Here is a 106,992-nt window from a genome sequence, read left to right as displayed (position 1 = left end):
ACTTTCGCCAGCTGGTCGATTTGACGACCATCGGCAGCGCCCCAGCTGCGCCACTGTTTGCCATAGACCGGGCCGAGATCGCCGTTTTCATCAGCCCACTCGTCCCAGATGGAAACGTTGTTTTCTTTGAGGTAAGCGATGTTGGTATCGCCGTTCAGGAACCATAAAAGCTCGTGAATAATCGAGCGCAGGTGGCAGCGCTTGGTGGTCACCAGCGGAAAACCTTCCTGCAGATTGAAACGCATCTGGTGACCGAAAATAGAGAGCGTGCCGGTGCCGGTACGATCGTTTTTCGGCGTGCCTTCGTTCAGCACTTTTTCCATTAATGCCAGATACTGCTTCATTTTTGTTCACCTGTTTGTAGCTGCGGGCGACGGCGGTACGCCCAGATCATCATAATTATGCCTGCCAGAATCATCGGAACTGACAGAATTTGTCCCATGCTGACGCCGCCTTCGAACAGACCCAGCTGGGCATCGGGCTGACGGAAGAACTCCACAATAATGCGGAATGCGCCGTAGCCGATTAAAAACAGACCGGAGACGCTACCCATCGGGCGCGGCTTGCGGATAAACAGATTCAGAATGATAAACAGCACCACGCCTTCCAGCGCCAGCTCATAGAGCTGCGAAGGATGACGCGGCAGCACGCCGTAAGTCGCCAGTAGCGATTGCCATTCCGGATGGGTTGCCAACAGCGCCACGTCTTCGCTGCGCGAGCCGGGGAACAGCATTGCCCAGGAGACATCCGGCGCGACGCGGCCCCAGAGTTCGCCGTTAATAAAGTTACCCAGGCGGCCTGCACCCAGCCCGAACGGGATCAGCGGCGCAATAAAGTCAGACACCTGAAAGAAGTTGCGCTTGGTGCGATGCGCAAACCACAGCATCACGACAATAACGCCCAGCAGCCCGCCGTGGAACGACATGCCGCCATCCCAGACTTTGAACAGATAGAGCGGATTATCGAGGAACAGCGGCAGGTTATAAAACAGCACGTAGCCAATACGGCCGCCGAGAAAAACGCCCAGGAAGCCCGCATAGAGCAGGTTTTCAACTTCCTCTTTTTTCCAACCGCTGCCGGGTTTGTTGGCGCGGCGTACCGCCAGCCACATCGCAAAAATAAACCCAACCAGATACATCAGGCCGTACCAGTGCAGGGAGACGGGTCCGATGGAGAAAATCACCGGATCAAATTGGGGGAAAGCCAGATAGCTATTCATCTTTCACCATTTAAGTCATCCGTCCACAGGCTGGACGATGGATAGTTCACTCCTTGCGCGCCGCGTTAAACGCAGCGCCTCTCAGCCAGGAAAAACCGGCCAGGCATCATAGCATAGCCGTTTTCCGGTGAGTTCATCGAAATGTAAACGTGGATAAATGCCCTAGCGGCCGCCGCGAATCAGCCCGCCTAAACCGCGCCGTTCCATAAAGGCGGCGACCTGATGCCGCACCTCAATGGCAGTTTGCGCACGCAGGCTGCGTTCGGTCAGCGCCAGCGCATCTTCGCGATCGATATGGCGCAGCAGATATTTTACGCGCGGCACGTTTTTGCCGTTCATGCTCAGATGATGATAGCCCAGCCCGATCAGCAGCACGACGCACATCGGATCGCCGGCCATTTCTCCGCACAGGCAGAGATCGATCTGCGCTTCGCGCGCGGATTCCGCAATCGACTTCAGCGCTTTGAGCATGGCCGGATGCAGGGAGTCATAAAGGTTGGCGACGCGGGTATTGTTGCGATCCACCGCCAGCAAATATTGCGTCAGATCGTTGGTGCCGACCGAGACAAAATCGACGCGCGAGGAAAGGTGCGGGATCATAAACAGCATGGAAGGCACTTCGATCATGATGCCGATGCGCGGTTTGGGGATCGCGTAGCCGAGCATCTCTTCCACTTCCTGCCCGGCGCGATCGATCAGGCGGCGCGCCTCGTCAATCTCATCAATGCTGGTGATCATCGGCAGCAAAATGCTGAGGTTGCCGCTGGCGGCGTTGGCGCGCAGCATGGCGCGCACCTGGACCAGGAAAATCTCCGGCTGATCGAGCGTCAGACGAATGCCGCGCCAACCGAGGCACGGGTTCTCTTCGCTGATCGGCATATAGGGCAGCTGTTTGTCCGCACCAATATCCAGCGTGCGTAAGGTCACCGGTTTGTTTAAAAATAGCTGCAGCATGCCCTGATACTGCGCAACCTGCTCCTCCTCAGACGGGAAGCCGTTCTGCAGCATAAATGGAATTTCGGTGCGGTAGAGGCCGATGCCGTCCACCCAGTTATCCATCGCCTGTTCATGCCCGGCGCTCAGGCCCGCGTTCAGCATTACCTGAATGCGCTCGCCGCTTTTCAGCTCGGCGGCTTGCTCAACATCATCTTCCGCCAGGCGGCTCAGCTCATTCTCTTCGCTGATCAGCTGCTGATATTCCTGAACCAGCATCGGTTCGGGATCGATCAGCAGTTCGCCGCGATAGCCATCGACGATCAGCAGGCGTTTGTTCAGCAGCTCAGGGAGGATATCGGCGCCCATCACCGTCGGGATCCCCATCGCCCGCACCAGGATCGCCGCGTGCGAGTTGGCCGCGCCGTCGCGCACCACGACGCCCGCCAGCCGCTCCTGCGGCAGCTCCGCCAGCGTGGTCGCCGTCAGTTCGTCCGCCACCAGCACAAAGCGCTCCGGCCAGGCGTTAGTGCCCTGCAAGGTATCATCGAGGTGGAACAGCAGGCGCTGCCCCAGCACGCGCAGATCGCCCGCCCGCTCGCGCAGGTAGTTGTCCTGCAGGCTGGCGAACTGGGCGGCGAATTTTTCGATCACCTTTTTTACCGCCCATTCCGCTACCGATCCACTGTCGATCTCGGCAAAGAGATCCTGCTTAAGGCGCGCATCGGTTAACAGGTGGGAGTAAAGATCGAAGATCGCCGCGCTCTCTTTCTGTACGCTGGCGCTAAAGCGCTTACTGTAACGGCGAAATTCGTCACCCGCTTCGCTCATGGCCAGCGACAGGCGTTCGCGTTCGCGCCCGACATCCAGCGTCGAGGCGGCAAATACATGTTCCAGCGAAGGCTGCGTGGTATCAACCCAGCCAGGCGCGACCGCCACGCCCGGCGCCGCCGCCAGCGCGCGCACGCGTTTCTGGCGGAAGTGGCCGAACAGCTGGCTGACCTGAGACTGCGTAATCAGCGTCGCCATCTGAGTGGCGAGCGTGACCAGGAAGGATTCATCGCTTTCATCGAACTGACGATGTTCGCGCTGCTGCACCACCAGCACGCCCAGCAGCTGACGACGCGTAATAACAGGAACGCCAAGGAAAGAGCGGAAGCGCTCTTCCTTTACCGACGGAATGTATTTAAAGCTGGGATGACTTTGCGCATCAGCCAGGTTGATCGGCTCCGCCAGGCGGCCAACCAGCCCGACGATGCCCTGATCAAAGGCCAGCGTGACGATCTTGCCGCGCGGCTTTTTCAGCCCGCGCGTCGCCATTAAGTAATAACAACGACGATCGTGATCGGCGAGATAAATGGAGCAGACCTCGGTTTCCATGGCAAAACAGATTTCGTTTACCAGGATCTCCAGCGCTTCTTCCAGGCGCGGTGCGCCCGCCACTTTCTCTACAATCTCACGCAACTGAGTCAGCATCATCAGCGTGGCTTAACCTCTCTTCCGTCGATAAGCAGGCGTATTGCGCTGCGCGGCGCTCTCCTGCAATGGCATAACAATACTGGCAAATTCTTTCATTACGCGGCGGTAAACGTCGCGTTTAAAGGAGACAACCTGCCGAACCGGATACCAAAAGCTGACCCAGCGCCAGCCATCAAATTCCGGCGTGCTGCTGGTCTGCATGTTGATGTCGGCATCATTACAGGTTAACTGCAGAAGAAACCACTTCTGTTTCTGGCCGATACATACCGGCTTCGTGTCCCAACGCACCAAACGTTTTGGCAGCTTATAACGTAACCAGTTTCGGGTAGAAGCGAGCAGGCGGACATCTTTACGGTGCAAACCGACTTCTTCAAAAAGTTCGCGGTACATGGCCTGTTCCGCAGTTTCCCCAGGATTAATGCCACCCTGAGGGAATTGCCAGGAATGCTGTCCGAAACGCCGGGCCCACAATACTTGTCCCTGCTTGTTACAGATTACAATACCAACATTTGGGCGGTAGCCATCATCGTCGATCACGGGACTACCTCAAACTGAAATTCAGATAGTCTGATTGTTTCATACTCCTTACAGACGGTAAACCACTGCTTGCGCCTGTGAATAACGGATAACAGGGGGATAACTCACAGATTTCATCATAGTTATAAACAGAGGTAGCGGAAAAAAGGCGATTTTATTCACTTTTTCTGTGGATAGCTTTGTGTAGAACGTGGTAAACGAGCGGGAAAAGCCGTAGATTCTTGCAAGAATTATGGACGACAAAAAGATAAAATATTACTTATTTTCAGTATCTTAGTTTAGTTATTGCCGGCTGATCTTTGCCGGATCTGGCTGTTTATACCCGCAACGATCCTTTACTGGCGAAAGATCGCACACCGTCGATTTTATCCACAGAATATGCCATAAAGTTACGCACAAAATGGTCTAAACCAGTAAAAAAGCCCTCCGTCAAGGCTGTAAATGGAAACAGTATGTGGGAAAAAGCCGAGTTATCCCATGTTTCTGTGGATAACTGGGTGTAAGATCCTGTTCATTGCCGGTGACAATGTGGGTAAAACGCCGGCGCCTTTTCAGCGGGCGCAGAACGGGTCAAATAAAAACCCAAGATTAATCATGCTATTATTCCCCGCCTTTTCTGCCTGCTAAAGTCACTTTTACAGGCAAAATGCCATTGGTTATTTTTTGAGCAATTTATGGGATCGTTATGGAGCCTCGTTTTTTAACTCCGCCGCCGAAGAATGAAGCGGCTTTACTGGCGCGCGCGCAAACACTGGCAGGCTATACGCTGGGTGAACTGGCGTTACAGGCCGGCATTGCCATACCTGCGGATTTACGTCGCGATAAAGGTTGGGTTGGCATGCTGCTGGAGCTGCATCTGGGTGCCAGCGCAGGCAGTAAGCCTGAACGCGATTTCGCCCACCTTGGCGTAGAACTCAAAACGATCCCGATCGATGCACAGGGCCGTCCGCTGGAAACCACGTTTGTCTGCGTGGCGCCATTAACCGGCAACAGCGGCGTAACCTGGGAAACCAGCCATGTGCGCCATAAGCTGGCGCGCGTGCTGTGGATACCCGTGGAAGGCGACCGTGCCCTTCCGCTGGCAACACGACGCGTCGGCGCGCCGCTGCTCTGGAGTCCGTCGCCGGAAGAGGAAGATTTGTTGCGGCGCGACTGGGAAGAATTAATGGATATGATCGTGCTGGGCCAGGTAGAGCGCATTACCGCCCGTCACGGCGAAGTGCTGCAAATTCGCCCCAAGGCGGCTAACAGCAAGGCGCTGACCGAAGGTATCGGCGAGCATGGGGAACCGATTATGACGCTGCCGCGCGGCTTTTATTTAAAGAAGAGTTTTACCGGCCCGCTGCTGGCACGTCATTTTTTGCTCTGAAATGTTCCTGTACGGAAGGTGATGCGTATAATAACCGTTTACTTTTCGTTTAGGATGCAGCGTTATAATGTTTGACTGGATTGCAGATCCCAATGCCTGGCTGGCACTCGGCACCTTGACCATTCTGGAAATCGTGCTGGGTATCGATAATATTATTTTCCTTTCTCTGGTTGTCGCTAAGCTTCCCAAACATCAGCAGAACAGCGCTCGACGCCTTGGTCTGATGGGCGCGATGATAATGCGTCTGGGGCTGCTGGCTTCTATCGCCTGGGTCATTAAGCTTACCAATCCCCTGTTTACTCTGTTCGATCACCCTTTCTCCGCCCGCGATTTGATTCTGCTCGGCGGTGGCCTGTTTCTGCTGTGGAAATCGAGCATGGAGATCCATGAAAGCATTGAGGGCAACGAGGAGGGACATACCACTAACGTTCACTCCTTTATCGGCGCCATTGTGCAGATCATGATTCTGGATATTATTTTCAGCCTCGACTCCGTTATTACCGCGGTAGGCCTGTCCGATCACCTGTTTATTATGATGGCAGCGGTGGTTATTGCGGTTGGCGTAATGATGTTTGCGGCGAAAAGCATCGGGGAATTTGTCGATCGTCATCCTTCAGTGAAAATGCTGGCGCTCGCTTTCCTTATTCTGGTCGGCTTTACGCTGATTCTGGAAAGCTTCAATATTCATGTGCCGAAAGGTTATATCTATTTCGCGATGTTCTTCTCCATGGCGGTAGAAACGCTTAACCTGCTCCGCGGTAAAAAAGCCTCTCAGTAATTTCCTTACGTTAATATCCGGTTTCGGCCGGATATTTACCCTGCCTGTTCTTTTTTAAGAATTCTGCGATTAATCCTGGGTTTCAGATGTTTTATTACTACACTGTTTAGTTGTAATAACCAGCCGGGAGAAATTGAGAAATGAAGCGGATTACAGGCGTGGCTGCTGTGACAATGATGTTACTGCTGAGCGGATGCAGCAGCGATTACGTGATGTCAACCAAGGATGGCCATATGATCATGACCGACGGCAAGCCGGAAATCGATAAGGATACGGGACTGGTCAAATATACCGATCAGGCCGGAAACGAGATGCAAATTAACAGCGATGAAGTCTCTTCCATTATTGAGCGTTAATCAGGGTTAGGCGCCGACCTTTTAGCTTTCGGCGCTTACCGATATCGTTAACGACAACTCTTCTCTTCCCCCTCCTCTCAGCGCCCGCTATAGTCGCAACGGTGCTGTCTGAAATGGCGCCGCCAAGTCTCTTTCCATAATGACAAAAGGAAGCCGGCAAATGCACTATCACCGTATCCCCCACAGTACGCTGGAAGTTAGCCAGCTTGGACTGGGAACCATGACGTTTGGTGAACAAAACAGCGAAGCCGACGCCCATGCCCAGCTGGATTTAGCCGTTCATTGCGGCATTAACCTGATCGACACCGCGGAAATGTATCCTGTACCGCCGCGCCCGGAAACCCAGGGATTAACCGAAAGCTATATTGGCAGCTGGCTGAAAGCGCGCGGCAACCGCGACAAAATTGTGCTGGCGACCAAAGTGGCCGGCCCGTCGCGCGGCAACGATGCTGGCATTCGTCCGACGCAGGTGTTGGATCGCAAGAATATTCGCGTGGCGCTGGAAGCCAGCCTGAAGCGACTGAATACCGATTATATCGATCTCTATCAGGTTCACTGGCCGCAGCGACAAACAAACTGCTTTGGCAAGCTGGGTTATCAATATACCGATACCAGCGTGCCGGTGACGCTGCTGGAAACGCTGGAAGCGCTGGCGGAGCAGGTTCGCGCCGGAAAGGTGCGCTATATCGGCGTCTCCAACGAAACGCCCTGGGGCGTCATGCGTTATCTGCAGCTGGCGGAAAAGCATGAACTGCCGCGCATTGTCTCTATTCAGAATCCCTACAGCCTGCTGAACCGCAGCTTTGAAGTGGGTCTGGCGGAAATCAGCCAGCATGAAGGCGTCGAGCTGCTGGCTTACTCCAGCCTTGCGTTCGGAACGCTGAGCGGCAAATACCTGAATGGCGCGCGTCCGGCGGGTGCCCGCAATACGCTGTTCAGCCGCTTTACGCGCTACAGCGGCGAGCAGTCGCAGCAGGCGATTGCCGAATATGTCGATCTGGCACGCCAGCACGGGCTCGATCCGGCGCAGATGGCGCTGGCCTTTGTGCGTCAGCAGCCTTTCGTCGCCAGCACGCTGTTGGGCGCGACGACGCTGGAGCAGCTGCAGAGCAATATCGACAGCTATCAGCTGACGCTGAGCGGCGAAGTGATGGAGCAGCTGGAAGCAATTCACCGGCGCTATACCTATCCGGCGCCATAAAAAAAAGCGCAGCGTTATGCGCTGCGCTTTTTTCATCGTAAAGCCTTTTGACTTGTCGCGCGGGTTACTTCCAGCTTAGCGAGAAGGGATTTCAGGCGAGGCTGCCGATAGCGGCGCATCCGCCTTTGGCAAGCTAAACAGCCAGTCATCCAGCCACCGACCATCAATACAGAAGCTCTCACGCAGCGTTGCTTCATGGATAAAGCCCGCTTTTAACAAGGTGCGCTTTGACGCAATGTTGCCCGCCGTGACCGTTGCCTGTAATTTTCGAAAGCTGTATTCATCGAAAGCCAGCGAGACGATGCGGTTTAGTGATTCAGTGCCGTAACCCATGCCATGAAACGCGCGGGCCAGCAGAAAACCCACCTCTGCAACGCCGTCGCCGCGGTCAATAAAACCCGTAAAGCCGACCGGAGCCTGCGTCTCTTTTTCACGCATAGTCAGGCATAGCCAGTGCGCACTCCCTTTGCGCCATTCTGGTAATCGGATCGCAAAACGCGTTTCGCGAATCTGCTGGTCGCTTAGTGCATCGGAAACATACTTCATCACCTCGCGATCTTTGCTCAGCGCTAAAAAGAAAGGCCAGTCGCTTTCTTTCAGGGATTGGTAGGTCAGCCTGCTGGATTCAAACTGCATCGCCACGCCTTCTCATTTCATCTCTCCACTGTTGCTGCTGGCCGTACAGGCGCGCTTTACTGACGCTTCTGCGCCAGCTGCCAACCCCGAAGTACGGCAATCGCTAATGCAAACAGCACGCCAAAGCCAACGCCGGTGGCAACCGGCGGCGCACCCAGCTTAATCGCCAGCGAATAGAGCCCCAGCATCACCAGCATGGCGCTGTTCTCGCCCAGGTTCTGCACCGCAATAGCATTGCCTGCGCCCACCGTCTGTTTGCCGCGCTCCTGAAGCAGCGCATTTAGCGGCACCACAAAAAAACCGCCCAGCACGCCAATCACGATCAGCAGCGCATAAGCATTCAGCTGAGTGTGCTGTAACGCAAAAAAGACCACCGCCACGCCGATCAATACGCCCGCCGGCATACAGCGTCCGACGGTTTTCAATGTCACCAGCTTCGCCGCCGCCGCCGCGCCAACCACAATCCCGATCGCCACCATCGCATTTAATAATGTCGGCGTTTTATTGTCGGTAATGCCCAGCGCTACCGGCACCCACAGCACCAGCAAAAAGCGCAACGTGACGCCTGCGCCCCAAAACAGGCTGGTGCCGACCAGCGAAAAGCGCGTTTCCCCGTTGCGCCACAGCAGCCGGGCGGCCCGGAAAAAACTGCGCGCCATCGCAACCGGATGCCAGCTCTGACCGGGACGCGCCGCCTGCAGTTTGGGAATCAATACGTTGGCGGCTACCGCCAGCGCATAGGTTAATACGCAGGCGATCAACGCCGCCAGCAGGCTCCAGTCTGCCAGCACGCCGCCCGCCACCGATCCCAACAGAATCGCCGCAATGGTTGAGGCTTCCATCAGGCCGTTGGCTTTGACCAGCTGCTCGCCATCGGTGATTTCGCCCAGAATGCCGTACTTCGCCGGTGAGTAGGCCGCCGCGCCGATGCCAACCAGCGCATAACCGGCAAAAGGATCCAGACCGAAGCAGATCACCAGCGCGCCCAGCAGCTTCAGGCCGTTCGCCAGCATCATCACCCGCCCTTTAGCAAAGCTGTCCGCCATCTGGCCGACAAAGGGCGCCAGCAAAATATAGGTGGCGACAAACACCATCTGCAATACCGGCTGGCTCCAGTCGGGATAGTGCTGATTTTTCAGCACTGCCAGCGTAGCGAACAGTAACGCGTTATCGCCGAACGCCGAGAAAAACTGGGCGACGATTACCGCCAGCATGCCGCGCGACATTAATGAGGATCCCTGACCGGAGAGCTTCATTCTTCCACCATTTTTTTCAGCGTGACAAAATCGGGTTTACCGCTGCCCAGCAGCGGCAGCTGTTGCAGGAAACGAATGTCGCGCGGTATCGCCAACTCCGCCGCGCCCAGTTCGCGCGCCGCCTGCTGCAGACGATCGCGTTGCAGTTCCTTATCGGTAGTAAACAGCACCAGCGCCTCGCCGCGATTGCCGTCGGGCTTAATGGTGGCGGCGTGCTGTTTCTCCGGCGAGGCTTTCAGGGCAATTTGCTCAACCACTTCCAGCGAGACCATCTCACCGGCAATCTTGGCGAAGCGCTTCGCCCTGCCCTGAATCTGACAGAAGCCGCCCTCATCGAAGCTGACAATATCGCCGGTGTCATACCAGCCCGGCTCCATCACGCCTTCTCCGTTATCAGCCATCGGCGGCTCCAGCTCGCCCGGATGCTCAACACGCAGATACCCTTTCATAATATTCGGACCGCGCAGCTGTAGCCGCCCGCCCTGCTCAATGCCCGGCACCGACATTAGCCGCGAATCCATGCCTGGCAGAATGCGCCCGACGGTATGCGGTTTCGCCGCCATCGGCACGTTAATCGCGACGACCGGCGCGCATTCGGTCACGCCATAGCCTTCCAGAATACGGATGCCGAAGCGATCCTGATAAAGCTGGCGCACGCCTTCCTGCAATTTCTCCGCCCCGGCGACCACGTAGCGCAGGCGCGCAAAGTCGTAAGGATTTGCGAAGCGGGCATAGTTGCCGAGGAACGTCGAGGTGCCGAACAGAACGGTACAGTTACGGTCATAAACCAGCTCCGGCACCACGCGATAGTGCAGCGGGCTGGGATATAAAAAGACCTGTGCGCCGGTAAACAGCGGCGTAAACAGACCAACCGTCAGCCCAAATGCATGGAACAGCGGCAGCGAGGCCATAAAGCGATCGCGCGGCGTAAAATCCGCCACGGTGCGAATCTGCTCAACATTCGCCAGCAGGCTTTTATGGGAGTGAACAACGCCTTTCGGATTGCCTTCCGAACCGGAGGTAAACAGTACCATAGCAGCATCTTCCGCCTGCTGCGGCAGCATGGCGCGTCGCGGCACTAACAGGTGCGCGAGGATCCAGAGTTTATCCTTGCCGGTTACGCTATCTTTCAGATCTTCCAGAAAGATCCATTGCACCTGCGGGATCCCCTGCGGCAAATGCCACAGGTTGCCTTTCTCCAGAAATTGCCTGGAGGTGAAAACGGTTTTGATTTGGGCGGCAGTCACCGCGCTGGTGAGCCCATTGACGCCCGCGGTATAGTTGAGCATCGCCGGAATACGGGCGCGCAACGTGGCGCCGAAAATTGCCGCGGCGGTAACGGTCGTGTTCGGCAGCAGCAGACCGACATATTCCCCCGGCTGGGTATAGCGCTCCAGAATACGTCCCACGCCCAGCGATTTTTTCAGCAGCCCGCTATAGCTGTCAGGTTTGAAATTAATATCTTCGATACAGGGTTTGAACCAGCCGTAGCGGGTACGGGCGCTGAGAAAGGCTTCAAAAAGCGTTTCGCGCGGGCGCACTGCCATGCGCGCCTCCATCATAATATGATGAAGATGCTCACCGGCCAGCGTTCGCCGATCGCGCGCGCGCGGCGCATCCGGCATCGGAATTAGCGTCGGCGGCAGCACGGTCAGAGTAATGCGCGGAAACAGTCGGTGCTTGAAAACGCCGCCAAGACGGCCAAAAGGCGTATATTCCGCGCCTTCAATGCGCATCGGCACCACTGTTGCCTGCGACTTCGCCGCTATAAAGCCGGCGCCGCTGTAGATTTTCATTAAAGAGCCGGTAACCGTAATGCGGCCTTCCGGGAAAATCACCACCGGTCGCCCTTCATTGAGGGTGCGCACCAGATATTTGATCGACATTGGCCGCATCGGATCGAGTGGCACAAAATCCACCAGTGGCTTAACCAGTCGCATAAACCACTTATCGTTAATGTCGGAATAAATAGCGAAAACCGGCTTGACCGGCAGGAACAGCGCAAGCAATACGCCATCCAGAAACGACGCATGATTAGGTGTAATCAGCACCTTTTCTTTGCGCAGCCCGGAAAGATCGCCACGCAGCTGCACGCGCCACAGGAGACGAAACAGAAAACGGAAAAGGTTAAAAAGCATGCCAGCTCCTTAGCAGCAAAAAAACTGTCTATAACCATGCAGCAAAGGCAGGCCGAACTCAACGCCGACAGGATGAAAACCTCTCTTTTTTTGCTGGGTAAAACAGGACGGCGCCTGGCCCAAAAACATCTAATATTAAATAATTCATTACCCCGTATTTATTAATAGGGCATGTTACTCATATGCTATTAATTAATACAATAAATAACTCCCTCCGCTTTATTTATTGCTTTATGTTTTTGTGAGCCACTTCCAGAAATACGCAATTCCCGGTTAAATTAATCAATTAACACTGCATAATGGCGCTACCAAATTAAAAGAAGTTGATTATGGCAACCCCGACTTATTTATGGCTTAAAGATGATAGCGGCGCCGATATTAAAGGTTGTGTTGACGTTTTTCCTTGCGCTATATTTATTCGCTTTTTCCCTTTCATCAGCACTCGCTAACGTTACGCCCGAATCGTGTCTTGACATTAACAGAAGCGTGGCCGTTAGCATGCTCGATGCAATGGTAAATGATTTTGGCATCCAGCAGAGTGAACTTATCATTGATAAAACACAGCTCTCATTATTATATAAACAAAAAGTTACTTCACAAATCGCTGATTTTTATGCCAAGGACAGCTATAACAACGAAGCTGCACATTTTTTCTCAGAGAGTAAATATAAGGAGCTTTATCTGGAATCTAACGCTCAAAACATTATTGTTAAATATGATTTCGTTAACGCACAAAACAAGCATAACATTACTATAGCTTCGCTATTAGTTAATGATGATGAGTGCAGCATTAGATTCAATGGTTATATCGTTGTTAAACGTGAATTTTAATTCAGCGGCCAGTTAGCTACTACCGTAAACCTTATAACAGAAAAGCGCTTCGGCAAACCCGGCCAGATAATGAAAAAAAGCCGATTATTAAATTGATAAGCGGCTTTTATAGCTATTTCCCCTGTTCAGCTGATGCTGAGCCATGAATCAATGCGCATTATTCACCAGCGCATCTGGCGCAATATTCATATGTTTTAATACTGGCCCCATAATATTGCCGAAAATCGGCGCCGCAACCGAGCCGCCAAAGTGATCGCCTGCGGTAGGATGGTTAATCATTACCACCAGCGCGACCTGCGGATTACTGGCTGGCGCAATGCCCGCCGTATAGTTCACGTAGCCGCCGTCATATTTTCCGCTGCTGCCCATTTTCTCCGCCGTACCGGTTTTGGTCGCCAGTCGATAGCCCGGCACCGCCGCGCGAATACCGGTACCGCCCGGCAGTACGTCGCTTTCCAGCATATGCACCACCGTTTTTACCGTTTCCGGGTTGGCGACCTGCTTACCGATAACCGGCGGCGTCACTTTCGTAATAGAAAGCGGACGATAAATGCCAAAGCTGCCCAGCGTAGCGTATTCACGGGCGATCTGTAGCGGCGTCACGCGCAGCCCGTAGCCAAACGAAAAGGTCGCTCGTTCAATATCCGCCCAGCGCTGACGATGCAGCGGAAAATAGCCGACGCTCTCCCCTGTCAGCCCCAGTCCGGTCGGTTTCCCCAGACCAAACGCATGATAGGTATTTACCAGCGCTTCGGCAGGCATTGCCAGCGCAATATGCGATACGCCGATGTCGCTCGATTTTTGCAAAATGCCGGTCATGGTCAGCCGCGGCCAGTGGCCTACGTCGCGAATCAGATGGCCATTAACGCGATAGGGCGTGGTATCCAGCACCGAGTCGGGGCGCACCAGCCCACGCTCCAGCCCTTCCATTACTACCAGCGGTTTTACCGTCGAGCCAGGTTCGAAGCTGTCGTTGATCGCCACGTTACGCATCTGCGTGGGCGAAACGTCAGCATAGTTGTTCGGGTTGAAGGAGGGATAAGAGGCCATACCGAGAATTTCGCCGGTATCGATTTTGACCAGCACCGCCGCGCCGGAATCCGCTTTATTCAACAGCACGCCGTCGCGAAGTTTGCTGTAAAGCGTGTACTGATCGAATTTATCGATGCTGAGCTGCACCGTTGGCGGCTGTTTCGGCGGCTGGTAATCGATCATGGCGATGATGTTGCCTTCGCGATCCTGGCGATATTTTTCCACGCCAGGCTGCCCCTGCAGCACTTTATCGTAGCCCTTTTCCAGTCCGTTCAGGCCGGTATTATCGGCGCCGACAATGCCGATTAACGGCGCCGCCGCCTCGCTCATCGGATAAAAACGGCTGTCGTTATAAACCGTGCTGATGCCTTTCAGATGCAGCTTGCTAATGTCTTTGGCAATACCCAGTTCAATTTTATGGCCGAGATAGAGGAAACGGCGATGCGGGTTAGCGATGATTTGCTGCTGGATTTGTTCGGGGCGTTGATTCAGTGCGTTAGCCAGATATTGCCATTTGGCGCTGGTAAAGTCGGGGTTGGCCTCCAGCACGCGCTGGGGATCGGCAATAATATCGCGTGAAGGAACGCTCAGCGCCAGGGTTTCGCCGTTACGATCCAGCAAGGTGCCACGATTAGTCGGAAGGGTGACGGTACGCAGCGAGCGCTGATCGGCCTCGTGTTCCAGCATCGGATGATTAATTAACTGGAGGTCAGCAACGCGGGCCAGCAGAACAGTCAGGCATCCCACGACGCCCAGACAAATAAGACGAAAACGAAACGGATTGAATGGCGCTTTAATCTGGTCTTTTCCAAGAAACTTCTGTATGCGGGGCATGGTCCATGACCTTAATGCAAACAAAAAAAACCTGCGCATCTGCGCAGGTTGGTGTAATCAATAAAATTTTTGATGTTCACCCATCAATACCTCTGGGACTTAAAATGTACCAAGCGGCAGCGATGGGCTGCTATCAATCATTCGCAACAGATACCCGCAAAATGTAACCAGCTATGTGATTTATCAGCTATTTTGTAATGTTTGCCATTTGCGGATCTCCACCAGACAGGACATCGCGTTTGGTCCCTGGGTCAGCGATGAGGTGCCGATATCCAGTGTCAAAACATTAGGATTTCCGGCGCGATCTACCGGCTGCCAGTCAGCACCAAAACCGGGATCGAACCAGGCGCCGGTAGACGTCACCACCACACCCGCCGTCAGGCCATCGTTCAGCCGGACGCCTGCCAGCATCCTGCCGCGCGGGTTATAGACTTCGATTTCATCGCCGTCTTTAATGTTGCGCGACGCGGCGTCCTGCGGATGCATCCACAGCGTTTCATGTCCGGCGGTTTTGTTCGCCTGTACGTTTGGCGTCGCATCCAGCTGGCTATGCAGCCGATCGCTGGGTTGCACCGAGATCAAATGCAGCGGGAAATCACGCGCCTGCTCGCTGCCCAGCCACTCCTGCGGCGCGCGCCATTCCGGGTGGCCCGCCATATCATCCAGTTGATAATCAGCAATGGTCTGGCTAAAAAGTTCGATTTTTCCGCTGTGGGTCTGAACAGGATGCGCCTGCGGATCGCGACGAAAATCCGCCATAAAGACATAATCACGCTCGCTGGCAGGGATTTCCACATAGCCACGCTGCCAGAAGGTATCGAAATCGGGCCACGCTACGCCTTTTTTCTGCTGCGCAACGCCGCACTGCTGATAAAGATGAGCAATCCATTCGCTTTCATTACGGTTTTCAGTGAAGCGTTCACGATAGCCAAGTCGCTCGGCCAGATCGGCAAAAATATCGAAATCGTTACGCGCCTGGTGCTGCGGCGCTATCGCCTGCTGCATGGCAAAAACAAAGCGATCGCGCGAGGAACCACCGATGTCGTTGCGCTCAAGCGTGGTGGTGACCGGCAATACAATGTCGGCCATCTGCGCCGCTGGCGTCCAGACAATATCCTGCACGATAACGGTGTCCGGCCGCTGCCAGCCCGCCACCAGCCGGTTAAGCTGCTGGTGATGATGGAAAGGGTTGCCGCCCGCCCAGTGCATCAGATGAATGTCGGGATAGCGATGCGTTTGCCCCTGAAAAGCGTAGTTTTCACCCGGCTGCAGTAGCATGTCGCAAATGCGCGCAACCGGAATCGCCAGGCCTGCGGGATTGGGCCCGGTGGGCAATAGCGGTGCTGGCGTATCGATTCGCGGATTGCCGACGCTGTTCATCGATCCGTGTCCAAATGAGAAACCGCCGCCCGGCAGTCCCGGCTGCCCTAACATGGCGGAGAGCGCAATCATCATCCAGTAAGGTTGTTCGCCGCGATGCGCGCGCTGTACCGCATAAGAGCAGGTAATAAAGCTGCGTTTGCCGATCAGCTGGCGCGCCAGTTCAGCGATGCGCGCTTCCGGCACGCCAGTAATCGCGCTGGCCCAGGCGGGCGTTTTCGCCACGCCGTCGCTTTCTCCCAACAGATAGGCGCGCAGTTGCGGATAGCCAACGCAGTGACTGTTAAGAAAATCACGGTCCGCCGCGCCGAGACGTTCGATTTCATAGCCCAGCGCCAGCATCAGCGCCACATCGGTATTGGGCCGAATCGCTATCCAGTCAGCATTCACCCAGTCGGGACAGTCATCGCGCATCGGACTGACGTTGATGATACGCGTGCCTTTACGCGCCAGCTGTTCCAGCGCCGGTTTCAGCGTATGTTCTCCCGCGCCGCCTGAGGCGACCTGCGCGTTTTTCAGCGCCAGGCCGCCAAAGGCCAGCACCACTTCCGCATGTTCAATGACACTCGGCCAGTCGGTAACGCGTCCGGTCAGCGGCATATAGGTGCCGATCACGTAAGGCAGAAAAAACTGCGCAGCACCCCAACTGTAGTTGCCGACCTGATCCACACCGCCGCCACCGCTGAAATAGAAGCGTCTTACCAGCGTGCGCGCATGGTTTACCCGTCCTGCTGACGACCAGCCGTAAGATCCGGTGAAAATGCCGCTGGCGCCATAACGCTCGCGCACGCGCTGGTTTTCCTGCGCCACCAGATCGAGGGCGGTTTCCCAGTCCACGGCAACGAAATCTTCCCGGCCACGCAGCGTGCGATCGCTGTTTTCCCGCGCTTTCAGCCAGGAGCGGCGCACCATGGGCTGGCGGATACGTTTATCGGAATAGACAAGCTGCGGAATACTTTGCAGCATCGGTGAAGGATTACTGTCAGCGAAAAAAGGTTCACAGCCGATGAGTCGGCCATTTTCCGTAACGGCGGTAAACGCGCCCCAATGGGCAAGGTGTGGTGTTTTTTTAATGGTCATGGCGCAGGCGTAAAAGTAAGCAGAAGGAACAGGCAGGCATGGTAGCCTGTCCCGAATGTAAAATAAAAGCGCAATATTCGACAGGCTTTGCGACGGGGCTGACATTCTGTCCGGTTGAACTTGCAGGGCTTTTCCGCAACACTTTGCGTATGTGTAAACGTTTACCCCGGAAGGTACCCTATTCATGGCTACGATAAAGGATGTCGCCAAACTGGCGGGCGTTTCTGTCGCTACCGTTTCGCGCGTTATCAATAATTCTCCGAAGGCCAGCGAAAACTCCCGCCAGGCGGTATTTAGCGCCATGGAGCAGCTGCAATATCATCCGAATGCCAATGCGCGTGCGCTGGCGCAACAGTCAACGGAGACGATCGGCCTGGTGGTCGGCGATGTTTCCGATCCCTTTTTCGGCGCGATGGTCAAGGCGGTGGACGAGATTGCCTGGCAAACCGGTAATTTTTTGCTGATTGGCAATGGTTATCACAATGAAGATAAGGAACGGCAAGCGATTGAGCAGCTGATGCGTCATCGCTGCGCGGCGCTGGTGGTTCATGCCAAGAAGATCCCGGACGATGAGCTGGAGAATCTGATGCAGCAGATGCCGGGCATGGTGTTGATTAACCGTTCGCTGCCCGCTTTTCAGCAACGCTGTATTGCGCTGGACGACCGTTACGGCGCCTGGCTGGCGACCCGGCATTTGATTCAGCAAGGGCACGATCAAATTGCCTTTATCTGTTCCACACATACGATTTCCGATGCTGAGGAGCGTTTGCAGGGCTATTACGATGCATTAAAGGAACACAGTTTGCCCTGTAACGATCGGCTGGTCGCGTTTGGCGAGCCGGATGAGGTGGGCGGCGAGCTGGCAATGACAGAACTGTTAGGGCGCGGCAGGAATTTTACCGCCGTCGCCTGTTATAACGATTCGATGGCGGCAGGCGCGTTAGCCGTTTTAAGCGATAACGGTATCCGCGTACCGGAGGAGATGTCGTTAATCGGCTTTGATGATGTGCTGGTGTCACGTTATGTACGTCCGCGTTTAACCACGATCCGTTATCCGATTGTGACGATGGCGCAGCAGGCCGCCGAACTGGCGTTAGCCTTAGCGAATAATCAGCCGCTGCCGGAAGTGACCAATACGTTTAACCCGACGCTGGTGCGCAGGCATTCGGTAAGCCCGCCGGGTTAACTGGATCTGGTTTGTGGCGGTTGTCAGGCGGTGCCTGTGACGGGCTGGTTTGTGACAGTTTTTAGCCAGTGTCTGTGGCAGGCTGGTTTGTGAAGGTTTTTAGCAAGAGTCTATGGCAGGCTGGTTTGTGTCGGTTATTTGGCCCAGTCTTCCAGCGTCAACCCCGACACCCGCTTAAACTCTCTCACATTATTCGTCACCAGCACGGCGCCGACAGCAATCGCATGGCCCGCAATTGCGGTGTCGTTTAGATCAATTGGCGTACCGGCAGCGGTCAGCGCTGCTTTCACGTCGGTCGTTGCGTCTACTGCGGCCCGATCACAGTGCCTTATGGTAAAGCCGCACCGTCACATCCGGGTAATCCAGCGCATCACCGATATAGCGCCAGCCGAAACGCTCATAATAGTCAGCGCACAACGCATACAGATAAAGATCGGAAAAACCGCGCTCGCGACACCACGCCTCGGCGTAGTCCTGCAGCGCCGCGCTCAAACCGCTGCCGCGCGCGCTTTCATCGACATACAGCGCCGCCAGCCATGGAAAAAGATCCTGACGACTGATCAAATCACAGCGCCAGACGCCCACCGTGCCGACCGGACGACCGCCGTCCAGCGCCACAAACGTCTGCGGAAAATCGGCACCGCGCAAACTGCTCTCCACCACGCTGGCGAAAAAATCGCGTCCGCTGGCATCGCCAAAAGCGCGCCACAGCCACTCAACCAGCTTCGCCTGATGCTGCGGCTCCTCGCTCAGCGGAACAATACGCCAACGGCTCATACCAGTTTCCCCTGAAAAATCGGCACTGACTCAAACAGATATCCGTCGAAATCGGGCGCATCGGCATCCGACAGCTCCATCAAGGTATTCTTCACATTCTCCAGATGCTGCCACATTCCCTGCCAGGCACCCGTCACATCGCGCCGACGCAGCGCCGCCAGAATCGTCTGATGATCGCTCAGCCACTTCAAACGATAACTACGCGTTTCAATATGGGCGCGCAATTGCTGCCACAGCGGATTATTTTCATGATGCCGCCAGATACTCTTCACCGTATCCATCAACATCTGATTCTGCGTGGCACCGGCCAGCAATAGATGAAACAGCCGATCGTTATCCTGACTGGTATCGTTAACGGCGATCGCGCGCTGCTCCTGCTCCAGCGTTCGCCGCAGATTCTCAATATCGGCCTTCGTCGCCATTCGCGCGGCAAACGCGGCGATATTACTCTCCAGCAGCTGACGCGCCTGCAACATCTCAAACGGGCCGACATCGCTGCGGAAAAACGCTTCCTCCTCATCGCTGCTGGCGCTGGGAATACGCATCACATAGACGCCGGAACTCTGGCGAATATCCACCGTGCCTTCCAGCTCCAGCATCAGCAACGCTTCGCGGACAATGGTGCGGCTCACACCCCAGGTTTCAGCCAGGTTGCGCTCCGGCGGCAGGCGAGAACCGACCGGATACAGCCCCGCCACGATCTGCTGGCGCAAATGCTCACCAATCTCCTGATACTGCTTTCTTTCTTGCGGCGATGCGCCCTTATCCACTTAAATCACCCTTCGCCCGTTGCCGATCCCATACTCGCGCCTCAGCCAGACGGCACCACGCCGCTAGTTTATCAAAGCCAGCGCCTGATCGAGGACTTTTGCACCGTTCAGCGTACCGTAAGCCTGCGTATCAATCACCGCGATCGGCACCTGATGATGGTCAGTCAGCTTCTTGTTTTCCGCCAGCTTAAAACGCACCTGCGGCCCCAACAACACGACAGCCACTTCGCCAGCGTAATTCTGTAGCTCCTCGCCCAGATTCTGCTCCGGGATGGCATAAATTTGATAGCTCAGGCCGCGCGCCGCCGCCTCCTTCTCCATGCGCGTCACCACCATCGATGTAGACATGCCCGCTGCACAGGCCAGAACGATACGTTTCATCATCAGATCCTTATTTCGGTTCATCATCCAACGTCAGCGTAAGCTGACGACTGTCGACCAGTTGGCGAAACCAGTGCGCCGACTTCTTCATGCGTCGCTGCCGCTGGTTTTCCAGATCGATCTCAATCAGGCCGTAGCGATTTTTAAAGGCATTCATTGGCGACACGTTGTCGGTAAAAGCCCACAGCATATAACCGCGGCAGTTAATGCCCGCCTGACGGGCCAGCAGCGCTTCATGGAGATGCTCAGCGATAAAAGCGATGCGGTAATCGTCCTGAATCTCGCCCTGCTCGTTCTTAAAACGCGCCTCGTTCTCTATGCCCATGCCGTTCTCAGCAATAAACCATGGGAAATTGTCATACTCGTCGCGCATTCGCGCCGCCATATCCGCCACAATGCGCGGCTGGATCTCCCAGCCGCGCGACGGATTCATCCGCCGCCCCGGCAGCTCAAAATGCTCATAGTAATAAGCCGGATGAAACGGCGTTTCCGGGTGCCAGGCACGCGACGGCGCTTTTACCCGATGCGGATAGTAAAGATTTAATCCCACCTCATCGACGCGATGCGCCGCGATCAGCGCCAGATCTTCATCGCTGTAAGACCAGCGCACCTGATGCTGTGCCAGCAGCGTAAACAGCTGCGCCGGATAAACGCCCTTAATCGCCGGATCGAGAAAAACACGGTTATAAAACAGATCGTACATTTCCGCCGCTTTCACATCGTGCGGCGCAGAGGATCGCGGCCAGGTCACCTCCGGGTTTAAAATCGTGCCGATACTGCCCGGCCAGCCACCGGCACGAAACAGCTGCACCACGCGGGCGGTCGCCAGATTTTTATGGTGGTTCCACTGCATCCAGAGCGAGGTATCCTGCTGATAAGGCCAACGCAGCGCGTCCAGATAAACTCGGGTTTGCACCACGATCGGCTCATTAAAAACAAACCAGCGGCGCACCTTGTGACCATAATGCGCAAACACCTGCTCCGCATAGCGCACAAAGAGATCCACCACTTTTTTCGACCCCCAGCCGCCATACTTTTCCAGCAGCACAGCCGGTAATTCGTAATGTTCCAGGCAGAGCATCGGCTCAATGCCGCTGGCGAGCATTTCATCAATCAGCCTGTCGTAATAGCTGGCGTACTCCTCATCCATCTGCGCCGTTTCATAATCCAGCAGAAAACGCGACCAGTTAATCGAGGTGCGATAATGCGTCAGGCCACAGGCCTTCATCAGCGCCACATCTTCCCGATAGCGATTGATAAAATCGGTAGCTATCGCCGGGCCATAGCCGTTATGCCAGACGTGACGATCCTGCTGATACCAGGCGTCCAAAAAGGAATCCTGCCCCGCTTTCTTGCCGCTCCAGCCCTCGGTCTGCCAGGCGGATGCCGCCGCGCCCAACATAAAATCGTGCGGAATCTCAATAGTGACGTTGCTCATGTCGGCTCCTTACGGCTGCGCCAGCTCAGGCTGCATCGCTTTTTCCTCGGCGGCCTGGGCGCGCCGCGCGGCGATCTTCACGAACGGCAGATAGATCAGTACCGACACCACAATACAGATAAGCTGAGTAACCACCGCGCCCATCGATCCGGCGGTAGAAAGCCAGGCGTTAATAATCGGCGGCGTGGTCCAGGGCACCATCACCACCGCCTTGCCGGCAAAGCCGGTGACCGTCGCAAAATAGCCAATAGAACCGGTAATCAGCGGCGTGATAATAAAAGGGATCGCCAGGATCGGGTTGAGCATGATCGGCATCCCAAAGATCACCGGCTCGTTGATATTAAACAGCCCTGGCCCAAACGAGAGTTTGGCGATTTCGCGCATCTCCTTGCGTTTGGTCGCCAGCATCACCGCCGTTAACAGGCCGATAGTCAGCCCGGAACCGCCGATGCTCATATACACATCCCAGAACGGCATGGTGATAATATTTGGCGCCTCTTTACCCTGCTCGAAAGCGTTCATATTCACCAGAATGGCGCCCAGCAGCAGCGGCTCGCGGATCGGCTTAATCATCTGGTTGCCGTGAATGCCGATAACCCAAAACAGCTGCGCGACAAACATCAGCAGCAGAATTCCCCACAGGCTTTGCACCACCGACTCCAGCGGCTGCTGCACCACGCGATAGACCGCATCGTACAAATACATGCCGCTGACCTGATGAAAGACAAAGCCAAAGGTGGCGATAGCCGAAACGGTAATGATCGCCGGGATCAACGCCGAGAACGAGGCGGCGACGTTGGGCGGCACGGTATCCGGCATTTTTATTTTCAGCCGCTCGACGTTCTCCAGCCGACAGTAGATTTCGACCGACAGAATGGCGATAAACATGCCGAGAAACAGGCTCTTGGTATCGGAGAACTGCTTGGCCAGCACGTCGGTCACCACGCGCATCTGCCCGTCCACCAACATGGGCAAGGTGGTCGGCGTCACGGCGATAAAACAGATCACTGCCAGCAGACCGGGAAACAGCGTTTTGATGCCGTTAATCCGCGCCAGCTCAATGCCGATGAGAAATACCGCGCCGATATTCAGAAAGCTGAGCGTGGCGTAGTTAATACTGGTGGTGATGGGCTTCAGTTCGACAAGGAAAGCGAGCGCCGGAAAACTGGCGAGGCCGTTTTTCGCATCCAGCACCATATTGGAAATCAGCACCGAAAACGCGCCAACAATAATCACCGGCATCAGCGTAATAAAAGAGGCCTTGATCGCCATGATATAGCGGTAGCTGTTAAAACGCGTGGCGAAACTGCCAAGGGAATCAATCAGCTGATCCTGTAAAGACATAAGCAATACCTCAGGGAAAGTGAGCAAGTGTCCTGCGGTGACAACCCAAACCCTTCCCTGATATGGCATACCAAAATTAGCTGAATCACCTTGTTTTTCTGTGAGCAGCCGCGCAGAACGTACTTTTGGTATTCCAATATGATGATTAACCCAAATCCGGTATACCAATAATTGAGGTGCGTATGGATTTTGAACAGACCGTGATGGAACTGCTGATTAACGCTGGCGAGGCGCGATCTCACACTATGAGCGCGATTCAACTGGCGCGTAAAAAAGAGTGGCAACAGGCGGATGAGGCGCTGGCCGCCTCCGACGAGGCCTCCAGAGCGGCACATAAAATCCAGACGCAGCTTATCGGCGCCGATGAGGGCTCAGGCAAATTACCGGTGACGTTGATCCTGGTTCATGCGCAGGATCATTTGATGAATGCGATGCTGTGTCGCGATCTGGCTGAGGAGATCGTGCTGCTGCGTAAAGAGTTGCTGGCCTGAACATCAGGCCGTTGACGGTACCGGACAGGCAAAGATCGTGAAAAAAACGGCAGCGGTGTAAAACCGCTGCCGGTTATTCGTTCTCGCAGGGAGGGTGCGTGGTAACAGGCAGAAAGCGTTACATCTCCAGCGCCAGCAACTCCTCGATTGTCTGGCGGCGACGGATTTCACGCGCCTGGCCGCCATCAAACAGCACTTCCGGGATCAGCGGACGGCTGTTGTAGTTAGAGGACATCGACGCGCCATAGGCGCCGGTATCGTGGAACACCAGATAATCGCCAGGCCGGGCTTCCGGCAGTTCACGGGTTTCAACTTTGCCTCCTTCCTGCTGGGTAAAGACATCGCCCGATTCGCACAGCGGCCCCGCAATAACGGTTTCCCTCTGTTCACGTTGTTCCGCCGCGCCATCCGCACTCAGCAAAGAGATATGATGATAGCTGCCATACATTGCAGGACGCATAAGATCGCTAAAGCCTGCATCCACCAGCACAAAATGGCGGCTGCCCATCTCTTTTACTGAGCAGACCTGCGCTACCAGCACGCCGGATTCAGCCACCAGGAAACGACCCGGCTCAATCTCCAGCTTCACCGGATGGCCGAGATGCGCGGCGATCCGTTCGCGGGCGCGGTGCCACAGACTGTAATAGTGCTGGGTATCGATCGCCTCTTCGCCGTAATGGTAAGGAATCGACAGGCCGCCACCGGCCGAGATGGCGCTGATATCCTGATCCAGCGCGATCGCCTGGCTTACCATCGCCTCGCACACCTGTTCCAGATGGCCATAATCCACGCCGGATCCGATATGCATATGAATGCCGACCAGCGTCAGACCGTGCTGCTGAATGGCCTGTAACGCCAGCGGCAGATCGCCGTGCCAGATGCCATGCTTGCTGTTTTCGCCGCCGGTATTGGTTTTCTGGCTGTGGCCGTGACCGAAGCCGGGATTGATCCGCAGCCAGACCGGATGGCCCGGCGAGCGCTGCCCCAGCTGGTGTAGCATATCCACCGAACCGGCATTGACCGGAATGCGCAGCTCGGCCACGCGCGCCAGCGTAGGCTTATCCAGCACGTCAGCGGTAAACACGATCTCATCGCCGCCCGCCTTATAGCCCGCCGCCAGCGCGCGCTCGATCTCGCCCAACGAGACGGAATCAACCTTCACGCCAGCTTCACGCATCAGCCGCAGAATATGAATATTGGAGCAGGCTTTCTGGGCGAAACGCACTACGTCAAACTGCTGTAGCTGGGCGATGCGCTGGCGAATGATATCGGCATCGTAGGCCCAGAACGGCCCGTCATAGTGTTCGGCCAGCGGCAGTAAGTTAGCAGCGTTCAGGGCACTGTCGGCATGGGTTAGCGGGCGCGGCATGGTAAATTCTCCTCAAAATTTTCCCTATTACGCCACAGCTTTTTTTGTCTGAAAAATATCTATTTCTGCGGAGTCTATGCAAATATGATATGGCTTTGCGTAACGGAGAAGCTTATGGCGAACATCACCCATCGGCATATTGAAATTTTTCACGCGGTGATGACCAGCGGCAATCTGACCGCCGCCGCCGAACTGCTGCACACCTCGCAGCCGACCGTCAGCCGTGAGCTGGCGCGTTTTGAGAAGCTGACCGGACTCAGCCTGTTCGAGCGCGTGCGCGGACGCCTGCATCCGACCGTACAGGGGCTACGCCTGTTTGAGGAAGTGCAGCGCTCCTGGTATGGCCTCGACCGCATTATCAGCACGGCGGAGGGATTACGGCAGTTTCGCCAGGGCGAACTTTCCGTCGCCTGCCTGCCGGTTTTTTCCCAGTCACTGCTGCCGCCGCTCTGCCAGCCTTTTCTCCAGCGCTATCCCGACCTTAGCCTGAATATTATTCCGCAGGAGTCGCCGCTGCTGGAGGAGTGGCTCTCCGCTCAGCGCTACGATCTTGGCCTGACCGAAACCCACGCCACGCCCGCCGGAACGGAACGCATTGAACTGTTGACGTTGAATGAAGTGTGCGTGCTGCCCGCCGATCATCCGTTGGCGTCACGCAAGCAGCTGACGCCGCAGGATTTTGCGGGAGAAAGCTATATCAGCCTGTCGCGCAGCGACAGCTATCGCCAGCTGCTGGACGCGCTGTTTCATGAACATCATGTGCAGCGTCGAATGGTGATGGAGACGCACAGCGCGGCGTCGGTCTGTGCGATGGTGCGCGCTGGCGTGGGGATTTCCGTGGTGAATCCGCTGACGGCGTTGGATTATGCCGCCAGCGGCGTGGCTGTCCGGCGCTTTAGCGTTGAGGTGCCCTTCACCGTGAGCCTGATTCGCCCGCTGCATCGCCCGGCTTCCGCACTGGTCAGCGCGTTCAGTGAGCATTTGCAGCGGGAAGCCGCACAGTTTCGGACTCGCCTCGAGGCGGCGCTGGGTTAAGCGCGTACCGGCTGCGTCTGGCCGCCTGCGCGACGGAAGGTAATCAGGCAAACCAGCAGGCCGATGGCCGCCAGTACTGCCGCCGCCACCGGCACCGCCGTCAGGCCGTAGCCTCGTTCAATGACCGCGCCGCCGACCCAGGCGCCCAGCGCGTTGCCAACGTTAAAGGCGGAGATGTTCAGCGTGGAAACCAGGTTCGGCGCCTCTTTACCGTGGCGTACCACGTTAATTTGCAGGCCCGGCACGGTGGCGAAGGTCGCCATCGCCCACAGGAACAGGGTGATTTCCGCCAGCCAGAGAGCGTGGCTGGTCCAGCTAAAGGCCAGCGAGAAGAGCGCAATCAGCGCAAAGCTCAGGATCAGGCTGAAGGAGACTTTCCAGTCCGCCAGCTTGCCGCCGATAATGTTGCCAACCGTCAGGCCCGCGCCAATCAGGAACAACGTCCAACTGACGCCACGATTGCTGATGCCGGTGACCTGCAACAGCAGCGGCGCGATATAGCTGAACAGCGCAAACATCGCCGCCGCGAAGCAGACCGTCATCAGCAGCGACAGCCAGAGTTTGCCGTTTGCCAGCGCGCTAATTTCGCTGGCGAGATGCACCGGCTTCTCATCTTTATTGGTCGGCAGACTGACAATCAGCGCGATAAACGCCAGAACGCCGATAACCGCCACGCCCCAGAAGGTGGCGCGCCAGCCAAACAGCTGACCAAACCAGGTGCCGAGCGGCACGCCCAGCACGTTAGCCAGCGTCAGGCCGGTAAACATCAACGCCACCGCCGACGCCTGACGGTTAGGCGCCACCAGGCTGGCGGCTACCACTGAACCGATACCGAAGAATGCGCCGTGACAGAGCGCGGTCACGATACGCGCCAGCATCAGCAGGTTATAGCTGTAGGCCAGCGCGCACAGCAGGTTACCGATGATAAAAATCGACATCAGCAAAATTAACGTACGCTTGCGCGGCAGGCGCGCGGTCAGCAGCGCCATCACCGGCGCGCCAATGGCTACGCCCAGCGCATAGCCGCTGATCAGCCAACCGGCAGAAGGGATAGAGACGCGCAGGTCGCCCGCCACCTCCGGCAATAATCCCATAATGACAAACTCGGTGGTGCCGATGGCGAACGCGCTTAGCGCCAGCGCCAGCAGTGAAACAGGCATAACACTCTCCCAAAAACGATGATTGCAGACTCCAGGTATGCCGCTGCGTTACAGCGGACCAGATGACGCGTTGTAATCTATTTGTTGCGTCAGGGGCGCTATTAAAACACAGGGTTTTGTCAGCAAACACCCGCGCCGCACAAAGAGATTATTGCGCAGCGCGCAATAATCCTGTTTTGGGCGACGGATTGCTTTTAGGAGAGTTCCTTTATTACAGCTTATTAATTTAGCGAGAAAATTTGGTAAGCTCGGCCCGTATACGCCTTTCCCGCGCTGGCCTTGTCACGTAAAAACCGATTTTTATCTGTTGGCTCAGGCGTTAAAGAAAGGATTGCCGTTGCCGATATTCCGTTCAGGGATTAACCAGGTGATGAGCAACGCTTAATTATTTTATCGGGGAGTCGCCATGCGACAGATGTTCGCCCTGCTGGTGTTATGTTTGACCGGCTGTTCAGTCGGCCATTATGAATACAGCCAGGAAGCGCAGAAGCGCGTTGATATGACCGTCACCGGCATTCCTACGGTGCTGGGTTTAGGTACGCTCGGCACCACCATTCCTCTTACTGCGGAATATAGCCTGACCGCCGCGCACGTGGCGAAATTCTCTTTATATAAGGTGAAGGCCTGGCACCCGGAGTGCGATTTAGCCATCGTTTATCACAAGAACAGTGGGCAAAATCTGCCGCCGCGTTTTCGCAACGGTTTTATGGGCGATCGGGTTAATCTTTACGGCTACAGCTTTTATACCGCGATGCCGGTTGCTTCTGCAGGAAAGAATCTGGTTAATACCAGCCTGCAAAACCGCTGGAATAAACCTGACTGCGTGGTGGTGGCGACGGATGCCGGCGTGGTGCAAGGCATGTCCGGCGGCGCGGTGTATAACGCCTCCGACGATACGCTGGCCGGCGTGATTGTCGGCTACAGCGATGAGATCAATGCGAAGGGCAGCGGAAAAACACTGTACAAAGATGTCGCGCTTTATATTCCCTATGCCCGCTTTGCCGACTGGTTGGCGGCAGAGACAAAATCCTGAGATTACGCAAGGTTAGACGGCGGCTTCAGCAAAGGCGGGCTATTTACGCTGCGCGTCGGGCAAGCCATCATGCGGGCCAAGCGGCTGCATCGGCGGATCGATCCAGCGATCTTCGCGCGTCGTTTCATAAATGGGATTAAGCGGATAATGGATCCGATTCTCCGGTTTATTGGCCTCCCCCACCACCAGCAGCCTGACTTCCTCGTTGCTGTTGTTAATAAAGGTGTGGCAGATACCGGTTCCTGCCGGAAAGGCTACCGCATCGCCCGGCATCAACGCATGTAAATCGCCATTGATCCAGACATGAGGCGAGCCTTCCAGCACATATACAAACTCTTCTTCGGCGCTTTCGGCGTGAGGATAAGAGAGACGGCGGCCCGGCAGCAGACGCTCATGATGAATGCCGATACGCGTAAGTCCCAGTGCGCGGCCCAGCGGCGCGCCGATGCCCATATGTTCACTGTCGCCACGATAGTGTGCTACATCAGGTTCTTCCAACGCCTGCCAGTGAGAAATAAACTCCGGGCGCGATAATGGCTGCATAGTGTTAACTCCAGACGAGGTATCGCTTCAGCCTGGCAAAGGAAGAAAAATATCTCAAGGCGACGCGCAGGCGTAACGTAAAAAGGGACGCCGAAGCGTCCCTTTTCGCATAAGCGATCTGGATTATTTACCTGTCGGGCGCAGGGCCGGGAACAGGATTACGTCGCGAATGGTGTGGCTGTTGGTAAACAGCATCACCATACGGTCGATACCGATGCCGAGACCGGCAGTCGGCGGCAGGCCGTGTTCCAGGGCGGTAACGTAATCTTCATCGAAGAACATCGCTTCGTCATCGCCGGCATCCTTCGCTTCCACCTGCTGGCGGAAACGGTCAGCCTGATCTTCGGCGTCGTTCAGCTCGGAGAAGCCGTTGCCGATTTCACGACCGCCGATAAAGAATTCGAAGCGATCGGTGATTTCCGGGTTGGTGTCGTTACGGCGCGCCAGCGGAGAGACTTCTGCCGGATATTCGGTGATGAAGGTCGGCTGGATCAGATGGCTTTCCGCCGTCTCTTCAAAGATTTCCGTTACGACGCGGCCCAGGCCCCAGCTTTTCTCAACCTTGATGCCCAGCGAACGCGCAATCTCTGCCGCTTTTTCGAAGTCATCCAGATCGGCCAGATTGGTTTCCGGGCGATATTTCTGAATCGCTTCTTTCATCGTCATTTTGGCGAACGGCTTGCCGAAATCAAACGTCTGCTCACCGTAAGGCACTTCGGTAGTGCCCAGCACATTCTGTGCCAGGGTACGGAACAGGCTTTCGGTCAGCTCGATCAGATCTTTGTAATCCGCGTAGGCCATATAGAGTTCCATCATGGTGAACTCAGGGTTATGACGCGGCGAAATGCCTTCATTACGGAAGTTACGGTTGATCTCAAAGACGCGATCGAAGCCGCCAACCACCAGACGTTTCAGATAGAGTTCCGGCGCAATACGCAGGTACATATCGATGTCGAGCGCATTGTGATGGGTGATAAACGGACGGGCAGAGGCGCCGCCAGGGATCACCTGCATCATCGGGGTTTCCACTTCCATGAAATCGCGGCCGACCATGAACTGGCGGATGCCAGCCATAATCTGCGAGCGAATACGGAAGGTTTTACGTGACTCTTCGTTAGCGATCAGATCGAGATAGCGCTGGCGATAGCGGGTTTCCTGATCGGCGAGGCCGTGGAATTTGTCCGGCAGCGGACGCAGCGCTTTAGTCAGCAGGCGCAGTTCGGTGCAGTGGATCGATAGCTCGCCGGTTTTGGTTTTGAACAGTTTGCCGCGCGCGCCAAGGATGTCGCCCAGGTCCCACTTTTTAAACTGTTCGTTGTAGATGCCTTCCGCGAGGTCATCGCGCGCTACGTAAAGCTGAATACGTCCGCCCACGTCCTGCAGCGTTACAAACGACGCCTTGCCCATGATGCGGCGCGTCATCATGCGGCCCGCCACGCTGACTTCAATGTTCAGCGCTTCCAGTTCTTCGTTTTCTTTGTCATCGTACTGGGCGTGCAGCTGGTCAGAAACGCTGTCGCGGCGGAAATCGTTCGGAAACGCCACGCCCTGTTCACGCAGCGCGCTGAGCTTTTCACGACGCGCTTTCAGTTCGTTATTAAGTTCAAGCGCGGCATCAGCGCCCTGCGGTTGTTGTTCAGACATGTCGGTTCCTTATAGCCCTGCTTTCAAACTTGCTTCGATGAAACGATCCAGATCGCCGTCCAGCACCGCCTGGGTGTTACGCGTTTCTACGCCGGTGCGCAGATCTTTGATGCGTGAATCATCCAGCACGTAGGAGCGAATCTGGCTGCCCCAGCCAATATCAGATTTGTTATCTTCCAGCGCCTGTTTCTCAGCGTTTTTCTTCTGCATTTCCAGTTCATAAAGCTTGGCTTTCATCTGCTTCATGGCCTGGTCTTTGTTTTTATGCTGGGAACGGTCGTTCTGACACTGGGTAACGGTACCGGTCGGAATATGGGTAATACGCACCGCAGATTCCGTACGGTTAACGTGCTGTCCGCCCGCGCCGGATGCGCGGTAAACGTCGATACGCAGATCCGCCGGATTGATTTCGATGTCGATGTCGTCATCCACTTCCGGGTAGACGAAAGCGGAGCTGAAGGAGGTATGACGACGGCCGCCAGAGTCGAACGGACTTTTGCGCACCAGGCGATGAACGCCGGTTTCAGTACGCAGCCAGCCGAATGCGTAGTCACCGGAGATGCGGATGGTTGCGGATTTAATGCCCGCCACTTCGCCGTCGGAGACTTCGATAACTTCGGTTTTGAAACCTTTATCTTCCGCCCAGCGCAGGTACATGCGCAGCAGCATGCTGGCCCAGTCTTGCGCTTCGGTGCCACCCGATCCCGCCTGGAGATCGATATAGCAGTCGGCGCTATCATATTCGCCAGAGAACATGCGGCGGAATTCCAGCTCGCCCAGTTTTTTCTCCAGCGTATCCAGCTCGGCAACGGCTTCGTTGAAGGTTTCTTCATCGTCAGCTTCAACGGCCAGCTCCAGCAGACCGGAAACATCTTCGAGACCCTGAGTCATTTGGTCAAGCGTATCGACAATGGCTTCCAGCGCGGAACGTTCTTTACCCAGCGCCTGTGCGCGTTCAGGTTCGTTCCAGACGTCTGGCTGTTCCAGTTCGGCGTTTACTTCTTCGAGGCGTTCTTTCTTGGCATCGTAGTCAAAGATACCCCCTAAGAACGTCGCTGCGTTCAGTGAGGTCCTGAATACGGTTTTTCACCGGATTAATTTCAAACATGGCTTTAATCTTATAGAGGAAGTGTCTTGGATGTAACGCGGCAGTTTAACTGAAAAGGCGGCGAGATTGTAGTTTTTGCGGGCGAATGTCGGCGCGGCTGGCCAGGCGTTGCTTGTTGCTGAAAGGCGACGGAGATCGGCAGCGTAGATGTTAAAACATTAATCGGCAACGCAGCAGTGAATACCTCACTATGCGCAGCCGTAAACCTATGAACGGCAACTTATCCCTTTGGCCGACCAGCAGCGCTTTTAAAGCCTGCCCTACGGCGCAAACACCTAAACCTGTTACAACGGCCAGATATGCTCAATCAATAACTGCACGCTGCGATTGCCGCGAAACTCATTCACATCCAGCTTATAGGCCAGCTCAACGTGACGCACGCTGGTATCCGGCCAGAGCCGCGTATCTACGTTAAAAGCGATTCCGTCCAGTAATGGCCCGCCACCTAACGGCTCGATCATTACCTTCAGATGCCGCTCGCCCACCAGACGCTGCTGTAGCAGCTTAAACTTGCCGTCAAAAATCGGCTCAGGAAAAGCCTGCCCCCACGGGCCGGCATCGCGCAATAGCTCTGCGGTGGGCAACGTCAGCTCCTGCGCCATCAGCTCGCCGTCAGACCAGATAACGCCCTGCAGCGCTTCGGCATCCAGCCACTCGCCGACCAATTCGCTAAACCGTGCGCTGAACTGCTCAAACTTCGCCTCTTCCAGCGACAATCCAGCGGCCATCGCATGGCCGCCAAACTTCAGGATCAGGCCTGGGTTTAACGTATCCAGCCGCTCCAGCGCATCACGGAGATGCAAACCGGCAATGGAACGACCGGAGCCTTTCAATGTGCCGTCGCCCGCTGGCGCGAAAGCGATAACCGGACGATGAAAACGCTCCTTCAGGCGTGAAGCCAGAATGCCCACCACGCCCTGATGCCATTCAGGATGATAAAAAGCGAGGCCCAGCGGCAACGCTTCACTGCTGCGCTCCAGCTGATTGCACAGCGTCAGCGCCTCAGCCTGCATCCCCTGCTCGATCTCTTTACGCGTCTGATTTAACGCATCCAACTCGCTGGCTAACATGCGCGCCTGCGCCAGATCTTCAGTGAGCAGCAGCGCCACGCCAACTGACATATCATCCAGACGCCCTGCGGCATTTAAGCGCGGCCCCAGCGCAAAACCCAAATCGCTGGCGGCCAGCTGACGTGCGTCGCGATTGGCAACTTCCAGCAGCGCGCGAATGCCCGGACGACATTTGCCCGCCCGAATACGGCTCATGCCCTGCCATACCAAAATCCGGTTATTGGCATCCAGCGGCACCACGTCCGCTACCGTGCCCAATGCGACCAAATCAAGCAGCTCCGCCAGGTTAGGCACTGCCAGCCCGTTATCGAACCATCCCTGCTCGCGCAAGTGCGCCCGCAGCGCCAGCATCAAATAGAACGCGACGCCGACACCCGCTAATGCTTTCGAAGGGAAAGAACTGTCGTTAAGGTTGGGATTGACGATGGCTTCTGCCGCCGGCAGCGTTTCGCCGGGCAGATGGTGATCGGTCACCAGCACCGGGATCCCTTTCTGATGCGCGCACTCCACACCCGCGTGCGAAGAGATGCCGTTATCCACCGTCAGAATCAACTCCGCACCGCGCGCCGCCGCCTGCTCCACCACTTCCGGGCTCAGGCCGTAACCATCATCGAAACGGTTAGGCACCAGATATTGCACGTGCTGGCCGCCCATGCCGCGCAATGCCAGTACGGTGAGCGCGGTACTGGTGGCGCCGTCGGCATCGAAATCGCCGACAATCATAATCTGTTTACCCTCGCGCAGCGCCTGATGCAGCAGCGCTACCGCCCGATCCATCCCGCTTAATCCATCCCAGGGATGAAGGAATTTCGCGCCGCGCTCCAGCTCGCGCTGGTCGCTGACGCCGCGCTGGGCATACAAACGGCGCAGCAACGGATGCAGATCCGCTGGCAGCGCCGTATTATTTGCCGCCTCACGGCGGCGGAGTTGCGTCGGTTTATTCACTGATGTTTAGCTACCGCTTTTTTGTTTATCAAGAAGCTGTTTCATCTCCTGCGGCCCCTGGTAACCGGGGATCATCATGCCGTTTTCCAGCAGGATGGCCGGCGTGCCCTGAATGCCGAACAGGATGCCCAGCTGATAGTGCTGGTCGAGATTGATTTTACAGTCGATAGGAGAGACTTCGTCGCCTTTCATTGCCGCGTCAAACGCTTTATTACGATCCGCCGCGCACCAGATAGACTTCATCTCTTTCGCCACCTGCCCGTTCATCCCTTCACGCGGGAAAGCCAGATAGCGCACGGTGATGCCCAGCGCATTGTAATCCGCCATTTCCTGATGGAGCTTGCGACAGTAACCGCAGGTAATATCCGTGAACACGGTAATCACGTGCTGCTCTTTCGGCGCTTTGTAAACGATCATCTCTTTACTTAACGCGTCGACTTTTTTCTGCAGCAGCTGATTGGTTACGTTTACCGGATGCGCGCCGCTCACGTCATACAGCGGCCCCTGGATAAAATGTTTTCCATCTTCGGTGACATACAGCACGCCGCTTTCCGACAGCACGGTTTTCATGCCCGGCAGCGGAGAAGGTTGAATTTCTGTCTGTTGCAGTCCCAGCTTGCGGAGTGATTGCTGGATCGCGGCGTCATCAGCCTGGGCAACGCCAGTAACGGAGGCAGCCAGCAAGGCGACGATGGCAAATCTGTTTTTCATCCTGTTCCCTTATTGTTCCGCCGCCTCAGGCGCGCGGATGATGCTGTTGATGTAACTGACGCAGACGCTCGGTCGCAACATGCGTGTAAATCTGCGTAGTAGAGAGATCGCTGTGTCCCAATAGCATCTGTACGACACGGAGATCCGCGCCGTGGTTCAACAGATGCGTGGCAAAGGCGTGGCGTAACACGTGCGGCGAAAGCTTATCGCTGTCGATGCCCGCCAGCGTGGCGTAATGCTTGATCCGGTGCCAGAACGTCTGGCGCGTCATCTGCTGCGCCCGATTGCTGGGAAACAGCACATCAATAACCTGCCCGTTCAGCAGCCAGGGGCGGCCATACTCCATATATTGTTCCAGCCAGTGTATCGCCTCTTCCCCCAGCGGCACCAGCCGCTCTTTGTTGCCTTTACCAATTACGCGCACCACGCCCTGACGCAGGCTAACATCGCTGACCGTTAATCCTACCAGCTCAGAAACGCGCAGGCCGGTCGCGTAAAGCAGTTCCAGCATCGCTTTATCGCGCAGTTCAATTGGCTGTTCAACGCTGGGCGCCTGTAACAGCCGCTCCACCTGCGCTTCCGAAAGATCTTTTGGCAGGCGCTGCGGCAGCTTAGGCGACGAGAGCAATGCGCTGGGATCGTCATCGCGCAGTTTTTCACGGTAGAGATACTGAAACAGACGGCGCATCGCGCTGAGCAGACGCGCTGAGCTGGTGGCTTTATAGCCGCCCTCCACGCGCTCAGCAAGAAAAGCCTGTAAATCGGCAGCGTCGGTCTGCAGCAAAGATCGTTGATGATGCGCCAGCCAGCCGGTAAGTGACTGAAGGTCCTGGCGGTATGACGCCAGGGTATTTTGCGCCAGATTACGTTCGATCCACAGCGCATCCAGAAACTGTTCAATGAGATCGTTATCCTGCACTTTCCCCTCTTTGCGCATCTGTGTGATTTTGCCTTCATTATGCCTGAAAGCGGCAGCCTTCTGATACAATTGCGCCCATCTGAAGACCGTTATGAGTAGATTTTCCGTATGAAGATTGGCCTTTTTTACGGTTCCAGCACCTGTTATACCGAGATGGCCGCGGAGAAAATCCGCGACTTTATCGGCGAGGAGCTGGTAACGCTGCACAACCTGAAAGATGACTCCCCGGCGCTGATGGAACAGTACGATATGCTGATCCTCGGTATTCCTACCTGGGATTTCGGCGAACTACAGGAAGACTGGGAAGCGGTATGGCAGGAAATCCCGGATCTTAATCTGCGCGGAAAGGTGGTGGCGCTGTATGGAATGGGCGATCAGCTGGGTTACGGCGAGTGGTTTCTCGATGCTTTAGGGATGCTGCATGACCTGCTGGCGCCGATGGGCGTGCAGTTTGTTGGCTTCTGGCCGACGGAAGGCTATGAGTTTACCAGTCCGAAGCCGCTAACTGCCGATGGCAAGCAGTTTGTGGGCCTGGCGCTGGATGATGTGAACCAGTTCGATGTAAGCGATGAGCGCATCGCGCAGTGGTGTGAGCAGATCCTGACGGAAACCGCTGCCTTGCTATAAAGGCTGCCTGTTGCAGGCGATCTCAGGTTTGAACACCTGGGATTAGCCTGTTAAACAAAAGCGAAAGAAAGCAGAAATTTACAGGCACGATGGCTGATGAGCGCAGCGACTTAAACGTACGTTGACTGATAAACACAGCAACTTAAACCCGTGTGGCCTGATAAACACAGCAACCTAAAGGCACGTTGTCTGATGAACGCAGCCGAATACGGTTTTTCGTCCAATGCAGGCCCAGTCAGAAACGGGCCTCGCCGATTTCTTACAGATACCCTTTCAGCAGGCGGCGCAACGCACGCCAGTTCGCTTCGCTCATGCTGTCGCGCATCAACCACAGAGAGAACCGTTTTCCCCGCTCCGTGCGTAAAGAAAGCAGCACGCCAAAAGGTAAGGCAAAAGGCGGTCGCGTCACCTGAGCGCTATGTTGCTGCCAGTGCCAGCAACGGCTTTCATCGGCCACCAATGACCCACATAACTGCCGCTGTAAGCGTAAACGATGCCGCAACTCCAGCATTAACAGCAGTAATAGCCCGACAATAAACGGCGTTAGCGGTAGCGGCCAGGGCAGCAGCAACAGCGCAACAACGACCGGCATATAGAGCGCCAGCGTAATACGCTGCGCCCATGCCGATGGAGAGAGATCAGATTGCCACCGCGCCACGTTCCGGCCCACGCTGCTGATTGCGCGTCTGGATCAGCTGCACCATGCGTTTCAACTCGGCATCAGCCGGCTCGCCGTGATTCATCAGCCAGTTAAACAGATCCGGGTCGTCGCTTTTCAACAGGCGAATAAACAGCGCCTTGTCGTCATCGCTTAACGAATCATATTCATATTTAAAGAAAGGCATGATAGCGATGTCCAGCTCCAGCATGCCGCGGCGGCAGGCCCAGTGAATACGGGATTTATCATTAATATCCATGTGTTCCGTCATCGGTTAGCTCAACTATGCTGGCTAGTGTAGCGCTTTTTCTGCAGGCTGTTGAAAGCAAATTCGCTCCCTGCGCGCCGCGCCGCAAAGCGCTATGACAAGTTGCAGGGTTATCACGCGATTTGTGCGTCGGTTTCGGGAAACAGGTTGCAAAGCCCACTTGCTCTTTTAATATGAAGTCACATTTGTTATTCACTGACTCTTCAGGATCTCGCTATGCCTGACTTTATTTTTCCACCGCGTCAGCCTGTTGCTTCATCCCGGCTGCCGCTGACGTTAGTTTCACTGGAAGACTGGGCGCTGGTTTCCGTTCAGGGCGCAGACAGCACCAGCTATTTACAGGGCCAGGTCACGCTGGATGTTGCCGCGCTGCCTGCAGAAAAGCATTTGCCCTGCGCGCACTGCGATGCCAAAGGGAAAATGTGGAGCAACCTGCGCCTGTTCCACCGTGGCGAAGGCTATGCCTATATTGAGCGCCGCAGCCTGCGCGATACGCAGATTGCGGAACTGAAGAAATACGCAGTTTTCTCTAAAGTTACTATAGCCGCCGATGAAAACGCGGTGCTGCTTGGTGTTGCAGGCTTTCAGGCCAGAGCGGCGTTAACCAACCGCTTTGCCGCCCTGCCGGATGCGCAATCGCCGGTAGTGCAGGATGGCGACTCAACACTGCTATGGTTTGATACGCCTGCTGAGCGTTTTCTGCTGGTAACAACGGCGGAAAAGGCCAGCGAACTGAAACAGGCGCTGGCGGGCGAAGCTCAGCTCAATGACAGCAAGCAGTGGCTGGCGCTGGACATTGAAGCGGGTTTGCCGGTGCTGGGTGATAAAACCAGCGCCCAGTTGATTCCGCAGGCGACCAATTTACAGGCGCTTGATGCCATCAGCTTTAAGAAAGGCTGCTACACCGGCCAGGAAATGGTGGCGCGCGCTAAATTTCGCGGCGCCAACAAACGCGCCCTTTACTGGCTGGCGGGCAAAGCGGGCCGCGTGCCGGACGCGGGCGATGCGCTGGAATTGAAGATGGGTGAAAACTGGCGGCGTACCGGTACCATTCTGGCTGCGGTTCAACTGGAATCGGGCGAAGTTTGGGTGCAGGCGGTGCTGAATAACGATCTGGAAGCAGACAGCGTGCTGCGTGTGCAGGGCGATGAAGGCGGTCAGCTGGCGATTCAGCCGCTGCCCTACTCGCTGGCGGACGCGTAATTTCCCGGTTGGCAACATAAGAAAAGGCGGCTCGCAGCCGCCTTTTTTATTGATCCCGTTGCGCCAGCACCAGGCGTTTTTTAGGCTCGCATCGCCGCAGAAGCCATCTTTCTGCCGTTCTCATTACAGCACGTAGAGATAGATCGCCAGAAAGTGGCAAATGCTGCCGCCCAGCACAAAGCCATGCCAGATGGCATGATTATAAGGAATGCGCTTCGCGACATAAAAAATAACACCCAGCGTATAAATAATTCCGCCTGCCGCCAGCAGCCAGACGCCGCCGGGCTCCAGCTCCATAGCCAGCTCATAAATCACAATTACCGATAGCCAGCCCATCAGCAAATAAGTCACCAGCGATAGCGCCTTAAAGCGATGAATAAACAACAACTTAAAGATAATACCCGCCAGCGCCAGGCTCCAGATAACAATCATCAGGCCGTGTGCTAACGGTGAATTAAGTCCCACCAGCAAAAACGGCGTATAGGTTCCGGCAATCAACAGATAAATTGCACAGTGATCCAGCTTTTTCAGCCAGAATTTAGCGCGCGGGTAAGGAATTGCGTGATACAGTGTCGAGGCGAGAAACAGCAAAATAATACTGCCGCCGTACAGGCTGTAGCTCACAAGCGCGACAATTCCCGCATTCGCCGCCATCGCCTGATTCAGTAACAAAACCAGCCCAACGATCCCGAAAATACAGCCAATACCGTGGCTAATGCTGTTAGCGACCTCCTCTGCGAGAGAATATCCCTCTGCTAATGCGCTTTTATTTGTCATTTTTTTGCTCCATCCTCGGCTAATTCACTGTGCCGAAAACGAAAATCGTTACCGAAAAACACTGTTGAATTTCTACGCACCCACAGCCTAGACGAGAAACCTTTCAGTGTACACGTGTAAGCTTAAATAATTTTATGTCACTCTGTTACCGCCTTCTTCATCGGCGGCAAAGGCAAAATCTGGTAAGGTATGGCGCGGGAATCAATGACGGATACAGCATGTTTACGCACAGCATAATTTCAACGCTCAATGACACAGAGATGATGGTTTACAACACCGTTATCAAAAGCGGTGACAAAGTGATGTATATGACCATCCGTGAGCTGGCCGATGCCGCAGGTGTCTCCACCACCTCGGTATTACGCTTTTGTCGTAAAATGCAGTGCGACGGATATTCTGAATTTCGTATTCGATTTAAATTATATCTGGAGCAGGAACAGCTGCGGCCCATTAATTATGGCGTCAATGAACTGGTCAGCTTTTTTAAAAGCATTAATAACGATGAATTTGAGCATTTAATTAGCCAGGCGGTAGAACATATTCTGGCAGCGCAACGTATTATTTTCGTCGGCGCAGGCACCTCCGGCACATTAGGAAAATATGGCGCGCGTTTTTTCTCTAATGTCGGAAAATTCAGTAATTATATTGATGACCCTTATTATCCGGTCAGCAGCGATATGTATAAGGACGCGGTGGCGATTATTCTCTCTGTCTCTGGTGAAACGGAAGAGATCCTACGGCTTGCCAGCCAGTTCAGCCTGAATCGTTGCAAAATCATTACTATTACCAACAGTGAAACCAGCTCGCTGGCTAAGCTGGCCGATTTTAATATCTCCTGCCATATGCCTTTAATTCGCATGAACGGCGGCCTCGATATTACGACGCAGGTGCCAACCATGTATATTATCGAAACCATTGGTCGTAAACTCGCCAGCCGCCAGATAAAATAAAACAGGCTGTTTTTTACAGGTAACAAGTTACGTTTGTCACGTTTCGTTATAACGTGACATTCTGCCGCGCTTTGCTAAACTCCGGTCAACGCTTTTCATCAGAACGCTATATTTTCCGCATCCTTTTAACCGGCCGCCTTGTTATTTTTGCCGCCGTTTAATGAAATATTCGGGCTGCGCGTGAATCGGATCGTTTTTTACTGCAACAGTAAGGAATTGTTTATGACAAAACAGCAACAGTTACCAAAAGATTTCCTTTGGGGCGGCGCCGTTGCCGCGCATCAGGTTGAAGGCGGCTGGGATCAGGGCGGTAAAGGCATCAGTATCTGTGACGTACTGTCCGGCGGCTCCCACGGCGTCGATCGTGTAATGACCGATGGCGTACAGCCTGGCTATAACTATCCGAATCACGAAGCGGTTGATTTTTATCATCGCTATAAAGAAGACGTGGCGCTGTTTGCCGAGATGGGCTTTAAATGCTTCCGTACCTCTATCGCCTGGACGCGTATTTTCCCCAACGGCGATGAGCTGGAGCCGAACGAAGCGGGTCTGCAATTTTATGACGACCTGTTCGATGAGCTGCTGAAGCACGGCATTGAGCCGGTGATCACGCTGTCCCATTTTGAGATGCCGTGGCATCTGGTGAAGCAGTACGGTGGCTGGCTGAACCGGAAAGTGGTCGATTTCTTTGTGCGCTTTAGCGAAGTGGTGATGCGCCGCTATCAGCACAAGGTGAAATACTGGATGACCTTTAACGAGATCAACAACCAGCGCACCTGGAATTATCCGTTGTTCGGCTACTGCTGTTCCGGCGTGGTATTTACCGATCATGAAAAACCTGAGCAGGCGATGTATCAGGTGATGCACCACCAGTTCGTCGCCAGCGCAAAAGTGGTTGAATTGGGGCATCGTATTAATCCCGATTTCCAGATTGGCTGCATGATCGCGATGGTGCCGGTCTATCCGTTCTCCTGTCACCCGGACGATGTGATGTTTGCCCAGGAAGCGATGCACCGTCGCTATGTATTCAGCGATGTGCAGATGCGCGGCTACTATCCTTCCTACACGCTGCAGGAATGGGCGCGCAAAGGCTACCATATTGAGATGGAAGCCGGCGACGACGAGATCCTGCGCAACGGCTGCTGCGACTATATCGGTTTCAGCTACTACATGAGCAATGCAGTGCAGGCCAATACCAAAGGCCAGGGCGTTTCCATTACCGGCTTTGAAGGCAGCGTGCCGAATCCGCACGTTAAAGCCTCTGACTGGGGCTGGCAGATCGATCCGGTTGGCCTGCGTTATTCACTGAATATTCTCTATGAGCGTTATCAGAAGCCGCTGTTTATCGTGGAAAACGGCTTCGGCGCGATCGATAAGCCGAACGCTGACGGCTTTATTGAAGATGATTACCGCATCGACTACCTGAGCGCGCACATTGAGCAGATGAAAAAGGCGGTGCTGGAAGATGGCGTTGACCTGATGGGTTATACGCCGTGGGGCTGCATTGATTGCGTATCCTTTACCACCGGCCAGTACAACAAGCGCTACGGCTTTATTCATGTGGATAAGAATGACGACGGCAGCGGCACCATGGCGCGTTCGAAGAAGAAGAGCTTCGCCTGGTATCAACAGGTGATCGCCAGCAACGGCGAACAGCTGTAAACAGAAGCTGCTGTAATTAGAAAAGGCTGGATAAATACCGGCCTTTTTTGGTTGGTAAGGTGCCTGAGCGAGGAAAACAGGCGACACCTGAACCTGAGGCAAGAGATGTTACGGCCTGGAATAAAGCGTCCCGCGCCAGGGAAGGCGCGGGCCGAGCGCGTCATGGATGACGGCCGTTGCGTCTTTACGGACGGCCGCAACATCTCTTGCAGACACATCGTCGACAGCAGCAAGCTTTAATGTTGTCTGAGTCTTTTTCCTTCAAAAACCGGCTTACTGGTATTCGCTAATCGGCACGCAGGAACAGAACAGGTTGCGATCGCCGAAGACATCATCCAGACGCTTCACCGTCGGCCAGTACTTATTGCTGCTTCCCGCCGGGAACACCGCCAGCTCGCGGCTGTAAGGATGCGACCAGTCGCTTACCAGCTCCTGCTGCGTATGCGGCGCATTGACCAGCGGATTGTCCTCCAGCGGCCATTCGCCATTCGCCACGCGATCGATCTCCATACGAATCGCCAGCATCGCATCGATAAAGCGATCCAGTTCGGCTTTCCCTTCTGATTCGGTCGGCTCCACCATCAGCGTTCCAGCTACCGGGAATGACATGGTCGGCGCATGGAATCCGTAGTCGATCAGGCGCTTGGCAATATCCAGCTCGCTAATACCGGTTTGCTCTTTCAGCGGACGAATATCCAGAATACATTCATGCGCAACACGATGATCGCGTCCGGTGTACAGCACCGGATAGGCAGACTGTAAACGGCTGGCAATATAGTTCGCGTTCAGGATCGCCACCGAACTGGCCTGCTTCAGCCCTTCCGCGCCCATCATGCGAATGTACATCCAGCTGATCGGCAGAATAGAGGCGCTGCCGAACGGTGCGGCGGAAACCGCACCCTGCTGCGTCAGCATGTCATCAATCTGCACCACGCTGTGGCCTGGTACAAACGGCGCCAGGTGCGCTTTCACGCCGATCGGCCCCATGCCCGGCCCGCCGCCGCCGTGCGGAATGCAGAAGGTTTTGTGCAGGTTAAGGTGAGAAACGTCGGCGCCGATATAGCCCGGGGTGGTAATGCCGACCTGCGCATTCATATTCGCGCCGTCGAGATAGACCTGCCCGCCATACTGGTGAACGATCTGACAAACTTCGCGAATCGTCTCTTCATACACGCCGTGAGTAGAAGGATAGGTCACCATAATGCAGGAGAGCGCGCTGCCCGCCTGCTCCGCTTTCTCGCGTAAATCATGCAGGTCGATGTTGCCCTGCTTATCGCAGGCAACGACTACCACCGTCATACCAGCCATCTGCGCCGAAGCCGGGTTGGTGCCGTGAGCGGAGCTGGGGATCAGACAGATATGACGCTCGCCCTCGTTACGGCTTTCATGATAGCGACGAATAGCCAGCAGACCAGCGTACTCGCCCTGTGCGCCGGAGTTCGGCTGCATACAGAGCGCATCATAACCGGTCAGTTGCACCAGCCACTGCGACAGCTGGCCGATCATCTGCAGATAGCCCGCCGCCTGCTCTGCCGGGCAGAACGGATGCAGCTCGGCAAATTCTGGCCAGGTAATCGGAATCATTTCAGCGGCGGCGTTAAGCTTCATGGTGCAGGAGCCGAGCGGGATCATCGCCTGGTTCAGCGCCAGATCCTTTTTCTCCAGGCTGTGCATATAACGCATCATTTCGGTTTCGCTGTGATAGCGATTAAAGACCGGATGCGTCAGGATTGGCTGCTGGCGCTGCAGCGCTGCGGGAATCGACCCGCTGTCAGCGGCAACGGCGCTATCCAGCGCGTCGATCTCCAGACCATGGTCATCGCCCAGCAGAATCGCAAACAGCGTGGCGACATCTTCGCGGCTGGTGGTTTCATCCAGCGTAATGCCCACCGCCTGATGAATATCGGTACGCAGGTTAACGCCGAAGCTGAGCGCCCGCGCTAGCACGGCGGCTTTATCGGCAACCTCAACGGTCAGCGTATCGAACCAGCTATTGTGACGCAGCGTCAGCCCGCCCTTTTGCAGACCGGCCGCCAGAATATCGGTCAGACGATGAATGCGGCTGGCGATGCGTTTCAGCCCTTCCGGCCCGTGGAACACGGCGTAAAAACCGGCAATGTTGGCCAGCAGTACTTGAGAAGTACAGATGTTGGAGTTCGCTTTTTCACGACGAATATGCTGCTCGCGCGTCTGCATCGCCATACGCAGCGCCGTATTGCCAGCGGCGTCGCGCGATACACCGATAATGCGTCCCGGCATTGAACGTTTAAACTCATCACGCGCCGCAAAAAAGGCCGCGTGCGGGCCGCCGTAGCCCATCGGCACGCCAAAGCGCTGGGAGGAGCCGAAAACAATATCCGCGCCCTGACGGCCCGGCGCTTCCAGCAGTACCAGCGCCATAAAATCGGCCGCTACGCTGACCACCACTTTACGTGCTTTCAGTGCAGCGATCAGCGTGCCATAGTTGTGAACTTCGCCAGTGGTGCCGGTCTGCTGCAGCAACACGCCAAACAGCTCATCGTGATCCAGTGCGCGTTCGGCTTTATCGATCAGAATCTCAAAACCGAAGGTTTCCGCCCGCGTTCTGACCACATCCAGCGTTTGCGGATGAACATCGTCGGCGATAAAGAATTTGTTCGCATTTTTCAGCTTGCTGACGCGCTTTGCCATCGCCATCGCTTCAGCCGCCGCGGTGGCTTCGTCCAGCAGCGATGCTGACGCGATATCCATTCCGGTTAAATCAAGCGTCAGCTGCTGGAAATTTAGCAGCGCCTCAAGACGGCCCTGGGAAACTTCCGGCTGATACGGCGTATAAGCGGTATACCAGCCTGGATTTTCCAGCAGGTTGCGCAGGATCACCGGCGGCATCAGCACCGGCGTATAGCCCATGCCGATATAAGATTTAAAACGCTGATTGCGGCTGGCGATCGCTTTCAGCTCGGCCAGTGCCTGATGCTCCGTCAGCGCATCGCCAATGGCTGGCGGGCCCGGCAGCTGAATGTCGGCGGGCACGATGCTGGTGATAAGCTCACTGAGCGAACCGGCGCCAATCGCCTGCAGCATGCTTTCCTGCTGCGCAGCGGAGGGACCAATGTGGCGTTCAATAAAGGCGCCAGTATGTTCAAGCTGGCTGAGTGTCTGAGTCATGAATCGTCAATCCTGAGGGGCTTGCTGTCACATATACGGCCAGCGTTGTAACAGCGCTGGCCTTTCACCGGGGATTATTCGTCGATGGATGCCAGATAGGCATCGGCATCCAACAGCTGATCCAGTTCAGCTTCATCGCTGGCTTTCAGACGGAACAGCCAGCCGGAGCCGTACGGCTCGCTGTTGACCTGCTCCGGCGACGCTTCCAGCTGGTCGTTAACCGCGACGATTTCACCGCTGAGCGGCGCATAAATATCGGAGGCCGCTTTAACTGACTCCGCGACCGCGCAATCATCGCCAGCGGCGAAGCTGGCGCCGACTTCCGGCAGGTCGATAAACACCATATCGCCCAGCAGCTCCTGCGCATGTTCGGTAATGCCAACGGTATAGGTGCCGTCCGCTTCCTTACGTACCCACTCATGACTTTCACGATATTTTAATTCATTTGGCACATTGCTCATCGCTGCACTCTCCTGCACTGGTTACTGAGCGACCGGCTTTCCGGCGCGAACAAAAATAGGTTTGGTGACGCTGACCGGCATTTCCCGGTTGCGGATCTGGACGATGGCGCGCGCGCCGATGCCTTGCGGAACGCGCGCCAGCGCGATGCTGCAGCCTAACGTTGGGGAAAAAGAGCCACTGGTAATCACGCCCTGCTGTAAGTTGCCCTGCGCATCGGTAAACATGACCGGCAGACCGTTCCGCAGCACGCCTTTCTCCGTCATCACCAGGCCGACCAGTTTTTCGGTGCCCTTTTCCCGCTGGAATTCCAGCGCTTCCCGGCCAATAAAAGCGCGATCGGCTGGTTCCCAGCAGATGGTCCAGCCCATATTCGCCGCCAGCGGCGAGACGCCTTCATCCATATCCTGGCCGTAAAGATTCATTCCGGCTTCCAGCCGCAGCGTGTCGCGGGCACCAAGTCCGGCTGGCTTCACGCCCGCCGCCAGCAGCTGCTGCCAGAAATCAGCGGCCTGCTCATTCGGCAGGGCGATCTCATAACCACTTTCACCGGTATAGCCAGTGGTGGCGATAAAGAAGCCGTCCGACTCTACGCCGAAGAAAGGCTTCATGCCGCTGACAGCCTGCCGCTGCGCCTCGCTAAACAGCGTTTGCGCCTTCTGCTGGGCCTGCGGGCCTTGCACGGCAATCAGCGCCAGATCGTCACGTTCCTGAAGCGTAACGTTGAACGGTTCGGCATGTTCGCTAATCCAGGCTAAATCCTTTTCGCGCGTGGCCGAGTTGACCACCAGCCGGAACCAGTCATCGCTCATAAAGTAAACAATCAAATCATCGATTACGCCACCGGAGGCGTTTAGCATGGCGCTGTAAAGCGCTTTGCCTGGCTGCGTCAGACGGGCAACGTCATTCGCTAACAGAATGCGCAGGAATTCCCGCGTCTGTTCGCCGCGCAGATCGACAATGGTCATATGGGAGACATCAAACATACCGGCATCATTACGCACCGCATGATGTTCATCCATCTGCGAGCCGTAGTGCAGCGGCATCATCCAGCCGTGGAAATCAACCATGCGGGCACCGCAGGCCTGATGCTGTTCATATAAAGGAGTCTGCTTCATAACATTCCTGTGCGTTAACGGGGTAACCAGACGCTAAAAGTTGCTAAAACGCCTGACGCAAACGTTCTCTTTTTCCCGACGTTACCACTGAATGCGCGGTTTAACCATAAGCTAAACAAGGGCGAATTCAGGGCAGCAGCGTTTAAGGCCTCGTCGATTGTGCAGAGTTTTTCACTGAAAAAATGCGTCGCAAGGCACATAACCAACAACAGAAGCGTAACAAAGCAGTTTAAAAACCAGACAGGTATCGAATTACGTTAAAAAAAGCCGCTGAGGAAAACGCTGTTACATGAGTAAAAGTAATGCGAATTAGCAGGTGAAATTAGAATAATTCAAACGAGAAGATCAAAAGCGTGCAGCCGCATCATGATAGTGCAAGCCGACAGCAAGGTTGGCAGAAGCAGAGATTAAGTCTTTGTTTAGCATTAAAAAGGGCCATTTGGCCCTTTTACTGGAAGGTGCTTAGCGTAGCCATTCCGGTAGGTCATGTAATCCCATCGCCTGCTTAAGCAGTCGAGGCTTAACGCCAGGCAGGTTATCCGCCAGCCGCAGGCCGACATCCCGTAAGAATTTTTTCGCCGGATTATTGCCAGCGAACAGTTCACGGAAGCCCTGCATGCTGGCTAACATCATGGCCGCGCTGTGTTTGCGGCTGCGCTCATAACGGCGCAGATAAAGATGCTGACCAATATCTTTGCCCTGCTGATGCAGACGTCGGATCTCCCCCGTCAGCTCGGCGGCATCCATAAATCCCAGGTTAACGCCCTGACCAGCAAGCGGATGAATGGTGTGCGCGGCATCGCCAACCAGCGCCAGGCGATGGGCGGCGAACTGGCGGGCATAGCGCGCCATCAGCGGAAACGTCTGGCGATCGCTCTCCAGCTCGCACAGCCCCAGGCGCATATCAAAGGCCACCGACAGCTGCTGATTAAATAACGCGGCAGGCATTTCACGCAGTCGGGTGGCTTCCTGCGGCGACAGTGACCAGACGATGGAACTGAGATGCGGATCGCTCAGCGGCAGAAAGGCCAGAATACCTTCACCATGAAACACCTGGCGCGCCACCGACTGATGCGGCTGTTCAGTGCGGATGTTGGCCACCAGCGCGTGATGCTCGTAATCCCAGAACGTTAAGGGAATATCCGCTTTATCACGCAGCCAGGAGTGCGCGCCGTCCGCCGCGATCAACAGACGCGCGCTCATCATGCTGCCGTCCTGCAGGGTCACGAAGGCTTCGTTATCGCCAAAAGCCACCTGTTGGAGCTGAGCGGGCGCCAGCAGCGTAATATCGCTCAGCTGCTGCGCGCGCTGCCACAACGCCTGATGAATCACCTCATTTTCAATGATATGTCCAAGGTGGCTAATCTCCTGCGGCTCATCAAATTCGATACGGCCAAAGCTGTCGCGATCCCACACTTCCATGCCGTGATAGCTGCTGGCGCGCTGTGCCAAAATCGCTGACCAGACATCGAGATGCTGTAGCAGCCGCTCGCTGGCCGCATTAATCGCCGAAACGCGCAGCCCGTGCGGGCCGCTGGCGTTAAAAGGTGTCGGCGCCGCTTTTTCCAGCACCGCGATGCGCAATCCGCAACCCTGTAATCCGCAGGCTACCGCCAGTCCAACCATACCGCCACCGGCGATTACCACATCATAAGTTTGCATTGAAATCCTCTTTTCAGCGCGCTACCCAGCCAAGCGTCCGCTCCGCCAGTCGGTTGCGCAGCCAGGGTAAATTATCCATTGTCATCAGGCCCAGGTTGCGGCCAACCACCAACGGCAGATAGCGGTTGGCAAACAACCGTACCAGTCCGTCGGTCACGCCGATGGTGGCTGCACGGTCAGCCACGCGCCGCTGGCTATAGCGCTGCAATACGGCAAAGCTGCCCGGATCGGCCTGTTCACGATGCGCCGCCGCCAGAGTTTCCGCCAGCGACATTACATCACGAATGCCCAGGTTAAAGCCCTGACCGGCAATCGGGTGCAGCGTTTGCGCCGCATTGCCGACTACCGCCAGCCGATGCGCGACTGTCCGATCGGCCTTTTGCAGTGCTAAAGGATAGCTGTAACGCAGCCCTGTGTGGGTAAAACGCCCCAGCCGCCAGCCAAATGCCTGCTGCAGCTCGGCCAGAAATTCGGCGTCGCTCCAGTTATTGATACGGGACTGGGCTTCAGGCGGATGGCACCAGACCAGCGAGCTGCGCCCGTTTGACATCGGCAGCAGCGCCAGCGGGCCATATTGCGTAAAGCGCTCGAAAGCCCGCCCCTGATGGGCGAGTTGCGTGGTTACATTAGCGATAACGGCAATCTGCTGGTAATCCTCGCTGTGCCACTGGATGCCGCAGGCCGCGGCGGTATGCGAGCGGGAGCCGTCGGCAGCCACCAGCAAACTTCCCTGCAGCGTCTCGCCGCCGGAAAGCGTAACGCTCACGCTATCCTGATGACGCTCAACGCGGCTAACCTGCTCTGGACAGCGCAGCGTGACGCCTGGCGCCTTGCGTAACTGCTGATAAAGCCGGTTTCCTACTTCATGCAGTTCAACCACATTGCCCAGCGCGCTGACGCCATAGTCAGCGGCCGCCATGTTCACAAATCCCGCATGGCCGCGATCGCTGACGTGAACATGGGTAATCGGCGTGGCGCAGTCGGCCAATGCGGGCCACACATTGATGGCCGCCAGCTGTTGGCAGGTGCCTGCCGCCAGCGCAATCGCTCGTCCATCGTATCCCGGATGGGCTCGATCGCCCGGCGCGACCGCTTCAATCAGCGTCACCGGCAGTTTTCCCTGGGTCAGATGTGACAGCGCCAGCGCCAGGGTTGCGCCGGTCATGCCGCCGCCGGCAATGATTACGCTCATGCCTGCTGCGCTGCCGCCATCAGCGCTTCGATAGCATCGGCATCTTTCACCACGCTATCGGTCAGATTTTCATTGCCCTGTTCGGTGATCAGAATGTCATCCTCAATACGGATGCCGATCCCACGGTATTCCGCCGGAACGTCCGCATCGGGCGCAATATAAAGCCCCGGTTCAACGGTCAGCACCATGCCTGGTTCCAGAATGCGCCCGCGATCCGGCGTACCGTAATGGCCGACGTCATGCACATCCAGCCCCAGCCAGTGGCTCAGGCCGTGCATAAAGAATTGACGATGCGCGTTTTCAGCCATCAGCAGTTCCACATCACCCTGCATCACGCCCAGCTCAACCAGGCCGGTTACCATTACTCTCACCACTTCTTCGTTGACTTCACGAATGCTGGTGCCGGGACGGAACAGCGCCAGCGCCTTATAAAGTGACGCCAGTACGATGTCATAAATGGCGCGCTGCGGCGCACTAAACTTGCCGCTCACCGGAAAGGTGCGGGTAATATCGCCCGCGTAGCCGTGAAATTCACAGCCCGCATCAATCAGCACCAGGTCGCCCGCGCGCAGCTCGCTCTCATTTTCGGTGTAGTGCAGAATGCAGGCGTTTTCGCCGCTGCCAACAATGGTGTTATAAGAAGGATGACGCGCGCCGTGACGGGTAAATTCATGATGGATCTCGCCGGCAAGCTGGTATTCAAACATGCCGGGCCGACAGGTTTGCATCGCCCGCGTATGGGCCAGCGCGCTGATTTCTCCGGCGCGCCGCAGGATGTCGATCTCCTCCGGGCCTTTGAACAGGCGCATTTCATGAACCCAGGGACGCCAGTCGGTGAGCGTATCGGGTGCCTGAAGGTTTTGACGAAAGCCGCGACGCAGCTTTTCCAGCGCGCTAAAAACAATCCGATCGGCAAATTCATATTCGCCCTGCGCGTGATAAACCACGTCCAGCCCGTTCAGCAACTGATGAAGCTGCTCATCCAGCGTATCCCAGGGCAGCGCCCGATCGACGCCCAGCTTCTCCGGCGCCGCTTCCTGCCCTAAACGACGGCCAAACCAAATTTCCGCCTGCTTATCACGCACGCGGTTAAACAACACGCTGTGGTTATGAGTGTCATCGCTTTTAATCAACACCAGCAGCGCTTCAGGCTCGTTGTATCCGGTGAAATACCAGAAATCGCTGTTCTGTCGGTAAGGATATTCACTGTCCGCGCTGCGCGTCACTTCCGGCGCAGCAAAAATCAACGCCGCGCTGCCTGAAGCCATACGCGACAGCAGCGCCTGACGGCGCTGCAAAAAAGTATCCAGCGTAATCATCCGTATCTTCTCCCTGAGTTAGGCCGCCGCGCGGCGCTGGCAAACGAAACGATCAGTGCAGCGTCGGCTTTTTGGCTTCCGGCGCGGTCGGCATTACCGGCTGGTTAAAGGTTTCATGGCACAGTAGAGCGGCAACGCGTACATACTCAATGACTTCTTCGAGCGACTGCGCCAGCTCTTCCTGATCGTCTTCTTCATCATAGCCAAGCTGGCCGATGGTGCGCAGGTCGTCGATGGCCTCGCCCGCTTCGCCTTTCACCTTATCCAGTTTAGGCTGCGTTACGCCCAGGCCTAACAGAAAATGATTAACCCAGCCCGCTAATGCATCGGCTCGCTCAAAAACGCTGCTTTCGTCTTCATCCGGCAGCAGCAGCTGAAACAAAAAGCCCTCTTCTTCCAGCGTGTCCTGAATATGCGCGTGCAGTTCCTGCAACGGCTGCGACAGCGACTGGGAAAACGCTAAGCCCTCATTAGTGAGATCGTGTACCAGCGTTTTCCAACTGTGATCTTTATTGCCACCGCAGACAATGCCGCTAATCAAACCGTGCATTTCGGCCGGTGTCATTCCTGTCCCCTGTTGGGTCAGAACGGATGCCAGCGCCTGGTAGCCCGGCTGTGTGTTATCTGTAGACATATTCATTATCATCGTTGGCGGATTAAGTTCGTGTTATGCTACCACCAGGTGCCTTGAGGTTTCCAGAAAGGGCTTGTTTCTTCACGCAAGGGTCGATATAGTGGCGCCCCTTCTGAGCCGGAGCAGGTTCAGAACGATGCGGGCGCAGTAATCAGTCAGGAAGGTGGCATGTCTGCACAACCGGTAGATATTCAGATTTTTGGACGTTCGTTACGCGTGAATTGTCCGCCTGAACAGCAAGATGCGTTAAACGCGGCGGCGGAAGATCTTAATCAGCGGTTGCAAGATCTGAAAGTTCGCACTAGAGTCACAAATACAGAGCAGCTGGTGTTCATCGCTGCGTTGAACATTTGCCATGAGCTTGCGCAAGAAAAGGGAAAAACCCGTGACTACGCTGCTAACATGGAACAACGCATCCGAATGCTGCAACAGACCATTGAACAAGCGTTACTTGAGCAAGGTCGCATAACTGAACGCCAGGGTGCGAAGTTCGAATAAAACTTTACGGCCTGCTGTGCTACAGTGGCGGTGAAGTACAATTTCTCTGAGATGTTTGCAAGTGGGCCAGTCCCCTGAGCCGATATTTCAAAACCACAGAGTGTGGCGCTCCGTAGCCTGTGAGCATGCCCGGTCCGTCCGGGAAGCCTGATGGTTGCGACGACACATTCACCTTGAACCAAGGGTTCAAGGGTTACAGCCTACGGCGGCATCTCGGAGATTCCCTTCTTTTTTCTGTAGTTATTCCCTGCGCTCGCATTGAAATCCCTCGCTGCTGCTGTGTATAGTCGCCACATCCCCGCAGGCGCAGGATATTCTTCATGACTTTATCTCTTGAACGTCAGGCTATACGCACGCACGTCCGTCATTTGCGGCGCGGATTAACGGCTGAGCAGCAAACGCTGGCAGCGGATAGCGTCGCTGAACATGCAATCAACCTGCTGCCGGTCTCTGAAGCGCAGCATATTGCACTGTTCCTCTCGGTTGATGGCGAACTCAATACCCGGCCGCTGATTGCCCGCCTGTGGCAGCAGCACAAGCATGTCTATCTGCCGGTACTGCACCCTTTCTCGCCCGGTAATCTGCTTTTTATCCGCTATACGCCGGAAACCGTTATGACGCCGAATCGCTTACGCATTCAGGAGCCACTGCTGGATGTCAGGCAGATTATTCCGCTCGATCGGCTGGATCTGATGTTTGTACCGCTGGTGGCGTTTGATAAGCAGGGACAGCGTCTGGGAATGGGCGGCGGCTTTTACGATCGCACTCTGCAAAACTGGCGTCAGCACAATTTCCTGCCGGTAGGCTTAGCACATGATTGTCAGTTGGTTGATGCGCTGCCGGTTGCGGAATGGGATATTCCCCTGCCCGCGATTTTGACGCCTTCGCGCCTGTGGCAGTGGGAAAAATAAAACGCCGCCTGACAAGCAAGGCGGCGTAGATAGCGGTTAAACCTGAAGGCGCGATCAGTAAAGCAGGCGCGCGCGCATCGTTCCCGGAATTGCTTTCATCAACGTTAGCGCCTTATGCGCCACATCCAGCTCCGCATCAATATCGATTACTACGTAACCCATAATCGGCGTGGTTTGCAGATACTGCGCTGAAATATTAATGCCCTGCTCGGCAAAAATCTGGTTGATAGCGGTCAGCACGCCCGGACGGTTTTCATGAATGTGCAGCAAACGGCTGACGTGATCGCCGTGAGTCGGCAGCGAAACTTCCGGGAAATTGACGGCGGAAAGCGTGGAACCGTTGTCAGAGTATTTCGCCAGTTTACCCGCCACTTCAACGCCAATATTCTCCTGCGCTTCCTGGGTCGAGCCGCCGATATGCGGCGTCAGAATCACGTTATCGAACTCGCACAGCGGCGAGTTAAACGGATCGCTGTTGGTGGCTGGCTCTTCCGGGAAGACATCAATGGCCGCGCCGGAGAGATGCTTATTCGCCAGCACCTGGCAAAGCGCCGGAATATCCACCACCGTACCGCGCGAAGCGTTAATCAGCAGCGAGCCGGGTTTCATCAGCGCCAGCTCTTCTGGCCCCATCATATTCTGGGTGGAGGGCGTTTCCGGCACATGCAGGCTGACCACATCGCTCATATTCAGCAGATCGGAAAGATGGCTAACCTGGGTCGCATTGCCCAGCGGTAGTTTGTTTTCAATATCGTAGAAGAAAACGTGCATCCCCAGGCTTTCCGCCAGCACGCCCAGCTGCATACCGATATGGCCGTAGCCGATAATGCCCAGCTTTTTACCGCGCGCCTCATACGAGCCTGCCGCCTGCTTATTCCAGATGCCCCGGTGCGCCTTCGCATTCGCTTCAGGAATGCCGCGCATCAGCAGCAGCATCTCGCCAATCACCAGTTCCGCGACTGAACGCGTATTAGAGAACGGCGCGTTGAATACCGGTACGCCGCGCTTTGCCGCCGCGTCCAGATCGACCTGGTTAGTACCGATACAGAAGCAGCCCACCGCCACCAGTTTTTCAGCGGCAGCAAAAATCTCTTCAGTCAGCTGAGTACGGGAACGAATACCGATAAAGTGCGCATCGCGAATGGAGGCTTTCAGCGACTCACTGTCGAGCGCTCCTTTGTGATATTCAATATTGGTGTAACCTGCCGCACGCAAATTATCGAGCGCGCTCTGGTGGACGCCTTCCACCAGCAGAAACTTAATCTTGTCTTTCTCCAGTGATACTTTTGCCATTTCCCGACCCTATTTTGCAGACTTCAGAAGGGGCTGCGATAAGCCAGCCTTCTGCCAAAATATCAAAATTTACGCGCGCGGCAATACAAACGATTGCCTGCCGCTTAGCACGGGAAAAGGCGGTTCAGGCTGGATTCAACAGATTATGGGGAGAAGTGTGCTACAGGCAGAATGATAGCATTGCGGGTTACCGTTATGTGACATAAGTCACCAAATTACGCTGTCTGTAGAAAAGATGTTTTTTTGCAAGAAATAAGCGGCGCGGCCAGCGCGCCAGCCAGATCATTTGGTGATGGTTTTAACGCCGTCAGGCGTGCCAATCAGGGCGACATCGGCGCCGCGTGCGGCAAAAAGCCCCACGGTTACCACGCCGGGCAGCGCGTTGATTGCGCGTTCCAGCTCCGCCGGATTAACGATACTGAGATTATGCACGTCGAGAATAATGTTGCCGTTATCGGTTACCACCTGCTGACGATACTCCGGCAAACCGCCCAGCTTCACCAGCTCACGCGCCACATAAGCCCGCGCCATCGGGATCACTTCTACCGGCAGGGGAAACTTGCCCAGCACATCGACCTGCTTGGAGGCGTCGGCAATACAGATAAATTTATCTGCTACCGCGGCGATAATTTTCTCGCGCGTCAGCGCGGCGCCGCCGCCTTTGATCATCTGCATCTGCGGGTTAATTTCATCGGCGCCATCGACATAAACCGCCAGCGAATCCACTTCGTTAAGGTCAAAAACCGGAATTCCCAGGCTTTTTAACTTCAGCGTGGAGGCTTCCGAGCTGGAGACGGCGCCGTCGATTTGATGTTTAATCGAGCCGAGCGCATCGATAAAATGCGCGGCGGTCGATCCCGTCCCCACGCCGACGATGGTGCCCGGTGTGACATAATCCAGCGCGGCCCAGCCGACTGCTTTTTTCAGTTCATCCTGCGTCATGGTATGTTTAAAACCTGTGCTAATGGTGAGCGCGTAGTATAAAACAAGCGCTGGCTAAAGTGCGTGTTGCTGCGCAGCGTTTTGTCGCTTTGCAAAGCAGCCCACAAACCGCCGCGCGTATCGGCTGCGGCAAGGCATTAATTTTATGGCAGTCCGGCATTCCTGAAGGAGAACAGAACAACAATGAAAAGACCCGACTATCGAACGCTTCAGGCTCTGGATGCTGTGATCCGTGAGCGCGGCTTTGAACGCGCGGCGCAAAAACTCTGTATCACCCAATCAGCAGTATCGCAGCGCATTAAGCAGCTGGAAAATATGTTTGGCCAGCCGCTATTGGTTCGTACTATTCCGCCGCGCCCGACCGAACAGGGGCAGAAGCTGCTGGCGCTGCTGCATCAGGTAGAACTGCTGGAAGATGAGTGGCTGGGTGATGAAAACGGCGGCACCACGCCGCTGCTGCTGTCGCTGGCGGTGAACGCCGACAGTCTGGCGACCTGGCTGCTGCCCGCCTTAAAAGATGTCCTGACCGATTCGCCGGTACGCCTGAATTTACAGGTAGAAGATGAAACCCGCACGCAGGAACGCTTACGTCGCGGCGAAGTGGTCGGCGCCGTCAGTATTCAGCCGCAGCCACTGCCCAGCTGCCTGGTGGATCGCCTTGGCGCGCTGGATTACCTGTTTGTCGGCTCACGCGAATTTGCCGCGCGCTACTTCCCGAACGGCGTCACGCGTTCGGCGCTGCTGAAAGCGCCAGCGGTCGCCTTTGACCATCTTGATGATATGCACCAGGCCTTTCTGCAGCAGAATTTCGACCTTTCGCCCGGCAGCGTTCCCTGCCACATCGTTAACTCGTCTGAAGCCTTTGTGCAGCTGGCGCGGCAGGGTTCTACCTGCTGTATGATTCCACATCTGCAAATTGAACGGGAGCTGGCCAGCGGTGAACTCATCGATTTGACGCCTGGCCTCTATCAGCGCCGGATGCTGTACTGGCACCGTTTTGCGCCGGAAAGCCGTCTGATGCGCAAAGTGACCGACGCGCTGCTGGCGCACGGACATCGTGTACTGCGTCAGGAAGATGAGACAGTCAGCGGGTAATACGAGCGGGTAATAAAAAAGGCGACCTGAGTCGCCTTTTTTATTTAGTTGCGCTGTAGCTCAAACACCACATCAACCTGATCGTCGAAATGAATGCTCTGCTGCTCATAGGTTTGTGCAGCGGAGGCCATCGGCGCGGCATCAGCAGCTTTATACATACGCGCTATCGGCATGGGCTGATAGTTGGCGACATGATAACGCACACTGTAAACCTGCCCCAGCTTGGCATTAAAGCCTTGCGCCAGTGCCGCCGCCTGTTGAGTCGCATTTTCAATCGCCGCCTGACGCGCCTTCGCTTTATAGTCATCCGGGTTAGCAACGCCCAGCTCAACGGAACGTATTTCATTGAGGCCTGACTTCAGCGCGCCGTCCAGCAGGTCGTTTAGCTTATCCAGCTGACGCAGCGTCACCTGTACCTGACGCACTGCGCGGTAGCCTTTCAGAACCGATTTGCCTTCTTTGGTGTAGTCATATTCGGGCTGCGTGCGCAGGTTCGCCGCATCAATATCTTTCTTCTCTATGCCGTTTTTACTCAGCAGGTCAAAATATTGCGCGACGCGCTCGTCGGCCTGTTTCTTCGCCTCCGCGGCATCCTTTGAAGAAACGTTGACCTCGATCGCCAGCGTGGCGATATCAGGCCGGGCATCTACGCTGGCCTGGCCGGAGGTCACAATATGCGGCCCGTTGGGTAGCTCATCAGCCTGAGCGATCAGGGGCGCGGCGCTTAATCCCATTACGGTGGCCAGAGCCAGTGCTTTCAGTTTCACGAAAGGTCCTCCTTGAAGACAGAACAAATTAACGGAGCGTCGTACTGGCAACGACCATCACGACGCTGCAAGCCTGCCATAAGCCAGGAGCAGGCAACATGCGTGTTCCTCTGAGTTTTTATTGTGGCAAAAGTTTCCTTTTTTGCCGCCCCGCCACATTTAATTCCGCTATTGATTTAATGAAAACCAGCCAGCGCCTGTAATGCCAGCTTCAGGGCGATAATCCACATCACCAGTCCGACGAAAAGATTAATGATGCGCTGTGCGCCCACCGTGCTTAAACGCGGCGACAGCCAGGCGGCCAGCAGCGCCAGACTAAAGAACCAGATTAACGAGGCGCTGACCGTGCCCAGTGCGAACCAGCGGCGCGCCTCCTCAGGCAATTGCCCGCCGAGACTGCCCAGCACCACAAACGTATCGAGATAGACATGCGGATTAAGCCAGGTAACCGCAACCAGCGTGGCGATAATCCGCCAGCGGCTCTGCTGCTTAACCTGCGCGCTGACCAGCGAAATATCGGCGCTGATGGCCGCGCGCAATGCGCCCCAGCCATACCACAGCAGAAAAGCGACGCCGCCCCAGGTCACCAGATTCAGCAACAGCGGAGACTGATTCAGCAGCGCGCTACCGCCGAAAACGCCGGCGCAAATCAGGATAATATCGCTCAGGGTGCAAAGTGCGGCGGTCATTAAATGATACTGCCGGCGGATGCCCTGATTAAGGACAAACGCATTCTGCGGCCCCAACGGTAATATCAGCGCCACACCCAGCGCAACGCCCTGAAAATAAACAGATAACATAAGATTTTTTCCAATAATAAAACTGGCATGCAGTGTATAGCGCGGCGGGATAAGGGGGAAATGGAAAGAATTAATGGAATATCAGCAGCGCTAATAACAGAGCGGGCGAGGTTTCCCTCGCCCGACTGGCTTATGGCGCTTTAGCAATTTCTGGCTGAGGCGGCGTGTCCTCAGCAGATTTCACCTGATGCAGATGAACATCCATTTGCGGGTAAGGAATACCGATGCCGTGCGCATCCAGCGTGCGCTTGAAGTTCTTCATCAGATCCCAGTAAACATCCTGTAGATCGCCGCTGTTGCTCCAGCAACGCACCACAAAGTTCAGCGAAGAGGCCGCCAGCTCGTTCAGGCCAATCTGAACACCACGATCCTGCAATACGCGCGGATCGGCATCAACCACTTCACGCAGCAGCGAAATCACCTGATCCACATCAGCATCGTAAGCCACGCCAATGATAAATTCGTTACGGCGCACCGGCTCGCGCGAGAAGTTAACAATATTGCCAGCAATAATTTTACCGTTTGGCACCACTACGATTTTACCGTCGCCGGTACGCAGCGTCGTCGAGAAGATCTGTACGTGTAATACCGTACCCATTACGCCGCCAAGATCGACGAACTCACCGGTACGGAACGGGCGGAAGGTCACCAGCAGCACGCCCGCAGCAAGGTTAGAGAGCGACCCCTGCAATGCCAGGCCGACGGCCAGGCCAGCCGCACCCAGCACCGCGATAACCGATGCCGTTTGCACGCCGACGCGCCCCAGCGCCGCAATCAGCGTAAAGGCGATAATGCCGTAACGTACCAGTGCCGACAGGAAATCAGCCACGGTAGCGTCAATATGGCGCGCCACCAGCAAACGGTTTATACCGTTCGCAATGACACGCGCGATAATCATCCCCACGATAAGGATGGCGATAGCGGCGACAATGTTGACCGCATAACTCAGCAACAGCGCCTGGTTATGAACCAACCAGCCGCCTGCGCTGTTAATGCCGTTTACCACATTTAAATCTTCCATTTATCCACCCTGTTATTAGTTCCCCAATGCAATTATTAGAACCGCCAGTAAAGAGCCGACGAACCATTAAACAAGGGTAAACAATAACGAAGCGATTCGCCAAGTAAGCGACGATAATGGTTACATTTTTCTGGAAAAAGCGCATAAAAAAAGGCCCCGAAGGGCCTTTTACCACCAGCTTGCTATTACAGCGTGTTGATGTTGTTCAGTTCTTTAAACGCCTGCTCTAAGCGCACAACCATTGAGGACTGTGCAGCACGCAGCCATACGCGCGGATCGTAGAATTTCTTGTTCGGCTTATCGTCGCCTTCCGGGTTACCCAGCTGGCCCTGCAGATAGCCTTCATTCTTTTTGTAGTATTGCAGGATACCGTCCCAGGTCGCCCATTGGGTGTCGGTATCGATATTCATTTTAACGACGCCGTAATCGATAGATTCTTTGATCTCTTCAGCAGAAGAACCAGAACCACCGTGGAACACGAAGTTCAGCGCATTGTGCGGCAGGTTATGTTTCTGGCACACATATTCCTGAGAGTTTTTCAGGATTTTCGGCGTCAGAACCACGTTACCCGGCTTGTAAACGCCGTGTACGTTACCGAAAGAAGCGGCGATGGTGAAACGATGGCTCACTTCGCTCAGTTTGGTGTACGCGTAGTCTACGTCTTCTGGCTGGGTGTAGAGCGCAGAGCTGTCCAGATGGGAGTTATCCACGCCATCTTCTTCACCGCCGGTTACGCCCAGTTCGATTTCCAGGGTCATATCCATTTTCGCCATACGCGCCAGATATTTGCTGCAAATCTCGATGTTTTCTTCCAGCGTCTCTTCAGACAGGTCGATCATGTGAGAAGAGAACAGCGGTTTACCGGTCTGTGCGAAATGTTTTTCACCCGCGTCCAGCAGACCGTCAATCCACGGCAGCAGTTTCTTCGCGCAGTGGTCGGTGTGCAGGATAACCGGCACGCCATATTTTTCCGCCATCAGATGAACGTGTTGCGCGCCAGCGATGGCACCGGCGATAGCGGCAGCCTGCGGCTCATCAGATTTAAAACCTTTACCTGCGATAAACGCGGCGCCACCGTTAGAGAACTGAACGATAACCGGTGCTTTTACTTTCGCAGCGGCTTCCAGTACGCCGTTGATAGAGTCGCTGCCCACGCAGTTAACTGCCGGCAGTGCGAATTTGTTTTCTTTCGCTACCTGGAATACTTTCTGTACGTCATCACCGGTGACAACGCCTGGTTTTACGAAATCAAAAATTTTAGACATCTGTTTTGTCCTGTTTCGTCGTACGGATTCGCGCCCATGTTAATAAGCTGGGCAATACGTTCAGGCAGAGCATACGCCCTGCCCTAAAAGTTACTGTTTAGCACGCTCTTCAAGCATAGCGACCGCAGGCAGTTTTTTACCTTCCACGAACTCCAGGAAAGCGCCGCCGCCGGTAGAGATATAAGAAATCTTATCTTCGATACCGAACAGGTCGATAGCCGCCAGCGTATCGCCACCGCCTGCAACAGAGAACGCTTCGCTATCAGCGATGGCGTTAGCAATGATTTCGGTGCCTTTTCGGAAGTTCGGGAATTCGAACACGCCTACCGGGCCGTTCCACAGGATGGTTTTGGCTTCTTTCAGTACTTTCGCCAGCGCCTGCGCCGTTTCATCGCCGAAGTCCATAATCTCTTCGTTGTCCGCTACGTCGGTAACCTTTTTCACCGTCGCCGCCGCAGTTTCAGAGAATTCCGTACCTACGCGGGAGTCGGTCGGCACCGGAATACCATACTGGTCGCGCAGGTTTTTCGCGGCTTCCACGAAGTCTGGCTCGTACAGGGATTTACCCACTTTGTTGTCGATAGCAACGAAGGTGTTTGCGATGCCGCCGCCGACGATAACGGTGTCAGCGATCTTAACCAGTGAATTCAGTACGTCGAATTTGGTAGAAACTTTAGAACCGCCAACCACGGCAACCAGCGGACGAGCCGGGTTGTTCATCACTTTACCCAGTGCTTCCAGCTCAGCGGAAAGCAGCGGGCCGGCACAGGCGATCGGCGCGAATTTACCTACGCCGTGCGTAGAAGCCTGGGCGCGGTGAGCGGTACCAAACGCATCCATAACAAACACGTCGCACAGGGCAGCATACTTTTTGGAGAGGGTTTCGTCGTCTTTCTTCTCGCCTTTATTGAAGCGCACGTTTTCCAGCACAACCAGCTCGCCTGCGCCAACTTCTACGCCGTCGAGGTAATCTTTCGCCAGAGAAACTTGCGTGCCGTTTAGTTTTTCTTTCAGGTAGTTAACTACCGGCAGCAGGGAGAATTCTTCGTTATATTCGCCTTCGGTCGGACGACCCAGGTGAGAAGTAACCATCACTTTCGCACCCTGTTTCAGGGCCGCTTCGATGGTCGGCAGCGAGGCGCGGATACGCGCATCTGACGTCACTTTCCCTTCTTTAACCGGCACGTTGAGATCGGCACGGATCAGAACGCGTTTACCAGCAAGATCCAGATCGGTCATCTTAATTACAGACATGGTGAACCCTCTCGTTGATTCTCTTAAGTTTTGTCAGACGCATCCGCGTCTTACCTGAAACCGCTTGCGGCCATCGCTAAGGTCGTATCAAGCATCCGATTAGCGAAGCCCCATTCATTGTCACACCAGACTAAGGTCTTAACCAGGTGGTGACCGCTAACCCGCGTTTGCGTGCCGTCCACTATGGCACTGTGCGGATCGTGATTAAAATCGATCGAGACTAACGGCATTTCCGTATAGTCAACTATACCACTAAAAGCCCCCGCTGAGGCATTTTGCAGCACGCCGTTCACCTCGCTGGCGGTGACCGCCGAGCGCACGCTTACGCTGAGATCCATCGCTGTCACGTTGATCGTTGGCACGCGGACGGCAATAGCTTCAAAGCGATCGTGGAACTGCGGCAGAATGCGTCCGATGCCAGCTGCAAGCCGCGTATCGACCGGAATGATCGACTGGCTGGCGGCGCGCGTCCGGCGCAGATCACTGTGATACGCATCGATCACTTGCTGATCGTGCATGGCGGAATGAATCGTGGTGACGGTGCCGGATTCAATGCCAAACGCATCGTCCAGCAGCTTAATAATCGGAATAATGCAGTTGGTGGTGCAGGAGGCATTGGAAATAATGCGGTCAGTTTGCTTAAGCGCCTGTTCGTTAACGCCGAATACAACAGTCGCGTCGAGATCGTTGCCGCCGGGGTGAGAAAACAGCACCTTTTTGGCGCCGGCCTGCAAATGCGCTTCGCCATCCGCCCGGCTGCCCCAAATGCCGGTACATTCCAGCACGACATCAACATTCAATTCGCGCCAGGGTAAATCGGCGATTTGCGCCTGATGCAGCAAACGAATCGTATCCTCGCCAACCCACAGCAGATCGCGCTCCTGACGCACGTCCCAGGCGAAGCGTCCATGGCTGGTATCATATTTCAGCAGATGCGCCATGCCAGCAGATTCCGCCAGTTCATTAATGGCGACAACGCTAATTTCTGCCCGACGGCCGGTTTCATAGAGCGCACGTAACACGCTACGTCCAATACGGCCAAAGCCATTAATCGCTACGCGAAGGGTCATAATTCTCCTGCGTCAGAACCTGATAAAAAACGTGCCGATAGCCTGAGCCAGCCGTTACGATTTGTACAGGGAAAAATCTGCCCGTGCAATCCACAATAGAGAAGGCAACTGCTCCAACTGAAACGCTTCAGCGAGAATATTCGTTACCAGGAATAATTAAAATGACAGCGATCAACCCTTGAAACAAACTTCTGACACAGATCACAAATTTGAATAAAAGTTGCTGGAGAAAACCGCGCGTACCGGGTCTGTCATAGTATGGTGATACAACGATGTGTCGTTTTTTTCACCACCGTTGTTCAGAGACGATCTCTAATGTATAAGGGGCCAGCAGCATCAGCCCTCCGATCGCTTTTCTGGCAAACATCATCTGACAGCGCTGGATTAATAAAAGAGAAAGCCGCTGCGGCTTTATGGATTGACCATTTCTGGTTCTGTAAAAGGACGTTATGAACTACAACCTGCTTTGGGGCGTCTGGTTTAGCTGGGCTCTGGCGCTGCTGGTTTATTGTCTGGAACGGGAAACCCGCTGGGCGTTTTTAATCAGGCTGGTAAAAATAGCGCCCGTGGTTATTTTATCATTAGTTATTTTATCTTTAATCCGCTATCTGAAAAATAACAAGGGAATGAATATATTTAAGCGCAAAGAAATATTATCGGAAAATAATCATCAGGCAGAGCCGGCCTCCTGTATTCCGCCGGAGCCTGAGCCGGATAATATCGAAACGGTATCTACAGCAGTAACCGTCGAAAATGAAGTGACGGTTATTCCCTCCTCCTGCCATATTAGCGGCGAAATAAAGGCGTCGGGCGATATACGCATTAACGGTTCGATTAACGGCACCATTACCGCTGAGAAAACCGTTTATGTCCTGCGCGAGGGCACCGTAGAAGGCGAGATACATGCGGAAAAAGTGGTGGTTGACGGTAAGGTAACCGGAACCTGCGCCAGCGCAACGGTAGAAATTAACGCGCACGGTCTTATCGATGGCACCATTGAAAGCGACGACTTTTCTATTAATAAATAGCGGACGCTTCTATGGCATATCTAAACCCAGAGTCGTTAAAAAAAGTTATCCAGAGAAAACTGTCGTGCCCGGTACGAAAGAGAGCGGCGTAGAAAAGCTAACCATGATCCAACAGGTATTAGATAACGTACCGGAAAACTATCCGAAATAAACAGGTATCAGATAAAACTCTGTGTACACATTTTTAATACAATCGGTTAAAGGTAACTGTGATAATAACGCCGGGCTTTACTTATTCGCCCGGCGCTGAAATTAACAAGGTTCGCCCATGAATGGACGAACCTTTTTTATTACAGAATCGCTTTCGCTTTAGCGACGACGTTCTCTACGGTAAAGCCAAACAGCTCAAACAGCTTCTCAGCTGGCGCAGATTCCCCGAAGGTGGTCATGCCGATCACCGCGCCGTTCAGGCCGGTATATTTATACCAGTAGTCAGCAATGCCCGCTTCGATCGCCACGCGCGCGCTAACCGCTTTCGGCAGCACGGATTCACGATAGGCTTCATCCTGTTTGTCGAACGCATCGGTAGACGGCATGGAAACCACGCGCACCTTAATACCCTCCGACGTCAGTTTATCCCAGGCGGCCACGGCCAGTTCCACTTCAGAACCGGTTGCGATCAGAATCAGCTGCGGCTGACCTTCACACGCTTTCAGCACGTATCCGCCGCGTGCTACGTTAGCCAGCTGTTCAGCGCTACGCGGCTGCTGCGCCAGATTCTGGCGAGAGAAGATCAGCGCGGTCGGACCATCCTGACGCTCGATAGCATATTTCCACGCCACCGCAGATTCCACCTGGTCACACGGACGCCAGGTACTCATATTCGGCGTGACGCGCAGACTGGCAATCTGCTCAACCGGCTGGTGCGTCGGGCCATCTTCGCCAAGGCCGATGGAGTCATGGGTATACACCAGCACCTGACGAATCTTCATCAGCGCTGCCATACGCGCCGCGTTACGCGCATATTCCACAAACATCAGGAAGGTCGCGGTATACGGCAGAAAGCCGCCGTGCAGCGCGATACCGTTAGCGATGGCGGTCATGCCGAACTCGCGCACGCCGTAGTGGATGTAGTTACCGGCGGCATCATCGTTAATGCCTTTTGAGCCAGACCACATCGTCAGGTTGCTCGGTGCCAGGTCAGCGGAGCCGCCCAGATATTCCGGCAGCAGCTTGCCGAACGCTTCAATGGCGTTCTGCGAGGCTTTACGGCTGGCGATTTTCGCCGGGTTCGCCTGTAGCTGTTCAATAAATTTCTGCGACTCTTCCTGCCAGTTTGCCGGCAGTTCGTTGCTCATGCGGCGCGTAAACTCGGCGGCCAGCTCCGGGTAAGCTTCAGCATAGGCGGCGAACTTCTGCTGCCAGGCGGCTTCTTTTACCTGACCGGCTTCTTTCGCATCCCACTCGGCATAGATCTCCTGCGGAATAACGAACGGCGCGTGTTCCCAGCCCAGCTGTTTGCGGGTCAGCGCGATTTCATCGTCGCCCAGCGGCGCGCCGTGAGAATCGTGCGTACCGGCTTTATTCGGCGAACCGAAGCCGATCACGGTTTTACACATCAGCAGAGAAGGCTTATCGCTTACCGCTTTTGCTTCTTCAATGGCTTTCTTAATGGAGTCTGCATCGTGACCATCCACGCCGCGCACCACATGCCAGCCGTAAGCTTCGAAACGGGCCGCGGTATCATCGCTGAACCAGCCTTCGATATGACCATCGATAGAGATGCCGTTGTCATCATAAAACGCCATCAGTTTGCCCAGTTTCAGCGTACCGGCCAGCGAGCAAACCTCATGGGAAATGCCTTCCATCATGCAGCCGTCGCCCATAAAGACATAGGTATGGTGATCGACGATCTCATGGTTTGGACGGTTGAACTGCGCCGCCATGGTGCGCTCGGCGATAGCCATACCGACGGCGTTGGCAATGCCCTGCCCCAGCGGGCCGGTGGTGGTTTCCACACCGGCGGTATAACCATATTCCGGATGACCAGGTGTTTTAGAGTGCAGCTGACGGAAGTTTTTCAGCTCTTCCATCGGCAGATCGTAGCCGGTGAGGTGCAGCAGGCTATAGATCAGCATAGAGCCGTGGCCGTTAGAGAGGACGAAGCGATCGCGATCTGCCCACAGTGGGTTAGTCGGATTATGGTTCAGATAATCGCGCCACAGCACTTCGGCAATATCAGCCATGCCCATTGGGGCACCCGGATGACCAGATTTCGCTTTCTGTACTGCATCCATGCTCAAGGCGCGAATGGCGTTGGCAAGCTCTTTACGAGAAGACATGTTTTACTCCAGGTCGGATTATAGTGCTTCGCCGTCCCTAACCTATTGTAATGAATGAGTTATCAGGCAAAGCCAGAGAAAAGTCGCCAAACAATGTACATGAAAAGCGGGGTGAAAGTACATGGCGCGAGATGCGAAATATCAGGGACAATTCGCGCTTTAAGGGTTGTCTGCTGGGCTTTATATATTGAAACCGCTATAAGAAAGACTTCCTGAAAAATTCGCTCTGGCGTCTTTCTATCAGACCGCTGTTTTTTATTACCTTGTTACTGTTATGGAATAGGAATGGAATGAAAATCCGTACGACTTTGACGGCGCTTTCCGTCGCCGCGTTACTCACCGGCTGCCAGAATATCGACAGCTCCGCGCTAATGCAGTCTGGCGCACAGGCCTTTCAGGCCGCCACCTTAAGCAACGATCAGGTTAAGGCGCTCAGCGACCAGTCCTGTCAGCAGATGGACAGCGAAGCGCAAATCGCACAGCCCGGCAGCACCTATCAACAGCGGCTGGATAAAATCGCCGCCGCGCTGGGCAATAACATCAACGGCACGCCCGCGAACTATAAGGTTTACCTCACCAAAGATGTGAACGCCTGGGCGATGGCCAACGGCTGCATCCGCGTTTACAGCGGCCTGATGGATCTGATGACCGACAATGAAGTGGAAGCGGTACTGGGCCATGAAATGGGCCACGTCGCGCTGGGCCACTCGCGCAAGGCGATGCAGCTGGCTTACGCCACCACCGCCGCCCGTACTGCCGCAGCCTCGATGGGCGGCATCGCCGCCACGCTGTCGCAGTCGCAGCTGGGCGAGCTGGGTGAGAAATTAGTCAATGCGCAGTTTTCACAAACCCAGGAATCCCAGGCGGATGACTACTCTTACGATCTGCTGAAAAAGCGCGGCATCAATCCGAGCGGGCTGGTAACCAGCTTTGAGAAGCTGGCGAAGCTGGAAGGCACGCATCAAAGTTCGATGTTTGACGATCACCCTGCTTCTGAGGCGCGAGCGCAGCATATCCGCGAGCGCATGGCCGCCGACGGCATTAAATAAGGTTCAAACCGCTGAAAAGCTTCAGGAGAACGCCAACAGGTAATACCTGAAGCTGAGGCGGGAGATCCAACAGGCAACGCCCGGAGCAAACGCGAGCGTTCTGGCAGGCAACGTCTGAAGCTAAGGCGAGAAAGCCAACAGGCAACACTGAAGCTACGGCGTGAGAGGCTCCGGCAAGGAGTAAAGCGTCACGCGCCAGGGATAGCGCGGGCCGAGCCTGTCATGGATGACGGCAGTTGCGTCTTTACGGAAGGCCGGAGCCTCTCACGCAGATGCTACCAACAATCTCTGCAGAAAACATCTCCCTTATTCATTTCCACTTTCGTCAAAAAAAAACGGGGCATCCTGCCCCAAAGAGCCTAAGGGATAATCAATAAAGCGTTTTCTGCGGCGGCCCGGCAAACCGCAGCTCACCGATATGATTCATTCTGATCTCAACCACTGACGGCCCGGAGATCGCCAGCGCCTCCGTCATCACCGCCTGAAAATCCTGCGCGCGCTCCACGGCCCACGCCTGAAGGCCCATCGCCTGCGCCAGCTGCGTAAAATCTGGCGTATGGAGCTGGTTATAATACTGACGCCCGCCAAAATATTTATCCTGAATGCCGCGCATCACGCCGTAACCGCCGTCGTTCATAATCAACAGCGTCACGTTGGCCTTCTCCTGCGCCAGTGTCGCCAGCTCGCCCAGATTAAGACTCAGGCCGCCGTCGCCCACCAGCCCAACCACCTTACGCTGCGGATTTGCGATAGCGGTGCCAATCGCCATCGGTAATCCCATGCCAATCGCGCCCGCCAGCGAGTGAATATTCAACAGCGGCCCGTTGGCACGGAACAGACGGCTGCCCCACAGACTGCCCGACACGGTAATATCGCGCACCAGAATCCCGTCCGCCGGCAGCGCGTGATCGATAGCATCATTCAACTGCGCATAGACGCCGCACTGCTCGCGCAGCCCCTGCTCGGCGTTTGCTACCGCCTCCTGCAGCTGCGCGTCCCAGCGCGCATTACCCCATTCGCGCCCCTGCACTTTCTCAGCCAGCGCGCTCAGCAACACGTCGCAATCTGCGATCAGCGTTTGATCCATCAGATAGTTACGGCTCGCCGCCGCTGGATCAATATCGATCTGAATACGCGGCGTCGGCAGCGGCAGCGTCCAGGAGCGGGTTTCATTACTGCGTAAACGCGAGCCCGCTACCAGCGTAAAATCGCACTGATTCACGATCGCTTCGGTCGCGGGAGAATTATGGAACGCGCGCAGACTGGCAGGATGCGCATCAGGCAGGATCCCGCGCCCATGCGTACTGGAAATCACCGTCATACCGGCATCCGCCAGCTTTTTGACCGCGTCGGCACAGTGCAACGCGCCGCCGCCCAGCCACAGCAGCGGCTGCTTCGCCTCTCTGAGCTGGCCAAGCAGCTTATCAGCCATAGCGGCAATAACCGCCTGCGGTGCCGCAGACGACAGCGGGCTAACGGCAGCGGTCACCAACGCCGCAGGGATCAGGCTGCTCTGAATATCGATAGGGATTTCGACAGAAACCGGGCCGCAGGGCGGCGTCTGCGCTTCCTGAATCGCCTTATGCAGGATCGCCACCGCCTGACCGGCGTTGCTGACGCGCCAGGCCCGTTTCGAGCTGGCTTTTAAAAAGGTCAGCTGATCGCGCGTTTCGTGAATAAAGCCGGTATCGGCATCAAGCCAGGCCTTTTCCACCTGCCCCGTCAAATGCAGCAACGGCGTGCCGGCATTCATCGCCTCCACCAGTGCGCCCACAGCATTGCCCGCGCCCGCGCCGGTGCTGGTCAGCGCCACGCCCAGACCGGAAAAGCGTCCGTGCGCGTCAGCCATGGTCACCGCGCCCGCCTCGCCGCGTGACGGCACAAAGCGGATGTTCTCGCGCTGGCCGATGGCATCGGCAATCGGCAGGTTGTGAATAGAGATAACGCCATACAGCGCCTCGACAGCGTACTGCTCCAGTGTTCTGGCGATGGCTTCGCCCACGGTAATCATCTCGCTCATTGCTTATCCTTTTTTGTTAGTCGCACCAGTGGTTAATGCCATTACCTGTCGCCAGATAAACGCTTTTTTGCTGCATCCAGACCTTCAGGCCCTGAATGCCTTTCTCGCGGCCCAGCCCGCTCTCTTTAAAGCCCCCAAACGGGGTTGAAATGGAGAAAACCTTGTAGGTATTGATCCAGACGGTGCCCGCTTCCAGCTGCTCGCTCAGCCGTAGCGCGCGTCCGGCATCGCGCGTCCAGATCCCGGCGGCCAGACCGTAAACGGAATCGTTCGCCTGACGAATCAGATCCGCCTCATCGCTGAAGGGCATCGCTACCAGCACCGGCCCAAAGATCTCCTCCTGGCAGACGCGGGCGCGATTGCTCAGCCCTTCGATAATGGTCGGTTGAAAATAGCTGCCCGCCGCCAGCGTCGGATCGGCAGGCGCTTCGCCACCGCACAGCAGGCGTCCGCCCTCGCGCTGCGCCAGCTGCACATAATCCATCACACCCTGGCGATGCTGCTTGCTGATCAACGGTCCAAGGTGAACGCCGTCCGTCAGCGGATGACCGATACGCAAAGCGCGTGTCAGCTCCAGCAGGCGAGCCATCAGCGTTGAGTAAATGCGCTGATGAATAAACAGCCGCGCACCGGCGATGCAGGCCTGGCCGCCCGAACTGAAAATGCCATAGCAAATGCCGCGTGCCGCGCGCTCAATATCCGCATCCTCCAGCACGATGGTGGGCGATTTGCCGCCCAGCTCTAGCGAAGCCGGAATCAATTTTTCCGCCGCCACGTGCGCCAGGTGACGTCCGGTCGAGGTGCCGCCGGTAAACGAGATTTTGCGCACCCGCGGATGCCGCGCCAGCGCATCGCCGATAATCGATCCTTTACCAGGCAGAACGCTCAGCAATCCGGCCGGCAGACCCGCCTGCTCAAACAGACGCGCCAGCTCCAGCGCCATCAGCGGCGTGGCCTCGGCCGGTTTCAGGATCACCGCATTTCCGGCGGCAATGGCGGGCGCAACCTTCTGCATCTCGCTGGCAATCGGCGAGTTCCACGGCGTAATGGCCGCCACCACGCCGAGCGGTTCGTAACGGCTAAAGGTCAGCAGATCCGCCTGACGCGGCGTCGGTAGTTCTCCCTCCAGCAGCTCACAGGCCGCCGCGAAATAGCACGCCGTACCGGCGGCGCTCATCACCAGCCCGCGCGTCTCCGCCAGCGGCTTGCCGTTATCGCGGGTTTGCAACGCGGCCAGCTCGTCAACGCGCGCCTCAATAAGATCGGCGACGCGCGAAAGAATGCGCGCACGCGCATGCGGCATCATTGCGCGCCAGGCCGGATCGCGCCAGGCACGTTCACCGCAGGCGATCGCTTCTTCCAGATCGTTCAGGCTGGCGGCGTTTAACGTCGCGTTCACCGAGCCATCAGCAGGAAAGATGCTCTGCATCGCTTTGCCGGTGCCGGGCTGCCACTTGCCGCCGACAAAAATCTTCAGTTCAGCCATCTCAGTCTCCTTTAGCATTGCGTCAGTTCGCGGCAGGCGCGCACCGCGCTTAATGCCGCCAGCGTGGAGGTTTTCGGATTTTCGGCCAGCGGCAATCCGTTCAGCTCCAGGTGGAACTCACCAAACAGCCCGCTGACATGCAGCGTATGGGTATTGTGGCGCGTGGTCGGATCGGCCATCAGCTGTACGCGCGTGGCGTCCATCCCGGTGCCGCCCAGCGCGATGGTTGCCGCGACATTGGCATTGGCCGGAAACAGCCGGGCCGCCTCACGGGCGCTGCCTTCGAAAAAGATCTGCGCTTCGCGGATAGCATTGAGATCGATAAGCTGTTCCGCATAGCTGCCGCGCCAGCTGGCGGGATGCTTGCGCGAACGGTAGGTGACCTGAGTCAGGCCGCCCTCTTTCGCCGCCGTCAGGCCATCGATGCCCGCCACCGCGCCGGAAAGCAATGACAGCCTGCCGCCCGCCTGCCGCAGCCGCTGCTCCAGCGCGCTGTCGGCCAACGCGCCGGTGGAGATCAACGCCAGATGCCAGCCGCGCTGCAGGATCGCCTCGGCATACTCAACCACCGCCTGCTGGCTGGCGCACTCCAGCACCAGATCGGGCGATGCCTCACACGCCAGCGGAGTCAGCAGCGGCTCGACCCGTCTATCAAAGCGCGCACGGATCGCCGCATGATGCTGCGCACGTGCCACAATCCAGCCGAGGGCGACGTCATCTGGCAGCCGTTCGATCACCGCCTGCGCCATCGCGCCATAACCTATCAACATGATCTTTTTCATGACCGCTCCTTACAGGTGGCGACAAAAACCGCCGGAAATATCCAGTGCCGCGCCGGTGGTAAACGAGGCCAGCGGCGAGGCGAGGAACAGCAGCGCCTGCGCCGCTTCCTGCGGTTTCCCCAGGCGCTGCATCGGGATGCCGCGCTTGCGGGCAATCTCCGCCGTCCATTCCGGCCAGCTTTGGTTTTTGTCGGCGCGCTCGGCAAAGCGGCGCTGCCACTGACCCGACTCCACCATGCCCAGCAGAATGGAGTTCACGCGGATGCCCTTGCCCACCAGTTCTTTCGAGAGGGTTAAGGTCATATTGAGCAGCGCGGCGCGGGCGGCGGAAGTGGCGATCATGTGTTCTTCCGGCTGCAGCGCCAGCAGTGAATTGACGCAGGTAATCGAGCCGATCGCCGAGCGTTCAAGCTGGGGCAAAAATGCCTGTACCGGATTGATCACGCCGAATAACTTCAGCTCCGCCTCATGCAGCCAGGCCGCACGCGGCGTATCGGCAAAGTGCGCCACATAGCCCTGTCCAGCGTTGTTAATCAGCATATCGACACCGCCAAAGCGCTGCGTTACCGCTTCGGCAAACGCGACCACCTGCGCCTCCTGTAATACATCGCAGCGGTAAGCGAAGATGTCGCCCTGCGGATATTCATGCTGCAGCGCGGCGCTGGCGCTCGCCAGGCGATCACTGTCGCGACCGCAAAAGGCCACTTTCGCCCCTTCGCCCAGCAACAGACGCAGCGTTTCAAAACCGATTCCCGACGATCCGCCGGTGACTACCGCCACGCATCCTTCAATTTGCGCATTCATCACGCACCTCTGCCATTACCGTTAAAAGCCATTGATTAAAACGCATTGCGTTATCCAGATAGCTGGCGTGTCCGGCATCAGGGATCGCCCGATACGGCATGCTGTAACGCTGCGCCAGCGCCTGCGCCGCCTCCGGCAGGACGATGCTGTCCAGCTCGCCGCATGCGACTTCCCAGCCGCCTCGATAGTGCGCAAGCCAGCGGTGAATATCGTCATGGGTCAGCATCCAGGCCGCCGCCAGATAGCCTTCAGCACGCAGCTTGCGCATTCCGGCGGCGACGGTGGCGACATCCTCCTGCTGCGCGCCGGGGCGCAACAGTTTCGCCGCACGCGTTTGCGCCAGAATCTCGCCGCCGAGCGCGATTTGCTGCTCGCGGCTGCGCCAGACCTGCTCCCGCTGTTCCGCTGCGGCCTGCCCGTAGCCCTGCGCCGGATTAGCCAGCGCCAGGTACGCAACGCGCTGCGGATACTTCGCGGCGAACGCGGCGGCGATAAGCGCGCCGAGCGAATGGCCGACCAGCACCGCCCGCCGCACCTGCGCCCGATCCAGAAACGCGGCCAGCGCATCCGCATAATCGCCCGCGTCCGCCTTTTCCACGTTCAGCATCGGGCTGGCGCCATAACCGGGCATATCCCAGGCCAGCACGCGACAACCCGCCAGCGCCCTCTGTTTATGCCAGGAGGCCGCGCCGGAGCTGATGCCGTGCAACAACATCAACGTCAGCTCGCTATCCTGTTCATCTGAACCCGTCATGGCGCGCCCTTAATTCCGTTTCACATTGGCCAGCGGATGATCGTCCGGATAGGTCGGGATATGCGGCTTTTGCGTACCGAGCATCACGCACATCAGCGCCTCTTCTTCGCCGTGATTGAACAGCCCGCGATAGATGCCCGCCGGTACGGAAATTAAATCGCGCTCGCGCAGCACGGTTTCGGTGTAGTGGTCGCCGTCCTGGATCATCAGCGTGATCTGCCCTTTGAGCATGAAAAAGACCTCTTCCACATCATCATGCAGGTGCAGCGGCCCTTCGCATTTCGACGGCAACACCATGGTAGAGAAGGTGAAATGCTCCGCCGGAACGGTATTGCTGTCGCTGGCGACGCCGGTGGCGCCGGTGCCGATATAGCGCATCTGGGCGCGGCGATATTTCGGATCAAAATCGGCCTGAAACTTCAGCGCGTTCCAGTCATATTTGCGCCCTTCGAAACGCGCGATGCGCGACTCAATCCACTCCTCGATGCTCATATGCGCAGGTTTAACGCCCGGTTTTGCAGTAACGGTTGAATCAGACATGGCAATCTCCTCAGTAACGTGTCAGTAGCGGCAGCAGCAGGAGGCATCCCAGCACCGCCATTATGGTGAGAAACATCAATCCGGAATCCATACTCTGGGTAAAAGCGATCAGCGCGCCCATCGCTGCGGGCGACAGGGCACCGGCAAAGTTGCCGAGGCCGTTGAAGATGCCGCCGGCGGTCGCGCTGACTCGTGGATGGGTCGCCTTCGCCAGCAGGGCGAAAATATTGGGCGCGCCAATGCCCCACATAAAGGTGCTGAAGCTCATGGCCGCGATAACGGTCAGCGGCGTATTCAGCTGCATCACCGCCACCAGCCCAATCGCCGCGCCCGCCATCGAGATAAAACAGGCGGCGGCGCGCTTATCGAGCCGGTCCGCCAGCCAGGCGCCGAGGATCTCGCCGATCAGCATGGCGATAAACGGCATGGAGGAGAGCCAGCCCGCATGTTCCAGGTGGATACCTTTGCCTTTAATCAGGTAGCCGGGTAGTCAGCCGTTGATGCCCCAGAGGTAAGTCAGGAACGCGATGTTGAATACGCAAACCATCCAGAAATGGGCGCTTAAAAAGAGTTCGCGCCGCGCCGCCCGACGCTCCGCCGTTGAAATGGTCGTCTCCTCGCGCTTTGCCGTTAACCGCAGGCCGCGCAGACCGGTACGCACCAGAAGCAGCACCGGCAAGGTCAGCAGCGCCATAACGAAAAAGGTACTCTGCCAGCCAAAGGCATTGAGCAGCCACAGCGACAGGGGAAAGCCGATGGCGGCGCCGACCGGCGTGCCCAGCAGCCAGAGCATGGTGGCGCGCGCCTGCAGACGCTGCGGAAAACTATGGCGCACAATGGTGAAAGCCAGCGGAAACAGCGGCCCTTCCGCAATGCCAAGCAGAATGCGCAGCGTCACCATCAGCAGATAGTTATGGGTCAGCCCCATCAGCACCATTAACAGGCACCAGACCACCATCATGCCGGTGAGCAGACGCAGCGGCGCAATGCGGTCGCCCAGCCCACTAAGCAGCACCGACGAAAAACCGTAGCTCAGCAGAAACACGCTCATCAGAATGCCGAGACGCGTGGTATCGAAATCGATGCCCATCGCGCGCTGGAAATGAACGTCGGAAAAAAGCGCGGCGATGCTGATTTTGTCGAGAAAAGCCAGCAGCACGCAGGCCAGTAGCGCCAGCGGGATCGCCCAGCGAATCGGTTTTTCAGGCGTGCAGCTCTCCTCGCCGGGCGTCACGTCGGACGCGGCGTTGGTCTCAAATGTGGTCATTTTTCCCCTTGGGGGTTAAGACAGAGTCAGCGCAATGACATCAATGAAAAATCGGGATCGTCCAGCGGCACGTCAGAGAGATCCCGCCCGGTCGCCATCCAGCGCTTCGCCAACTTGATAGCGCGCGCATCGTTAAAGGCCACCAGCTGATTCAGCCTGCCGTCGGCGCTCAGGGAAAAGAAGAGTTTCCCCGCCGGGCTCTGGCGCACCAGCATTCGGTTGGCGGACTGCGGCAGCCCCAGAATCTGAATGTTGTGCTGATATTGATCCGACCACAGCCACGGGATCTCGTCATAGCCTGCCGCCGCGCTATTCAGCATCGCTCTGGCGGTGGCCATCGCCTGATTCTGCGCAAAGGCCCAGGATTGCAGGGAGATGCCATAGCGATGATGTTGCGCCACGTCGCCGGCGGCGAATATTGCCGGATCGGAGGTGCGGCCCTGTGCATCAACGACGATACCGTGCGCCGTCGCCAGTCCGGCATCGCGCGCCAGCTCCAGATTCAGATCGACGCCGATCCCCACCACCACCGCATCAAACTTCTCGCGCCTGCCCTCATACTGAATAACCGGGCCGCCTTCCTCCGCCAGCTCCAGCGCACCGCAGCCGCAGTGGATCTTTACGCCCTGCGCGCTGTGCAGCTGATGCAGCGCCTGGGAAACCTCTGCGCCGACCGAACGCATACAGAGCGCGGGCTGCTGCTCAAACAGGCTAACCTCCACGTTACGCTGACGCGCCGAGGCGGCGATCTCCAGCCCGATCCAGCCGCCGCCAACAATCGCCAACCGCTGGCTCTGGGCGAGACGCGCTTTCAGCCGTTGCGCATCGTCCCAGTGCCGTAAGGTGTAAACCTGCGGATGGTCGCGCCAGGCGCTGCCCGGCAGGCGTGCCCGTCCGCCGGTGGCGATCAGCAGCTGGTCATAAGGCAACGAGGCGCCGTTACTCAGCCGCACGCTTTTGCCCTGACGATCGATACTTTCCGCACGCAGCGGACGATACCAGCGCAAATCCAGCGACTGCTGCAGTTCTGCGCTAAACAGGCGCGGCAGCGCCGCCGTCGCCTCCAGCAAGGTGCTTTTCGAGAGCGGAGGCCGCTCATAGAAATCCACGGCTCGTCGGCGACCACGGCAATCTCGCCGCTGAAGCCCTCCTCGCGCAGCGTCTTCGCCGCCCAGCCTGCGGCCTGGCCGCCGCCGATAATGACAATGCGCGCCGTCATACCGCCTCCGGCTTTTCTGCTGGCGTCGGGTGTCATGATCGATGCCGCCTTCTACGGCCCACTCGGTAAAGGAGACCAGCGAATGTTCCAGCTCGCGCGGCTGCCAGTTTTCGGTCAGGTAATCATCATTGGTGTAATACTCAAACGCGCCGCCGGTAGGGCTGTTGACGTACCAGAAATAGGCGGAGGAAACCGGATGGCGGCCCGGTCCGATAAAGGTACTCCACTGATTTTTATTCATGGCGATGCCGCCGCCGATCACCTCATGGATATCGCGCACGGTAAAAGCGACATGGTTCAGGCCGCGCTTGCGGTTCGGCAGCTGCAGCAGAAAGAGATTATGGTGACCGCCGCGCGCCTGGGTGCGCAGGAACACCGCCCGATTGACGTAGCGATCGGAAACGTGAAAGCCCAGCACTTCACGGTAGAATTTTTCCACCGCCGCCAGCTCCTCGACGAAAAACACCACGTGGCCGATATTGATCGGCTCGGCGCGATCGTAAACCGGGCTTGGCGTATCAACCCGGCGCATATCGCCCCACTGATTGATGGGCTCGACGTGAATATTCACCGCCGTCTGCTGGCTTACCTGAATGCGCAGCGTCATGCCGTTAGGATCGACGCACTCCAGCGCTTCGCCCAGGTCGCGAAAGCCAGGCTGCTGCATCAGTTTTGGCCGTAGCGCCTCCAGCGCCTGCCGGTCAGCCACGCCCCAGGTCATACGGCGCAGCGTATTGCCCTCTTCAAAAGCGGGAGGCAGGTCGGGGCTGTCGATAGCGCTTAGCTCCAGGCGCGCGCCGCTGAGCGTGCTAAATAGCTGCCCGCTGGCGTCTCTGGTCAGGCCGAAATCGCGCATAAATTTTGCGCAGTGATGCAGGTTATCGACGCCGAATTCCAGCTTTTCAATTCCGGTTACACTCATTGATCGTTGCCTCTTTACGTTCAGTCGCCCGGATTTGGGCGTAAAGATTGCCCGACGCAGTGAAGCGCCTGATGCTAACCCTTTGATTTAACTGGCCTGTGACAGATACCCTAAAAAGCCAGAGATTTTGTCCGCCGCCATGCGAACTTCATTTTGCAGCCGTGCGCGATCGCTTTCCGGCACCTCTTCCGCCGGAACCATAATGCTTGCCACCGCCGCCACGCGTCCGCTGTGGTTAAAAATCGGATAGACAATGGAGGAGATGCCGTGGCGGAAAAAGGATTCGCCAATCACATAGCCGCGCGCCTTGTCCTGCTGCACCATCTGCCAGAGCGCTTCCCGATCGGACGGCTGGCCCGGCGTATTGCCCGGCAGACGCTCATCGGGAAACAGCTGCTCAAACTCCGCGCGTGAGATATCGGTCAGCAGCATCCGGCCCAGCGAAGTGCAGTGAACCGGCAGCCGGGTGCCGACGCTGACCTGATTGATACGCGAACCGGCGGCGCTGACGCGGGCGATATAGATAATGTCGCGTCCGTCGCGGATCGCCAGATGACTGCTGCACTGGCTGCTGTCGCGCAGCTGCTCGATGACTGGCTGCCCGACCTGTGCCACATCCAGCGAGGCGATATATTCAAAGCCCAGGCGCAGAACATTCATACCCAGCGAAAAGGTGTTGGTGCGCGGATTGCGCTCCAGAAATCCCATATATTCCAGCGTCTGCACCACCCGATAGGCGGTGGCTTTTGGCATCTCCACCAGCCGGTGCAGCTCGGCGAAAGTGAGTTCGCGGTGCTGTTCGCTAAAAGCCAGCAGCAGCTGGAGCCCACGTTCCAGCCCGGGCACCAGGTATTTGATTTCCTGCTGATTTGCCATACCGCCTCCGCAACTTTCAGTTAAAAACAAACCCGCCGTTTATCGGAATAAGCTGGCCGGTGACAAAAGCGGAGAGATCGCTCAGCAGCCAGAGTACGCTGCCGGTGACATCGTCCGGCAGCTGCGCGCCGCTCAGGGCGCGCCCGTTTTCATAGAGCTGGTGCCGTTCGGCAGGCACATATTCCGTCGCCTCCACGCGCGTCAGCCCCGGCGCAATGGCGTTGATACGGATACGCTGTTCTCCCAGCTCGCGCGCCATAGATCGCGTCATGGCAATCACCGCGCCCTTGCTGGCGACATAGGCCATTAAACGCGGCGCGCCCCACAGCGCGGTATCGGAGGCCACGTTAACAATGCCCGATCCCTGACGCAGCAGCGGGACGGCAGCGCGCGTCACCAGCCAGGTGCCTTTTACATTCACCGTCATCACCCGATCCCAGAGATCCGGGTCATAATCGAGCATGGTTTTGCCGCCGACGCCGGTGGCTAACGCCGCGTTATTCACCAGACCATCAATCGGGCCGCCTGCGCCCACGGCGCTAAAAACCTGTTCAATGCTTTGGCTGTCCGCCAGGTCGAGAGCGTGCGCTTCTACCGCGTAACCCTGTTGACGCAAGCGATCGGCGCTTTCCGCCAGTTCACCCTGAAGAATATCGCACAGCACCAGCGTTGCGCCCTGCTGCGCGCAGGCCTCGGCAAAGGCGTAGCCCAGCCCGCGCGCCGCGCCGGTAATCACGATGCGTTTATCCTGCAGCAGCCCGTTCATCAGGCGGCTCCCTGTTGTTCTTCACGCTGCGCCAGCTGTGCTTTTGCCGCTTTCTGCATCATGCGGCGCAGACGCGACAGACCAACATCGTGCTGGTAGAGATATTCGTGATCGCGGGCGTTCGGCGCCATGTTTTCCAGTACGATGCGATCCTGCTCCAGCACTTCCCAGTGCAGTTTTTCCAGCCGGTTGCGGTACATAAAACGCCAGAGATCGCGCTGCCAGCCCTGCACCCGACGAATACGCCAGAAAAAGACGCGGCAGTGATCGTTGTCTTCCGGCACCACCATGCCGACAATCCAGAAATGGCCGCCCGGCCCGAAGCGTTTTTTATACGGGATGGAGAGACGCATCCAGTAAGCGCCGCTGGTGCCCAGCTCGACCCAGTCAAAATTGACCCCGCTTTGCCCTTTTTTCTCGAAAACAAAGCCGGTTTGCGTCGGCTGCAGCACCATGTCCGCCTGGCGATCGCCTTCCGCCATCGAATGAGAGGAGGAATGCAGGTAGGTGCCGTGCATCGGATCCATCACGTTTTCCAGCGCGTACTGATAGTTACAGTTCCAGGCGGCGGTACAGAGGAAGTGACTGTAGCTTTCACTGTCCGCCAGCTCCTGCGGGAAGCTCAGTTCTTCTGGCGGCTGATTGGCGGTGACGCCGAACCAGAGAAAAATCGCGCCGTGCGCTTCCTGAACGTTGTAGCTGCGCACGCACTGTTGACCGACCAGCGGACAACGATCAACGGCGGGCACGCTTTTTACCTCGCCGCTGCCGCCGACTTCGAGGCCGTGATACCAGCAGGCGATGCGATCGCCGAGATTCCAGCCCATTGATAAACGCGCGCCGCGATGCGGGCAGCGATCTTCCAGCGCCTGCACCTGACCATCCTGATTACGCCAGACCACGATCTGCTCGCCAAGACGGGTGATGCCTACCGGCGCAGACTGGACTTCCCAGCTGGCCAGCACCGGATACCATAAGCCGCGCAAGCCTTTATCGAGATAGTGTTGAACTGCCGTCGTCATTGCCTTTCCCTCAGTAGCCGTTTACCTGCAAAAATGTCTGGAAGCTGACGTCGCTCCAGGGTTCGCCATGCTGGTCATACATTTTTATCGCGTTCAGGCCGTTAACCAGTTCCGGCAGCGTTTCCACGCCCTGTTCAAACAGCGTTTCCAGCTGCGCGATAAGATTGATTTCCCAGCTTTCCGGTGGACGGCTGCGGGTCTGCCAGATCAGATTTTGGTAAGCGCCGGGTTTATGAATGTTGCCATTGCCGCCCTCTTTCGGCGGCGTAAACTGGCGGCTCTCCGGCAACGCCGGATTGAAATCCAGGTATTCACTCATGCCACGGTCTCCTCGATAAAGGTAATTTGGATCTGGTTTTCCGTTACCCGTACCGGATAGCGATTGAGGTTACGTCCGCCGGGCCCGTGCAAACACTGGCCGGTTTTGACATCAAACACCGCCTCGTGCAGCGGGCATTCCACCTTCCCATCTTCGACAAAGCCCTGGCTCAACAGCGCATAAGCGTGCGGACACACATCCTCCAGCGCGTAATATTCGCCGTCGATTAAATAAATTCCGATCTCTTTACCTTCTACCGTGCCGCTGTAGGGGAAATCTTCCTGCACCTGTTCTGCGTCACATACGCCTATCCAGCTCATCGCGATCCTCCCGCCCGTTGTTTCATATATGAAACGATGTTTCTTATTTAATACGGTCAATATAAAAGCGCCGGAATTTTCGTCAAGAGGCCTTGTAACTGATTTGTTAATTGTGTTGCATTTAATACATTAACTGTGGAAGGGATCACGAAAAGCAGGCGGAACAATGAAATTTCGATGTAATTAAAATGTGCGGATAGGTTTTTATCGACGGCTTTTTTAAGGGTTTTAAAAATAGAGGATGGGAATAAAACAGGAAGTAAGTGCTTTTATCATTGCCCTTTACCAGAAAAAATCACTCTCATTTTTATACTTTAAAAACAATGAGTTTCACCTGTTAACCATTTTACAGATGTAACTATAATGGCTGTAAATTAAATCATATGAATTCAATAATGGAAAAAATGTGCAAATAAAGTGTCTGATGATAATTTTATTTTTTGGTAAGAGTTAATTTAATCGTCGATATTTTCTAAGCGAGATAGCTAAATAAATAAGATTTATCTTAGCAAAGAAGCGTTGTTAACAAAATGATAAATGATTTTTTGACGGCGCCGAAAAAAAGCAGTAAACAGGCGCTCCTTTTTATCAAATGAGCAGCCAGCACTCCTGTCGAATTTAAATGCAGAGCGCGATTTATCCGATCTTTATTAATAATAAAAACGCCTGTTCTGACGTTATACCAGTCGAAGGTTTATCTAAGAGAATGTCTTGCACACGGAAAACTTGCCCGTTCTGCGCGCTCGCAGCTTTTGGCATTTATGACATGCGCAAACAGGCCAGGCAGCGGAGCCGATGGTTACCCTTTTGTTCGCGGTTTGGCAAAGCGGAGAGATTGCTGCTGCGCAACGGGTACGCAGCAGCAGAAGAGCGTTAGCCTTTATTTGCCGCCTGCACGTGCAGCATATCCAGCGCGATAGTTGCCGCCGCCAGCGAAGTCAGATCGGACTGATCGTAACCCGGCGCAACTTCTACCAGATCCATCCCGACAATATTCAGACCCTGCAGACCCCGGATCAGCTTCAGCGCTTTATCGGTGGTCAGGCCGCCAATCACCGGCGTGCCGGTGCCTGGCGCATGGGCCGGATCAAGGCAGTCGATATCAAAGGTCAGGTAAACCGGCATATCACCGACAATCTGCTTCACCTGCGTAATCACATCGTCAACGCCGCGATCGTTAACCTGCGCGGCGTCCAGCACCTTATAGCCCAGACCTTTGTCGAACTCGGTACGAATGCCGATCTGCACTGAACGCTCAGGCGCGATCAAGCCTTCCTGCGGCGCATGGTGGAACATGGTGCCGTGATCGAATTTCGGGCCGTTGGAGTAGGTATCGGTATGCGCATCGAAATGCACCAGCGCCATCTTCCCAAAGTGTTTCGCATGGGCGCGCAGCAACGGCAGCGTAATGTAATGATCGCCGCCGAAGGTCAGCATACGCTTGCCGCTGGCCAGCAGCTTCTCGGCGTGCGCCTGTAGTTTGTCGGTCAGATCCTGTGAGTCGCCGAAGGCGTAAACCAAATCGCCGCAGTCGATGACGTTCAGGCGCTCACGCAGATCGAAATCCCACGGCCAGCGGCAGCCTTCCCACGCCAGGTTGGTGGAGATCTGGCGGATCGCGCCAGGGCCAAGGCGGCTGCCCGGACGACCGGAGGTGGCGGCATCGAAAGGTACGCCCGTAATCACCCATTCGGCATCGCTGTCATAAGGCTGGAAGTTCAGCGGTAAACGCAGAAAGCCAAAGGCGTTAGAAACCAGCGAGTTATCGTACTGATGTCCTAAGGTGTTGGTGTTATTCATAACAACTCCTTTATTCATGGCGGCATGGCCGACATGGCTGTTCAGATGAAAAAAATCCCCTCCGCGTCGTTAAACCCGACGAGGAAGGGATTGATGGGAAAGCTGGCGGCGATTATCGCCGCGCGGGATGCGGGCGGCAATGTCATATCGTGACGCTGGCCGCCGCATCGCCGTTTATTCGTCTTCTAAATAAGTATAGCCGTAGAGGCCCGCCTCGAACTCTTCAAGGAACTGCGCGCGCAGCTCTTCATCCAGTTCGGTCTGCTTAACCTGATTGCGGAAGAGATCCAGCAGCTCCTGCGGATTCAGTTGCACGTACTCCAGCATATCCGCCACCGTATCCCCTTCATCCGACAGCTCAACTTCCACGCTGCCGTCCTGGAACGCATAGACGTTGACCGCTTCGGTATCGCCAAACAGGTTGTGCATGTTGCCAAGGATTTCCTGATAGGCGCCAACCATAAAGAAGCCCAGCATCGGCGGATTATCGACATCATACTGCGGCATCGGCATGGTGGTGGCAATGCCGTCGCCGTCGACGTAGTGATCGATGGTGCCGTCGGAGTCGCAGGTAATATCAAGCAGCACCGCGCGACGTTCCGGCTTCTTATCCAGCCCTTCCAGCGGCAGCACCGGGAACAGCTGGTCGATACCCCAGGCGTCCGGCATTGACTGGAACAGCGAGAAGTTGACGTAAATCTTATCCGCCATGCGCTCCTGCAACTCATCGATAATCGGACGATGCGCGCGGTTGCTTGGATCCAGATGCTGCTGAATATAGTGGCAAATGCTGAGATAGAGCTGCTCTGCCCAGGCGCGCTCGGACAGGTTGTAGGTACCCTGCGAATAGCCGGTATGAATATCGTGCAGATCCATCTGGCTGTCGTGCAGCCACTCACGCAGCGAACGGCGCGTGTTCGGCTCGTGCATCTCCTGCCAGGTTTCCCACATGCTCAGCAGCGGACGCGGCGCGTCTTCTGCTGGTGCAGACGGCTTGCTGAATTCGCTGCGCTCAACGCCGATAATGTTGGACACCAGCACGGTGTGATGCGCGGTAACCGCGCGGCCCGATTCGGTAATTACCGTCGGATGCGGCAGGCCATGCTCTTCGCAGGCGTCGCCAATCGCCCAGATCACATTGTTGGCGTACTCGTTCAGGCCGTAGTTGACGGAGCAGTCCGACTGCGAGCGCGTACCTTCATAATCCACACCCAGGCCGCCGCCAACGTCGAAACACTGAATGTTGACGCCCAGCTTCGCCAGCTCCACATAGAAGCGCGCCGATTCACGTACGCCGGTGGCGATGTCGCGAATATTGGCCATCTGCGAACCCAGGTGGAAGTGCAGCAGTTGCAGGCTGTCGAGACGCCCGGCATCGCGCATGATGTCCACCAGCTGCAACACCTGCGAGGCGGAAAGGCCAAACTTCGACTTTTCGCCGCCGCTGGACTGCCACTTGCCGGAACCCTGTGAGGCAAGACGAGCGCGAATGCCCAGACGCGGCACCAGATTCAGACGCTCCGCCTCTTCCAGCACCAGTTTTACCTCGGTCATTTTCTCAATCACCAGGTAAACTTTGTGCCCCATTTTCTCGCCGATCAGCGCCAGACGAATATATTCGCGGTCTTTATAGCCGTTACAAACGATCACCGTGCGCGTCATGCCAGCGTGCGCCAGCACCGCCATCAGCTCCGCTTTAGAACCCGCTTCCAGGCCCAGCGGCTCGCCGGAGTGGATCAGCGATTCGATAACGCGCTTATGCTGGTTAACCTTGATCGGGTAAACCAGGAAGTAGTCGCCGTTGTAGCCGTAAGATTCGCGCGCACGCTTAAAGGCGGCATTAATCGAACGCAGACGATGCTGGAGGATCTGCGGGAAGCAGAACAGCGCCGGTAAACGCTGGCCATCGGCCTCACGCTCTTTTACCAGACGCGCCAGGTCAACGCGCACTTCCGGCATATCAGGATCGGGACAAACGCTAATATGTCCCAGCTCGTTGACGTCGTAATAGTTGTTGCCCCACCAGGCAATGTTATAGGTGCGCAGCATTCTGCTGGCATCTTGATCGCTCATCGCCACCTCCTGCATCGAGCGCAGTTCACCCTGTTCGCCTGCTGACGAACCCTTGATATTCTTTATGTCGTCAGACATTGCGAACCTCAACATTAATTAGTGTTGCAGAATAATTAACAACTATCGCAGTTTGGCGTTGCCAGAACAAGCCAGCCTTTAGCGAGGTTGCCAGCATAAAATGCTGAACTGTCGCCTCAGCGAACTGCTGCATAGAATCAGTGTAAAACACGTCGCCGAACTCCGTGTTGCGGGACAGAAAAAGCATCAGCCAACCTTCAGTTAAAAACGGAAGGTCCCCAGTCAAAACTGTAGCAAGTTAGCCTGCGCTCGTGTCGTGTTGATTACCGAAACAGAGAAAACTTCGGCGGATCGAATTGGCGGAGGAGCAAACGAAAAGAGACGAATGCACGTCAGTGCAGCGGAGAGAACCGGAAGAAAGGATAAAAACCTGGTTCATTACTCTTATCACCTCCACACATGTTGAACATGCGGAAAAAAGGCCTGAGGGTGAAAATCAGATAGATTATCTGACGGGCCAGACGCCTGAAGCGCCCTGTATTTCGCTGAAAACAGCAGCCGCGTTTTATACCGCCCGGCGTGGCAAATTGCAAAAACAAATTATGTAAGCTGTGGTTGCTATCAGAAAATTCTCCCGTCTGCCGATAAGCAGAAAGCACGACCCGACAAAAAAGGGCTGGCAATTCGCTTACAGAGTAACCTAAAATAGACGTCCAGATGTTAATCCGTCTAAACTGGTTAACTTCTGCGCTGCACACGGCTTTGCCTGAAAGGGGCGTTGGATCGGGCGAAGTCTTCCTCCTGCGCCAGGCAGTTGTTAATTAAACCGTTTTAGTAAGGTAAAGAATAAAATGGCTAAACACCTTTTTACTTCAGAGTCCGTATCAGAGGGACATCCTGATAAAATCGCCGACCAGATTTCGGATGCGGTGCTTGATGCGATCCTCGCTCAGGATCCGAAAGCGCGCGTGGCCTGCGAAACTTATGTGAAGACCGGTATGGTCCTGGTAGGCGGTGAAATCACCACCAGCGCCTGGGTTGATATTGAAGAAATCACTCGTCAGACCGTGCGTGATATTGGCTATGTTCACTCCGATATGGGCTTTGACGCCAACTCCTGCGCCGTACTGAGCGCTATTGGCAAACAGTCGCCGGATATTAATCAGGGCGTTGACCGCACCGATCCGCTGGAACAGGGCGCGGGCGACCAGGGCCTGATGTTCGGCTACGCGACCAACGAAACCGACGTGCTGATGCCAGCGCCGGTAACCTATGCGCACCGCCTGGTGCAGCGTCAGTCTGAAGTGCGTAAAAACGGCACGCTGCCGTGGCTGCGCCCGGATGCGAAAAGCCAGGTGACGTTCCAGTACGATGGCGGCAAAATTGTCGGTATCGATGCGGTCGTGCTGTCCACGCAGCATGCTGAAGATATTTCTCAGTCCGCGCTGCAGGAAGCGGTGATGGAAGAGATCATCAAGCCGGTTCTGCCGACCGAATGGCTCTCCTCCGCTACCAAATTCTTTATAAACCCAACCGGCCGTTTCGTTATCGGCGGCCCGATGGGCGACTGTGGCCTGACCGGTCGTAAGATCATCGTCGATACCTACGGCGGCATGGCACGTCACGGTGGCGGCGCGTTCTCCGGTAAGGATCCGTCGAAAGTAGACCGCTCTGCAGCTTACGCGGCGCGCTACGTGGCGAAAAATATCGTTGCCGCTGGCCTGGCTGACCGCTGTGAAATCCAGGTTTCTTACGCTATCGGCGTCGCGGAACCGACGTCCATCATGGTGGAAACCTTCGGTACTGAAAAAATCTCCACCGAACAGCTGACGCTGCTGGTGCGTGAATTCTTCGATCTGCGTCCGTATGGTCTGATTCAGATGCTGGATCTGCTGCAGCCGATCTACCGCGAAACCGCTGCCTACGGTCACTTTGGCCGTGAGCATTTCCCATGGGAAAAAACCGACAAAGCGCAGCAGCTGCGCGACGCGGCCGGTCTGTAATTCCTCTACGCCGCCGCGATCGTCGGTGGCGTCCAGGCAAAAAGGGAGCATGATTTGCTCCCTTTTTTCTGCCTCATGTTTTTTTTCACCAGCTACACTTTTTGTTGCCTGTGTTTACCGCTGGCATGATAACGCTTACAAATCGAAAGGCCTTATATTTCTGCTATTTAGGATTTACACGCGGATGTATTTTAGCGGGAAATGCGTTATTTTCAGCGTCGTCTGATATTCCATTAACACTGGAGTGTCAGAAACTTAACAGGTGCTATACCTTACTGGTTATGTAACCAAAGTCTGGTGATAAATGCTGGTTTTCAGGGTTCCGGCCCGTGTAACCGATTACACCTCTGTGATCCGTCTCACTTTTCACCCTGCTCTGGTTCATTAACATTGATAATTACAATGATGGATACTATTCGGAGGCTATATGCCTGGTAATACTCACAAAGGCAGAACCTCAAATAAGGTTATGACCTTATTTGTCTGCTTTCTTGCTGCACTTGCTGGCCTGCTGTTTGGCCTGGATATTGGCGTAATCGCCGGCGCCCTACCCTTTATCGCCAAAGATTTTAACGTTACCAGTCATCAGCAAGAGTGGATCGTTAGCTCAATGATGTTTGGTGCGGCGATCGGCGCGATCGGCAGCGGCTGGATGTCCTCCCGCCTGGGCCGTAAAAAGAGCCTGATGGCCGGTGCGATTCTGTTTGTTATCGGTTCTCTCTGGTCGGCGATGGCGCCGAACCCGGAAATGCTGATCGCCGCGCGCGTGGTGCTTGGCCTGGCGGTTGGCGTGGCTTCTTATACCGCTCCGCTTTATCTGTCAGAAATCGCCCCGGAGAAAATTCGCGGCAGTATGATTTCGCTCTATCAGCTGATGATTACTATCGGTATTCTCGGCGCCTACCTGTCCGATACCGCTTTCAGCTATACCGGCAACTGGCGCTGGATGCTGGGCGTGATCACCATTCCTGCGGTTCTGCTGCTGGTTGGCGTCTTTTTCCTGCCGAACAGTCCGCGCTGGCTGGCGGCGAAAGGCCATTTCCGCGATGCGCAACGCGTGCTGGATCGTCTGCGCGATACCAGCGAGCAGGCGAAACGCGAACTGGATGAAATCCGCGAAAGCCTGAAAATCAAGCAGACCGGCTGGAGCCTGTTCCGTGAAAACAGCAACTTCCGTCGCGCGGTTTTCCTGGGCGTGCTGTTGCAGGTGATGCAGCAGTTTACCGGCATGAACGTCATCATGTATTACGCGCCGAAAATCTTTGAGATCGCCGGCTTCTCCAATACCACCGAGCAGATGTGGGGCACCGTCATTGTTGGCCTGATCAACGTGCTGGCGACCTTTATCGCTATCGGTCTGGTAGACCGTTGGGGCCGTAAGCCAACACTGACGCTGGGCTTCCTGGTGATGGCGGTTGGTATGGGCATACTGGGCACCATGCTGCACATCGGCATCGAATCGCAGAGCGCGCAATACTTTGCGGTTGCCATGCTGCTGATGTTTATCATCGGTTTCGCCATGAGCGCCGGCCCGCTGATTTGGGTACTCTGCTCTGAAATTCAGCCGCTCAAAGGACGTGATTTCGGGATTACCGTTTCCACCACCACTAACTGGATTGCGAATATGATCGTCGGTGCCACCTTCCTGACGATGCTGAATACGCTGGGCAACGCCAACACCTTCTGGGTATACGCTGGCCTGAATATCCTGTTTATCATCTTTACGGTGATGCTGATTCCGGAAACGAAAAACGTTTCCCTGGAACATATCGAACGTAACCTGATGTCCGGTAAAAAACTGCGCGATATTGGTTCACACGACTAATCACGCCGCACTTAACAGCCGGGGCCGCTTTTGCCGCCCCGGCTTTTTTATTGCTGTCGCCTGGTTTCCCGCGCGCACCTTATCAGGCCGACCATTGTTTTCTCGTCTGACGCACCGTATTCTTTGCCGCTATGAAACCCGTCCGCCTTCCCATTGCTCTCCAGCAGAGCGTTATGCGCGCGCTGCGCGAGAAGCTGCAGCAGGCCAATCAGCGCCTGGCGCGCAACTACCCAGAGCCGAAGCTGATCTATCAGCAGCGCGGCACCGCCGCAGGCACCGCCTGGCTGGAAAGCTGGGAGATCCGCCTTAATCCGGTGCTGCTACAGGAAAACCAGCAGGCTTTTATTGAAGAAGTGGTACCGCACGAACTGGCGCACCTGCTGGTCTGGCGACACTTTGGCCGCGTGCCGCCGCACGGCAAGGAGTGGAAATGGATGATGGAAACCATTCTGGAAGTACCGGCGCGCCGCACACATCAATTTGAAGTTGCTTCGGTGCGCGGCAAAGCTTTCCCTTATCGCTGCCGCTGTCAGCAGCACCATCTTACCGTGCGCCGTCATAACCGCGTGCTGCGCGGCGAAACCGAATACCGCTGCGTTCACTGCGGCGATCGCCTCCAGCCCGGTGAATATAGTCCGCCAGCCAGCTAAGCCCGGCTTTTCCTGTCAATCACCGCTTTGCCATTCCGACAGCCGACGCAATCTGGTACGCTGCGCGCTCTTTTTCATCAGTTGTAAAAATGGAATATGTCTCGCAAATTTCTCTTTACCGTTGCTTTTACCGCCCTGCTGGCGCCTTTAGCGGCTCACAGCCTGAGCGTAAAAACCTATCATCAAAATAACTTTCAGCAGGCGAAAAAAGTCTCGGCTGAAATTAATGCCGATGCGCCAGGCTCCTTTTACTGCGGCTGTAAAATTAACTGGCAGGGAAAAAAAGGGATCCCCGATCTGGCGTCCTGCGGTTATCAGGTGCGCAAAAATGCGAACCGCGCGAGCCGTATCGAATGGGAACATGTGGTTCCCGCCTGGCAGTTCGGTCATCAGCGTCAGTGCTGGCAGAACGGCGGCCGTAAAAATTGCAGCAAGGATGAAGGCTACCGGCAGATAGAGTCCGACCTGCATAACCTACAGCCAGCGATTGGCGAGGTTAATGGCGATCGCGGTAACTTTATGTACAGCCAGTGGAACGGCAGCGAGCGCCAGTATGGCCAGTGCGAAATGAAGATCGATTTTAAAAACAAGCTGGCGGAGCCGCCGGCGCGCGCGCGCGGCGTTATTGCCCGTACTTATTTCTACATGCGCGATCGCTACCAGCTGCGCCTTTCGCGTCAGCAAACCCAGCTGATGGAAGTGTGGGATAAGCAATATCCGGCCACCGCCTGGGAATGCGAACGCGACAAGCGCATCGCGAAGATTCAGGGAAATCACAACCCTTATGTCCAGCGAGCTTGCCAGCGTTAAAAACGCTGCCCTAAACTTACTTTAGCGCGTGATAAGGTTGCGCTTATCACGCGAAGATACTTTATGCCGTGCGCCTGCGCGGCCTGTTACCATCAGGAACGTCATGCGAAAACCCCGCATTTATCATCCCGAAACCTTAACGGTCGGCCAGGAGATCGCCCTGAGCGAAGACGCCGCTAATCACGTTGGCCGGGTGCTGCGTATGAGCAGCGGCCAGGCGCTGGAACTGTTCGATGGCAGTAATCTGGTTTTTGACGGCGAAATTTTACGCGCCGATAAGCGCAGCGTAACGGTGAAAATTACGGAAAGCCGCATGGATAGCCGTGAATCCCCGCTTCATCTGCACCTTGGGCAGGTAATGTCGCGCGGCGAAAAAATGGAATTCACCATTCAAAAGTCGATTGAACTGGGCGTAAATGTAATTACCCCCTTGTTTTCTGAGCGCTGCGGCGTAAAGCTTGATGCCGAGCGACAGGCGAAAAAAATCCAGCAGTGGCAAAAAATCGCCATTGCCGCCTGCGAACAGTGCGGACGCAATGTGGTGCCGGAAGTACGTGAAGCGATGACGCTGGAAGCCTGGTGCGCTGAGCAGGATGAGGCGTTAAAGCTGAATCTTCATCCGCGCGCGCAGCACAGCATTAATACACTGCCGCAGCCGGTTGAGCGGGTCCGCCTGCTGATTGGCCCGGAAGGTGGTTTGTCCGCCGATGAGATCGCCATGACCGGGCGCTATGATTTTACCGATATCCTGCTTGGCCCACGCGTACTCCGCACCGAGACGACCGCGCTGACCGCCATCACGGCGCTCCAGGTCAGATTTGGCGATCTCGGTTAAGCTAACGGGCGGCCCATTGCGTTAAGCCCGAAAAAAGAATTTATGCCAACCTGCGCGGCAAGCGGCATACCGCCCGCCCGATCGAGGAGAACAGAATGATTAAGCTTGGCATCGTCATGGATCCGATTACGACGATCAATATTAAAAAAGACTCCAGCTTTGCAATGCTGCTGGAAGCACAGCGCCGCGGTTACGAAATTCACTACATGGAGATGAACGATCTCTATCTGCGCGGCGGCGTGGCGCGTGCCCGCACCCGTCAGTTGAGCGTTGAACAGGACTACGAAAAGTGGTTTGAGTTCGGCAGCGAGCAGGATATTCCGCTGTCCGATCTGAACGTCATTCTGATGCGTAAAGATCCGCCTTTCGACACAGAATTTATCTACGCAACCTATATGCTGGAACGTGCCGAGGAACAGGGCGTGCTGATCGTTAACAAGCCGCAGAGCCTGCGCGACTGTAATGAAAAGCTGTTTACCGCCTGGTTTGCCGAACTGACGCCCGATACGCTGGTCACCCGCGATGCGAAACGCATTCGCGAATTCTGGGGCGAGCATGGCGATATTATTCTGAAGCCGCTGGACGGTATGGGCGGCTCCTCTATTTTCCGCGTGAAAAAGGATGATCCGAACGTTGCGGTCATTATGGAAGCGCTCACCAATCATGGTCGCTTCTACTGTATGGCGCAGAACTATCTGCCCGCGATCAAGGATGGCGATAAGCGCGTGCTGGTGGTCGATGGCGAGCCGGTGCCTTACTGCCTGGCGCGTATCCCGCAATCGGGCGAAACGCGCGGCAACCTGGCGGCAGGCGGACGCGGTGAAGCACGCCCGCTGACGGAAAGCGACTGGGAAATCGCACGGCGCGTAGGTCCGACGCTGAAAGAGAAAGGACTGATTTTTGTTGGGCTGGATATTATCGGCGATAAGCTGACTGAAATTAATGTCACCAGCCCAACCTGCATACGTGAAATCGAAGCCGCCTTCCCGGTCTCCATCACTGGTATGTTGATGGATGCTATTGAGAAGCGTCTGGCGTGACTCTGAACGGGGCTGTCGCCCCGTTTTAAACCCGTTAAATGCCTCTTCGGTCATACGCCGTTAGCCTTTAACCCGTATTCAGAACGAGTGAGAATGAATTTACAGCACCATTTTTTAATTGCGATGCCCGCTCTCCAGGATCCGCTGTTTAAACGTTCGGTGGTGTATATCTGTGAGCATAACCAGGATGGCGCCATGGGGCTGATTATTAATAAGCCGATGGAGAATCTGACGGTTGACGGTATCCTGACCAAACTGAAAATTGCCCCTTCGCCGCGCGATCCGCAGGTCAAGCTGGATAAACCGGTTTTTTCCGGTGGCCCGCTGGCGGAAGATCGCGGATTTATTCTGCATTCTGCGCAGCGCACCTTTGCCTCCAGCATTCGTATCTCCGATAACACCGTGATTACCACCTCGCGTGATGTGCTGGAGTCGCTCGGTACGCCGGAGCAGCCGGAGCATGTGCTGGTGGCGCTGGGCTACTGCGCCTGGGAAAAAGATCAGCTGGAAGGCGAACTGCTGGAAAATGCCTGGCTCACCACGCCAGCCAACAGCAATATCCTTTTCCATACGCTGATTGCCGATCGCTGGCGTGAAGCGGCGAAAAGCATCGGCGTCGATATTCACAACATTACCAGCGATGCAGGTCACGCCTGATGAGCAGCATGACCCTTCTGGCATTTGATTTTGGCACCAAAAGCATCGGTGTGGCGGTCGGCCAGCAGCTTACCGGCACCGCCCGCCCGCTGACCGCGCTGAAAGCACAGGACGGCGTGCCTGACTGGACGCAAATTGAACGTCTGCTGCTGGAGTGGCAGCCACAGCAGGTGGTAGTCGGCCTGCCGTTAAATATGGATGGCAGCGAACAACCGCTGACCGCCAGGGCGCGTAAATTTGCCAACCGGCTGCACGGTCGTTTCGGCGTTCAGGTCGTACTGCATGACGAGCGGCTTAGCACCGTCGAGGCACGCGCCGATCTGTTTGCACGCGGCGGTTATAAGGCGCTTACCAAAGGCAGCGTCGATTCCCTTTCCGCCGTCATTATCCTGGAAAGCTGGTTTGAGAACCTTCCGGCATAGTAATTAATCCCTGCTGCTGTCGCTGTAGCAGGCTCTGCTCAAAAGTCTGCATACCGGCCTGCATGCCGGTTTGCAGCAGGCCGCCGATCTGATGCGTTTTCCCTTCCCGAATCAGGTTCGCGATCGCGGGCGTATTAATTAATACTTCATACAGCCCGACACGCCCTCCCGCTTTCGCCGCCATCAGCCGCTGCGCGATTACAGCTTTCAGACTGGCTGCCAGCTGGCTGCGTACCAGACTCTTTTGCTCCGCCGGAAAAACATCGATCAGGCGATCAACCGCCTGGGCAGCGCTGCGCGTGTGCAGCGTCGCCAGCACCAGATGCCCCGTTTCCGCAGCGGTGAGCGCCAGTGCGATAGTATCCAGATCGCGCAGCTCGCCCAGCAGAATCACATCCGGATCTTCACGCAGTGCAGCGCGCAGCCCCTGCTGGAAGCTGCTGCAGTGCTGGCCTACCTGACGCTGCTGAATTAACGACTGGCGGCTTTGATGGATAAACTCGATGGGATCTTCCAGCGTAATAATATGGCGAGCCGTCCGCTGGTTGAGCATATCGACCATGGCGGCCAGCGTGGTGGATTTACCGCTGCCGGTGGCGCCGCTAATCAGTATCAGCCCGTCCTGCTGCTGCAATAAGGCTGGTACGCAGGCAGGCAGCCGCAGCGCCTCCAGCGTTGGACAACAGCTGGCGATAGTGCGCAACACCAGCGAGATGCCCTGCCGCTGCCGGAAAAGATTAGCGCGCAGACGCTGGCCGCTGGCGGTGGTAATAGCGAAATCGACGTGGCCGTTATGCGCCAGGCTCTGATGCTGCTCCGCATTCAGCCAGCGCTGACAGAGCGCTTCCAGCGCCTCCGGCCTGGTGGCTGCGCGATCGGGGATAACCTGCAATACGCCATCAAGTCGCCAGCGTGGCAAATGTCCGCTACAAAGGTGCAGATCGGCCGCATTATGCTTTACACTAAGGGCCACGATTTCCTCCACATCCATGACTTTCTCCTGACTATGACTTCAATTCAGCACAACTTACAGGAAGTTCGCCAGCGAATCGCAGCGGCGGCGGCACGTTGCGGCCGCTCTCCAGAAGAAATTACGCTGCTTGCCGTCAGTAAAACCAAACCTGCGAGCGATGTCGCAGAAGCGCTGCAGGCAGGACAACTTGCCTTTGGTGAAAACTATGTACAGGAAGGCGTGGACAAAATTCTGACGCTGGCGGGCGCTTATCAACCGGAGTGGCACTTTATCGGCCCGCTGCAATCCAATAAGAGCCGTCTGGTCGCTGAGCATTTCGCCTGGTGTCATACGGTAGACCGCCTGCGTATCGCTACGCGCCTGAACGATCAGCGTCCGGCGCATCTGCCGCCGCTAAATGTGCTTATCCAGGTAAATATCAGCGACGAAAACAGTAAATCTGGCATTATGCCGGATGCCCTGCCGGAGCTGGCGCAGGCGGTCGCCGCGTTGCCCAACCTGCAACTGCGTGGGCTGATGGCGATTCCGGCGCCGGAAAAAGATTATCAGCGTCAGCTGGCGGTCTGTCAGGAGATGGCAGACCTGCTAGCCTCGCTGAAAAAGCATTACCCATCCGTCGATACACTTTCTCTGGGAATGAGCGACGATATGGAGGCCGCGATCGCGGCAGGCAGTACCATGGTTCGTATCGGCACCGCCATTTTCGGCGCGCGCGATTACGGCGCCACTCCCCCACAACAATAATTGAGGAACCTCATGCTGACGTTGACTTTTCTGGTAACGACGCTGATTAATCTGTACGTGAAAGTGTTGTTGCTGCGCATCTGGATGCAGTGGGCAAGATGCGATTTCTATAACCCGTTTTCCCAGTTTGTGGTCAAAATTACCCAGCCGGTAATCAAACCGCTGCGCCGCGTTATCCCCTCCATTGGCCCCATAGATACCGCTTCGCTGCTGCTGGCGTACGTCCTGAGTGTGCTGATGTTCACTGTGGTTTTCGCCCTGCAAAGCACCGTATTTCTGTTCGATCCGGTGTTCCTCTATTTTGGCCTGGTTTCGCTGGTTAAAGCGGCGGGCGTGCTGGTGTTTTGGGTAATTATTGTTCGCTCGCTGATGAGCTGGATTAGCCAGGGCCGCAACCCGGTTGATTATGTGCTGATTCAGCTGACCGAGCCGCTGATGGCGCCGGTTCGCCGTTTTCTGCCTGCCATGGGCGGTATCGATTTCTCCGCGATGGTGGTGATTCTGATCCTCTATATGCTGAACTTCCTGGGTATGGATTTCATTCCCGGCTGGGCGCAGCTGTAATTTTTAGTGTCGTAAAGAGTTCTGGAACTGATATGCAAAAAGTTGTCCTCGCCACCGGTAATCCCGGCAAAGTGCGCGAACTGGCCGACCTGCTGGCTGACTTTGGCCTGAATGTGGTGGCACAAACCGATTTAGGCGTCGGCTCCGTTGAGGAAACCGGCTTAACCTTTATCGAAAATGCCATTCTGAAAGCGCGTCATGCCGCGCAGGTCACCGGCCTGCCGGCGATTGCCGACGATTCCGGGCTGGCGGTGGATGCGCTCGGCGGCGCGCCGGGCATCTATTCGGCGCGCTATGCCGGTCTGGAGGCCAGCGACCAGCAGAATCTGGAGAAGCTACTGGTTACGCTGAAAGATGTCCCGGAAGGCAAGCGTCAGGCGCAGTTCCACTGCGTGCTGGTTTATCTGCGCCATGCGGCCGATCCAACGCCGTTGGTTTGCCATGGCAGCTGGGCTGGTGAAATTATTCGCGCGCCTGCCGGTGCGGGCGGCTTCGGCTACGATCCGATCTTTTATGTCCCGACGCTGGGTAAAACCGCCGCCGAGTTAAGCAAAGCGGAGAAAATCGCCGTCTCCCATCGCGGCCAGGCGCTGGCGCTGCTGCTGGAAGCGATGCGTAATGGCTAACCTTCCGCCGCTCAGCCTTTATATTCATATTCCGTGGTGCGTGCAGAAATGCCCTTACTGCGATTTCAACTCGCATGCCCTGAAAGGCGAAGTGCCGCATGAGGAATATGTCAATCATCTGCTGGCCGATCTGGAGCGCGATCTGCCGCTGACCAGCGGGCGCGAAGTCGCGACGATCTTTATCGGCGGCGGCACGCCCAGCCTGTTAAGCAGCACCGCAATGCAGCAATTGCTGGACGGCGTGCGGGCGCGCCTGCCGCTGGCATCCGGTGCGGAAATTACCATGGAAGCCAATCCTGGCACGGTAGAAGCGGATCGCTTTAGCGCCTATCAGCAGGCCGGGATTAACCGCATCTCTATTGGCGTGCAGAGTTTCAGTCCGCTGAAACTTCAACGCCTGGGACGCATTCACGGCCCGGAAGAGGCGAAGCGCGCCGCGCAGTTAGCCGCCGGACTTGGCCTGCGCAGCTTTAATCTGGATTTGATGCACGGCCTGCCGGATCAGTCGCTTACCGAGGCGCTGGACGATTTGCGTCAGGCAATTGCGCTGAATCCGCCGCATCTTTCCTGGTATCAGCTCACCATCGAGCCAAATACGCTGTTCGCTTCGCGTCCGCCGGTGCTACCGGATGATGATGCGCTGTGGGATATTTTTGAACAGGGCCATCAGCTGTTAACGGCGGCGGGCTACCAGCAGTATGAAACGTCCGCCTATGCCAAACCTGGCTATCGCTGCGAGCATAACCTTAACTACTGGCGTTTCGGCGACTATCTCGGCATCGGCTGCGGCGCGCACGGCAAGCTTACACAGCCGGATGGCCGCATTGTGCGTACCGTAAAAACGCGTCATCCGCGCGGCTTTATGGCAGGCAATTATCTGGATAAGCAGCACGATGTGGCGGATGCGGATAAACCGTTCGAGTTCTTTATGAACCGCTTCCGTCTGCTGGAACCCGCGCCGCGCCGCGACTTTACCCGCTATACCGGTCTGACTGAAGCGATAATTCGCGCGCCGTTAGATAGTGCGTTAGAAAAGGGTTATTTGACGGAGACGCCGGAATACTGGCAGGTAACGGAGAAAGGAAAGCTGTTCCTTAACTCTCTGTTAGAACTGTTCCTGGCGGAATAAGGCCTTTAGCTGAAATAACGTGTCAGACGCCTTTAAAAGCAATATATGTTGCGCTTATTAAGGCTGTTAAGAAAACCGCCCCTGACGGACTCTCCGCCAGGGGCGCTGCTTATTTTATGCCTGCCAGCACGGTTTTACGCTGGTTTTCCAGCGTGGTGACGCGATTACAGACTTCACGGCCAAAGTTCTGGAAATCCTGTTCCTGATTGCTCCACTCCGCCTGAATCGCCTGCTGCAAACCGCCCAGGTTACCCATAATCGCCTGCAACGGATTGCTGCCCTGTCCGGCCTGCTTCGTGCCCATTTCATTCAGGCTATCCTGCACCACGCCGCCCAGGCTGCTTTGCACCAGGCGCTCACCGTCGGCGCGTACCTGATCGATTGCCTGATGATGAAAGGTTAAACCGTCGCTGCGGTGTTCGATAATACGGTTCATCTGCTGCTTCAGCTGCTCGTCCAGCGTGGTCAGTCGATTGCGTACATTGCTGTCGGCGCCCAGCTTTTCAACGATCACTTTATCCAGTGCGATCCGGCCTTTCTCCAGCCGCTGTGTGGCGCCCTGATCGACCCACGGCAGATCGCGACGCAGCGCCGCCTGATAATCAAGCGCCTTCTGACGTGTCGCATTATCAACCTGAACTGACTTACCGTTGTACTGTAGATCGCCTTTGGGCGAGATCACCAGATTTCCGCTGGCGCCCACCACCTGTACCGATTGCGGCGTAATCACCACATCATCCTGCGGTTTTACCGCACATTCATAAGCCGCGTGCGCCTGCACCGCCGCCAGAAGAAGTGCCACCGTCAGCGCTTTACGCATCATAAAATACTCCCTGGATTCGTTATGGGAAGTTTTGCCCTTCTCGCTTACAAAGGCAAAAAACAGGCGCTGGCGGTATCTGCCGCGCCCTGAGGAGCTGATAGCTATCGTATAAACGCGCGCTGACCAGGAGTCTTTGGCGTGCGTTAGCTTAAGGTTTAGTCCCACCAAACATCAAAGAGTTCCGTGACCTTAACCGCTTCCATGTTGCGCCCTTCCAGCCACTGGCGTACCAGTTCGCGGTGTTCATCGCTGCATTTACCGATCTTCTGCAGACAAACCAGGCCTTCCCACTGCAGATAACCGCTGCCGTCAAACGCCAGGCCGTTCGGCTCGATTACTTCATTAATAAAGGCATCAACGACGGCGTCAATCTCTTCTGGCGCCGTACCCTGCGGGAAAGTCCAGGCAACGGAAAAGCCCAGCTCCTGAAACTCGTCAATATGCAGTTTCTTACGTAAACGGCGGCTACGCTGTGTTGCCATTATTTCACCCTCTCAAACATTAAATCCCATACGCCGTGGCCCAGTCGCTGCCCGCGCTGCTCAAATTTCGTTAATGGCCGGGTTTCCGGGCGCGGTACATAATCACCGGTTGCTGACTGGTTTTGATAACCTTCCACGCTGCTCATCACTTCCAGCATATGTTCTGCATATCCCTGCCAGTCGGTCGCCATATGGAACACGCCGCCCAGCTTCAGCTTGCGCAGTACCAGCTCGGCAAATGGTACCTGCACGATGCGACGCTTGTTGTGGCGCGCTTTATGCCAGGGATCGGGGAAAAAGAGCTGTACCATGCGCAGCGAGTTATCCGGGATCATTTTCTCCAGCACCTCGACCGCATCGTGGCACATCACGCGCAGATTGCTGAGTTCGGCTTCCTGGGCCGATCCGAGACAGGCACCAACGCCCGGCGCATGTACCTCAATGCCAAGGAAGTTCTGCTCTGGATTCGCGCTGGCCATCGCCACCAGCGATGCGCCCATGCCGAAACCAATCTCCAGCACCACCGGCGCCTCACGGCCAAATAACGCCACCAGATCCACCGGCTCCGCCTGATATTCCACGCCCATAACCGGCCATAAGGTATCAAGCGCCTGCTGCTGACCTTTTGTCAGGCGGCCCTGACGACGCACAAAGCTGCGGATACGACGCAAAGGGCGCCCGTTTTCATCAAATTCCGGTGTGATGACGTCATTAATCATGTCGTTGCCTGCCTGTCTGCATATTCAGGAAAACGGGCATTATGCAAAGTTACCGGACAGAAGCAAGCACTTGCAAAGTTCCGGTTTACTCCACGCAATGTCTATGCTGGAATGCCTGCCTGAGTGTAGAGCAATAACGGAAATTTTCCTTCTTATGATGCAAGCGCAACAGTTCGCGCAGCAGGTGCTGGACTGGTATCAGCGCTTCGGACGTAAAACCCTGCCGTGGCAACTGGCCAAAACGCCTTATAAGGTTTGGCTCTCCGAAGTCATGCTGCAACAAACCCAGGTCACCACCGTTATCCCCTATTTTGAACGCTTTATGGCGCGCTTTCCGACGGTCAACGATCTGGCCGCAGCGCCGCTGGATGAAGTGCTTCATCTGTGGACCGGCCTGGGTTATTACGCCCGCGCGCGCAACTTACATAAGGCGGCGCAGACTATTGCCGAGCGCCATCAGGGTGAGTTTCCACAAACCTTCGATGAAGTCGCCGCTCTGCCCGGCGTCGGCCGCTCTACCGCGGGCGCGGTAGTGTCGCTGGCGCTGGGCCAGCACTATCCGATTCTGGACGGCAATGTGAAACGGGTGCTGGCGCGCTGCTATGCGGTCGGCGGCTGGCCGGGGAAAAAAGAGGTGGAAAAACGCCTCTGGCAGATTGCCGAAGAGGTGACGCCCGCGGCAGGCGTCAGCCAGTTTAATCAGGCGATGATGGATCTCGGCGCGCTGGTTTGCACGCGCTCTAAACCTAAATGTGAGATCTGCCCGCTAAATAATGGCTGTATTGCTTACGCTGAAGGCAGCTGGGCCAGCTATCCCGGTAAAAAGCCGAAACAGATCCTGCCGGAGCGTGTCGGCTATATGCTGCTGATGCAGCGTGGCGACAAGGTCTGGCTGGAGCAACGGCCGCCGGTCGGGCTGTGGGGCGGTCTGTTTTGTTTTCCGCAGTTCGCCAGCGAAGAAGAATTACGCGACGGATTAAAAGCCCGCGGCATCGCCAACGCGTCGCTACAACAGCTGACTGCTTTTCGTCATACTTTTAGCCATTTCCACCTGGATATTGTGCCAATGTGGCTGGAGCTGCCATCCTCAGGCGCGGCGATGGATGAAGACGCGGGTCTCTGGTATAACTTAGCGCAACCACCGGCCGTGGGCTTAGCCGCACCGGTTGAACGCCTGCTGCAAGAATTGCGGCATCCCCAGCAAATAGCGCTGCACATGCGCGTTAATGAAGAGGAAGAGTAATGAGCCGCACAATTTTCTGTACATTTCTGCAACGCGAAGCTGAAGGCCAGGACTTTCAGCTCTACCCAGGCGAACTGGGCAAACGCATCTACAATGAGATCTCGAAAGAAGCCTGGTCACAGTGGATGAGCAAACAGACCATGTTGATTAACGAGAAAAAGCTCAACATGATGAACCCGGAAGATCGCAAAGTGCTGGAGAAGGAGATGGTTAATTTCCTGTTCGAAGGCAAAGATGTCCACATCGAAGGTTATACCCCACCAGAGAAATAACATTTGGGCCTCACTTGAGGCCCCTGTTTTGGGTTCAGCACAGATACGATGAAAAAAAAATTTATTGCCTTGCTAGTGATAGCGCCGCTGTTGGTTTCCTGTTCAGGAAGTAAAAAAGAAGTTTTTCATGAGGAATGGGTAAAAGATACCAACGGCTTTGACATTTTGATGGGCCAGTTTGCTCATAACATCGAGAATATCTGGGGTATCAATGAAGTCCTGATCGCGGGTCCAAAAGACTACGTTAAGTACAGCGACAGCTATTACACCCGCAGCCATATCAACTTTGAAAAGGGCTCAATCACCATTGAGACCATTTCAGGCACCGATCCGACCGCCAGCCTGCGTCAGGCGATTATTACCACCTTGCTGATCGGTGAGGATCCGGGCAACGTCGATCTCTATTCGGACGCCAACGATGTGCAGCTGAGCAAGGAGCCGCTGCTCTATGGCCAGGTGCTGGATAACACCGGCCAGCCTATCCGCTGGCAGGGACGTGCCGCCAGCTTTGCTGACTACCTGATCCAGAATAAGCTGCAGCGCCGCGTTTCGGGTCTGCATGTGATCTGGTCGGTGACCATCCCGATGGTGCCGAACCATCTCGACAAGCGCGCCCATAAATATTTGCCTATCGTGCGTAAGGCCGCAGAGAAATATAACGTCGATGCGTCGCTGATCCTGGCGATTATGCAGATTGAGTCGAGCTTTAACCCCTATGCCGTCAGCCATTCCGACGCGCTGGGGCTGATGCAGGTGGTTCAGCATTCCGCAGGCCTCGACGTATTCAGGATGAAAGGAAAATGGGGCAAACCGAGCCGCAGCTATCTGTTCGATCCTGAGAACAATATCGATACCGGCACCGCCTACCTGTCGATTTTGCAGGATAACTATCTGAGCGGCATTGCTAACCCGGTTTCGCGTCGTTATGCGGTAATAACCGCCTACAACGGCGGCGCAGGCAGCGTGTTGCGCGTTTTCTCCAGCGATAAAGATCGGGCTTTCGCCCAGATTAACGCCATGTCGCCGAGCGAAGTTTATGACACGCTGACGAAGCGGCATCCTTCCGCCGAATCACGTCGCTATCTGTATAAAGTTAATAACGCCCAGCGCAGTTATCATCGCTTTTAATCATGTTTCCCAGGCCAGCCTCTCCGGCTGGCTTTTTTCTTGCCTGCCTGAAATATGGCTGAAATACGATTCTTCCCTACAGTTAATTTCTCTATTCTCCGGCGCGGCGTTGTATCTCGATAACCCGACCTCACTGAATGACCTGTTCTATTTTTCATATGGCCAAACGCTGGAATATAAAGAAAAACGTGGCAGCCGTAACCACGCGTTCTGGTATTTAATCCCTTACGGCTACTGATCGCTTAATTTATACGCCAGCAAAAACAGCTACAGCCAGCCCGGTAATGACTCCAACTTACTGATAGTGTTTTATGTTCAGATAATGCCCGATGACCTTGTCATGCAGCTCCACCGATTTTGAGAACGACAGTGACTTCCGTCCCAGCCTTGCCAGATGTTGTCTCAGATTCAGGTTATGTCGCTCAATGCGCTGAGTGTAACGCTTGCTGATAACGTGCAGCTTTCCCTTCAGGCGTGATTCGTACAGCGGCCAGCCATCCGTCATCCATACCACGACCTCAAAGGCCGACAGCAGGCTCAGAAGACGCTCCAGTGTGGCCAGAGTGCGTTCACCGAAGACGTGCGCCACAACCGTCCTCCGTATCCTGTCATACGCGTAAAACAGCCAGCGCTGACGTGATTTAGCACCGACGTAGCCCCACTGTTCGTCCATTTCAGCGCAGACAATCACATCACTGCCCGGTTGTATGCGCGAGGTTACCGACTGCGGCCTGAGTTTTTTAAGTGACGTAAAACCGTGTTGAGGCCAACGCCCATAATGCGTGCACTGGCGCGACATCCGACGCCATTCATGGCCATATCAATGATTTTCTGGTGCGTACCGGGCTGAGAGGCGGTGTAAGTGAACTGTAGTTGCCATGTTTTACGGCAATGAGAGCAGAGATAGCGCTGATGTCCGGCAGTGCTTTTGCCGTTACGCACCACGCCTTCAGTAGCGGAGCAGGAAGGACATCTGATGGAAATGGAAGCCACGCAAGCACCTTAAAATCACCATCATACACCAAATCAGTAAGTTGGCAGCATTACCCAGCCAGCCCTTAACCGGCGAGCTGTCAGATTATTACTATTTTGATCTTCAGGCCTGTATTTCTTTCGAACTGGGCGGTTTACAGCTGAGCTATCTGCTGCAATATTCGCCAGATAAGCTGATTACCAGGATCAGTTCAGCATCGGTAACCGCTGGAGCGTTCGCGGTTTCGATGGCGAAAATAGCCTGACCGGCAAAATAGCGGCTGGTTCCTGAGCAACACGGTTAATCTGAATTTGCCGCAGTGGCAGCATCAGCTCTATGCGGGCGTTGATTACGGCCAACTTATTAGCTGCGCCGATAACAGCGAACCGGGCAAACATATGGCTGGCGGCGTTATAGGCGTCCGCGGCGAACGCTGAGGCGCGGGCTATCATCTGTTTGCCGGTGTGCCGCTTTATAAGCCTCATCATTATCAAACCGATAATTTAACGCTCGGCTTTAACGTGCAGTGGGAATATTAAAAAAGGGTAGCCGATCGCTCGGCTACCCTTTTTGCTCTTCCGTTAGCGCAACAGCATGTTGACTAAAGGAAGTATTTAAGGCCCTGGTGTTGGCGCTAAAAATTAACGCTGAATATTTTTAAACTGCTTCGTTGTATTGGTTAAAGCGACTTCTGTAGGTAAACGTTCCATCGAGCTGGCGCCGTAAAAGCCGTCGCACAGCGGGCAATTATCCATAATAAACTGTGCATCTTCCGGCGTGGAGATAGGGCCGCCGTGACACAATACAATAATATCTTCGCGTACCGCTTTGGCCGCCTGTGCCCAGGCGTTAATTAGCGGTACGCAATCCTCCAGCTTCAATGCGGTTTCCGCGCCGATATTGCCGCCGGTGGTTAATCCCATATGCGGTACGATAATATCCGCGCCCGCCTCGGTCATCGCGACAGCATCCTGTTCGCTAAAAACATACGGCGTGGTCAGCATATCTTTCTGGTGCGCCAGGCGGATCAATTCCACTTCCAGCCCGTATCCCATGCCGGTCTCTTCCAGATTAGCGCGGAAATTACCATCAATCAGGCCAACCGTCGGAAAGTTTTGTACGCCGGAAAAGCCGAGCGCCTTTAAGTCATCAAGAAATTTATCAAACTGGCAGAAAGGATCGGTGCCGTTCACGCCAGCCAGCACCGGCGTCTGTTTTACTACCGGCAGCACCTCTTTCGCCATCTCAACGACGATCTCATTGGCGTTACCGTAAGCCAGCAGCCCGGCCAACGAGCCACGGCCTGCCATGCGGTAGCGGCCTGAATTATAAATAACGATCAGATCGATACCGCCAGCCTCTTCGCATTTAGCGGACAGCCCGGTTCCCGCTCCGCCGCCGATGATGGGCTCACGCCGGTCGATCATCGCGCGAAACTTCGCCAGCAATTCCTGTCGGTTTAACGCAGGCATGATTAGAACTCCCTGGTGTTGATAGTACGAAACGCCTCGACTGCAGCGTCAGCAAACTTTGCATCATTAATGTTATAAGGTAATCGTATTATTTTTCTTTTTTCGGTAGGAATCAGTTCTGCTTCCAGCGTAGCGATAAACGCTTCATTCGCTTCAGGAGACCAGAATGGCATCCCCGGCGCGTCGAGTGCGGAAAAACCGCCCTCTGGAATCAGGAACCGAACCTCCCCTTCGCAGCGATTAAGCTTGGCGGCAATCCACTTCGCCATCGCGCGGTTTTCGCCTGGTGTGGTGCGCATTAGCGTGACCTGGGCGTTGTGATGATAAAACAGCCGGTCCGCATATTTTTCCGGCACGCTCGACGGATGGCCGAAATTGACCATATCCAGCGCGCCGCAGGAAACAACATAAGGTATTTGTGAGCGGGCAATCGCATCAAAGCGCGTTTCGCCGCAGGCCAGTACGCCGCCAGCCAACAGATCGCAAACTTCTGTCGTCGTCAGATCCAGCACGCCCGCCAGCATGCCGCTATCCGCCAGTTTTTCCATCGCCATGCCGCCGCTACCGGTCGCGTGAAAAACCAGACAATCGAATTCATTCTCCAGCTGTTGGCTTACCGCCTGAATACAGGGCGTGGTAACGCCAAACATGGTCAAGCCCAGCGCGGGCTTGTCGTCAGGGCAGGCTTCCGGCTGAAACAGCACTGCGCCCGCAATCTGGTGGGCGGCATTTCCCAGCACCTGGCGTGAAATGCGATTAAGGCCCGCCACATCGGTAACGGAGTAGAGCATGCTGATGTCGCTGGCGCCGATATAGCCGGCAATATCGCCGGAGGCCATCGTCGAGACCATCACTTTTGGCACGCCGACCGGTAAATCCTGCATCGCTGGCGTAATCACCGCCGTGCCGCCAGAACCGCCTAACCCAAGGATGCCGGCGACATCCTGCCGTGTTTAAGGTAATTCTGAAAAGCGAGCGACATCGCCGCAATGGCGCGTCCGCGATCGCCGCAGAAAACCGCGTCGGCTCCTTCTGGATGAAAAGCCGCAATTTCATCTGGCTTCACATCTGCTGCAGAATTCGCGCTAAGTCCTTGTGTTGACAGATCAACCGTGCGCACAGGCAAACCAGTTTTCCTAATCAAATCGCGAACGTAAAACAGTTCCCTTCCTTTAGTATCCGCCGTAGCAGCAATATAGATGTAACCGGTTTCTTCTTTCATTTCCGTTAAACGTTCCTGTTATAAAAGCCAATAAAGACTTGATAAAACTGAAATAAAAACCAAAATATTACAGATAAGCGGATGAGAAACTGTCCGTTCGAGACAACAGTATCATCGTCATGATTGTTAAATCAAGCGAATGAAATGCCGGTCTCAGTAATAATGAGAAAAAACTGATGATTAAACAGAACGAATTGTTCGCTGATAATGTTACCAGTTCTGCTATAGTGCCAACGGCGACAGGCGAAACACCAGGCTTCCGGTCCAATTTTGAGTAAACAAGGGGTTAAAGTGGTTGAGAGGGACACCCAGGCGGGTATGCCTATGACGTCCACGCGCGCACGTACGCGCAGACTATTAATTGAAACAGCGATGAAAATGTTTGATAGCGGCAGCTTTCCTTCCATTACGGAAGTGGCACAGGCGGCTCAGCTATCGCGTGCTACGGCGTATCGTTATTTTCCTACCCAGAGCGCGCTGGTTTCGGCAATCGTGACCGAAACGCTTAGTCCGATGAAAAATTTTCAGCCTACCCAGCCGGATGTTAGCGATCGCATCGATGAACTGCTGGCCTTCGCTTTTCCGCGCATGTTGCAACATGAAGGCACGCTGCGCGCCGCGCTCCATTTATCGTTAACGCAATGGGCGCAAACCCGTTCTACCGATCTGCCGCTGGTGAAAGAAAAGCTGGTACGCGGCAACCGTAAACAAACGCTGCAGCGCGTTGTTGAACCATTGCGCAGCGAGCTTTCTCCCGATCTGCTGCAAAAAGTGTTGTATGCGTTATCACTGGTATATGGCTCTGAGATCTTTCTGGTGATGAAGGATATTTGGGGCTGTGATGACGATGCTTTACAGGATGTGGCGCGCTGGATCGCGAAAGCCATCGTGCGCCAGGCGCGGGAAGATGCGCAGGCTGGAGAATAACGTACGCTTAGTCTGCTGGCTGCGGAGCATGATTTCCTCTGGCAGCCTTTAATGACCCGCTGACGACCAGGTTAATTCTTAAACAGTGTTTTCCGCCGCCCTCTTTTTTACTGCGCTAATATATGACTGGACAAGGCATATTGCACCTTTATCTTCTGAAATTGCCCCGCCGCCGCAAAGCGTGCGCTGCCTCCTCTCTTTAAAATCAATATCTCTCACTTACAACACATTCTTATGTATGCTGTACAAGCGCGTCGGAAAAAGCGAAAATCAGAACAGGATTTTACCGGAATAGTTATACCGTTCCGGCGCAAGTTTTGTAATTCAGATGCAAAACAACATCATCGAAATGGAGTCAGCATGATAAATTTTCTTGATATTAACTACCAAAAGTTATCAGAGCAAAGGTCAAATGAACTATTTATCCTGAGAAAAGAAACCTTCAAGGATCGGCTGGACTGGGCTGTTAACTGCATCAATGGTATGGAGTTTGATGAATATGACAATGAAAACACGACATACGTTTTCGGTATTCATAACGACAACGTATTATGCAGCGTGCGATTTATCGAAACGCGCCATCCAAATATGATCAGCCATACCTTTGCACCCTGGTTTGATAATGTCAAACTGCCTGAAGGTAATTATGTTGAATCAAGCCGTTTCTTTGTTGATAAAGAACGCGCTCGCTCTTCTGAGCTATATCAATATCCCGTCAGCAGCATGCTTTTCCTGGCGATGGTAAATTATGCGCGCCATTACAAATATGAAGGAATATATACGCTGGTCAGCCATGCCATGCTACGTATATTAAAACGTTCTGGTTGGGAAATTTCAGTTGTAGAACAGACGCTTTCCGAGAAAAAAGAGAAAATATATATCGTGTTTTTACCGATTGACGATAAAAACCGCGATATACTGATTGAAAAATCGAACCAGGATAAACTTTTTGATGACAATAAGTTAGCCAAATGGCCTCTGAATTTTCAGCCTAGCCCGCAGCCGGTTTAATAAGCTGTAATTCGATGCCCATCCTGATGGCATGTTTCGCGTTCATGACGCCCAGTTTTTTAACAACGTTACCAATGTGAAACTTCACGGTACTGACTTTGATACCCAGGATGAGCGCTATTTCTTGATAAGTCTTTCCAACGCTGGCCCAGTAAAGGATCTCATTCTCACGCGGTGAAAACATATCTTTGCTCACCTGCTTTTTACTGGCCGCGTTATCCTCTGTTTCCTTATACAGCGAGATAATTTTCTCATGCACCTGGATCAATAGCATCTGTAATTGGTCTTCGTGCTGCGCAACGATCGCTTCCGTCTCGCTTACGCGATTTTCATTCATCAAAATAGAAAGCAAAGCCAGGTTATTGTAATAATCATGCAAAACAAATGTATGACCATTAACAATTTTATAATTTTTCGATAAATTAAAAATCTTGGAGAAGTTCAGCTCGCTGTTAATAGTGATATTCTCGTCCCAGGAATAAGGCGAGATGCGCGTGAACGCAGCAATTACCACCGGATCGATTTGCTGGTAATTATTTTCTTTATATATTTCCACCCACTCTTTGGGATAGTTGGAAATAATCACCATGTCAGCCGGGTTCTTTTTATTCAGAACCATATAGGCGTATTTTAAATCACCCAGCTGGCTTAGTTTGCTGTCAAAATAATGCTGTGCGGTGTCGATGATTGCCTGATTTTCTGGAAAAAATAGTGACATCCATAACCTCAAAATAACGTTGTATCGTCCTTAATCTACCCGCAAACGCAGGGCCCTATACTAAAGTCTAACTTACAACCATGCTACATACATCGTAAAGTGTATGAAAGTAAAAGACAAAGATTAAATTTTAAGCAAAAAAAAACCTGACCAGTTAGATCAGGTTGCCATTTGGCCAACACCAGGGAAAATTTATCTAAAAATTATCATACAGTTAACTAAGGGCCGTCAAGATAATCCCTCAGTCTGTAATGATATATCCATATAACCGTTTTACCCCTTCCTCATCCTTTTCTGTATAAACACCCTGCAATTCTGGTGAAAAACCCGGTAGCAGGTTTATGCCCTCTTCCAGCGCCAGAAAATAACGTAATGCCGCCCCGCCCCAGACTTCACCAGGCACCACGCACAGCACGCCGGGCGGATAAGGCAGCGCGCCCTCTGCGGCAATCCTTCCTTCCGCCTGCGCAATCGCAACCAGCTCAACATCGCCACGAATAAATGCCTGATTCGCATCTTGTGCGTTCATACGCACCTGCGGCAGGCCAGACTGACGAAACATCGCTTTCTGGAGATCTTTTACGCCATAGCTTACATAAAGATCGTGCATCTCCTGACAGAGACGACGCAGCCTGTAGCCGCGATAGCGCTCGGCGTGTTTACTGTACAGCACCGGCAGTACCTCGCTCATCGGTGAATCATCCTGAATATGCTGTTCAAAGCGCGCCAGCATCGCCACCAGATGCGCCATTTTCTCCGGGCTTTCCGCAGGCGTTAGCAGAAACAGAATAGAGTTCAGATC

The 106,992-nt window shown here is 55.5% G+C and carries 99 protein-coding genes, 1 other RNA gene and 6 pseudogenes; 39 read left to right on the top strand and 67 right to left on the bottom strand.

Annotated features, from left to right (window positions below):
- From thyA to rppH, 4 genes are all read right to left on the bottom strand, one after another.
- Positions 1-344, bottom strand: a 344-nt coding sequence (gene thyA, locus P3C52_RS12090; RefSeq protein WP_275555244.1) for a thymidylate synthase, incomplete at its 3' end; no start/stop codon positions are given.
- Positions 341-1,219: a prolipoprotein diacylglyceryl transferase gene (lgt, locus tag P3C52_RS12085; RefSeq protein ID WP_275555243.1), complete on the bottom strand. Its 879-nt coding sequence runs from the start codon at positions 1,217-1,219 to the stop codon at positions 341-343. The genes thyA and lgt, both read right to left, overlap by 4 nt.
- Positions 1,220-1,381: 162 nt before the next feature.
- Entirely contained in the window at positions 1,382-3,628 is a 2,247-nt protein-coding gene (gene ptsP / locus P3C52_RS12080; RefSeq protein ID WP_275555246.1) for a phosphoenolpyruvate--protein phosphotransferase, read from the bottom strand.
- A 12-nt stretch (positions 3,629-3,640) separates the two neighbouring features.
- Complete coding sequence (gene rppH, locus P3C52_RS12075) at positions 3,641-4,168, bottom strand: RNA pyrophosphohydrolase (RefSeq protein WP_275555242.1); 528 nt, start codon at positions 4,166-4,168, stop codon at positions 3,641-3,643.
- Positions 4,169-4,853: 685 nt separating this feature from the next.
- Here rppH and mutH point away from each other — a divergent pair.
- The 4 genes from mutH (at position 4,854) to P3C52_RS12055 (ending at position 7,872) form a co-directional block, all read left to right on the top strand.
- Positions 4,854-5,537 (top strand): DNA mismatch repair endonuclease MutH, encoded by a 684-nt coding sequence (gene mutH / locus P3C52_RS12070; protein ID WP_275555241.1) that lies wholly within the window; start codon positions 4,854-4,856, stop codon positions 5,535-5,537.
- A gap of 67 nt (positions 5,538-5,604) precedes the next feature.
- Positions 5,605-6,315 carry a TerC family protein gene (locus P3C52_RS12065; protein ID WP_275555240.1) on the top strand — a complete coding sequence of 237 codons (711 nt, stop codon included), beginning with the start codon at positions 5,605-5,607 and terminating at the stop codon, positions 6,313-6,315.
- Between the two features lie 140 nt (positions 6,316-6,455).
- The gene (locus P3C52_RS12060) at positions 6,456-6,671 is read left to right on the top strand and encodes a YgdI/YgdR family lipoprotein (protein WP_275555239.1); all 216 of its coding nucleotides are present in this window, start codon (positions 6,456-6,458) and stop codon (positions 6,669-6,671) included.
- A gap of 160 nt (positions 6,672-6,831) precedes the next feature.
- Positions 6,832-7,872: an NADP(H)-dependent aldo-keto reductase gene (locus tag P3C52_RS12055; RefSeq protein ID WP_275555238.1), complete on the top strand. Its 1,041-nt coding sequence runs from the start codon at positions 6,832-6,834 to the stop codon at positions 7,870-7,872.
- 75 nt (positions 7,873-7,947) lie between these two features.
- Here P3C52_RS12055 and P3C52_RS12050 read toward each other — a convergent pair whose 3' ends face one another.
- From P3C52_RS12050 to aas, 3 genes are read right to left on the bottom strand one after another with little or no spacing between them, the layout of a single operon-like run.
- Positions 7,948-8,508 (bottom strand): GNAT family protein, encoded by a 561-nt coding sequence (locus tag P3C52_RS12050; protein WP_275555237.1) that lies wholly within the window; start codon positions 8,506-8,508, stop codon positions 7,948-7,950.
- 56 nt (positions 8,509-8,564) lie between these two features.
- On the bottom strand, positions 8,565-9,764 hold the full coding sequence (gene lplT / locus P3C52_RS12045) for a lysophospholipid transporter LplT (RefSeq protein WP_275555236.1): 1,200 nt from the start codon (positions 9,762-9,764) through the stop codon (positions 8,565-8,567).
- Positions 9,761-11,902, bottom strand: a complete 2,142-nt coding sequence (gene aas / locus P3C52_RS12040; protein WP_275555235.1) for a bifunctional acyl-ACP--phospholipid O-acyltransferase/long-chain-fatty-acid--ACP ligase — start codon at positions 11,900-11,902, stop codon at positions 9,761-9,763. Before aas ends, lplT begins: the two co-directional genes overlap by 4 nt.
- A gap of 360 nt (positions 11,903-12,262) precedes the next feature.
- On the opposite strand from aas, the gene P3C52_RS12035 reads away from it, so the two are divergent.
- Positions 12,263-12,733 carry a hypothetical protein gene (locus tag P3C52_RS12035; RefSeq protein WP_275555234.1) on the top strand — a complete coding sequence of 157 codons (471 nt, stop codon included), beginning with the start codon at positions 12,263-12,265 and terminating at the stop codon, positions 12,731-12,733.
- Between the two features lie 147 nt (positions 12,734-12,880).
- Here P3C52_RS12035 and P3C52_RS12030 read toward each other — a convergent pair whose 3' ends face one another.
- Positions 12,881-14,599: a penicillin-binding transpeptidase domain-containing protein gene (locus P3C52_RS12030; RefSeq protein ID WP_275555232.1), complete on the bottom strand. Its 1,719-nt coding sequence runs from the start codon at positions 14,597-14,599 to the stop codon at positions 12,881-12,883.
- A gap of 5 nt (positions 14,600-14,604) precedes the next feature.
- On the opposite strand from P3C52_RS12030, the gene P3C52_RS12025 reads away from it, so the two are divergent.
- Positions 14,605-14,766, top strand: a complete 162-nt coding sequence (locus tag P3C52_RS12025; RefSeq protein WP_275555231.1) for a hypothetical protein — start codon at positions 14,605-14,607, stop codon at positions 14,764-14,766.
- Positions 14,767-14,782: 16 nt separating this feature from the next.
- Here P3C52_RS12025 and P3C52_RS12020 read toward each other — a convergent pair whose 3' ends face one another.
- Positions 14,783-17,059 (bottom strand): molybdopterin guanine dinucleotide-containing S/N-oxide reductase, encoded by a 2,277-nt coding sequence (locus P3C52_RS12020; protein ID WP_275555230.1) that lies wholly within the window; start codon positions 17,057-17,059, stop codon positions 14,783-14,785.
- 184 nt (positions 17,060-17,243) lie between these two features.
- On the opposite strand from P3C52_RS12020, the gene galR reads away from it, so the two are divergent.
- The gene (galR, locus tag P3C52_RS12015) at positions 17,244-18,245 is read left to right on the top strand and encodes an HTH-type transcriptional regulator GalR (RefSeq protein ID WP_275555229.1); all 1,002 of its coding nucleotides are present in this window, start codon (positions 17,244-17,246) and stop codon (positions 18,243-18,245) included.
- Between the two features lie 134 nt (positions 18,246-18,379).
- Here galR and P3C52_RS12010 read toward each other — a convergent pair.
- The 6 genes and pseudogenes from P3C52_RS12010 to P3C52_RS11985 form a co-directional block, all read right to left on the bottom strand.
- Positions 18,380-18,565, bottom strand: a pseudogene (locus P3C52_RS12010) (VapC toxin family PIN domain ribonuclease); the annotation flags it as partial.
- Positions 18,564-19,022 (bottom strand): GNAT family N-acetyltransferase, encoded by a 459-nt coding sequence (locus tag P3C52_RS12005; RefSeq protein ID WP_275555228.1) that lies wholly within the window; start codon positions 19,020-19,022, stop codon positions 18,564-18,566. The gene P3C52_RS12005 and the pseudogene P3C52_RS12010, both read right to left, overlap by 2 nt.
- Positions 19,019-19,792, bottom strand: a complete 774-nt coding sequence (locus P3C52_RS12000; RefSeq protein WP_275555227.1) for an FCD domain-containing protein — start codon at positions 19,790-19,792, stop codon at positions 19,019-19,021. Before P3C52_RS12000 ends, P3C52_RS12005 begins: the two co-directional genes overlap by 4 nt.
- Before the next feature lie 63 nt (positions 19,793-19,855).
- Positions 19,856-20,173 carry a PTS sugar transporter subunit IIB gene (locus P3C52_RS11995; RefSeq protein ID WP_275555245.1) on the bottom strand — a complete coding sequence of 106 codons (318 nt, stop codon included), beginning with the start codon at positions 20,171-20,173 and terminating at the stop codon, positions 19,856-19,858.
- Between the two features lie 10 nt (positions 20,174-20,183).
- The gene (locus tag P3C52_RS11990; protein ID WP_275555226.1) at positions 20,184-21,611 is read right to left on the bottom strand and encodes a glycoside hydrolase family 1 protein; all 1,428 of its coding nucleotides are present in this window, start codon (positions 21,609-21,611) and stop codon (positions 20,184-20,186) included.
- Positions 21,612-21,620: 9 nt separating this feature from the next.
- The gene (locus tag P3C52_RS11985) at positions 21,621-22,955 is read right to left on the bottom strand and encodes a PTS transporter subunit EIIC (protein ID WP_275555225.1); all 1,335 of its coding nucleotides are present in this window, start codon (positions 22,953-22,955) and stop codon (positions 21,621-21,623) included.
- A gap of 182 nt (positions 22,956-23,137) precedes the next feature.
- Between P3C52_RS11985 and P3C52_RS11980 the strand changes: the two genes are divergently transcribed.
- Complete coding sequence (locus P3C52_RS11980; protein WP_275555224.1) at positions 23,138-23,446, top strand: PTS lactose/cellobiose transporter subunit IIA; 309 nt, start codon at positions 23,138-23,140, stop codon at positions 23,444-23,446.
- A 118-nt stretch (positions 23,447-23,564) separates the two neighbouring features.
- Here P3C52_RS11980 and lysA read toward each other — a convergent pair whose 3' ends face one another.
- The gene (lysA, locus tag P3C52_RS11975; RefSeq protein WP_275555223.1) at positions 23,565-24,815 is read right to left on the bottom strand and encodes a diaminopimelate decarboxylase; all 1,251 of its coding nucleotides are present in this window, start codon (positions 24,813-24,815) and stop codon (positions 23,565-23,567) included.
- Between the two features lie 114 nt (positions 24,816-24,929).
- Here lysA and P3C52_RS11970 point away from each other — a divergent pair, with 114 nt between their 5' ends.
- On the top strand, positions 24,930-25,850 hold the full coding sequence (locus P3C52_RS11970) for a LysR family transcriptional regulator (RefSeq protein WP_275555222.1): 921 nt from the start codon (positions 24,930-24,932) through the stop codon (positions 25,848-25,850).
- Here P3C52_RS11970 and P3C52_RS11965 read toward each other — a convergent pair.
- Complete coding sequence (locus P3C52_RS11965) at positions 25,847-27,010, bottom strand: MFS transporter (RefSeq protein WP_275555221.1); 1,164 nt, start codon at positions 27,008-27,010, stop codon at positions 25,847-25,849. The genes P3C52_RS11970 and P3C52_RS11965 overlap by 4 nt on opposite strands.
- A gap of 406 nt (positions 27,011-27,416) precedes the next feature.
- Here P3C52_RS11965 and P3C52_RS11960 point away from each other — a divergent pair, with 406 nt between their 5' ends.
- Entirely contained in the window at positions 27,417-28,043 is a 627-nt protein-coding gene (locus P3C52_RS11960) for a serine protease (RefSeq protein ID WP_275555220.1), read from the top strand.
- A 39-nt stretch (positions 28,044-28,082) separates the two neighbouring features.
- On the opposite strand, the gene P3C52_RS11955 is transcribed toward P3C52_RS11960, so the two are convergent.
- The 6 genes from P3C52_RS11955 to xerD all read right to left on the bottom strand — a co-directional run bounded on the left by P3C52_RS11955 (position 28,083) and on the right by xerD (position 35,001).
- Entirely contained in the window at positions 28,083-28,586 is a 504-nt protein-coding gene (locus tag P3C52_RS11955) for a cupin domain-containing protein (RefSeq protein WP_275555219.1), read from the bottom strand.
- 123 nt (positions 28,587-28,709) lie between these two features.
- On the bottom strand, positions 28,710-30,230 hold the full coding sequence (gene lysS / locus P3C52_RS11950) for a lysine--tRNA ligase (RefSeq protein ID WP_275555218.1): 1,521 nt from the start codon (positions 30,228-30,230) through the stop codon (positions 28,710-28,712).
- A 9-nt stretch (positions 30,231-30,239) separates the two neighbouring features.
- A protein-coding gene (prfB, locus tag P3C52_RS11945) for a peptide chain release factor 2 (protein WP_275555216.1) occupies positions 30,240-31,338 on the bottom strand; the annotation gives its coding sequence in 2 pieces (ribosomal slippage) (positions 30,240-31,262 and positions 31,264-31,338; 1,098 coding nt in all).
- A gap of 284 nt (positions 31,339-31,622) precedes the next feature.
- Complete coding sequence (gene recJ, locus P3C52_RS11940) at positions 31,623-33,353, bottom strand: single-stranded-DNA-specific exonuclease RecJ (protein ID WP_275555215.1); 1,731 nt, start codon at positions 33,351-33,353, stop codon at positions 31,623-31,625.
- 6 nt (positions 33,354-33,359) lie between these two features.
- A complete protein-coding gene (dsbC, locus tag P3C52_RS11935) occupies positions 33,360-34,064 on the bottom strand; it encodes a bifunctional protein-disulfide isomerase/oxidoreductase DsbC (protein ID WP_275555214.1) in 705 nt (234 codons plus the stop codon).
- A gap of 25 nt (positions 34,065-34,089) precedes the next feature.
- A complete protein-coding gene (gene xerD, locus P3C52_RS11930) occupies positions 34,090-35,001 on the bottom strand; it encodes a site-specific tyrosine recombinase XerD (protein WP_275555213.1) in 912 nt (303 codons plus the stop codon).
- Positions 35,002-35,091: 90 nt separating this feature from the next.
- Here xerD and fldB point away from each other — a divergent pair, with 90 nt between their 5' ends.
- Positions 35,092-35,610: a flavodoxin FldB gene (gene fldB / locus P3C52_RS11925; RefSeq protein ID WP_275555211.1), complete on the top strand. Its 519-nt coding sequence runs from the start codon at positions 35,092-35,094 to the stop codon at positions 35,608-35,610.
- A gap of 259 nt (positions 35,611-35,869) precedes the next feature.
- On the opposite strand, the gene P3C52_RS11920 is transcribed toward fldB, so the two are convergent.
- A complete protein-coding gene (locus tag P3C52_RS11920) occupies positions 35,870-36,268 on the bottom strand; it encodes a protein YgfX (RefSeq protein ID WP_275555210.1) in 399 nt (132 codons plus the stop codon).
- Positions 36,249-36,527, bottom strand: a complete 279-nt coding sequence (sdhE, locus tag P3C52_RS11915) for an FAD assembly factor SdhE (protein ID WP_085070265.1) — start codon at positions 36,525-36,527, stop codon at positions 36,249-36,251. The genes P3C52_RS11920 and sdhE overlap by 20 nt, the downstream gene beginning before the upstream one ends.
- 225 nt (positions 36,528-36,752) lie before the next feature.
- On the opposite strand from sdhE, the gene ygfZ reads away from it, so the two are divergent.
- Positions 36,753-37,739 carry a tRNA-modifying protein YgfZ gene (gene ygfZ, locus P3C52_RS11910; protein ID WP_275555209.1) on the top strand — a complete coding sequence of 329 codons (987 nt, stop codon included), beginning with the start codon at positions 36,753-36,755 and terminating at the stop codon, positions 37,737-37,739.
- Positions 37,740-37,862: 123 nt separating this feature from the next.
- Here the strand turns inward: ygfZ and P3C52_RS11905 are convergent, their stop codons facing one another.
- Positions 37,863-38,516, bottom strand: a complete 654-nt coding sequence (locus tag P3C52_RS11905) for a hemolysin III family protein (protein WP_275555208.1) — start codon at positions 38,514-38,516, stop codon at positions 37,863-37,865.
- A 218-nt stretch (positions 38,517-38,734) separates the two neighbouring features.
- Here P3C52_RS11905 and P3C52_RS11900 point away from each other — a divergent pair, with 218 nt between their 5' ends.
- Positions 38,735-39,466: a MurR/RpiR family transcriptional regulator gene (locus tag P3C52_RS11900; RefSeq protein ID WP_275555207.1), complete on the top strand. Its 732-nt coding sequence runs from the start codon at positions 38,735-38,737 to the stop codon at positions 39,464-39,466.
- Between the two features lie 222 nt (positions 39,467-39,688).
- Positions 39,689-41,128, top strand: coding sequence for a 6-phospho-beta-glucosidase (locus P3C52_RS11895; protein WP_275555206.1), 1,440 nt, complete (start codon positions 39,689-39,691; stop codon positions 41,126-41,128).
- A gap of 273 nt (positions 41,129-41,401) precedes the next feature.
- Here the strand turns inward: P3C52_RS11895 and gcvP are convergent, their stop codons facing one another.
- The 7 genes from gcvP to P3C52_RS11860 form a co-directional block, all read right to left on the bottom strand.
- Positions 41,402-44,275, bottom strand: a complete 2,874-nt coding sequence (gene gcvP / locus P3C52_RS11890) for an aminomethyl-transferring glycine dehydrogenase (protein WP_275555205.1) — start codon at positions 44,273-44,275, stop codon at positions 41,402-41,404.
- A gap of 74 nt (positions 44,276-44,349) precedes the next feature.
- Positions 44,350-44,736, bottom strand: coding sequence for a glycine cleavage system protein GcvH (gene gcvH / locus P3C52_RS11885; protein WP_275555204.1), 387 nt, complete (start codon positions 44,734-44,736; stop codon positions 44,350-44,352).
- Positions 44,737-44,757: 21 nt separating this feature from the next.
- The gene (gene gcvT, locus P3C52_RS11880) at positions 44,758-45,852 is read right to left on the bottom strand and encodes a glycine cleavage system aminomethyltransferase GcvT (protein WP_275555203.1); all 1,095 of its coding nucleotides are present in this window, start codon (positions 45,850-45,852) and stop codon (positions 44,758-44,760) included.
- Between the two features lie 462 nt (positions 45,853-46,314).
- The gene (gene ubiI, locus P3C52_RS11875; RefSeq protein WP_275555202.1) at positions 46,315-47,514 is read right to left on the bottom strand and encodes an FAD-dependent 2-octaprenylphenol hydroxylase; all 1,200 of its coding nucleotides are present in this window, start codon (positions 47,512-47,514) and stop codon (positions 46,315-46,317) included.
- Positions 47,515-47,527: 13 nt separating this feature from the next.
- On the bottom strand, positions 47,528-48,706 hold the full coding sequence (gene ubiH, locus P3C52_RS11870) for a 2-octaprenyl-6-methoxyphenyl hydroxylase (protein ID WP_275555201.1): 1,179 nt from the start codon (positions 48,704-48,706) through the stop codon (positions 47,528-47,530).
- Positions 48,703-50,025 (bottom strand): Xaa-Pro aminopeptidase, encoded by a 1,323-nt coding sequence (gene pepP / locus P3C52_RS11865; protein ID WP_275555200.1) that lies wholly within the window; start codon positions 50,023-50,025, stop codon positions 48,703-48,705. Before pepP ends, ubiH begins: the two co-directional genes overlap by 4 nt.
- A gap of 52 nt (positions 50,026-50,077) precedes the next feature.
- Entirely contained in the window at positions 50,078-50,659 is a 582-nt protein-coding gene (locus tag P3C52_RS11860) for a YecA family protein (protein ID WP_275555199.1), read from the bottom strand.
- Positions 50,660-50,827: 168 nt separating this feature from the next.
- On the opposite strand from P3C52_RS11860, the gene zapA reads away from it, so the two are divergent.
- The 3 genes from zapA (at position 50,828) to P3C52_RS11845 (ending at position 52,068) form a co-directional block, all read left to right on the top strand.
- Positions 50,828-51,157 carry a cell division protein ZapA gene (gene zapA / locus P3C52_RS11855; protein ID WP_085070241.1) on the top strand — a complete coding sequence of 110 codons (330 nt, stop codon included), beginning with the start codon at positions 50,828-50,830 and terminating at the stop codon, positions 51,155-51,157.
- Between the two features lie 40 nt (positions 51,158-51,197).
- A non-coding RNA gene (gene ssrS, locus P3C52_RS11850) (6S RNA) lies at positions 51,198-51,381 on the top strand.
- A 96-nt stretch (positions 51,382-51,477) separates the two neighbouring features.
- Positions 51,478-52,068 carry a 5-formyltetrahydrofolate cyclo-ligase gene (locus tag P3C52_RS11845; RefSeq protein ID WP_275555198.1) on the top strand — a complete coding sequence of 197 codons (591 nt, stop codon included), beginning with the start codon at positions 51,478-51,480 and terminating at the stop codon, positions 52,066-52,068.
- A gap of 54 nt (positions 52,069-52,122) precedes the next feature.
- Here the strand turns inward: P3C52_RS11845 and serA are convergent, their stop codons facing one another.
- Both serA and rpiA read right to left on the bottom strand, forming a co-directional pair.
- Positions 52,123-53,361 carry a phosphoglycerate dehydrogenase gene (serA, locus tag P3C52_RS11840; protein WP_275555197.1) on the bottom strand — a complete coding sequence of 413 codons (1,239 nt, stop codon included), beginning with the start codon at positions 53,359-53,361 and terminating at the stop codon, positions 52,123-52,125.
- A gap of 282 nt (positions 53,362-53,643) precedes the next feature.
- A complete protein-coding gene (gene rpiA, locus P3C52_RS11835; RefSeq protein ID WP_275555196.1) occupies positions 53,644-54,303 on the bottom strand; it encodes a ribose-5-phosphate isomerase RpiA in 660 nt (219 codons plus the stop codon).
- A 183-nt stretch (positions 54,304-54,486) separates the two neighbouring features.
- Here rpiA and P3C52_RS11830 point away from each other — a divergent pair, with 183 nt between their 5' ends.
- Positions 54,487-55,398 carry a LysR family transcriptional regulator ArgP gene (locus P3C52_RS11830; RefSeq protein ID WP_275555195.1) on the top strand — a complete coding sequence of 304 codons (912 nt, stop codon included), beginning with the start codon at positions 54,487-54,489 and terminating at the stop codon, positions 55,396-55,398.
- 44 nt (positions 55,399-55,442) lie between these two features.
- On the opposite strand, the gene P3C52_RS11825 is transcribed toward P3C52_RS11830, so the two are convergent.
- From P3C52_RS11825 to epd, 6 genes are all read right to left on the bottom strand, one after another.
- Entirely contained in the window at positions 55,443-56,165 is a 723-nt protein-coding gene (locus P3C52_RS11825; RefSeq protein WP_275555194.1) for an oxidative stress defense protein, read from the bottom strand.
- Positions 56,166-56,341: 176 nt separating this feature from the next.
- A complete protein-coding gene (gene argO, locus P3C52_RS11820) occupies positions 56,342-56,965 on the bottom strand; it encodes an arginine exporter ArgO (RefSeq protein ID WP_275555193.1) in 624 nt (207 codons plus the stop codon).
- A 130-nt stretch (positions 56,966-57,095) separates the two neighbouring features.
- Positions 57,096-57,986 carry a small-conductance mechanosensitive channel MscS gene (mscS, locus tag P3C52_RS11815; RefSeq protein ID WP_275555192.1) on the bottom strand — a complete coding sequence of 297 codons (891 nt, stop codon included), beginning with the start codon at positions 57,984-57,986 and terminating at the stop codon, positions 57,096-57,098.
- Between the two features lie 185 nt (positions 57,987-58,171).
- Positions 58,172-59,251 (bottom strand): class II fructose-bisphosphate aldolase, encoded by a 1,080-nt coding sequence (gene fbaA, locus P3C52_RS11810; protein WP_275555191.1) that lies wholly within the window; start codon positions 59,249-59,251, stop codon positions 58,172-58,174.
- A 90-nt stretch (positions 59,252-59,341) separates the two neighbouring features.
- Positions 59,342-60,505 carry a phosphoglycerate kinase gene (pgk, locus tag P3C52_RS11805; RefSeq protein ID WP_275555190.1) on the bottom strand — a complete coding sequence of 388 codons (1,164 nt, stop codon included), beginning with the start codon at positions 60,503-60,505 and terminating at the stop codon, positions 59,342-59,344.
- Between the two features lie 50 nt (positions 60,506-60,555).
- On the bottom strand, positions 60,556-61,575 hold the full coding sequence (epd, locus tag P3C52_RS11800) for an erythrose-4-phosphate dehydrogenase (RefSeq protein WP_275555189.1): 1,020 nt from the start codon (positions 61,573-61,575) through the stop codon (positions 60,556-60,558).
- A gap of 449 nt (positions 61,576-62,024) precedes the next feature.
- Between epd and P3C52_RS11795 the strand changes: the two genes are divergently transcribed.
- Complete coding sequence (locus P3C52_RS11795; protein ID WP_275555188.1) at positions 62,025-62,603, top strand: polymer-forming cytoskeletal protein; 579 nt, start codon at positions 62,025-62,027, stop codon at positions 62,601-62,603.
- A 290-nt stretch (positions 62,604-62,893) separates the two neighbouring features.
- On the opposite strand, the gene tkt is transcribed toward P3C52_RS11795, so the two are convergent.
- Positions 62,894-64,885, bottom strand: coding sequence for a transketolase (gene tkt, locus P3C52_RS11790; protein WP_275555186.1), 1,992 nt, complete (start codon positions 64,883-64,885; stop codon positions 62,894-62,896).
- A 290-nt stretch (positions 64,886-65,175) separates the two neighbouring features.
- On the opposite strand from tkt, the gene P3C52_RS11785 reads away from it, so the two are divergent.
- A complete protein-coding gene (locus P3C52_RS11785) occupies positions 65,176-65,934 on the top strand; it encodes a M48 family metallopeptidase (RefSeq protein ID WP_275555185.1) in 759 nt (252 codons plus the stop codon).
- A gap of 370 nt (positions 65,935-66,304) precedes the next feature.
- On the opposite strand, the gene P3C52_RS11780 is transcribed toward P3C52_RS11785, so the two are convergent.
- The 16 genes and pseudogenes from P3C52_RS11780 to speA all read right to left on the bottom strand — a co-directional run bounded on the left by P3C52_RS11780 (position 66,305) and on the right by speA (position 82,982).
- Positions 66,305-67,954, bottom strand: a complete 1,650-nt coding sequence (locus P3C52_RS11780) for a thiamine pyrophosphate-binding protein (RefSeq protein ID WP_275555183.1) — start codon at positions 67,952-67,954, stop codon at positions 66,305-66,307.
- Positions 67,955-67,970: 16 nt separating this feature from the next.
- Entirely contained in the window at positions 67,971-69,440 is a 1,470-nt protein-coding gene (locus P3C52_RS11775; protein WP_275555182.1) for an aldehyde dehydrogenase, read from the bottom strand.
- A gap of 11 nt (positions 69,441-69,451) precedes the next feature.
- On the bottom strand, positions 69,452-70,222 hold the full coding sequence (locus tag P3C52_RS11770; protein ID WP_275555181.1) for an aspartate dehydrogenase: 771 nt from the start codon (positions 70,220-70,222) through the stop codon (positions 69,452-69,454).
- Between the two features lie 9 nt (positions 70,223-70,231).
- Complete coding sequence (locus P3C52_RS11765; protein ID WP_275555180.1) at positions 70,232-71,026, bottom strand: SDR family oxidoreductase; 795 nt, start codon at positions 71,024-71,026, stop codon at positions 70,232-70,234.
- Entirely contained in the window at positions 71,010-71,780 is a 771-nt protein-coding gene (locus P3C52_RS11760; protein ID WP_275555179.1) for an alpha/beta hydrolase, read from the bottom strand. The genes P3C52_RS11765 and P3C52_RS11760 overlap by 17 nt, the downstream gene beginning before the upstream one ends.
- Positions 71,781-71,789: 9 nt before the next feature.
- The gene (locus P3C52_RS11755) at positions 71,790-72,320 is read right to left on the bottom strand and encodes a cupin domain-containing protein (RefSeq protein WP_275555178.1); all 531 of its coding nucleotides are present in this window, start codon (positions 72,318-72,320) and stop codon (positions 71,790-71,792) included.
- A gap of 10 nt (positions 72,321-72,330) precedes the next feature.
- Positions 72,331-73,587 (bottom strand): annotated as a pseudogene (locus tag P3C52_RS11750) (MFS transporter).
- Positions 73,588-73,613: 26 nt separating this feature from the next.
- Positions 73,614-74,806: pseudogene (locus P3C52_RS11745) on the bottom strand (FAD-dependent oxidoreductase).
- A gap of 13 nt (positions 74,807-74,819) precedes the next feature.
- Positions 74,820-75,728, bottom strand: a pseudogene (locus P3C52_RS11740) (VOC family protein); the annotation flags it as partial.
- Positions 75,729-75,815: 87 nt separating this feature from the next.
- A complete protein-coding gene (locus P3C52_RS11735) occupies positions 75,816-76,604 on the bottom strand; it encodes an IclR family transcriptional regulator (RefSeq protein ID WP_275555177.1) in 789 nt (262 codons plus the stop codon).
- 16 nt (positions 76,605-76,620) lie between these two features.
- On the bottom strand, positions 76,621-77,370 hold the full coding sequence (locus tag P3C52_RS11730) for an SDR family oxidoreductase (protein ID WP_275555176.1): 750 nt from the start codon (positions 77,368-77,370) through the stop codon (positions 76,621-76,623).
- Complete coding sequence (locus P3C52_RS11725; protein ID WP_275555175.1) at positions 77,370-78,392, bottom strand: aromatic ring-hydroxylating dioxygenase subunit alpha; 1,023 nt, start codon at positions 78,390-78,392, stop codon at positions 77,370-77,372. Before P3C52_RS11725 ends, P3C52_RS11730 begins: the two co-directional genes overlap by 1 nt.
- Positions 78,393-78,402: 10 nt before the next feature.
- Complete coding sequence (locus tag P3C52_RS11720; protein WP_275555174.1) at positions 78,403-78,711, bottom strand: recombinase-like helix-turn-helix domain-containing protein; 309 nt, start codon at positions 78,709-78,711, stop codon at positions 78,403-78,405.
- Entirely contained in the window at positions 78,708-79,031 is a 324-nt protein-coding gene (locus tag P3C52_RS11715; protein WP_275555173.1) for a non-heme iron oxygenase ferredoxin subunit, read from the bottom strand. The genes P3C52_RS11720 and P3C52_RS11715 overlap by 4 nt, the downstream gene beginning before the upstream one ends.
- An 873-nt stretch (positions 79,032-79,904) precedes the next feature.
- Complete coding sequence (gene speB / locus P3C52_RS11710) at positions 79,905-80,831, bottom strand: agmatinase (RefSeq protein WP_275555172.1); 927 nt, start codon at positions 80,829-80,831, stop codon at positions 79,905-79,907.
- 174 nt (positions 80,832-81,005) lie between these two features.
- Positions 81,006-82,982 carry a biosynthetic arginine decarboxylase gene (speA, locus tag P3C52_RS11705; protein ID WP_275555171.1) on the bottom strand — a complete coding sequence of 659 codons (1,977 nt, stop codon included), beginning with the start codon at positions 82,980-82,982 and terminating at the stop codon, positions 81,006-81,008.
- Between the two features lie 296 nt (positions 82,983-83,278).
- Here speA and P3C52_RS11700 point away from each other — a divergent pair, with 296 nt between their 5' ends.
- The 9 genes from P3C52_RS11700 (at position 83,279) to ruvX (ending at position 91,164) form a co-directional block, all read left to right on the top strand.
- Positions 83,279-83,530, top strand: a complete 252-nt coding sequence (locus P3C52_RS11700; protein WP_275555170.1) for a hypothetical protein — start codon at positions 83,279-83,281, stop codon at positions 83,528-83,530.
- 243 nt (positions 83,531-83,773) lie between these two features.
- Positions 83,774-84,925: a methionine adenosyltransferase gene (gene metK / locus P3C52_RS11695; RefSeq protein ID WP_275555169.1), complete on the top strand. Its 1,152-nt coding sequence runs from the start codon at positions 83,774-83,776 to the stop codon at positions 84,923-84,925.
- A gap of 427 nt (positions 84,926-85,352) precedes the next feature.
- On the top strand, positions 85,353-86,750 hold the full coding sequence (locus P3C52_RS11690; RefSeq protein ID WP_275555168.1) for a sugar porter family MFS transporter: 1,398 nt from the start codon (positions 85,353-85,355) through the stop codon (positions 86,748-86,750).
- Between the two features lie 131 nt (positions 86,751-86,881).
- Entirely contained in the window at positions 86,882-87,400 is a 519-nt protein-coding gene (locus P3C52_RS11685; RefSeq protein ID WP_275555167.1) for a SprT family zinc-dependent metalloprotease, read from the top strand.
- 96 nt (positions 87,401-87,496) lie between these two features.
- Positions 87,497-88,210, top strand: coding sequence for a deoxyribonuclease I (gene endA, locus P3C52_RS11680; protein WP_275555166.1), 714 nt, complete (start codon positions 87,497-87,499; stop codon positions 88,208-88,210).
- Positions 88,211-88,313: 103 nt separating this feature from the next.
- Entirely contained in the window at positions 88,314-89,045 is a 732-nt protein-coding gene (gene rsmE / locus P3C52_RS11675) for a 16S rRNA (uracil(1498)-N(3))-methyltransferase (RefSeq protein ID WP_275555165.1), read from the top strand.
- Between the two features lie 95 nt (positions 89,046-89,140).
- Positions 89,141-90,085 carry a glutathione synthase gene (gene gshB, locus P3C52_RS11670; RefSeq protein WP_275555164.1) on the top strand — a complete coding sequence of 315 codons (945 nt, stop codon included), beginning with the start codon at positions 89,141-89,143 and terminating at the stop codon, positions 90,083-90,085.
- 93 nt (positions 90,086-90,178) lie between these two features.
- Positions 90,179-90,742 (top strand): YqgE/AlgH family protein, encoded by a 564-nt coding sequence (locus P3C52_RS11665; protein WP_275555163.1) that lies wholly within the window; start codon positions 90,179-90,181, stop codon positions 90,740-90,742.
- Positions 90,742-91,164: a Holliday junction resolvase RuvX gene (gene ruvX, locus P3C52_RS11660; RefSeq protein WP_275555162.1), complete on the top strand. Its 423-nt coding sequence runs from the start codon at positions 90,742-90,744 to the stop codon at positions 91,162-91,164. The genes P3C52_RS11665 and ruvX overlap by 1 nt, the downstream gene beginning before the upstream one ends.
- On the opposite strand, the gene P3C52_RS11655 is transcribed toward ruvX, so the two are convergent.
- On the bottom strand, positions 91,127-92,155 hold the full coding sequence (locus P3C52_RS11655) for a type IV pilus twitching motility protein PilT (RefSeq protein WP_275555161.1): 1,029 nt from the start codon (positions 92,153-92,155) through the stop codon (positions 91,127-91,129). The genes ruvX and P3C52_RS11655 overlap by 38 nt on opposite strands.
- A 15-nt stretch (positions 92,156-92,170) precedes the next feature.
- Here P3C52_RS11655 and P3C52_RS11650 point away from each other — a divergent pair, with 15 nt between their 5' ends.
- From P3C52_RS11650 to hemW, 4 genes are read left to right on the top strand one after another with little or no spacing between them, the layout of a single operon-like run.
- Positions 92,171-92,881, top strand: coding sequence for a YggS family pyridoxal phosphate-dependent enzyme (locus P3C52_RS11650; RefSeq protein WP_275555160.1), 711 nt, complete (start codon positions 92,171-92,173; stop codon positions 92,879-92,881).
- 12 nt (positions 92,882-92,893) lie between these two features.
- Positions 92,894-93,445: a YggT family protein gene (locus P3C52_RS11645; RefSeq protein ID WP_275555159.1), complete on the top strand. Its 552-nt coding sequence runs from the start codon at positions 92,894-92,896 to the stop codon at positions 93,443-93,445.
- Positions 93,446-93,477: 32 nt separating this feature from the next.
- Positions 93,478-94,071 carry an XTP/dITP diphosphatase gene (locus P3C52_RS11640; RefSeq protein ID WP_275555158.1) on the top strand — a complete coding sequence of 198 codons (594 nt, stop codon included), beginning with the start codon at positions 93,478-93,480 and terminating at the stop codon, positions 94,069-94,071.
- Positions 94,064-95,200 carry a radical SAM family heme chaperone HemW gene (gene hemW, locus P3C52_RS11635; protein ID WP_275555157.1) on the top strand — a complete coding sequence of 379 codons (1,137 nt, stop codon included), beginning with the start codon at positions 94,064-94,066 and terminating at the stop codon, positions 95,198-95,200. Before P3C52_RS11640 ends, hemW begins: the two co-directional genes overlap by 8 nt.
- 109 nt (positions 95,201-95,309) lie before the next feature.
- On the opposite strand, the gene P3C52_RS11630 is transcribed toward hemW, so the two are convergent.
- The 3 genes from P3C52_RS11630 to trmB form a co-directional block, all read right to left on the bottom strand.
- Positions 95,310-96,023, bottom strand: coding sequence for a DUF2884 domain-containing protein (locus P3C52_RS11630; RefSeq protein ID WP_275555156.1), 714 nt, complete (start codon positions 96,021-96,023; stop codon positions 95,310-95,312).
- Positions 96,024-96,178: 155 nt separating this feature from the next.
- Positions 96,179-96,505, bottom strand: a complete 327-nt coding sequence (locus P3C52_RS11625) for a YggL family protein (RefSeq protein ID WP_275555155.1) — start codon at positions 96,503-96,505, stop codon at positions 96,179-96,181.
- Positions 96,505-97,224 carry a tRNA (guanosine(46)-N7)-methyltransferase TrmB gene (gene trmB / locus P3C52_RS11620; protein ID WP_275555154.1) on the bottom strand — a complete coding sequence of 240 codons (720 nt, stop codon included), beginning with the start codon at positions 97,222-97,224 and terminating at the stop codon, positions 96,505-96,507. Before trmB ends, P3C52_RS11625 begins: the two co-directional genes overlap by 1 nt.
- 154 nt (positions 97,225-97,378) lie before the next feature.
- On the opposite strand from trmB, the gene mutY reads away from it, so the two are divergent.
- From mutY to mltC, 3 genes are read left to right on the top strand one after another with little or no spacing between them, the layout of a single operon-like run.
- Positions 97,379-98,467, top strand: coding sequence for an A/G-specific adenine glycosylase (mutY, locus tag P3C52_RS11615; protein WP_275555153.1), 1,089 nt, complete (start codon positions 97,379-97,381; stop codon positions 98,465-98,467).
- Positions 98,467-98,739 (top strand): oxidative damage protection protein, encoded by a 273-nt coding sequence (locus tag P3C52_RS11610; RefSeq protein WP_275555152.1) that lies wholly within the window; start codon positions 98,467-98,469, stop codon positions 98,737-98,739. Before mutY ends, P3C52_RS11610 begins: the two co-directional genes overlap by 1 nt.
- A gap of 48 nt (positions 98,740-98,787) precedes the next feature.
- Positions 98,788-99,867, top strand: coding sequence for a membrane-bound lytic murein transglycosylase MltC (mltC, locus tag P3C52_RS11605; protein ID WP_275555150.1), 1,080 nt, complete (start codon positions 98,788-98,790; stop codon positions 99,865-99,867).
- 295 nt (positions 99,868-100,162) lie between these two features.
- On the opposite strand, the gene P3C52_RS11600 is transcribed toward mltC, so the two are convergent.
- Positions 100,163-100,860 (bottom strand): IS1 family transposase gene (locus P3C52_RS11600; protein WP_094106546.1). Its coding sequence is split into 2 segments (ribosomal slippage): positions 100,163-100,611 and positions 100,611-100,860, totalling 699 coding nucleotides; the frame shifts between segments, so codons are not numbered across the junction.
- Between the two features lie 41 nt (positions 100,861-100,901).
- Here P3C52_RS11600 and P3C52_RS11595 point away from each other — a divergent pair.
- Positions 100,902-101,105, top strand: coding sequence for a hypothetical protein (locus tag P3C52_RS11595; RefSeq protein ID WP_275555149.1), 204 nt, complete (start codon positions 100,902-100,904; stop codon positions 101,103-101,105).
- Positions 101,106-101,481: 376 nt separating this feature from the next.
- Here the strand turns inward: P3C52_RS11595 and P3C52_RS11590 are convergent, their stop codons facing one another.
- Both P3C52_RS11590 and P3C52_RS11585 read right to left on the bottom strand, forming a co-directional pair.
- Positions 101,482-102,312, bottom strand: a complete 831-nt coding sequence (locus P3C52_RS11590; protein WP_275555148.1) for a phosphoenolpyruvate hydrolase family protein — start codon at positions 102,310-102,312, stop codon at positions 101,482-101,484.
- 2 nt (positions 102,313-102,314) lie between these two features.
- Positions 102,315-103,534, bottom strand: a pseudogene (locus P3C52_RS11585) (Tm-1-like ATP-binding domain-containing protein).
- A 318-nt stretch (positions 103,535-103,852) separates the two neighbouring features.
- Here P3C52_RS11585 and P3C52_RS11580 point away from each other — a divergent pair.
- On the top strand, positions 103,853-104,461 hold the full coding sequence (locus tag P3C52_RS11580) for a TetR/AcrR family transcriptional regulator (RefSeq protein ID WP_275555147.1): 609 nt from the start codon (positions 103,853-103,855) through the stop codon (positions 104,459-104,461).
- Positions 104,462-104,821: 360 nt separating this feature from the next.
- On the top strand, positions 104,822-105,472 hold the full coding sequence (locus tag P3C52_RS11575; protein ID WP_275555146.1) for an acyl-homoserine-lactone synthase: 651 nt from the start codon (positions 104,822-104,824) through the stop codon (positions 105,470-105,472).
- On the opposite strand, the gene P3C52_RS11570 is transcribed toward P3C52_RS11575, so the two are convergent.
- Positions 105,453-106,190, bottom strand: coding sequence for a LuxR family transcriptional regulator (locus tag P3C52_RS11570; RefSeq protein ID WP_275555145.1), 738 nt, complete (start codon positions 106,188-106,190; stop codon positions 105,453-105,455). The two genes, P3C52_RS11575 and P3C52_RS11570, sit on opposite strands and share 20 nt — an antisense overlap.
- Before the next feature lie 241 nt (positions 106,191-106,431).
- A pseudogene (locus tag P3C52_RS11565) lies at positions 106,432-106,992 on the bottom strand (ornithine decarboxylase); the annotation flags it as partial.

The sequence above is a fragment of the Mixta sp. Marseille-Q2659 genome (assembly GCF_940807255.1).
Lineage (GTDB): Bacteria > Pseudomonadota > Gammaproteobacteria > Enterobacterales > Enterobacteriaceae > Mixta.
Note: the sequence above shows the minus strand (reverse complement) of the source record. Positions and strands in the feature narration are given on the sequence as shown.

Bases quoted from the DNA above. Each gene is read 5' to 3' on its own strand.
- P3C52_RS11775 (WP_275555182.1), bottom strand. From the start codon at position 69,440: ATGGCTGAACTGAAGATTTTTGTCGGCGGCAAGTGGCAGCCCGGCACC.
- P3C52_RS11830 (WP_275555195.1), top strand. From the start codon at position 54,487: ATGAAAAGACCCGACTATCGAACGCTTCAGGCTCTGGATGCTGTGATC.
- dsbC (WP_275555214.1), bottom strand. From the start codon at position 34,064: ATGAAAAACAGATTTGCCATCGTCGCCTTGCTGGCTGCCTCCGTTACT.
- P3C52_RS11665 (WP_275555163.1), top strand. From the start codon at position 90,179: ATGAATTTACAGCACCATTTTTTAATTGCGATGCCCGCTCTCCAGGAT.
- sdhE (WP_085070265.1), bottom strand. From the start codon at position 36,527: ATGGATATTAATGATAAATCCCGTATTCACTGGGCCTGCCGCCGCGGC.
- P3C52_RS11655 (WP_275555161.1), bottom strand. From the start codon at position 92,155: ATGGATGTGGAGGAAATCGTGGCCCTTAGTGTAAAGCATAATGCGGCC.
- P3C52_RS11720 (WP_275555174.1), bottom strand. From the start codon at position 78,711: ATGAGTGAATACCTGGATTTCAATCCGGCGTTGCCGGAGAGCCGCCAG.
- speB (WP_275555172.1), bottom strand. From the start codon at position 80,831: ATGAATAACACCAACACCTTAGGACATCAGTACGATAACTCGCTGGTT.
- P3C52_RS11755 (WP_275555178.1), bottom strand. From the start codon at position 72,320: ATGTCTGATTCAACCGTTACTGCAAAACCGGGCGTTAAACCTGCGCAT.
- P3C52_RS11640 (WP_275555158.1), top strand. From the start codon at position 93,478: ATGCAAAAAGTTGTCCTCGCCACCGGTAATCCCGGCAAAGTGCGCGAA.
- P3C52_RS11785 (WP_275555185.1), top strand. From the start codon at position 65,176: ATGAAAATCCGTACGACTTTGACGGCGCTTTCCGTCGCCGCGTTACTC.
- serA (WP_275555197.1), bottom strand. From the start codon at position 53,361: ATGGCAAAAGTATCACTGGAGAAAGACAAGATTAAGTTTCTGCTGGTG.
- P3C52_RS11955 (WP_275555219.1), bottom strand. From the start codon at position 28,586: ATGCAGCCATTATCGCGCCCGGAGTTTATTTCTCACTGGCAGGCGTTG.
- P3C52_RS11575 (WP_275555146.1), top strand. From the start codon at position 104,822: ATGATAAATTTTCTTGATATTAACTACCAAAAGTTATCAGAGCAAAGG.
- P3C52_RS11845 (WP_275555198.1), top strand. From the start codon at position 51,478: ATGACTTTATCTCTTGAACGTCAGGCTATACGCACGCACGTCCGTCAT.
- mscS (WP_275555192.1), bottom strand. From the start codon at position 57,986: ATGGAAGATTTAAATGTGGTAAACGGCATTAACAGCGCAGGCGGCTGG.
- ptsP (WP_275555246.1), bottom strand. From the start codon at position 3,628: ATGCTGACTCAGTTGCGTGAGATTGTAGAGAAAGTGGCGGGCGCACCG.
- P3C52_RS11650 (WP_275555160.1), top strand. From the start codon at position 92,171: ATGACTTCAATTCAGCACAACTTACAGGAAGTTCGCCAGCGAATCGCA.
- P3C52_RS11590 (WP_275555148.1), bottom strand. From the start codon at position 102,312: ATGCCTGCGTTAAACCGACAGGAATTGCTGGCGAAGTTTCGCGCGATG.
- P3C52_RS11760 (WP_275555179.1), bottom strand. From the start codon at position 71,780: ATGACGGGTTCAGATGAACAGGATAGCGAGCTGACGTTGATGTTGTTG.
- P3C52_RS12035 (WP_275555234.1), top strand. From the start codon at position 12,263: ATGATAGCGGCGCCGATATTAAAGGTTGTGTTGACGTTTTTCCTTGCG.
- P3C52_RS11630 (WP_275555156.1), bottom strand. From the start codon at position 96,023: ATGATGCGTAAAGCGCTGACGGTGGCACTTCTTCTGGCGGCGGTGCAG.
- tkt (WP_275555186.1), bottom strand. From the start codon at position 64,885: ATGTCTTCTCGTAAAGAGCTTGCCAACGCCATTCGCGCCTTGAGCATG.
- P3C52_RS12020 (WP_275555230.1), bottom strand. From the start codon at position 17,059: ATGACCATTAAAAAAACACCACACCTTGCCCATTGGGGCGCGTTTACC.
- lplT (WP_275555236.1), bottom strand. From the start codon at position 9,764: ATGAAGCTCTCCGGTCAGGGATCCTCATTAATGTCGCGCGGCATGCTG.
- P3C52_RS11780 (WP_275555183.1), bottom strand. From the start codon at position 67,954: ATGAGCGAGATGATTACCGTGGGCGAAGCCATCGCCAGAACACTGGAG.
- mltC (WP_275555150.1), top strand. From the start codon at position 98,788: ATGAAAAAAAAATTTATTGCCTTGCTAGTGATAGCGCCGCTGTTGGTT.
- P3C52_RS11715 (WP_275555173.1), bottom strand. From the start codon at position 79,031: ATGAGCTGGATAGGCGTATGTGACGCAGAACAGGTGCAGGAAGATTTC.
- gcvH (WP_275555204.1), bottom strand. From the start codon at position 44,736: ATGAGCAATGTGCCAAATGAATTAAAATATCGTGAAAGTCATGAGTGG.
- zapA (WP_085070241.1), top strand. From the start codon at position 50,828: ATGTCTGCACAACCGGTAGATATTCAGATTTTTGGACGTTCGTTACGC.
- gcvP (WP_275555205.1), bottom strand. From the start codon at position 44,275: ATGACTCAGACACTCAGCCAGCTTGAACATACTGGCGCCTTTATTGAA.
- fldB (WP_275555211.1), top strand. From the start codon at position 35,092: ATGAAGATTGGCCTTTTTTACGGTTCCAGCACCTGTTATACCGAGATG.
- P3C52_RS12005 (WP_275555228.1), bottom strand. From the start codon at position 19,022: ATGAGCCGTTGGCGTATTGTTCCGCTGAGCGAGGAGCCGCAGCATCAG.
- P3C52_RS11965 (WP_275555221.1), bottom strand. From the start codon at position 27,010: ATGCCTGTTTCACTGCTGGCGCTGGCGCTAAGCGCGTTCGCCATCGGC.
- P3C52_RS11690 (WP_275555168.1), top strand. From the start codon at position 85,353: ATGCCTGGTAATACTCACAAAGGCAGAACCTCAAATAAGGTTATGACC.
- P3C52_RS11580 (WP_275555147.1), top strand. From the start codon at position 103,853: ATGCCTATGACGTCCACGCGCGCACGTACGCGCAGACTATTAATTGAA.
- P3C52_RS12025 (WP_275555231.1), top strand. From the start codon at position 14,605: ATGACCTTAATGCAAACAAAAAAAACCTGCGCATCTGCGCAGGTTGGT.
- P3C52_RS11735 (WP_275555177.1), bottom strand. From the start codon at position 76,604: ATGGCAAATCAGCAGGAAATCAAATACCTGGTGCCCGGGCTGGAACGT.
- argO (WP_275555193.1), bottom strand. From the start codon at position 56,965: ATGTTATCTGTTTATTTTCAGGGCGTTGCGCTGGGTGTGGCGCTGATA.
- P3C52_RS12065 (WP_275555240.1), top strand. From the start codon at position 5,605: ATGTTTGACTGGATTGCAGATCCCAATGCCTGGCTGGCACTCGGCACC.
- P3C52_RS11725 (WP_275555175.1), bottom strand. From the start codon at position 78,392: ATGACGACGGCAGTTCAACACTATCTCGATAAAGGCTTGCGCGGCTTA.
- endA (WP_275555166.1), top strand. From the start codon at position 87,497: ATGTCTCGCAAATTTCTCTTTACCGTTGCTTTTACCGCCCTGCTGGCG.
- P3C52_RS11905 (WP_275555208.1), bottom strand. From the start codon at position 38,516: ATGACAAATAAAAGCGCATTAGCAGAGGGATATTCTCTCGCAGAGGAG.
- aas (WP_275555235.1), bottom strand. From the start codon at position 11,902: ATGCTTTTTAACCTTTTCCGTTTTCTGTTTCGTCTCCTGTGGCGCGTG.
- P3C52_RS11795 (WP_275555188.1), top strand. From the start codon at position 62,025: ATGAACTACAACCTGCTTTGGGGCGTCTGGTTTAGCTGGGCTCTGGCG.
- rsmE (WP_275555165.1), top strand. From the start codon at position 88,314: ATGCGAAAACCCCGCATTTATCATCCCGAAACCTTAACGGTCGGCCAG.
- ygfZ (WP_275555209.1), top strand. From the start codon at position 36,753: ATGCCTGACTTTATTTTTCCACCGCGTCAGCCTGTTGCTTCATCCCGG.
- gcvT (WP_275555203.1), bottom strand. From the start codon at position 45,852: ATGAAGCAGACTCCTTTATATGAACAGCATCAGGCCTGCGGTGCCCGC.
- gshB (WP_275555164.1), top strand. From the start codon at position 89,141: ATGATTAAGCTTGGCATCGTCATGGATCCGATTACGACGATCAATATT.
- P3C52_RS11860 (WP_275555199.1), bottom strand. From the start codon at position 50,659: ATGTCTACAGATAACACACAGCCGGGCTACCAGGCGCTGGCATCCGTT.
- lysS (WP_275555218.1), bottom strand. From the start codon at position 30,230: ATGTCTGAACAACAACCGCAGGGCGCTGATGCCGCGCTTGAACTTAAT.
- P3C52_RS11990 (WP_275555226.1), bottom strand. From the start codon at position 21,611: ATGAGCAACGTCACTATTGAGATTCCGCACGATTTTATGTTGGGCGCG.
- P3C52_RS11985 (WP_275555225.1), bottom strand. From the start codon at position 22,955: ATGTCTTTACAGGATCAGCTGATTGATTCCCTTGGCAGTTTCGCCACG.
- fbaA (WP_275555191.1), bottom strand. From the start codon at position 59,251: ATGTCTAAAATTTTTGATTTCGTAAAACCAGGCGTTGTCACCGGTGAT.
- P3C52_RS11895 (WP_275555206.1), top strand. From the start codon at position 39,689: ATGACAAAACAGCAACAGTTACCAAAAGATTTCCTTTGGGGCGGCGCC.
- rpiA (WP_275555196.1), bottom strand. From the start codon at position 54,303: ATGACGCAGGATGAACTGAAAAAAGCAGTCGGCTGGGCCGCGCTGGAT.
- mutY (WP_275555153.1), top strand. From the start codon at position 97,379: ATGATGCAAGCGCAACAGTTCGCGCAGCAGGTGCTGGACTGGTATCAG.
- P3C52_RS12030 (WP_275555232.1), bottom strand. From the start codon at position 14,599: ATGCCCCGCATACAGAAGTTTCTTGGAAAAGACCAGATTAAAGCGCCA.
- metK (WP_275555169.1), top strand. From the start codon at position 83,774: ATGGCTAAACACCTTTTTACTTCAGAGTCCGTATCAGAGGGACATCCT.
- lgt (WP_275555243.1), bottom strand. From the start codon at position 1,219: ATGAATAGCTATCTGGCTTTCCCCCAATTTGATCCGGTGATTTTCTCC.
- P3C52_RS12050 (WP_275555237.1), bottom strand. From the start codon at position 8,508: ATGCAGTTTGAATCCAGCAGGCTGACCTACCAATCCCTGAAAGAAAGC.
- P3C52_RS11730 (WP_275555176.1), bottom strand. From the start codon at position 77,370: ATGAACGGGCTGCTGCAGGATAAACGCATCGTGATTACCGGCGCGGCG.
- hemW (WP_275555157.1), top strand. From the start codon at position 94,064: ATGGCTAACCTTCCGCCGCTCAGCCTTTATATTCATATTCCGTGGTGC.
- ruvX (WP_275555162.1), top strand. From the start codon at position 90,742: ATGAGCAGCATGACCCTTCTGGCATTTGATTTTGGCACCAAAAGCATC.
- pepP (WP_275555200.1), bottom strand. From the start codon at position 50,025: ATGATTACGCTGGATACTTTTTTGCAGCGCCGTCAGGCGCTGCTGTCG.
- galR (WP_275555229.1), top strand. From the start codon at position 17,244: ATGGCTACGATAAAGGATGTCGCCAAACTGGCGGGCGTTTCTGTCGCT.
- ubiI (WP_275555202.1), bottom strand. From the start codon at position 47,514: ATGCAAACTTATGATGTGGTAATCGCCGGTGGCGGTATGGTTGGACTG.
- P3C52_RS12055 (WP_275555238.1), top strand. From the start codon at position 6,832: ATGCACTATCACCGTATCCCCCACAGTACGCTGGAAGTTAGCCAGCTT.
- P3C52_RS11610 (WP_275555152.1), top strand. From the start codon at position 98,467: ATGAGCCGCACAATTTTCTGTACATTTCTGCAACGCGAAGCTGAAGGC.
- P3C52_RS11980 (WP_275555224.1), top strand. From the start codon at position 23,138: ATGGATTTTGAACAGACCGTGATGGAACTGCTGATTAACGCTGGCGAG.
- ubiH (WP_275555201.1), bottom strand. From the start codon at position 48,706: ATGAGCGTAATCATTGCCGGCGGCGGCATGACCGGCGCAACCCTGGCG.
- P3C52_RS11900 (WP_275555207.1), top strand. From the start codon at position 38,735: ATGTTTACGCACAGCATAATTTCAACGCTCAATGACACAGAGATGATG.
- trmB (WP_275555154.1), bottom strand. From the start codon at position 97,224: ATGATTAATGACGTCATCACACCGGAATTTGATGAAAACGGGCGCCCT.
- P3C52_RS11570 (WP_275555145.1), bottom strand. From the start codon at position 106,190: ATGTCACTATTTTTTCCAGAAAATCAGGCAATCATCGACACCGCACAG.
- xerD (WP_275555213.1), bottom strand. From the start codon at position 35,001: ATGCGCAAAGAGGGGAAAGTGCAGGATAACGATCTCATTGAACAGTTT.
- P3C52_RS11645 (WP_275555159.1), top strand. From the start codon at position 92,894: ATGCTGACGTTGACTTTTCTGGTAACGACGCTGATTAATCTGTACGTG.
- lysA (WP_275555223.1), bottom strand. From the start codon at position 24,815: ATGCCGCGCCCGCTAACCCATGCCGACAGTGCCCTGAACGCTGCTAAC.
- epd (WP_275555189.1), bottom strand. From the start codon at position 61,575: ATGACCCTTCGCGTAGCGATTAATGGCTTTGGCCGTATTGGACGTAGC.
- P3C52_RS12060 (WP_275555239.1), top strand. From the start codon at position 6,456: ATGAAGCGGATTACAGGCGTGGCTGCTGTGACAATGATGTTACTGCTG.
- P3C52_RS11970 (WP_275555222.1), top strand. From the start codon at position 24,930: ATGGCGAACATCACCCATCGGCATATTGAAATTTTTCACGCGGTGATG.
- P3C52_RS11685 (WP_275555167.1), top strand. From the start codon at position 86,882: ATGAAACCCGTCCGCCTTCCCATTGCTCTCCAGCAGAGCGTTATGCGC.
- P3C52_RS11625 (WP_275555155.1), bottom strand. From the start codon at position 96,505: ATGGCAACACAGCGTAGCCGCCGTTTACGTAAGAAACTGCATATTGAC.
- speA (WP_275555171.1), bottom strand. From the start codon at position 82,982: ATGTCTGACGACATAAAGAATATCAAGGGTTCGTCAGCAGGCGAACAG.
- P3C52_RS11995 (WP_275555245.1), bottom strand. From the start codon at position 20,173: ATGAAACGTATCGTTCTGGCCTGTGCAGCGGGCATGTCTACATCGATG.
- mutH (WP_275555241.1), top strand. From the start codon at position 4,854: ATGGAGCCTCGTTTTTTAACTCCGCCGCCGAAGAATGAAGCGGCTTTA.
- P3C52_RS11770 (WP_275555181.1), bottom strand. From the start codon at position 70,222: ATGAAAAAGATCATGTTGATAGGTTATGGCGCGATGGCGCAGGCGGTG.
- pgk (WP_275555190.1), bottom strand. From the start codon at position 60,505: ATGTCTGTAATTAAGATGACCGATCTGGATCTTGCTGGTAAACGCGTT.
- P3C52_RS11765 (WP_275555180.1), bottom strand. From the start codon at position 71,026: ATGAATGCGCAAATTGAAGGATGCGTGGCGGTAGTCACCGGCGGATCG.
- P3C52_RS11960 (WP_275555220.1), top strand. From the start codon at position 27,417: ATGCGACAGATGTTCGCCCTGCTGGTGTTATGTTTGACCGGCTGTTCA.